Source organism: Nitratidesulfovibrio sp. 1201_IL3209 (genome assembly GCF_036763125.1).
Classification (GTDB): Bacteria; Desulfobacterota; Desulfovibrionia; order Desulfovibrionales; family Desulfovibrionaceae; genus Cupidesulfovibrio.
Genome location: NZ_JBAIYT010000019.1, coordinates 1 through 81,797, shown reverse-complemented (window position 1 = coordinate 81,797; position 81,797 = coordinate 1). Strand labels below are relative to the sequence as shown.

Below are 81,797 nucleotides of genomic sequence, written 5' to 3'. Positions count from 1 at the left end.
TGGGTATTCATAAAAACTCCATTCGTACTTAATTGCGTACATAATTCAGGATAGCACCCGCTCGAAAGCTGGTCAAGACCGCTTTGCCTTCCGCGTGGCAGGAAAAGACTGCGGATTCCCTTCATGCGCGGTTGGAAGATGCGGGGCCGGATGAAAAGAAACGGCGCTATCGCGGAAGGATAGCGCCGTTTCTTTTTTCGCGGCATCACCCGGAACGGGTGGTATTCACTCGGAACGGGTGATGTTCACTGTGGCGGCGTCTGGCGCAGCATTTGGCGCAGGGCCGTGCGGGAGGTGGCGCCCGTCTTGCGGTAGGCGGTCTTGAGGTGGGTTTTCACCGTGTTGGGGCTGAGGAACAGCTGCCCGGCGATTTCCGTGTTGGAAAGCCCCTGCGCCGCGAGGCTGGCGGTTTCGTATTCGCGCCGGGACAGGCCGAAGACCCCACGGGGGGAATACAGCCTGTCGGCGATGGCCTTGCGCCCTTCCTCCATCCGTTGCCCGAGAGCTCGGACGGAGGCGGCGAAGCCGGACGCCCCGGACGCCCCGGAAGCCATGGACGGGGCCAGGTCTTCCAGCAGCGGCGCGATGCATGCGTGGTTTTCGGCAAGGGGCAGCAGCAGCCCGTCGGGCAGGGCCATGTCCATCGCCTGTTGCAGGGCGCTGGCGGCCATGGTGCGTTCGCCCCGCAGCATCCATGCGGCGGCGTTGTGGACGTGGCCGTGCAGCAGGGCCAGCGGATAGCGCAGGGCGGCGGCAAGGCCCATGGCCGCGTCGTGCTCGCCCAGCAGGATTTCCGGCTTGCCCGCCAGCAGCAGGTAGCGGGCCCGGCACAGGTTGGCAAACGGCACGGCCGGGGTGAACAGGCGCTTCGTGAACGCGCCGGGCGCGCCCTCGCGCAGCCATTCCGCCATGTGGTGCGGGCGGTCCAGCAGGCTCATCAGGTACGAGCGGGCCATGTCCGCCGCCATGCGGTTGGTCTTTTGCGGGTGGGCGTTCGCGATGGCGGTCATGGCGTCCAGGGCGTCCACCAGGGCGTCGGCGTCCCCACGCAGCATGGCCGCCCGCCCCAGCACGAATTCCGCCCCGATCAGGATGCTGGCCTGCCCGCGCAACGCGGCCTCGTGCCGGGCCTTGCAGGCGTGCACCTGCGCCATGGCCGCGTCGCCCCGGTACAGCAGGCATTCCGCCTCCATGAGTTCCGGCGCGCCGCTGCCGTGCCCCTGCGTCATGGCGAAGTAGTAGGGGCAGTAGGTTTTCATGTCCGCGCATTCCCCGTCCAGCCTGCCCGTTTCGCTGTGGTACATGAACAGGACCGACGCGTTGCCGAAGGTCCAGGAATTGTCCAGGGCCACCAGCGCCGTCCTGCCGCCCGTCAGTTCCGAGGCGCGGTGCATGCGCCGCCCCATTTCCGCGATGTCGTTGTAGCGGCTGAAGGCCTCCACCAGCAGCAGTTCGCCGCGCAGGTAGTCCCGCCGCGGCTCGGGCATGGGCGCGGTTTCCACCAGTTCGGTCATGTCCGCAAACAGCGCGCCGAATTCCTCGTAGCAGCCCTGGGACAACAGTTCGAAGGCTAGTTGGATGGCGGACACGGGATGGCGCAGCTTCATCCCGCGCGTGCAGTTGGCGGCGATGTCCGCGAGCGCCGTGGTGTAGGGAACGTCCGGCATGTCCAGCAGGCGGTTGCCTTCCATGCCCGCAAGGTCGAGCGAGAGTATCCGTTCGAAGTCGCGCAGGCGGTAATAGAAGGAAATGGCCGCTTCCCAGTCGCCCTCGGCGGCGCACCAGCCGCCCGCCGCGTACAGCGCCGCGCGTTGCCGGGCGTCCGGCAGTTGGGCAAAGGCCTTGCGCGTGAATTCCAGCAGGGTGCTGTGCGGATAGTACAGCCCCTGGGCCGCGTCGAACCGCAGCAGGGCGTTGCGTTGCAGGGCCGTCATGGTCTTGCGGGGCAGGTGGTCCCTGTCCAGCAGGAACGAGGCTTGCCGGGACGAAAAGCATTCGAAGGGGGAAAGGCGCAGCAGGAAGTCGCGCCCGGCGTCGTCCAGGCCGTTCCAGATGACGTCCCGCAGCAACCCCTCCAGCCCGGACGCGGCGGCGAAGCCGCCCGTTTCGCGCCAGCGCCGCAGGTGCAGGGCCAGCGCGATCATCCAGCCTTCGGCGCGGCGGTGCAGTTCCGCCGCCTCTTCTTCCGCCAGCGTGATGCCGGCATGGGCGGCGTATTCCCGCGTTTCGCCCTCGGTCAGGCGCAGGTCGGCCACGTCCAGCCGCAGGTACCCGGACTTTTCATACGGCATGACGCAGGGTTCCAGCGCGCGGGTGACCACGGCCACCCGCACGAGGGGCGAATCGTGCTCCAGCAGGGCCTTCCAGACGGCCATGGGCGCAAGGGGGGCGATGTGCTGGAAGTCGTCCAGCACCAGCCATGCGGGCTGCGCGCTGTCCATTTCGCGCAGCAGGGCGGCCACGTCACCGGCGTTGTCCTCGTCCGGCAGGCCAAGGCCGAGCAGCGTCCTGCCCGTGGGCTCGTCGATCTTCCGCACGGCCTGGCAAAAGCGCCGCCATGCGGCCTGGGGCGATTCCTCCGCGCCGACGTGCCGCACCCATGCGGTGTCCCGGGGCAGGTGCGGATGGATGTAGTTCTGCACGACCGTGGTCTTGCCGTAGCCGGAAGGCGCCTCGATGAGCACGCTGCGCATGGTCAGGGCTTCGCGCAGCCTGTTCTTCAGCCGGGCGGAAAAATAGGGAGTGTCGGCTGGTCTCTGGCGCGCCATGACTGTTCTTGGTGAAGTGGAGGTACCGGCCGTGGATGAGGCGTTGCCGGATGCATCGGGAGTGTGCGGAAGCGCGCGGAGGACGATTGCGGACGGAAAACTTCCGGAACATATCCGCATAGCACGGATGCAACGCGAGAGTAAACCGGGTTATATTCCAGGATGCTTTCGTGGATTCCGCGTGTGAATGGGACGTACAGTGGCGTTGCGGAATGAGAGTGGCGCTTTCGGATTTTCGCGGCCGGCGTTGCGGCCGGGCAAGGCGCAACCGGGGAACAACCAGGAGCGCAACCGGGGTACGGCGCGGCGGGGCTATCCTCGCGCGGCCAGAGCCCGGCGCGCCCAGGCGGCCTGCCCCAGCGAGATGCAGCCGTCGCCGGGGGGCAGTTCCGCGTGGGTCAGCACGGTAAGCCCGCGCGCGGCAAGGGCCTGGGGCAGGTGCACGGACAGGGTCAGGTTCTGCATCACCCCGCCGGACAGGGCCACCACGGGTACGCCCATGACCCCGGCCATGTTGGCGGTCATGTCGGTCAGGCCCGCCACCAGTCCGGCGTGGAAGCGGAGCGCCACCTCGCCGGGGGCGGCGCCGCGCGCCCAGTCGTCGTGCACGGCGCGGAACAGCACGTGGGTGTCGAGCACGAGGGTTTCGCCCCCGTCTGGCGCGTCACGGTCTGGCGCAGGGCGCAGGGGGCAGGGGTAGGCGCGGGCGAGGAAGGCGTCGTGGCTGCCCCCGTGCGGGGAGATGGCGTCCTGCGCGTGTTCCAGCCGGATGGCCGCCTGCCCTTCGTAGGTGATGGCGTCGCACAGGCCCAGCAGGGCGGCTACGGCGTCGAACAGCCGCCCGCAACTGGAGGTGAGCGGGGTGTTCACTCCGCGTTCCAGCAGGCGCGGCAGCAGGGCGGCGGCCTGGGCGTGGCGACGCAGCCACGGCCACGGGCGTGCGCCGTCCCTCCCGGACTCACGCAGGCCCAGTTGCCACAGCAGCCCCTGCGCGATGCGCCACGGCTCGCGGATGGCGGCCTCGCCCCCCGGCAGGGGGATGCGGGCCAGCCGCCCCAGCCGCTGGTGGTCCAGGGCCACGTTGTCCACGTACAGCAGTTCGCCGCCCCACACCGTTCCGTCGTCGCCGTACCCCGTGCCGTCCAGGGCCAGCCCCAGGGTCGGGCCGTCGTGGCGGTTCTCCGCCAGCACGGCGTGGATGTGCGCGAAATGGTGTTGCAGGGGCAGCGCGGGCAGGCCGCTCTGCTCCGCCTCGGCCGTGGTCATGTAGTCGGGGTGCAGGTCGCGCACCACGGCCTGCGGGGTCACTTGCAGGATGCGCGGCAGGTGCGCGGCGATTTCGCGGTGGAAGCCCAGGGTTTCCAGGTTGTGCATGTCGCCGATGTGCTGGCTGACGAAGGCCTTGTCGCCCCGGGTGACGCACAGGGTGTTCTTGAGCTCCGGCCCCATGGCCAGCACGCACGGGCCGTCGCCCTCAAGGAACACCGGCCGGGGGGTGAAGCCGCGCGCCCGGCGCAGGAACTGCGGCGCGCCGGTGACCGGGTTGACCCGCGTCACCGAGTCGTCGGTGCGGATCAGGATGTCGCGGTCGTGCAGCAGGAACACGTCGGCGATGGACCGCAGGCGGCGCAACGCCTCGCGGTTGCCGAGGCAGATGGGCTCGCCCCCCGCGTTGCCCGAGGTCATCACCAGCGCGGGCACGCGGCCTTCGGGCAGCAGCGCGCCGTACAGGCGCAGCAGCACGTGGTGCAGGGGCGTGTAGGGCAGCATCACCCCCACGAAGGGCGTGTCCGGTGAGATGAGGGGCGAGATGAGGGGTGAAACGGGCGGCGCGGCGGCGGGGGAGACCGGCGAGGGAGACGGGGGGGGCGTCGCCCGGTCGGGCATCCCGCCCGCCAGCCCGGCCAGCGCGCGGCACAGCACGATGGGCCGCTCGCGCCCGGCCAGCAGGGCTTCCTCCGCCGGGGAAACGTGCACGATGCGCCGGGCCGTGGCCAGGTCCGGCACCATGATGGCCAGCGGCTTGTGCGGGCGGTGCTTGCGGCGGCGCAGTTCGCCCACGGCCGCGTCGCTGGTGGCATCGCAGGCCAGGTGGAATCCGCCCAGCCCCTTCACGGCGGCGATGCGCCCGGCGGCCAGCGCTTCCGCCAGTGCCTGAATGGCCGGGGTGCCGGCGGGACGGCCCGCGTCCTGTTCGGAACCGGGTCCGGAACCGGGCGCGGAGCCGGGGCCGGTGTCCTGCGCCGCCCCCTGCGGCGCGCCGTCCACGTACCACACGCGCGGCCCGCACGCCGGACAGGCGTTGGGCTGGGCGTGGAAGCGCCGGTCCAGCGGGTTTTCATACTCCGCCGCGCACTCCGGGCACAGCGGAAAGCAGGCCATGGAGGTCTTGTCGCGGTCGTAGGGGATGAACCGGGTGATGGTGTAGCGCGGCCCGCAATTGGTGCAGTTGGTGAAGGGGTACAGGTGGCGGCGGTTGGCCGGGTCGTCCATGTCGGCCAGGCAGTCGTCACAGGTGGCCACGTCGGCGCTGATGAGCACCTCGTGCCCCGCGCCCCCGTCGCCGCTCGCAATGATGCGGAACCCCTCCTCGCCGTGCACCACGGGAATGTCCTCGCGCGTGCAGGAGACCACCCGGGCCAGCGGCGGAAGCTTGTGGGCCAGGTCGTGCCCGAACCCGTCCACCGATGCCGCAAGTCCTTGCACTTCGATGAACACCCCGGCGGCGGTGTTGCTCACCGTGCCGGTCAGCGCATGGTCGGCGGCGATGCGGTACACGAAGGGGCGAAACCCCACCCCCTGGACCTGCCCGGAGACGGTGAACTTGCGGCGCACGAGATCGTCTGGCATGCGGCGACCATAGCGGAAGACCCGGAACGTGAAAAGGCATGCGGCGGTGCGCGCCCCCCATGCACCGGTTGTCATGGGGGCGTCGCTCTTATAAAGTGTCGCAACGGTCGCGCCACGTCGGGTGCGTCCGGCCGCTCCGCGTCACGTGGCCGGGCCGACTCCGGGGGGCCGTGGCGCGACCGGTATTCGCGCGGAACCGCTGTTCGCGCGCGCAGTCCGGGGTATTTCCCTTGTACAGCGTGCGCCGGTCGGCTAAGTAGAACGATTCCCGCCGCATTCCGTCGCCGCATTCCGTCACCGGGCGCGGGCGGACGCAGGCGGGAGCGATGCAAACCAATCCGCTTCAAGGAGGAGCCATGGGCGCTGACAAGCTTGGCGCGCGCGTGCGCAAGTACAGGGAGGACCGCAGCCTGTCCCGCGAGGAACTCGCGGACGCGGCCGGTCTCAAGACGGAATTCATCGCCGCCCTCGAGGACGACAACCTGTATCCGTCCATCGGGCCGCTACAGAAGCTCGCCCGCGCCCTGAACGTACGCCTTGGCACCTTCATGGACGACGCGGTGAGCCGCGACCCCATCGTGAGCCGCCAGGGCGACCGCGAGGCGGACCTGACCATGCAGAAGGCGCGCAACAAGTGCGCGGCCTTCCGCTTCCACTCGCTGGGCAAGGGCAAGAGCGACCGGAACATGGAGCCGTTCTTCATCGAGATCTGTCCGGAGCCCGTGGAGGACCGCAAGCTGTCCTCGCACCAGGGCGAGGAGTTCATCCTGGTGAACAAGGGCTCCATCCGCGTCGTGTACGGCAAGGAAGAGCATCTGCTCGGACCGGGCGACAGCATCTACTACAACTCCATCGTGCCCCACTACGTGGGGGCCGAGGGGGACGCCCCGGCCGAGATCTACGCCGTGATCTACTACCCTTAGGAGTGGAAGGGGCATGGACGAATTCGCAGTGCGCGAACGTACCCTCGGCCAGATACTGGACGAGACCGTCGCCAACTATCCGGACAACGACGCGGTCATCTACGTGGACCGCGACTACAGGCAGACCTACCGGCAGTTCGCCCAGGTGGTGGACGACCTGGCCAAGGGCCTGATGGCCCTTGGCGTGCAGCACGGAGAGAAGGTGGCCGTATGGGCCACCAACGTGCCCTACTGGGTGGCCTTGCAGTTCGCCACGGCCAAGATGGGGGCCATCCTGCTCACGGTGAACACCAACTACCGCGAGCACGAGATACGCTATCTGCTCACCCAGTCGGAATGCGAAAACCTGTTCATCATCGACGGGTTCCGCGACCACGACTACGTGCAGACCATCTACGACATGATCCCGGAACTGAAGACGCAGCCGCGCGGCCAGCTTCGCTGCCCCTCGCTGCCGCACCTCAAGCGGGTCATGTTCCTGGGCGCGGAAAAGCACCGGGGCATGTATTCCGTGCCCGAGATCATCAGCATGTCCGCCATGGTCTCGGACGAGGAATACGCCGAGCGCCAGCGCGCGCTGGACCCGCACGACGTGGTGAACATGCAGTACACCTCGGGCACCACCGGGTTTCCCAAGGGGGTCATGCTCACCCACGTGAACATCGGCAACAACGGCTACTGGATCGGCAAGAACCAGCACTTCACCGAAAAGGACCGGGTGTGCCTGCCAGTGCCGCTGTTCCACTGCTTCGGCTGCGTGCTGGGGGTGCTGGCCGCCATCAACCACGGGGCCGCGCTGGTGATCCTGGAAAGCTTCAGCCCCATGCACGTCATGGCCTCCGTGGACCAGGAGAAGTGCACCGCCCTGTACGGCGTGCCCACCATGTTCCTGGCCGTGCTGGAGCACAAGCTGTTCGACCGGTTCGACTTCAGTTCGCTGCGCACCGGCATCATGGCCGGTTCGGTCTGCCCGGAACCGCTGATGCGCCGGGTGATCGAAAAGATGTACATGCGCGAGATCACCATCTGCTACGGCCTTACCGAAGGTTCGCCGGTGATGACCCAGAGCCTGGTCACCGACCCCTTCGAGCGCCGCGTGCAGACCGTGGGCCGGGCCATGCCGTGCATCGAGGTGCGCATCGTGGACCCGGACACCAACGAGGAAGTGCCGCGCGGCACCCAGGGCGAGGTGGTCTGCCGGGGCTACAACGTGATGAAGGGCTACTACAACATGCCCGAAGCCACGGCCTCCACCATCGATCCCGAGGGCTGGCTGCATTCCGGCGACCTTGGCGTCATGGACGAGGAAGGCTACGTGGTCATCACCGGCCGCATCAAGGACATGATCATCCGGGGCGGCGAGAACATCTACCCCCGCGAGATCGAGGAGTTCCTGTACGGCATGGACGGCGTGCAGGACGTGCAGGTGGTGGGCGTGGCCAGCCGCAAGTACGGCGAGGAGGTGGGGGCGTTCATCATCCCCAAGCCCGGCGTGGAACTGGCCCCCGAAGACGTGCGCGACCACTGCCGCGGCCGCATCGCCTGGCACAAGGTGCCGCGCTACATCAGCTTCATCGACGCCTATCCCATGACCGCCAGCGGCAAGATCCAGAAGTTCAAGCTGCGCGAACTGGCGTCGGAGCTGTTTCCCGAGGCCATGAAGTAGCGTTGGCCCCGAATGGTCCTTTCGTCCGCCTGATTGACGACAACGCCCCCGGAGCATGCCGCTCCGGGGGCGTTGTGCGTGCGGCTTGATTTCCGGTGCGGTTCCGCGCAGAGTGAAGGTGTGTTGAAGTGCCGCCCCGCCGGGGGCGCGCCCGCCGGTGTCCGGGGGCTGGACCCCGCGCGTCGGCATGGCGGATACATGCAATGCCACGGAGCGTGAGGGAGACCGCATGTCGCTGGAAGCGGACGTTCTCGTTGCCGGGGCCGGGTTTGCCGGTCTGCGCGCCGCCGTGGCCGCCGCCGTTTCGGGGCGCGGCCTGCGCGTCATCGTGCTGGCCCCGCACGATGGGCCGGGCGGGTCGTCCTTTGCGGGCCATGCGGGCTCGCTGGGCGTGCTGGCCCCGGCCGACGACGAGGAGCGCGCCGTCATTCTGGAGCGCGCCCTGGACATCGCCCATCCCGGCACGGCGGACCCGGCGCTGGTGCGCCTGCTGCTGGAACAGGGCGAGGCGCGCCTGCGCGAACTGGAACAATGGGGCGTGCCCCTGGCCACCGGGCCGGGGGGCGCGCGGCTGCGCCGCGCCGCCTGCTTCCTGCCCGAAATGGCCGTGGCCGCCGTCATCCCCGACTGTGCGGCCGCCCACGCGGCCCTGATGCGCGTGGCCGTGGCCGCTGGCGTCGAGGTGTTGCCGGGCTTTACCCTGGCGGCCCTGGGCGTGGAGGGCGGTCCCCCCGGCAGCGCGCTGTGTCTGGACCAAGCCGGGACCGTGCTGCCGGTGCGCGCCCGGTCCGTGGTGCTGGCCGTGGGCGGGCCTGCCTCGCTGTTCACCGGTGACGTGTCCGGACTTGCCCGCACCGATGCAGGACAGACCGGCGCGGGGCTGGGCCTGGCCCGCGACTGCGGAGCCCGCACCGGCAACGCCTCGTTCCTCCAGTTCCTGTGGTACGAGGGCGGACATCCCTTCGCCTTCCTGCCCGAACGGGCCCACGAACTGGAGGTGGCGGGGACGGACGGCGTGCCCGCCGCCCTGCCGCGCGAACTGCGCGACCATGTGGCCGGTCGCGCCACCCATGCCCCGTGGGGCTGGGGCCTGCCCGACGCCGCGCTGGACGCCCATCTGCTGGCCCGGATGACCCCGGCCGGGGTGGTGCCGGTGCGCTACCACGGCGAACGGGAACCGCGCCTGCTGTCGCTCATGGCCCATGCGGGCAATGGCGGCGCGCTCATCGACGGGGACGGGCGCACCTCCGTGCCGGGTCTGTTCGCCTGCGGCGAATGCGCCACCGGCATGCACGGGGCCAACCGCATCGGCGGGGCCATGGTGCTGGCCGCCCAGGTCTTCGGCCATCGGGCGGGCGTCGCGGCGGCCCTGCACGCCCGTTCCGCGCTGCTGCCCCCGCCGCCCACCGCCCCCGACGCGGCGGAGCGCCAGTCCTCGCGCCATCCCCTGCGCCTGCGCGAGGCCATGCAGCGCCACTGCCTGCCGGGCATCCCCGGCGAGGCGTTGCAGGCGGCCCGGCCCGGTGACGCGACGCCTACGGGCCCGGAACGGCAGCGGCAGGAACTGGAATTGTTCGTGGAACGGTTGAAGGCCCTGATGCTGCTGCCCGTCGTGGACCTGCTGGACCGCGCCCGCGTGCTCTCCGCCCTGACCGTGGCCGAGCACCGCCTGCGCCGCCTGCGCGCCGAGTGCGCGCCCGTCGCCGTGGCGTAGCGGCACGCGCGGACGCATTCCCCCGCACCCTCCATGTCCGTACGGAGCCCACGGGCGCTTCCGGCCCGTCGTGCGATTACGCACACGGCCGCATTGCCCCCGGCGCGGGTCCGCCATCACCGTGCGGCGTGTCCGCCTTGGTGCCGGAGCGGCGTGGCCCGGTCGCCGCCTGCCTGCCCCTGCCGCCCGTGCGCGCAAAAAAGGAAGGCCGCCCCCGCGAACGGGAGCGGCCTCGAAATCAGGCGGAAACGAAACCTACTTGATGATCTTGAACTCGCCGCGGCGGTTCTTGGACCAGGCAGCTTCGTTGTGACCGTCCACGGCGGGGCGTTCTTCGCCGTAGCTGATCATTTCCAGCTGACCGGCGTTCACGCCGGACATCACCAGGTACTCGTAGGCGGCGCGGGCGCGACGTTCGCCGAGGGCCAGGTTGTATTCCTGGGTACCACGTTCGTCGCAGTGGCCTTCCACCAGCACGCGGATGGAGGGGAACTTCTTCAGCACGTCGGCCTTCTGCTTCAGCACTTCCTTGGATTCGGCCTTCAGGTCGAACTTGTCGAAGTCGAAGTAGACTTTGGCGTCGGTGATGATCTGCTGGGCCCGGGCAAGGGCTTCCAGCTGGGCACGACGGGCGGCGTCGTCCTCGGTGGCCATGGGGGCGCTGGTGCCTTCAGGGGTGGCGGCGACCTGCTTTTTGGCGCAGCCGAAGCCGGTGGCGAGAACCAGGGCCAGAGTCAGGACAAGCCCAAAGCGCTTTGCGGTGTTCATGTGATTCCTCCTAGACAGCTCTTCGCTCCAATAGAATTATGCAGAGAACGGTTCCTTTCCTTTATCCCTTTCCGTCGGCTTCGGCCGCAACCCTAACACCCCCGGAGTGGGACAGCAGTAATGGTATCTCTACGCCGTTTTTTGTCAAGATGGGGGATTGCGGTATCTCCACTTTCCCGCACGATTTTTTTCCGTTCCGGGCGGTCGGGAGGCCGCAATGCCTCGTCCGGAACGTTTCCCGCCGCCGCGGGTTGCAACCCGCGCCCCGTGAAACATCAAGGGGACGGGGGCCGCCGCGCGCCTTGCAGGCCGGTGGCAATGGCGGGTTCGCGCCATCTTCTGCGTGCGTCCGCCTAGGGGCTGTCTCCAAATTAGGTTTTTTGTTCGTTGGCAAGGAAAACGAGCCTGCCATGAGGGAGTATACTCTTATGGTATTCGACCGACATGGCAGGCGAAGTTTGACCGCGTTGCGCACGATGCCCGTAGGGCTCGCAAGCTCGCCCAACGGGCACGCTTCGCGCCCTTCGGGTCGGTCAGCCAACGGGCAAAAGGACAAGTTAGAGACAGCCCCTAGTCGGGAATCATGCCCCAGTCCGGAAACGACGCGTCCCCCGAGCCCGTGGGCACCCGCTTGGCGTCGCCGCCATGCCGGGTGATCAGGTAGATCTGCTTCGCGCCGCTACGGGTGGAGGTGAACGCCAGGAAGTAGCTGTCGGGCGCGAAGGACGGGGTTTCGTCGGTGCCGGGGCCGAAGGTGACCTGCCGTTCCGACTGGGTGACCATGTCGTACACGAAGATGCGGTGCCCGAAGTCGGTCATGCGGGCAAAGGCGATCAGCGTGCCGTCGGGGCTGATGGACGGGGCGGTGTTGTAGCTGCCGCTGCGGCTGATGCGGGTCACCTGCCCGGTGGTCAGGTCCTTCAGGAATATCTGCGGGCCGCCCAGGCGGCTGGAGCAGAAGGCCATCTTGGTGCCGGTGGCGTCGAACGAGGGCGAAACGTCGATGGAGGCGCTGTCCTCCAGGGTGCGTTCCTTCTGGAACACGTGGTTCAGCAGGAAGATGCCGGGGTTCTTGCCGGTGGAAAGGCTGACCGCCACCTTGTTGTCGGGCATGAAGGTGGGCCCGATGACGGTGTTGCCCGGAAACTTGATGCGCTGGGTCTGGCGGGTCAGGCGGTCCCACACCCCGAGGGCGTGGGTGCGGTCGTCCATGTGGCTGAACACGATGAACCGCGCGTCGGGCGACCACGACGGGGACAGGGCCTCGCCCGGCAGGTTGGTGATCTGGCGCAGGTCGCGGCCGGTGGGCTTGCTGAGCCAGACGTCCTTCTTGTTCTTGCCGCCGGCCTTCACGAAGGCCAGGGTGGACTTGAAGAACTCGCCCCGGCCGGTCAGGGCCTTCATGAGGTCGGAGCAGAACCGGTCGGCCACGTCGGGCAGCTGCGTTTCCTGGATGTCGTAGTAGCCCTTGCCGAACACCAGCTTGCCCGAATACGCCTCGTACACGCGCAGTTCGACGAAGGGCTTGCCGGGCGCGTCGCCCTGCGGCCAGCCCGCCGTGACCACAAGGTCGGTGCCCGCAAGCTGGAAGCGCTTGAAGTCGATGTCCGGGGCCTTGTAGCTTTGCAGCACCGTGCCGCCCAGGATGGCCTTGGGGTCGGTCAGGCGCAGGAACGGCAGGAAGCTCAGGTTTTCGCGGATGATCTCGTTGAGTTTCGCGCCCTGGCCGGTCACGGGCGTGCCGGGCGCGGGGCCCAGCGGGTCGGCCAGGGCGAGGTTCAGGCTGCCCTGGCCGGGGCCGTAAATGTCGATCTGCACGGGGCCCGCCGCACGGGCCGGGGCCGCCAGCGCGCAGCACGCGATGAGGCACACTGCCGCCAGAAGGCGGTGGATGGCACGATGCTGTCTCATCTTTTTCCGATCATTTCCTGAAGGTTGAAGTTGAGCACAAGGTCCTGGAATTCCGGGCTGGGCGGCGGCGGCAGCATGCCGGTCTTGCCCAGCGCCTTCAGGGTCGACGAGTCGAAGTCGGCCCGGCCCGAGGACTGCTCCACGTTGAAATCCTGGATCTGGCCGTTGGGGGCCACCTTCACCCGCACCCGCACCTGGAGGTTCTCGCGGTTGGCGAGGGCGGGGAATTCCCAGTGGCTGCGCACGATCTGCATGACCTGCATGGTGTACACCCCGGCGATGCCGACGCCGCCGGAGCCGTCGCCCCCGCTGCCGTCGCCGCCGCCCGCCGCGCCGCCGCCACCGCCGCTCTTGCCCACGGTGGCCTGCAGGGCGGACAGGGCGCTGGCCACGTCCTTGGCACCCTGCGCGCCCGAGGTGACGCCCGCGCGGGACTTGCCCTGTTCGGGCGCGCCGCCGGTCTTGGTCTGCACGTCGGCCAGGGCCTGCTTCAATACGTCCTTGGGGTCCGGAGCCTTGGGCGCGGGCTTGGGCTCCGGTTTGGGGGGCGCGGCGGCCGTGGCGTTCTTGGAAACGTCCTTGGGCGGTTCCGGCTTGGCCTGCTGCTCGTCCTTCTTTTCGCTGATGGCCTTGGCGTCGGGCTTGGGTTCCGGCTTGGGTTCCGGTTTCGGCTCGGGCTTGGGCTCCGGTTTGGGTTCAGGCTTGGGCTCGGCCTTGGGCGCGGGCTTTTCCTGCACCTCGGGCGTGGCCACGGGCGCGGCCTTGGGCGACGACGCCGTGGGCGCGGGGGCCGGGGCGGCCTGCGGCTGCGCGGGGCCGGGAGCGGGCGCGGGCGGGGCCTTGGGGCCGCCGGGCGCGCCCAGGCTCACCAGGTCCACCTGCACCACGGGCATGTCCAGGCGCACCGGCGGCGACGCGGGCCAGAAAAAGACCAGCAGCACGATGGCGCAGTGCAGGCTGAGCGACAGCAGGAAACTTGTGTAGCGCATGTCGACCCCGGCCTACCGTGCGGCCTTGCCGCGAAGGATGTGGAACCGGACCGTGCCGTCCTTGCATGATGACGGGATCATTTCTTCTTCGGGTCCTCGCGTTCCGCCACGACGCCGAGCTTCTCGATGCCCGCCGCCTTGATGTGACCCATCACGTCCACCACCACGCCGTAGGGCACGGCCTTGTCGGCCTGGAGGAAGAGCAGCTTGTTCTTCTCCTTGACCAGCCGTTGCAGGTAGCCTTCCAGTTCCTCGATGGTCACCTTGTACTCGTCGAGGTACATCACCCCGTCCCTGCGTATGGTGAGCAGCAGGTGGTCGCTGTCCGCGGGCAGCACCTGCACGGTGCGCGTCTGGGGCAGGTCCACCTCGAGGCCCTCGGTCATCATGGGGGCCGTGACCATGAAGATGATCAGCAGCACCAGCATCACGTCCACGAAGGGCGTGACGTTGATTTCGGCGACGAAGCCGCCCTTGTTGCCGACGGAAGCGCCCATGGGCTACCCCCGGTCCGTGCGGTCGGGGCGGTCGCCGCGTTCAGCAGAGGGGCGGCCCGCGCCGCGATGGGCGTTGATCTCGCGCTGCACGCGGTTCAGGAATGCGCCCGCGAAGTTGACCAGCTGCACCTCGATGTTGCTGATCATGCCCAGGAAGATGTTGTAGCCCACGGTGGCCGGGATGGCCACGAACAGGCCGATGGCCGTGGCGATGAGCGCCTCGGAGATGCCGGGGGCCACGGTGGCCAGCGAGGCGCTCTTCATCTGGCCGATGGCGTGGAACGAATGCATGATGCCCCACACCGTGCCGAACAGGCCGATGAACGGGGCGGTGTTGGCGGCGGTGGCCAGGAACGACAGCGAGGCGGAAAGTCGGGTCATTTCGTTGCCCACGCCCTGGCGCAGCGAGCGGCGCACGTTGTCGGCCACCACGTCGCCCGAGCTGCCCGCCTCTTTCAGGCGGTTGAACTCGGCCACGCCCTGCTGGGCCACGTGATACAGGGGCGAGGCGGCGTCGCCGCCCAGCGACTGCACGGCCTCGCGCAGGTCGCGGGCCTTCTGGAAGCGGTCCAGGCCGTCGGCGGCCTTGCGCTGGGCGGCTTTCAGGGCGAACCACTTCTGGAACATCAGCGTCCAGCTGCCGATGGACATGAGCACCAGAAGGGCGAGGACGAACTTGGCCACCAGGGTGGCCTGGGAAAGAATCGAAAGAATGCTGGTATTATCCATGACGTTGGGTGTCTCCACCGTAGTTGAGTTGTACCGTGCGGCTGGCTGGCGGCAGAGCGCCGTGGCGCCGTGCGTGGCCGGGAGGGGGGCGGGCGGGGCGTGCTGCGCGGCGCCGCGGGCGTCCGGTTTCGCCGGGCCGCGCCACACCGTGGGCGCGTCCGGCACCCCGCCCTCCATTTAGTCGTCTCGGGACAATGATGCAATGGGATTCCGGGGCTCCGGCCCGAAAAGGGGCGCACTTTTCCGGGAGCGGCGGAAAAGCGGCGCGGGGCGCGGGCTGCCGCCGCCCGGCCACGGGCCGCCGCCCGTGCGCATGCGCACCGCTCCATCCGGCCGGGTTGTGCAAAGGCCGCACCCCGCGCGGCGAGGGCATGTGCACATTGTTGCAAGTGCGCCCGGCCCCGGCTACACTCCGGCGCGTATCCGGTCCAGCCATGGGTGCCGTGCCCGGCACGGCCCGGTCAGATCAGGCCAGGTCCGGCCCGGCCCGGCCATGGGTGCCGGACCATACCATATCAAGCAGCCGCATGTCCGGGCTTCACCCCCGGCGCACGCCGGACACACTCCCCATTCCACGCAGCCTCCGTCAGGAGTATCCATGCATCGCACCACCGCCACTGGCCCGTCGATGACGCCACGCCGCATGCGCCGCCCCGCGCTCGCGGCCCTTCTTTTCCTGGTGCTGGGCGCGGCCCTGGCCGGTCCCGGACTGATCGCCCCGGCGCTGGCGGCCGACGCGGCCGCACCCGCTCCCGGCATGCCGGGGGGCATGGCCGCCACGGCCAGCGGGGGCGAATACGACATGCGCCGCGCCGTGGAATCTGCCCTGCGCGACAACCAGGGCGTGGTGGCCGCCCGCGCCGGGCGCGACGCGGCGGAAGAAGGGCGCAAGTCGGCGCGCGGCGCGTTCGGCCCGGCCGTGTCCACCTCCTACGGCTACGACCGCCTGAACGAGAAGCCCCGCTCCATGTCGCGCGAACTGGACGACGACACCTACACCTGGACCGTGGGCGTCAGCCAGCCGCTGTTCACGGGGCTGAAGCTGCTGTCCACCTACCAGAGGGCCGCGCTGGAGACCGAGCGCCAGTCCCTGACCCTGGACAAGTCGCGCCTGGACCTCACCGTGCAGGTGCAGGAGGCCTTCCTGGCCTACCTGAAGTCGGGCGAGAACGTGCGCAGCGCGCGCGACGCCCTGAACCGCCTGCTCGAACAGGCCAAGGTCACCCGGGCCTTCTACGACGTGGGGCTGCGCCCGCGCCTGGACGTGTTGCAGGCCGAGGTGGACGTATCCAACGCCGAATCGCTGCTGATCACCGCCGAGAACAATCATTCCACGCAGCACGCCCGGCTGAACACCCTGCTCACCCTGCCCGTGGCCGACGACACCGCCTACGTGGGCGCGTTGGTGCCCGTGGGCTTCGACATGACCCTGGAGCAGTGCCTGGAGCGCGCCTACCGCAACCGGCCCGACGTGCGCATCGCGGGCAAGGCCGTGGAGATTGCGGGCAAGGACGTGCGCATCGCGGACAGCGGGCTGTACCCGCAGGTTTCGGCCAACTTCAACTGGGCCACGGATGGCGACCATCCCGACGTTTCGGGCAGCACCCTGAGCCCCACCGGGTTCAGCCAGTGGTCCACCGGGCTCAGGGCCGAGTGGAGCGTCTTCGAGTGGGGCCGGACATGGTATTCCGGCCAGCAGGCCCGCCAGGTGGAAACGCAGGTGCGCGCCGAAGAGGCCAACCTGCGCCACGAGGTGGCCTACGAGGTGCAGTCGCGCCTGCTGACCCTGACCGATTCCTCCAAGCGCATCGCGGTGGCCACCAAGGGGCTGGCCCAGGCCGAGGAAGCCTACCGCGTGGCCGTGGCCCGCTACCAGGCCCAGGTGGGCACCAACACCGACGTGCTGGACGCCCAGGCCAAGCTGACCGCCGCCGAGGCCGCCCTGACCGGGGCCAAGGCGGAATACCTGGACGCGCTGTCCAAGCTGTGGGCGGCCATGGGCGAGTTGAAGCCGTCGCTTACCGACGGGTAGCGGCGCGGCCGGAAGGCCGGTCCCGCCGGGGGGCGGACCGGGCAGCCGGGGCACACGGAACGTTTCAGGGCCGCCGGGATTATCCCGGCGGCCCTGCCGCGTTTCGGAGGTGCCGCTTCACTTCGCGGTGCGGGTCGTGTCTTTTTTTGACAGGGTCTTGACAGGGCTCCTCACAAACAGTAATCATTACCAATAAACAACGTGAGGTCCCACATGACCCAGCAGCAACAGGTCCGCCTGCAACAACAGACCCGCATGACCAAGCAGCGCATGGTCATCCTTGAAGAACTGCGCCGGGTGCATTCCCACCCCACGGCGGACGAGATCTACGGCATGGTCCGGCAGCGCCTGCCGCGCATCAGCCTGGGCACCGTGTACCGCAACCTCGATCTGCTGGCCGAATCGGGCGACATCCTGAAGCTGGAGTCGGCTGGGTCGCAGAAGCGCTTCGACGGCAACATCACCCCCCACCAGCACGTGCGCTGCACCCAGTGCGGCCGCGTGGGCGACGTGATGGAACCCGTGCGCGTGCCCGACATCACGGGGGCGCGCGCGCCCGGCTTCATCATCCTTTCCGGACGGGTGGAGTTCGAGGGGGTGTGCGAGGGCTGCGCCTCGAAGAATTAAGCGCCACGTTGCCGCCCGGTTGCGCGCCCAGTTGCGCGCCGGTCGGCTGCACGTTCACTCTTGCGCGGGATGCGCGGTGAATGTACGGTCGCGCGATGGCGTCTTGACAGGGTTGTACGGTGCATGGCGGCCAACTGCATGGGTTGAGCGCACGAACTGCACACGGTTCGTGCTTCGCCGCCCCCGCCGGTTTCGCCCCGCCTGCCGTGCCGACCGGGCATGGCGCGCATCCACGGCCATCACGCAACAGTTCCGGCGCCCCCCGCAGGGGCCGCCGGGTCACGGTTTACGGCGCATCCGGCCGCGCTGCCGAATGCGCCATCAGGCGACCTCCCCTTTTCACCCGGAACACGACGACAATTACAAGGAGCAGTCATGAAAGCCCTGAAAGGCACCAAGACCGAACGCAACATCCTGACCGCCTTTGCCGGCGAATCGCAGGCCCGCAACCGCTACGACTACTTCGGCGCCCGCGCCAAGAAGGACGGCTTCGTCCAGATCGCCGACATCTTTTGCGAAACCGCCAGTCAGGAAAAGGAACACGCCAAGCGCCTGTTCAAGTTCCTTGAAGGCGGCGAGGTGGAGATCGTCGGCGGCTTCCCGGCCGGCGTCATCGGCGACACCCACGCCAACCTCATCAGTTCGGCGGCTGGCGAAAACCACGAGTACACCGAAATGTACCCCTCGTTCGCGCGCATCGCCCGCGAGGAAGGCTTTGACGAGATCGCCAAGGTGTTCATGAGCATCGCCGTGGCCGAGGAATTCCACGAGCGCCGCTTCCTGGGCTTCGCCAAAAACGTCAAGGAAGGCCGCGTGTTCGTGCGCGAATCGTCCGTGGTGTGGCGCTGCCGCAACTGTGGCTACCTGCACGAAGGCACCGGGGCCCCGGACCTGTGCCCCGCCTGCGCCCACCCGCAGGCCCACTTCGAACTGCTGGGCATCAACTGGTAGACGTTGCGACCGGATGCGGGCGGCGCAGCGGCCGTCCGCGTCATTTCGCAGCGGACCGGCATCCGGCCCGGCTCCGGGGGAAAGGAGACACCATGGCCGATCCCAAGGACATGTGGCGCTGCCAGACCGTCAATTGCGGCTACGTCTACGACCCCGACCGGGGGGACCGGAAGGGCAAGGTCCCGCCGGGCACCCGGTTCGAAGACCTGCCCGACACCTGGCGCTGCCCGGTGTGCGGCGGCACCAAACGGTGCTTCCGCCCCATGGCCGGTCCCGGCTCCACGGAACAGCCCAATTGCGAACTGCCCACGGACCGATGACGACGAGTTCTGCGGACCAGCCGCGATGACAGAGCCCGCCGGATGCATGCATCCGGCGGGCCTTTTCATATGCAGAAAACTCCGCGTTTAGAGCCCTGGGTTTTCTGCATATAGTCAAACTGTCCTTTGGGGAGCGGACCTGATTCTCTTGCGGCGCGGTTCGGACACGAAAACAAGGCAAAACGCATCTCGAAATCGCGCGTCGTTTTGCGTCGTTCTTGCTCATCTTTCCCAACATTCACGAACATGCTCTTCTGAAAATAAAAATTGACCTTCCTTACGGGCGCGATATGAAGATCAAAAACCGTCGAGGAGGCCCCCAATGCTGAGAGTGTCCGCGCTGTTGTTCCTTGTGCTGGCCATGACGGGTTGCGCCCGTGTTCCCAAGCCGGTCGGCCACGTATTTTCCACCCAGCAGCAACTGGAAGCCGCAGAACACTGGCGCGAACTCGCCGCCACGGTGTTCGACGGCCTGAAACTGGAATCCGGAAAGCCCGTGTACGTGGCGCAGGACGACCGCTCGTCGTTCGGACGGGCGTTCGCGCAGTTCATGCGGCACGAAGCCATGCTTCGGGGCATACCGGTCAGCGCAGTCCCCAATGGCGCCATCGAACTCGACTGGGGAACCCAGATAGTCGAGCACCGGGGGCCGCGTCCGCACAACGCGCCTTTCCCCGGCATGGGGCTGCTGCTGGCAGGATTGGGCCTTGCAGGAGTGCACTATTTCGACCACAACAGCGCAGACTGGCACGATAGTCTGGACACCATCCTGATCCTGAGCGGGCTCGCCGTGGAAGGCGCCAACGCCTCGTCTCAGTGGAACTCCATGAGCACGACGGACACCGAACTCATTATCGGTGTCGTGGTCAAGCAGGATGGGCAACTGCGCCGCAACTTCCTGGCCGTCTACTACATCGACCGCGCCGAGAAGGCTCAATACTGGGAACGGCAGGTCCCCTGGGAAACTCCGGTCACGCTGCCCACGAAACAACTTCAGGTCGTCAGCAAGTAGGAGGACCACATGAAATCTATCCCTGCCATTTCCCGTGCATTGGTCCTGCTCTTGTCCCTTGCCGCCGTCATGTTGGGCTCAGCCTGCGCGGCCCGGCAGTCGCAAGACGCGCAGGGTTCTCCCTACGAATTGGGCAGCGACTACGTGGAAGCAGGCTACGCCATCGCTGAAAAACTCGATGCCAATCTGCGCCTGCCCATCTCCAAGGACCAGCCCATCATCGTGGCCAGTTTCGTCAACGTGAACAATCTGACCGAATCCTCCACCTTCGGGCGGATGGTCGCGGAACTCGTGGGCTCGCGTCTTTCCCAGCGCGGCTACCACGTGGTGGAACTGAAACTGCGCCAGAATTCGCTGTTTGTGCAGGAAGGCAAGGGCGAATTCATGCTCAGCCGCGACGTGAAGGAAATCAGCCGGATGCACAATGCGGCAGCCGTCGTGGTCGGCACCTATGCCGTTGTCCGGTCCAGCGTCTCGGGCCGCAGCGCTCCGCAGGAAAAGATCTACGTGGCCTCGCGCATCGTCCGCGCCGACGACAGCACGGTGCTTTCGTCCTGCGACTACTCCCTGCAGAACACCCCGGTCGTTTCACCAGTGGCGGAATGGTAGGCAAAGCCAAACCGGCCCCGCTTCGGCGGGGCCTTTTCATGCCCCGGGAACGCTGCGCGGGCGGCGTAAATGCAGAAGGGGCCGGTCCCAGGACCGGCCCCTTCTGCGCTGCCATCCGGCATGGCCGCGGCTACTTGCCCATCTGGCGGGTTGCGAATTCCAGCATCTTGCGCGCCTCGTCGAAGTCGGGCTTCAGTTGCAGCGCGGCCGAGGCGGCCTTGGCCACCTTGTCCCACTTGCCCCAGTCCACGTACAGGCGGCCGATGTTGAAGAACAGGTTGGGGTCGCGCCCGGTGTACTGGGCGGCCTTGAAGTAGTATTTTTCCGCCACCTCGAACTTGCCCATCCTGCGCAGGGCCATGCCGATGCGGTTGTACAGGTGGACGGATTCCGGGCTCTGGTCCAGGGCCTGGGCCAGGTAGTCGAAGGCGTCCTCGTACCGCCCGGCCTTCAGGAACCGCTCGCCGATGTCGCCCTTCAGCGCCGGGTCGTCGCTGAATTCCACCACCAGTTGCCGGAACACGTCGTTGGCGGCGTCGTAGTCCTTGTCGTCCAGCAGCTTCTGGCCGCGCTCCAGTTCGGCGAGCTTGCGGGCCTCCAGCAGCTTGATGTGCTCCTGCGCCTCGTTCACGGCGGCCTCGTTCACCGCCTTGACCAGTTCGCGCACGGTGTCCAGCACCTGGCGTTCCGCGCCGGGCTTGTAGTCGATCCTGAGCGGGAAGACCTTGCGCAGCTCGGGGTCGTTGTCGAGGTAGGACGAGGCGTCGGCCAGCATGCGCTCGAATTCGTCGCGCTCGGCCTTCATCAGCGGGTTTTTCAGCACCAGCACCAGCGCTTCGTGAAAGGACTGGGCGGCGGGCATAACCTTGCCCTGGCGCAGCAGGGTGCGCACCTGGGTGAGCAGTTGTCGTGCCTTGGTGAGATCGTTGGACATGCATCGCCCCCGGAATGGCGTCGCGTGGGTGGGGCAGGGCCCCGTATGCGAAGGGGCGCGGCGTGCCTGTACCGCGCCCCCTGCGTCAGGCTGTATTCAATCGAGTACGTGATCCCTTGGAGCGTGCGCCCCAGGGGCTGTTGCTAAATTAGGATTTTCGTTCGTTGGCAAGGAAAACGAGCCTGCCATGAGGGAGTATACTCTTCTCGTATTCGACCGACATGGCAAGCGAAGTTTGACGAAGCCAACGGGCGAAAGGACAATTTAGGAACAGCCCCTAACGGCCCACGGCCTCCCGCACCATGCTGCGGAACCGGGCGAAGAAGTACCGGCTGTCGGTGGGGCCGGGGCTTGCCTCGGGGTGGTGCTGTACGGCCAGGATGGGTCTGGTCTTGTGGGCGAACCCTTCCAGCGTGCCGTCGTTCAGGTTCACATGGGTTATTTCTACGTCGGGCAGGCTCTCGATGTCCACGCAGAACCCGTGGTTCTGCGAGGAGATTTCGATGTGCCCGGTCACCAGGTCCTTGACCGGGTGGTTGCACCCGTGGTGGCCGAACTTCAGCTTGTGGGTGGCGCCGCCCAAGGCGTGGCCCAGCAACTGGTGGCCAAGGCAGATGCCCGCCACGGGCATGCGCTCGGTCATCACGCGGATTTCGCGCACTTCATCCGTAAGGGTGGCCGGGTCGCCGGGGCCGTTGGACAGGAACACCGCCTCGGCTCCGCTGGCCGCCACCTGCATGGCCGTGAACGACGGCGGCACCACCAGCAGGTCGAAGCCCTGGTCGGTGAGCAGGCGCAGGATGTTCCACTTGATGCCGTAGTCGTACACCACCAGGCGCGGGCCGGGGCCGGGCCAGGCGTACGAGCCGTCGGCGGCCAGTTCCACCGGCTGCGGGCGGGCGCCGTCCCAGCGGTAGGGCGCGGCGGGGGCCACCCTGGTGACCAGGTTCTGGCCTTCCATGGTGGGCAGGGCGCGGGCGCGGCGCACCAGTTCGTCGCGGTCGTCCGTCTCGGTGGAGATGATGCCGCGCATGGCGCCGTTGATGCGCAGGTGGCGGGTCAGGGCGCGGGTGTCGATGCCCTCGATGCCCATGACCCCGTGCTGCGCAAGGTAGTCGGGCAGCGACATCTTTGCCCGCCAGTTGGAGGGCGTCTTGCAACATTCCTTGACGATGAGGGCCTCCACATGGACCTTGCCGGACTCCATGTCCTCGGCCGTCACGCCGTAGTTGCCGATGAGAGGGTAGGTCATGCAGACCATCTGCCCGGCGTACGAGGGGTCCGTGAGGACCTCCTGGTAGCCCGTCATCCCGGTATTGAAGATGACCTCGCCGCCCGATTCGCCGCGACCGGTGAACGAGCGCCCCTCAAGCACGAAGCCGTCTTCCAGGGCCAGGAAAGCTCTCATCCTTCGTTCTCCCCAAGCAGGTTGATGATGATGCCGATGTCTTCGGGCCGGTCCACCCCGTGGGTACGGCAGGTGGTGGGCACGACCCGGATGGGAATGCCGTTTTCGAGCAGCCGCAACTGCTCCAGTTTTTCGCGCCGCTCCAGGGAAGAGGGCGGCAGTTGCGTGAAGGCGCGCAGCGCCTCCAGCCGGAAGGCGTACAGCCCGACATGACCGAGGTAGGCCGGGCCGTGCGCGCCGCCGTCCCGTGCGAAGGGGATGGCCGCGCGCGAAAAGTACAGCGCGTCGCCGTTGGCCGCCGTGACCACCTTGACCCGGTCGGGGCTGGCGGCCTCTGCCGCGTCGATGGCCATGGCCAGGGTGGTCACGCGCACCCGCGCCCCGTCTGCCCCGTCTGCTCTGTCCGCGCCATCCGGCCCATCCGGCCCGGCGGCGAACGGGGCCACCAGTTGGCTGAGCATGCGCGGGTCCAGCGCGGGTTCGTCGCCCTGGATGTTCACCACCACCGCGTCGTCCGGCAATTTTTCGGCCCCGCCCAACTGGCAGGCCGCCTCGTACACCCGGTCGGTGCCGCTTGCGTGGTCGGGCCGGGTCATGACGAAGGGCACCCCAAGCCGGTGCGCCGCCTCGGCGATGCGTTCGTCGTCGGTTGCCAGCACCACCTCGCGCAGTTCCGGGCAGCGGGCCGCGCGGCGGTACACATGCCAGAACATGGGCATGCCCGCGATGTCGGCCAGCGGCTTGCCGGGAAAACGGGACGAGGCGTAGCGGGCGGGAATGATGCCGTAGCAGGAAGGGGATGCCGTCATCTCGTCGGGTGGCCGCCGGGCGGCCTGCGGTTGGGGTGCGGAGTCATTGGAATGAGACTCCGGGCGCGAAACTTTCGGACAATAACCGAAAACCGCATGCCGGGAAAGCATCTTGTGCGTGTTTTTGCATCACCCCGGAATGGCTGACGAAAATGTAAAACAAGGGGGCCTGTGCATGGTGCGCCGCCGCCCGTACCGGCCAGCCTCGGGCTGCCGCCGCCTGCCGGTCCACGGCGTTGCGGTTGACCGCTCTCTTCAGGTGTAGCATAACTCCGCTTCTCGCGCGGGCAAGGCCCGCCCCCCTTTTTTGTCGCGCCGCCCCCGTTTCCGGCCCGCCGGCGTCCCCCTTTCGGGCGCTCCCTTCACTGGCCCGGCCGGGCGTTTTACATTCCGGGCAGTTCCCCGGCGCATCGGGCCGGCAAGGCATGCCCGGACCGAGACCGGACCGGGACGGGGCGGAGCCCGACGCCCCCGACGCACCTGACGCCCCTGCGCACCCGACCAATCCCAGACCCATTCGAGGACCATTGCCGTGAGCAGCAGACTGGAACGCGAGGCCGCGCGCCGCCGCACCTTCGCCATCATCAGCCACCCCGACGCGGGCAAGACCACCCTGACCGAAAAGCTGCTGCTGTTCGGCGGGGCCATCCAGATGGCCGGTTCGGTCAAGGCGCGCAAGGCCGCCCGCCACGCCACCTCGGACTGGATGGCCATGGAGCGCGAGCGCGGCATTTCCGTCACCACTTCGGTCATGCAGTTTCCCTACCGCGACCGGGTGGTGAACCTGCTGGACACCCCCGGCCACCAGGACTTTTCGGAAGATACCTACCGCGTGCTCACCGCCGTGGACTCGGCCCTGGTGGTCATCGACGCGGCCAAGGGCGTGGAAGCCCAGACCCGCAAGCTGATGGACGTGTGCCGCATGCGCGCCACGCCGGTCATGACCTTCATCAACAAGATGGACCGCGAGGCGTTGCACCCGCTGGACGTCATGGCCGACATCGAGCAGCACCTGCGGATCGAGTGCGCCCCCATGACCTGGCCCATCGGCATGGGGTCCAGCTTCAAGGGCACCTACGACCTGCTGCACAAGCAGTTGCACCTCTTTTCCGCCACCCATGGCGGGCGCATCCAGTCGGGCATCGTCATCCACGGCGTGGACGACCCGCAACTGGACGAATATCTGGGCGACCAGGCCGAACAGTTGCGCATGGATCTCGCCCTGCTGGAAGAGGCGGGCACGCCCTTCGACGAGCAGCGCTACCTGAAGGGCGAACTGACCCCGGTGTTCTTCGGCAGCGCCATCAACAACTTCGGCGTGCGCGAGATGTTGGACATGTTCGTGGAGTTCGCCCCCGGCCCGCAGCCGCGCCCGGCCGCCACCCGCGTGGTGGAGCCCGGCGAGGAGGCGTTCACCGGCGTGGTCTTCAAGATACAGGCCAACATGGACAAGGCCCACCGCGACCGCATGGCCTTCCTGCGCATCTGTTCCGGCACGTTCACGCGGGGCATGCGCCTGAAGCACCACCGCACCGGCAAGGACGTGACCGTGGCCAACGCCACCATCTTCATGGCGCAGGACCGCACCGGCGTGGAAGAGGCCTTTCCCGGCGATATCATCGGCATTCCCAACCACGGCACCATCAAGATCGGCGATACCTTCACCGAGTCCAAGGAAGCGCTGAAGTTCGTGGGCATTCCCAACTTCGCGCCGGAGCATTTCCGCCGGGTGCGCCTGAAGAACCCGCTGAAGGCCAAGCAGTTGCAGAAGGGGCTGGAACAACTGGCCGAGGAAGGCGCGGTGCAGCTGTTCCGCCCGCTGGTGAACAACGACTACATCCTGGGCGCGGTGGGGGTGTTGCAGTTCGACGTCATCGTGGCGCGGCTGGCCGACGAGTACGGCGTGGACGCCGTGTACGAGGGCGTGGGCACCCATACGGCGCGCTGGGTGTACTGCGAGGACAAGAAGATCTTCGCGGACTTCCAGGATTATCATCGCGGCGAACTGGCCGTGGATGCGGAAGGCGCGCTGGCGTACCTGGCCCCCAACCCGTGGCGGCTGGAATCGGCCATGGAGCGGTATCCGAAGGTGGAATTCCGCACGACGCGGGAAATCAGCTAGAGGGTGTCGGCATGAGTGTCTTTTTGACCTCTGCCTGCGTCAGAACAGTTTTTTATTCCGGTCGAATACCATCAGAGTATACTCCCTCCATAAAAAATTGTTCTTCCTTGGCAGAGAACAAAAATCCTACTCATGCCGACACCCTCTGGCGAGCGAGTGTGCTGTCCGGCCGGAGACGTAAAGGCCAGTGCGGTGGCGCTGCCGACGCAATGCACGTTTTACGATCCTTGAATAAGAATTGTGTGTGCCAATGCGCGGCACCCCCACAAGGAAAGAAGGTACACTCACTCGGTTAGTGAAATGGGATTAGTAGTAAGGAGTGGAATTTTTCCCGTAACGCAGGACGGTCCGGCATATGCCGGGCCGTCCTGCGTTTTACGGGAGAAAAATGGGAGAGGGCGGATCGCGTGCGGACCGTTGACGGCTATGCCCCGCCCGTGCCGCTGCCCGTCGCCCCCCGCTTTTCGCGGTAGCGGGCCACCTGGGTTTCGATGGCCGCGAACAGGGTGTCGCGGTTCACCGGCTTGGCGATGAAGTCGTCCATGCCTTCGGCCAGGAAGCGGTCGCGGTCGCCCTGCATGGCGTGGGCGGTCAGGGCGATGACCGGCACGTCCGCCCAGGCGGCCCCCTGCGCCGCCGCCTCGCGGATGCGGCGGGTGGCCTCCAGCCCGCTGACCACGGGCATCTGCACGTCCATGAGCACCACGTCGAAGGGGGCGCGTCGGCCCCGGTCATCGGGGCCGACGGTTGCGCCGGCTCCGGGTTCCATGGGGCAGCCGTCGCGCAGGCGGTCCAGCGCTTCCTGCCCGTCGATGGCCAGGTGCACCTCGTAGCCGCGTTCCTTCAGGAAGAAGGTCAGGAATTCGCGGTTCAGGTCGTTGTCCTCGGCCAGCAGCACGCGCAGGGGAGGGGCCGTTTCCGGCTCGGCATCGTCGGCCGCCCCATGGGCCAGGTGGGCCAAGTGGGGCGGACGGGCCAGGCGCAGATCGGTGGGGGCGGTGGCCCCCTGCGGTGCGTCCTTGTCCATGGGCAGGGTGAACCAGAACCGGCTGCCCTGGCCGGGGGTGCTGTCCACCCCGATGTCCCCGCCCTGCAACCGCACGATGTGCCGCGAGATGGCAAGGCCCAGGCCGCTGCCCCGGTGGAGCCGGGTGTGCGAGCCGTCGGCCTGCGAGAAACTTTCGAACAGCAGGGGCAGCTTGTCCGCCGCGATGCCGGAGCCCGTGTCCTCCACGCTGAAGCGCAGGCAGCCGCCCGGCCGGGGGCACGACCCGCTGCGGCGCACGTCCACGTGCACGCTGCCCGCGTCGGTGAACTTCACGGCGTTGCCCGCCAGATTCACCAGCACCTGGCGCAGCCGCAGCGGGTCGCCCTGCATCTGGGCGGGCGCCTCCGCGTCGATGTGCACGGTGAGCGACAGCCCCTTGCGTTCCGCCTGCACGGCCAGCGGCGCCAGCGCGTCGTTGACGGCGGCGCGCAGGTCGTAGGTCACCTGGTCCAGCCCCAGCCGCCCGGCCTCCATGCGCGAGAAGTCCAGCAGGTCGTTGATCACGTGCAGCAACCCCTCGGACACGTTGCGGATCATGGAAAGGTAGCGGGCCTGTTCGTCGTCGCGGGCGTGGGGCGTGGCGTCGTGCAGGCGGGAGAGGGCCACGTCCACGATGCCCAGGATGCCGGAGAGCGGGGTGCGCATCTCGTGGCTGATGTTGGCCACGAACTGGCTCTTGAGTTCGCTGGCGCTTTCCGCCTCTTCCTTGGCCCGTTGCAGGGCCTGCTCCGCCTCGTGCAGGCGGCTGATGTCCTGGAAGGCGCCGCGCGCCCGCACCGGCCTGCCGTCCGGCCCGCGCTGCACCACGGCCTTCATCTGTCCCATCATCCGCCGCCCCTTGGCCGTCAGCAGGGGGATGGTGTCCCAGAAGACGGATTCCGGCTCGTCGGCGGGTTCGGTGAGCATCCGCTCGAACTGCGCCACGTAGTCCGGGGCGTACATGCGGCAGCCCTCCAGCGGGCTGGGCAGCGGCGTGCCGGGCTCCACCTCGAGCAGGGCGTACAGCCCCGGCGACCAGTAGGTGGCCGCGTCGTTGGCGATGTCGAAGTCGAAGCTGCCGATGCCCGCGATGAGCTGGGCCTCCAGCAGCCGGGCTTCGCTGTCGCGCAGGGCCTGTTCGGCCTCGTGCAGGCGGGTGATGTCCTGGAAGGTGCCGCGCATGCGCAGGGGCGCGCCGTTCGCGTCGCGCTGCACCACGGCCTGCATGTGCCCCATGCCCCTGCGGCCCCTGGCGGTGAGGAAGGGGACGGTGTCCACGAGGATGCTTTCCGGCTGGGGAATGCGCGAGGCCAGCAGCGCTTCGTACCATCCGGCGCGCTCTGGCGCATGGATGACGGTGCCCTGCGAGGGGGGCGTGGGGGGCGTGGCCGGGTCCAGTTCCAGCAGGGCGTACAGGCCGGGCGACCAGTAGTCGGCCCGGTCGCAGGTGAGGTCGAACTCGAAGCTCCCGATGCGCGCGATGCGCTGCGCCTCTTGCAGGCGGGTTTCGCTGTCGCGCAGGGCCTGTTCGGCCTCGTGCAGGGGGGTGATGTCCTGGAAGGTGCCCCGGATGTGTTCGGGCAGGCCGTCCGCGCCGTGCCGCGCCATCAGGTGCAGCCGCCCGAACCCGCGCCGTCCGGTGGCGGTGACGTAGGGGAACGAGCGCTGGAGCGTGGTTTCCGGCCGGTCCGCCGGGGTGGACAGGAACGATTCGAACCATGGCGCGGTTTCCGGGGCATGGCGGCGGAAGGCCTCGCCCGGCACCAGCGGACCGTCGTGCGGGTCCAGTTCCAGCAGGTGGAACAGGTTGGGCGACCAGAACGCCTCGCCCTCGCGCAGGTTCACCGAATAGCTGCCCATGCGGGCGATGAACTGGGCCTCGTTGAGCCGGGCCTCGCTGTCGCGCAGGGCCAGTTCCGCCTCGCGCAGGCTGGTGATGTCCTGGAAGGTGCCCTGGGCGTGCAGGGGCAGGCGGTCCGGCCCGCGCGTGACCCGGCAGCGGAACTGTCCCCAGCCCTGCCGTCCCCCCAGGGTGCGGTACGGAAAGACGCGCTGCAATTCCGTCACCGGCTCGTCCGAAATGCTGGCCACGTGTTCGTGGTACCAGCCCAGTTCTTCCGGCGCGTGGATGGCGAATACCTCGGCCGGGGCCGGGGGCGGCTGCGCGGGATCGTGGCCGAGCATCTCGTACAGCCCGGCGGACCACACGAACGCCCCGGTGTCCAGGTACAGTTCGAAGCTGCCCATGCGGGCGATCTGCTGCGCCTCCTGCAGGCGGGCCTCGCTCTGGCGCAGGGCCACGCGGGCGGCCTCGCGCTGGGTGATGTCCTGCAGCACGGCCATGCACCGGGCGGGCGTGCCGGTTTCGAGGTCCTCGTGCAGGGGGCGCAGGCGCACCTCGTGAATGCGGTCGTTCACCGCCATGGTGAAGGTAAGCTCGGCGCCCGCCAGGGCCACCTGCAATTGTTCCTCGAAGGGCAGGGCCGCCTGCGGGGGCAGCACGTCCGAAGGCGTGGCCCCTTCAAGCCGCTGGCTTGGCGCCAGCAGACCGGTCAGTCCCAGCCCGTCGGCCAGCAGGCAGTGCATGCCCTCGTCGAAGAGCATGATGGCCCCGCCGGGATAGTTTTCGGCCAGGGTGCGGTAGCGGGCCTCGCTGCGGCGCAGCGCGGTCTCCGCCTCCAGGCGTCGGCCGCGCTGGCGGCTGGCCGACCAGGCCAGCAGCGAGACGGCCATGCACAGGGCCAGGGTCATGCCCGCGTTGGCCACCGTCTGCCGCCGCCACACGGACAGCGCCAGATCCAGCGGGGTGTGCATGGTCATGCGGAACGGAAAGCCGCGCAACTGGTGCACCGCCACCAACGCCTCGGGCGTTTCCACGATGCGCAGGCCGGGCGTGATGCTCCCCCTGCCGGACATGCCATCGTCGGGCATGTCGGCCAGGGACGCGCCATCGAGCGAGGGCGGCGCGTCCGGAGCGGACCCGGCCTGTCCGGTCTGTCCGGCCTGGCTCGCCTGCCCGGCCTTGTCCGGAGAAGAGGAACCGTCCCGCGAACCGTCCGGCCAGACGCCGGTGGCCGCGGCCACCGAGGCGCGCAGGCAGGCCGCCCCGGCATCCGGGGGCCACACCACCAGTGGCGAGGCATCCTCGCCGAGCAGCGCGGTGCATTCGGCCTCGTCCGGGTCGTAGTCCTGGTAGCGGTCATGGAAGGAAACGGGGTCGAGCAGGGCCGCCAGCGCCCCGGCGAAGCTGCCGTCCGGCCCGGAGATGCGGCGGCTCAGCAGCATCCGGGGGGGCGCGGCCCCATGCGGACCCTGGGGCTCCGGCAGCCTGACCACGTGGAAATCGCGCAGCAGGTCGCGGTGGGCGGCCAGCACCGCAGCCACGGGCAGGGGACCGGCAGAACCGGCAGGACCGGCAGAACCGGCAGAACAGGGGAAGGGGCCGGTGGACGCCGCCACGTGCCCGTCCGGGGCTATCCAGGCCAGTTCCATGGCATGGGGACGCAACAGGTCCAGCCGCCGGGCCAGCATCCTGTCGAGGGTGGGCCGGTCCGCGCCCTGGCGTTCCGCCACGTCCAGGGCCAGGCTGGCCAGCGAGATGTCCATGGCCTGCAACAGCCCGCCCACGCGTTCGCCCATCAGGCGCAGTTGCCCTTCCAGCCGCAGGCGGGCCATGTCCATGTGGCGTTCGCGCTCGCGCAGCACATGGGTGGCGCTGGTGGCCACCACCGTCGCCAGCACCACCAGCAGCACCCAGCCCAGCATGCTGTCGCCAAGGCGGGCCGGGGGAACGCGGAGGCGCGCTCCGGACCCGTGGCCGTCGGAAAGACGCGGCCTTTCGGGCGGCACTGGCGCGGCGGCGTCAGCCATGGCTGCGCCCGCCGCCGGCATCCCCGTCGGCGCTATCCCCGCCGACGTCATGCCCTGCGACGTCATGCCCAACGGCGTCATGCCCGGTCGCATTCCGGCCGGGGGGCGGTGTTTCGGCGGGCAGGGCCATCAGCGCCTCGGTGTCCTCGAACAGCCGTTCAAGGATGGAGTTGGAAACCAGCATGCCGCCGCGGGTCAGCCGCAGGTAGCCGTCGCGGATGCGCAGCAGCCCTTCGCGGTGCAGCACGTGCACCAGCCGCCGGTGGTCGCGCAGGAAGTCGCGCCCGGTCAGCTCGCGGTAGGCCTTCACCCGCAGGCCGCGCGCCGTGCGCAGCCGCAGCATGATCAGTTCCAGCACCCGCGTCTGCGGGGTCAGCCGTTCGGCCTCGGTGCCCACGCGGCCCTCGTCCACCTGGCGGGCCCAGGCGGCGTGGTCCTCGGGGTTGTTCCAGCGCAGGCCGCCGATGGTGGACGCCGCCGACGGGCCAAGGCCAAGGTAGTCCTCGCCTTCCCAATAGCCCAGGTTGTGGCGGCACTGGAAGCCCATGCGGGCGAAGTTGGAAATTTCGTAATGGATGTAGCCTTCGGATTCCAGCAGTTCCGCCCCGTCCATGAACATGGCGGCCTGGGCGCGCTCCGGCGGCAGGTCCAGCCTGCCGGAGACGCAGTCGTTCTCCAGCGGGGTGCCCGGCTCCAGCGTCAGGCCGTAACAGGACAGGTGGTCCGGCCGCTGGCGCACCACCTCCTTCAACTGCTTCATCCACTGGCGCAGGGTCTGGCCCGGCAGGCCCCAGATCAGGTCCATGCCCACGTTCTGGAAGCCCGCCGCGCGCACCGTCCGGTAGGCGTCCAGCGCTTCGCGCGCGCGGTGCGGCCTGCCCAGGGCGTGCAGCATGGCGTCGTCCAGGCACTGCACGCCCATGGACAGCCGGTTCACCCCCACGGACAGCAGGGTGCGCAATTCCGACGGCCGCAGCAGCGATTCCGGGTTGCCCTCCATGCTGATCTCCGCGCCCGGCTGCACCGCGAACGCCTTGCGCACCCGATCCAGGATGGCCCCGATGGTCCGCGCGGGCAGCAGGCTGGGCGTGCCCCCGCCAAAGAACACCGAGGTCACCGGCACGCCGCCCATGCGGTCGCCCCACACGGCCAGTTCACGCAGCACGGTGTCCACGTAGTCGCGCACGGCCGACGCCGCCCCCATCTCCAGCGAGTGGAAGGCGCAGTACCGGCACTTGCGCCGGCAGAAGGGCACGTGGATGTACAGCAGCATGGTTGTGTGGCCGGCTCCGTGCGGGAAGAGAACCGGGGAGGGGACCCTTTGAAAAGGGTCTCCCTCCCCGGACCCCTCCCCCCTAAACTTTTTCATTGTCGGGTTCCCACTCCCCCAACAGGAGAGGCAGGAAACGGCCCCGTATAATCCGCATAAAGCATGAACCTGCGGCTATCCCCGTCAATAAATGAGGGGGGTGCAGGGGGCATGGCCCCCTGCCCGCCGGAGGCTTACAAAAAACCGGCCCGCAGAGACAACAAAGAAGGAAACCATGGCGGACATCATCGTGCTGGACGACGTCATCGACGCGGGGGTGCTCATCAAGCGCATCCTGGAGCGCAAGGGGCACGCGGTCTCGGTGTTCACGGACGAGGAGGAGGCCATTGCCCACGTGCGCGGCAAGGGCGCGGACCTGGCCATCCTGGACATGAAGCTGCGGCGCATGACCGGGGTGGAGGTGCTGGAAGAGCTGAAGAAGCTGCGCCCGGACATCCGGGTGATCATGCTGACCGGCTACCCCACGCTGGAGACGGCCCGCGAATCGTTGCGCCTGGGGGCCAACGAGTACTGCGTGAAGCCCATCGACAAGGAAGAACTGGAAAGCAAGGTGGCCGAGGTGCTGGGCGCGTAGCGTTCCTGCGATATCTTTCCGTCACCACGGCTTGCCCACCGAAGGAGCGCAATGGCCATCGGCGAACTGTTCCGTCACTGGACCTACCAGGTCTTCGCGCCCGGCACCCTGCTGCGGCGCAAGTACAACGCCTTCCGCGAACTGCTGCGGCACGACTCGCGCAGTCTCGAACTCATCGCCGAACTGGAGGACATCCACTACGGCAACGAGAAGGTGGACTGGTCGCGCGTGGTCGAACTGGCCGACCAGTTGGACGACGCGGTGCGCGCCATGCTGGGCCAGCTGATGGAGATGAACCCCGCCCGGTACATGGGCCTGGCCGACTACTGCAACAAGATCGCCTTCTACATGCGCATGGCCGTCAGCGTGCCCGAGCCGGACCTTGCGCCCCCCTACGTCATCCCCCTGGCCGAGGCGCACCAGCGCCCGGACCGGGCGGGCGGCAAGGCCGCGCGCCTGGCCGCCGTGCGGCGCGAGACCATGCTGCCCGTGCCCGACGCCACGGTGGTCACCGCCGCCGCCTACCACTACTTCATCGAGCACAACGAACTGCGCGAGCCCATCGACGCGCGCCTGCGCCGCCTGCGCCTGTCGCGGCCGGACGAGCTGGCCGCCATCTCCGAGGAGTTGCGGGCCATGATCCTGGAGGCGGACCTGCCGCCCCGGCTGGAAGAGGACATCCTTACCGCCGCCTACGCCATGAGCCCCCAGCGCGCCCCGCTGGCCGTGCGCAGCAGCGCCGTGGCCGAGGACGGCCCGGTGTCCTTCGCCGGGCAGTACGCCAGCGTGCTGCGGGTGGAGCCCGCCCACGCGGGCACCGCCTGGAAGCGGGTGGTGGCCTCCAAGTACCAGCCGCGCGCGCTGTCCTACCGCATCCTGCACGGCCTGGCCGACGCGGAAACCCCCATGGCCGCGCTGCTCATGCCCATGCTGGACGCGGCCTGCGCCGGGGTGATCTACACCCGCGACCCCGACCCGCCGCGCCGCCTGCCCGCCGGGGAACTGGTCGAAGGCGTCACCGCCGTGCACGCCGTGGCGGGCACCGGCGACGTGCTGGTTAGCGGCGACACGCCCGCGCAATCGGCGTGGCTGTCGCGCAGGCCGCGCAGCCGCATCCTGGAACGGCCCGCGCCGGGCGCGCCCCTGCCGGCCACCCCCCTGCTGACCACAGAGGACATGAAGCGCCTGGCCCGCTACGGCCGCGAACTGGAAAACCTGTTCGGCGAACCGCAGGACGTGGAATGGGTGCTGGACCAGACAGGGCGCATCTTCATCGTGCAGTCGCGCCCAGTGCCCGGCGGCACGGAGCACGGCGTCGTGCCGGAGCGGGCCGCCGGGGTGGATGATGCGGGGGATGCCGCCCCGGCAGCCGACGCAGCCCACGACACGCTGCCCCTGCTGGCCGAAGGCAGCGAACCGGTCTCCGCCGGGGTGGGCAGCGGCACGGCCCGCCACGCGGCCATCTGCTGCGAGATCGGCGACATGCCCCAGGGCACCGTGCTGGTCACCACCACCCTCGGCCCCTCGCTGACCCGGATCATCGACCGGCTGGAGGCCGTGGTGGCCCAGACCGGCAGCCGGGCCTGCCATTTCGCCTCGGTGGCCCGCGAGTTCGGGCTGCCCGTGGTCACCGGCATCGCCGACCCGTTCACCGCCATCCCCGACGGGGCCGTGGTCACCGTGGACGGGGCCACCGGCCGCGTCTATGCAGACCGGGCGGGCCGGGAAAAGGGCGCGGACGCCCGGCCCCGCGCCCGGCGCAAGGCGGCGGCAGCGGCCCGCGAACGGCGCGGCGGCATGCGCCGTCTGGCCCGGGCCATGCAGCACATCGCCAAATTGAACCTCACGGACCCGGCCTCCAGCGACTTCGCGCCGGAAAACTGCCGGTCCATGCACGACCTGGTGCGCTTCGCCCACGAGCGCGGGGTGGCCGAGATGTTCTCCCTCGTGGGGCGCGGTGGGCGCGGCCTTGGCGGCGCCAAGAAGCTGCGCACCGACGTGCCCATGATCATGTACGTGCTGAACATCGAGGACGGGCTGTTCCCCACGGCGGCGGGCAAGGAGGAGATCGGCCCCGACGACTTCCGCTCCACGCCCATGTGGGCGCTGTGGTTCGGCCTGTCCGCCGCGCGCGAGCTGTGGGCCAACATGCCCCCGGCGGCGGACTGGAACGAGCTGGACCGCATCAGCGCGGGCATCTTCCGGCGCGACGCGCCCCAACTGGCCAGCTACGCGGTCATCTCCGCTCACTATGCGCACCTGATGATGCGCTTCGGCTATCATTTCGCGCTGGTGGACACCCTGTGCGCGCCCGAGGACCGCACCAACTACATCCAGTTCCGGTTCAAGGGCGGCGGCGCGGCGGCGGAAGGGCGCGAACTGCGCATTCGCGTGCTGGAACGGGTGCTGGCCCGGCAGGGCTTTGCCGTGAAGACGCGCGGCGACCTGCTGGACGCCCGGCACGGCCCGGACGCCGAGGCGGTGATCCAGAAACGGCTGGCCATGCTGGGCATGCTGCTGGCGGAAACCCGCCTGCTGGACGTACGCATCGGTGACGCCGACGAGGCCGAGGCCATGGCCGACGACTTCCTGGCCCGGCTGGACACGGCGGGCGGGGGCGCGCCATGAGCGGCCCCGGCTCACCGCCTCCCGCTGTCCCGCCCGGCCAGCCACCGGGGCATCCCCCGGCCCAGCCACCGCCCCCCCCCTCTTCGCCGTCTTCACCATCTTCACCGGGGGGCGGCGGCAGCTCCCGCCGGGGCGGCCTGTTGCTGCGCGCCGCGCGCGGGGTGGCCGCCTTCCTGCGCGATGCCTTGACCACCCAGGCCCCGTCGGGCCATCCCGCGTTCCCGGTCACCTGGGTCACCCCGCACATCGCCGCCGGACCCGCGCCGGTGACGCGCGAGCATCTCGACGCCCTGCGCGAACAGGGCATCCAGGCCATCCTGAACCTGTGCGAGGAATTGTGCGTGCTGGCGGAACTGGAGCAGGAGCAGGGCTTCGACGTGTTCTACCTGCCCATAGAGGACGAGCACGCCCCGGACGAGACCGCCCTGGAACAGGCCCTGGACTGGCTGGACGAGGCCGTGTACCTGGGCCGCCGGGTGTACATCCACTGTCGCTACGGCATCGGGCGCACCGGCACGGTGCTCAACGCCTACCTGCTGCGCCGGGGCATGGGCCAGCGCCGCACCGAACGGCTGATGCGCCGCCTGCGCTCCAGGCCCGCCAACTACCGCCAGTGGAGCGCCCTGCGCCGCTACGGCCGCCGCAACCGCCCCCTGACCCTGCGCGAACCCGCGCCCGAACCCGCCCGCCACGACGACCTGTTGCCCGTGCTGGCCGAATACGAGGCCTTGGCCGCCCGGCTGGACGCGGCCCTGCGCGCCATGCCCGGCATGGCCGACGCGCCGCAGTGCGGCCGCGACCACGCCCGCTGCTGCCGCGTGCCCCCGGTGGTGACGCTGGTGGAGGCGGCGGCCCTGGCCCGCAGCGCCGACACCCTGCTTACCGCCGCCCAGCGCGGGGCCGTGCAGGAGGCCTGCCGCGCGCACCGCGCCGTGTCCGCGCACATGACGGAAGAAGACGGAACGGCACGCGGGGCGAGCGGCGGCAAAGCCCCGGCGGACCGGATCGCCTGTCCGCTGCTGGCCCGGACGGCACGGGCCACGGCTGCGGGCGCGGATGCCGCTGATGCCGGGGACACCGCCCCGGCGGCGGACATGGGCGCACCCGATGCACCGGACGGGCGATGCATGCTGTTTGCCCGCCGCCCGCTGCGCTGCCGCCTGTCCGACATCCCTCCCTCCCCCGGTCTGCCGCCCGCCCCCGGCAGTCCCGATGACGACCCCGGCGAACGCGAGCGGCTATGGGTGGGCATGCTGGAACGGCCGCTGGAAGACCTGTCGCGCCGTACCTTCGTGGCCCTGGCCGGGTGCGAACCCGCCGGGGACCCGCCCTGCTTCCCCCTGCCGGAAGTGCTGTCCGGCCGCTACGTGCAGACCGTGTTCCACGCCATCGCCTGCCTGCTGCGGCCCGCGGCATCCGGAAACGGGGGCAACGGGGGCAACGGAGGCAACGGGACTAACGGGAATGGCGGGAATGGCGGGACTAACGGAACCGGCGACGACACCTGAGCCCCCCGTCCCGCGCAATGGCAAAGGGCAGGCGGTCCATCGACCGGCCTGCCCTGATCATGGGGCACATCCCGCCTTTCGCTCCGGGGCTACGCCCCCGGTTCCTTGATCGGTTCCCCCGGATACGGCGCGCAGCCGCACGAGCGGGCCAACACCTCCAGCACGGCCTTGGCGGTACGTTCCGACGAGGCCGGGTTCTGGCCGGTGACCAGCAGCCCGTCCACCACCACGTGCGGTTCCCACAACGGGCCGCGCTCGTACTTGGCGCCAAGCCGGGTCAACTCGTCCTGCAACAGGAAGGGCACCACCCGCGACAGGCCCACCGCGTCCTCCTCGGCGTTGGAGAACCCGGTCACGTTGCGCCGGGCCACCAGCGGCTTGCCGTCGGGCGCGGTGGCCCGCGCCAGCACGGCCGGGCCGTGGCACACCGCCGCCACGGGCTTGCCCGCGCGGTGCATGTTCTCGATGATGGCCAGCGAGCGCGTGTCGTCCACCAGATCCCACAGGGGGCCGTGCCCGCCGGGGTAGAACAGCACGTCGTAGTCCTCGGGCCGCACCTCGGCCAGGGGCACGGTGTCCTTCAGGGCGGCCATGGCCGCCGGGTCCGCCGTGAAGCGGCGGGTGACCTTGTTCCGGGCCTCTTCCGTCTCGCTGCGCGGGTCCACGGGCGCGGCGCCGCCCTTGGGCGAGGCCAGGGTGACCCGGGCCCCGGCGTCCACGAACACGTAGTAGGGCGCGGCCAGTTCCTCCAGCCACAGCCCGGTCTTGTGGCCGGTATCGCCCAGCCTGTCGTTGGACGTGACGATCATCAGCACCTTCATGGCAACCTCCATATGTGACGGCGGCACGCGGCCTGCCGTGGCGAATGCGGAAATTCCGAGACGGGCGGCACGCCGCGCATGACCGGCATCCCCAAACGGCTGGGGGGACGACGAGGCGGATCGCCCAGTATCCCAACATAGTGAAGGCCGGGGGAGCGGGCAAGGGGAAAGACGCGCGGCGGGCCGGACGGAACCCGTGACGCAACCGCCCCGCCGGACGCGTCCGGCGGGGCGGTGTTCCAATGGCTTGCGGCGGCGCGTGCCCTACAGGATGCCGAACTTCGCCTTCGCCTCCCGGCGGCGGGCATGCAGGATGGGCTCGGTGTAGCCCGAGGGCTGCTCGCGCCCCAGCAGCACCAAGTCGCACGCGGCCTGGAAGGCCACGCTGGCGTCGAAATCGGCGCTCATGGGCCGGTAGGCCGGATCGCCTTCATTCTGGCGGTCCACCACGGCGGCCATGCGCCTGAGCACCTCCACCACCTGTTCGCGGGTGCAGATGCCGTGGTGCAGCCAGTTGGCGATGTGCTGGCTGGAAATGCGCAGGGTGGCCCGGTCCTCCATCAGCCCCACGTCGGTGATGTCCGGCACCTTGGAGCAGCCGATGCCCTGTTCCACCCAGCGCACCACGTACCCCAGGATGGACTGGGAGTTGTTGGCCAACTCCTCTTCCACTTCCTGCGGGGTGGGGCGTTTCGCCGGGTCCGCCGGCAGCAGGGGCAGGGTCAGCAGGTCGGCCAGGGTGGCGCGGCGCTGGCCCGCCAGGGTCTTCTGCACGGCGGCCACGTCCACGGCGTGGTAGTGCATGGCGTGCAGGGTGGCCGCCGTGGGCGAGGGCACCCACGCGCAGTTGGCCCCGGCCTTCGGGTGGGCGATCTTGGTTTCCACCATCTCGCGCATCATGTCCGGCTTGGCCCACATGCCCTTGCCCACCTGGGCGCGCCCGGCCAGGCCGCAGGCCAGGCCCACGTCCACGTTCCAGTCCTCGTAGGCGGTGATCCAGCGTTCGCCGCGCATGGCGTTCTTGCGCACCACGGGGCCCGCCTCCATGCAGGTGTGTATCTCGTCGCCGGTGCGGTCCAGGAAGCCGGTATTGATGAAGATGACCCGCTCGGCCGCCGCGCGGATGCATTCCTTCAGGTTCAGGGTGGTGCGGCGCTCCTCGTCCATGATGCCGATCTTCAGGGTGTTGCGCGGCATGCCCAGGGCGTCCTCGGCCATGCGGAACAGCTCCACGGTGAAGGCCACCTCTTCCGGCCCGTGCTGCTTGGGCTTGACGATGTACACCCCACCCGTCCGGCTGTTGCGGTAGCGAGCCGTGCCGCGCAGGTCGTGCAGGGCGATGTAGGCCGTGGCCAGGGTGTCCAGCATGCCTTCGGGAATCTCTTCGCCGGACCGGGCGAGCACCGCGTCGGTGGTCATCAGGTGGCCCACGGTGCGCACCAGCAGCAGGCTGCGGCCGGGCAGCGCGAAAGACTCTCCGTCGGTCCCGACGTACTCGCGGTCGGGATTCAGGGTGCGCAGCACGCTGCGCCCGCCCTTGGGGAATTCGGCCGACAGGTCGCCCCGGAACAGGCCCAGCAGGTTGCGGTAGGCCAGGGCCTTGTCCGCCCCGTCCACCACGGCCACGGAATCCTCGCAGTCGAGGATGGTGGTCATGGCCGCCTCCAGCACCACGTCGCGCACCCCGGCGGCATGCTCGCGGCCGATGGCGTGCTCGCGGTCGATGCGGATTTCCGCGTGCAGGCCGTGGTTGCGCAGCAGCACCGCGCCGTTGCCCCCGGCGGGCGCGCCGGAATGCCCGGCAAAGCGGTCCGGGTCGGCCAGGCCCGTTTCCGCGCCGTCCTTCAGGGTGACCGCCAGGCGGCCGCCGCGCACGTCGTAGCGCGCCGCGTCGGCATGGCTGCCCCTGGCCAGCGGGAAGGCCTGGTCCAGGAAGGCGGCGGCACGCGCCACCACCAGCGCCCCGCGCGCGGGATTGTACGCGCCGCCGCGCGGCACCCCGCCCTGGGCCGGGTCTTCGGGAATCACGTCGGTGCCGTACAGGGCGTCGTACAGGCTGCCCCAGCGGGCGTTGGCCGCGTTCAGGGCGTAGCGGGCGTTGGTGATGGGCACCACCAGCTGCGGCCCGGCCACCAGGGCTATTTCCGGGTCCACCCCTTCGGTGGTCACGGCGAAGTCCGGCCCCTCGGCCACCAGGTAGCCGATGGACCGCAGGAACGCCTCGTAGGCGGCCCCGTCGTGCGGGACGCCGCGCCGCTCGCGGTGCCAGGCGTCGACGGCGTCCTGCAGTTCGGCCCGTTTTGCCAGCAGGGCGCGGTTCCTGCCGGTCATGGTCTCCACCATGTTCTCGAGGGCGGTCCAGAACCGGTCGGGGTCTACGCCGGTGCCCGGCGCGATGTCGCGGACGATGACGTCATACAGCGGCGCTGCGATCTGCAGGCCACCCACCTGAACGCGCTGCGTCATGTTGTGCTCCTGTAAGTTGGCGGAACGGGACTGGTCAGAACGGGCCGGAAACGGAATCCGGAACGGCATGGTCGACGGCGCCGCGAAGCGCCCCTGCCGGATGGAATCTGCGGACGGAATCGGCGCGCGGGGCGGACCGCCCGGCGCAAACCGGCGGCCCGGAACGCCGGATACCCGCCAGCGCGGGCTCCGGCCCCATTTCAGGCATACCCGGCCCGGCCGCCCATTGCAACGCCCCCGCGCTTCCACCGGGTTCCGCACCCGTGGCATCCCCCGATATCCGGGCCGGATCCGGAGACGCCGCCCGTTCGTGACCTAGGTCACCGACAGGCGCGCCGCGCATGCGAAAGTGATTGCACGGGCACTGGCATCCGGTGTAGCGCTGCTTTCTACCGGAAGGGTCCGTCCCGCGCGGCATCATCCGAAAGGCACGGCCGCTCCGCGCTCCACCACCGTTCCGCCCCTCCGGCCGCCGCCCTTTGCGGGCGCCGGAAGGGCCACACCATGCACGTATGGCACCGCAAGGGGGACTTTGCATGCGCAACGTCAGAATCGGCACCCGTCTCGTTTCTTGTTTCATCTTCGTCGCCCTGCTGTCCATGGGCCTCGGCATCGCGGGCTACGTCAGCATGCGCGAACAACTGGCCGCGCAGACCGAACTTTCCGACGTGTACCTGCCCGGCATCGAATCCCTGGCCCAGGCGCGCTTCAACCTGCGCAACGTCACCGTGGCCCACCGCACCCTGCTCATCCCCGGCCTGACCGACAGGGCTCGCCAGTACAAGAACCTGGCGGACGCCGTCACCGCCTTCAAATCGGGCATCGCCCGGTACGAAGCCATCGAGCACGGCGCGTCCGAACAGGCCGAGTGGCACGAATTCCTGGACAGCCTTGCCGCCTTCGAGCGCGACATGGCCGAGGCAGCCGCCCTCATCGGCGGCTGGGAACGCAACCCCGGCGACACCGCCGCCCACGACAAGGCCGCCGCCTTCGTGCTGGGTCCGGCCACGGAGCGCAGCCGCGTGCTGTTCAAGGAACTGGGCGACGTCATTTCCGTGAACATGGCCTCGGCCAAGGCCCAGCAGCAGGCCGCCGCGCAGACCGCCTCGGGGCGGCGCACGGTGATCTCCGTGCTGATGGTGGCCGTGCCCGCCCTGGCGCTGCTGGCCGGGGTGCTGCTGACCGTCTCCATCGTGCGGCCGCTGCGGCGCGGGGTGGTGTTCGCCTCTGCCGTGGCCGAAGGGCGGCTGGACACCCGGCTGGATATCGACCAGCGCGACGAGGTGGGCCAGCTGGCCGACAGCCTGCGCACCATGGTGGACAACCTGAAGGCCAAGATCGGCGAGGCCGAGGCCGCCACCCGCGACGCCGGGGCCGAGGCGGAACGCGCCCGCGCGGCCATGGCCCAGGCGGAGGAAGCCACCCGGCGCGCCCAATCGGCGCGGCGCGAGGGCATGCTGGCCGCCGCCGGACAGTTGCAGGGCGTAGTGGAGGTGGTGGGTTCCGCCTCGGAACAGCTTTCCGCCCAGATCGGCCAGTCCACCCAGGGGGCGGCCGTGCAGTCGCAGCGCGTGGCGGAAACCGCCGCCGCCATGGAAGAGATGAACGCCACCGTGCTCGAAGTGGCCCGCAACGCCTCGCAGGCGGCGGAAACCGCCGAGCACGCCCGGCAGAAGGCCGACACCGGGGCCGCCGTGGTGGGCCGCGTGGTGGAGGAGATCGGCGCCGTGGAACGCCAGGCCGTGGCCCTGAAGGACGACATGGCCGACCTTGGCCGCCGCGCCGACGGCATCGGCAAGATCATGAACGTGATTTCGGACATCGCGGACCAGACCAACCTGCTGGCGCTCAACGCCGCCATCGAGGCGGCGCGCGCGGGCGACGCCGGGCGCGGCTTCGCCGTGGTGGCCGACGAGGTGCGCAAGCTGGCCGAAAAAACCATGCAGGCTACGCGAGAAGTGGGCGAGGCCATCACGGGCATCCAGCAGGGCACCCGCCGCAACGTGGAGCACGTGGAGCGCGCCGTGGCGTCCATCGAGGAGGCCACCGGCCTCGCGGGCAGTTCCGGCGAAGCCCTGCGCGAGATCGTCACCCTGGTGGAACAGGCCACCGACCAGGTGCGCTCCATCGCCACGGCCAGCGAGCAGCAGTCCGCCGCCAGCGAGGAGATCAACCGGGCCGTGGACGAGATCAACCGCATCTCGGGCGAGACCTCCGCCGGCATGAACGAGTCGGCCCGCGCGGTGGAAGAACTGGCGACCCAGGCCCATTCGCTGCGCAGGCTCATCGAGCGCATGCAGCACGACGAGGCCTAGCCACCGGCCTGCGGGACCGGCGGGACAGCGAAACAGCGGGACAGCAGAGCAGTAGAACAACGGCTCCCACGGGCGGGACGCCACGGCAACGGCCGGGCGTCCCGCCCTTTTCGCGCCGCCTGCGCAGTGCGTCCGCCATGGCGTGAAGTCGCGGTGGCGGTGGCGGTTGCCAAGTCTTGAATGATAATTATTTTCATTTATGAACCGGCGCGCGCCGCGCGATCCGGCCCCATGTCCCCGCCGTCCTGCACGCCCGGCGTCCCGCGTCACGGGATGCCCGGCAGACCGTTGTTCACGGAGCCTCGCGCACGGCGGCCCGGCCATCCGGGGTCGAGCCATCCGGGATCGAGCCATTGGGAGCCCGGCCGCGCGGCGCATGTCCCGCCGGTGAAGACAACGGAGGAACCGCCATGAAACTGGACGCACTGCACCCCCGGAACTGGTTCCGCAGGGGTGCCGAACGTGAAGACGCCGGTTCCGGCCGGCATGATGACAGCCGCCGTGCGGCCCCCATTCCCTACGACGTGGAATGCGCCGACGAACGGGAAAAGGTCCGCAGGCTCATGGAACTGGCGGGGGCGGAAGAACTGCTGTACACGGCCATGCCCCTGCAGTCCGCCGAGTGCGGCTTTGAAGGCACCCGCCGCCTTGCGGTGGACATCGCGGTGGAGGACGACGCCTACGTCGTCGTGGCCGACGTGCCCGGCCTTGTCCGCGCCTCGGACGGCAACGGCCATGGCGCCGCCATCGATGACCCCGACAGCAACGTGGGGGTGGACGTTCACGTGGACGGCAGGCGGCTGTTCATCACCGGCCGCATGCACTCCTCGCCGCAGGACAAGGGCCGGGGCTGGCACCGCATGGAGCGCAAGTCCGGCACCTTCAGGCGCATTCTGGTGCTGCCGGACGATGCGGTGGCCGAAGGCGTGTCCACGTCCCTCAAGGATGGCGTGCTGACCGTGAGCATTCCCCGCGCCTCGTCCGAAGAGTGCGTGTGGGTGCCCGGCGAGGATACGCCGCGCGCGGGCTGCCACGCCTGACCGGAACCGCGCACCGTCCGCCGGGCCGCACTGGCAGGCCCGGCGGGCACATCCCCCCACCCACCCCGCGCTCGCGGAATCCCGTGCGGCAGCCCATGGCGACCGGCGGCCGGGGTTCCGTCCAACGCACCGGAGCATCGGGGCGCCGGGGACACTCGCCACGCCCGACGGCGGAGGGGCCATCCCCTCCGCCGTTTTCCGTGTCGCCTCCCGGCCGGGGGCGCCCGCCCCGCCCCCCTTGCCCGCCGGGCCATCCCGGCCCGGTTGACACCTGCCGCGTATCCTGCCAGCCTGACACCATCGGCAATCCCCTTTTTCACCCTTCCGCGTCACGCGGCGCTGCCGGAAGGGTGCGCCACGCGCGCCGCACGGAGGCAGGCCATGCAACTGACCGACCGCGTCCACTGGGTGGGCAAGATCGACTGGGAACTGCGCACGTTCCACGGGCAGGAATATTCCACCCACAAGGGCTCCAGCTACAACGCCTATCTGGTGCGCGACCCCGGCGGCCGCACCGCGCTCATCGAGACGGTGTGGGGTCCGTACGCCCGCGAATTCGTGGCCAACCTCGCGCGGGTGGTGGACCTTTCGTCCATCGACTACGTCATCGCCAACCACGGCGAGCCGGACCACAGCGGTTCGCTGCCGGAACTGATGCGCCACATCCCCAAGGTGCCGGTGTACTGCTCGGCCAACGGGGTGAAGTCGCTGAAGGGCCAGTACCACGCGGACTGGGACTTCCGGGTGATGCGCACCGGCGACAAACTGTCGCTGGGCAGTTGCGAGCTGGTGTTCGTGGAAATGCCCATGCTCCACTGGCCCGATTCCATGATGTGCTACCTGACCGGCGAGAACGTGCTGTTCAGCAACGACGCCTTCGGCCAGCACTACGCCTCGGAACTGATGTTCGCGGACCTGGTGGACGAATGCGAACTGTGGGCCGAGGCCATCAAGTACTACGCCAACATCCTTACCCCGTTCAGCCCGCTGGTGACGAAAAAGATCGACGAAGTGCTGGCCCTGGGCCTGGCTGTGGACATGATCTGCCCCAGCCACGGGGTGATCTGGCGCAAGGACCCGTTGCAGATCGTGCGGCGCTACCAGGAATGGGCGGCCAACTACGCCGAGCACCAACTGAGCGTGGTGTACGACACCATGTGGAACTCCACCCGGCGCATGGCCGAGGCCATCGCCGCCGGGGCCGCGCAGGCGGACCCGACGCTGACGGTGAAGCTGTTCAACTCCGGCCTGGTGGACAAGAACGACATCATCACCCAGATCTTCCGGTCCAAGGTGCTGGCCGTGGGCTCGCCCACGGTGAACCGGGGCGTCCTGACCTCGGTGGCGGGCCTGCTGGAAGAGGTGGAAGGGCTGAAGTTCCGGGGCAAGAAGGCCGCCGCCTTCGGCTCGTACGGCTGGAGCGGCGAATCGCCCAAGGTGCTGGCCGAACGGCTGGCCAAGTGCGGCTTCTCGCAGGTGGGCGACCCGGCCCGCGAGGCGTGGAACCCCGACGACGAAGGGCTGGAGCGCTGCCGCGCCTTGGGCCGCCAGTTGGCGGAGGCTGCCGGGGAATAGCCGGATGCCCACTGCCGGATGCCGCACTGCCGGATGCACAACGCCACGGGGCGCGGGAAAAAAAAGCCCCGCGCCCCGCTTTTGCGACGGGCGGCGCGGCGGCGAACCTGCCCCGCCGCGCTGGCCGCGCTCGCCGCTCTCCCCGCTCCCGCCCCTCTCATTGACGGCACGCCGCGCCGCCCCCTATGACAGCCACGGGCAGCACGCCTGCCCGTGTCACTCCGGGGCGCGGGCAGCCGCATCCGTCGCGCGCCGCGCGCACCACCCAAACCGGCCCGCGCCGACATCGCAACCTCCACGAGGAATCCATGCACCGCCGCACGCCGCCCTTCGCGGGCGATTCCTGCGCCGCCGGGGCCTGAGCGCCACCGCAGGCCCCGGGCGGGTCCGCCGCGCCATCCCCCGCCGCCATGTTTCCGTCCGGGCGTGCCGCCGCCGGGCACGCTCCCGCCGGACACGCTCCTGCCGGGCAGGCTCCCGCCGGACTCGGCCCGGCGGAACGGGCGCTCGTCGCCCGCGCCGTGCGCGACCGCTTCATCGCCGTGGCCCAAGGGCCGGAGGGCAAGTTCCGCTACCCGGTGGGCGATGCCGGGCTGGCCGGGCTGGGCTATGACGAAGCGCTTACCAGCCGCCTGCCCGCCGGGGTGCGCGCGCATTTCTGCGGGGTGGGCAACCCCTTTGCGGCCGTGGACGCCTGCGTGTGGCCGCCGGTATGCTTCCTGCCGGAACCGGACCATGCGGAGCAGGTGTCCGCCTCGGGCAGCGGCGTGCCGGGCGACATGTTCAACGACATGCCGGATGCGGAACTGGACGCCCCGGTGTGCTTTGGCGACCGCCTTGACGTCCGCTCTGACGACGGGCCCCCCGCCGCGCCGCATGGCGGCACCCCGGACACCGCCCCCCGCGACCGCTGCCTGCCGCCGGAACTGGCCGCCTGCCCGGTGCGCCCCGGCGATGCCGTGCTGGACGTGGGCTGCGGCGCGGGGGTGGACACCCTGTGCGCCGCCCTGCTGGCCGGACCCGGCGGCGCGGTGACCGGGGCCGACGCCAGCCCGCACATGCTGGACCGCGCCCGCGCCAATCTTGCCGCCATGGACGACGCGGCGGCTCCCGCGGCCCGCGCCCCGGAACAGTCCGCCCCCATACGCTTCGTGGAGACCGGGGCGGAACGCCTGCCCTTCGCCTCCGGCAGCTTCGACGTGGTCATTTCCAACGGGGTGTTCAGTTTGGTGGTGGACAAGCCCGCCGCATTGCGCGAAATCCACAGGGTGCTGCGGCCCGGCGGCCGCCTGCGCCTGGCCGACCAGATACTGGACGGCCCCGCCCCGCAAGGCGCGGACGTGGTGTCCACCTGGTTCCGCTGACAGGGCGGCGCGGTACCGGGAACGGTGTTCCTGGCCATGCTCCGCGAGGCGGGATTCCACGACGCGGCCTGCATCGGCCGCACCGGCCACCGCAGTTCGTCCGTCACCGAAGGCGCGCTGTTCGCCGCCACCAGACCGGAATAAACAGCCCGGCCCGCGCCGTTGCGCGCCTCTCCGGGCACACCACTGCATCACGGGAGCAACGCACCATGAGCACCCCCGCCGCCGCATCCGGCCTGCCCGCCATCACCTGGGACGACTTCGAGAAGGTGGAACTGCGCACCGGCACCATCGTGCAGGTGGAGGAATTTCCCGAAGCCCGCAGCCCCGCGTGGAAGGTGTGGGCCGACTTCGGGCCGGGCATCGGCGTGCTGAAGTCCAGCGCGCGCATCACCCACCTGTACGGCGCGGGCGACCTGCTGGGCCGCCAGATCGTGGGGGTGGTGAACTTTCCGCCCCGGCAGATCGGGCCGTTCCGCTCGGAATTCCTGGTCACCGGCTTCGCGCAGGCAGACGGCAGCGTCGTGCTGGCCGTGCCGGAGCGGCCCGTGGCCAACGGCCTGAAACTGGCCTAGTTCCGACTGGCCTGGACCCGACTGGCCTAGACCCGGTGGACGCCCGGCCCCATCCATCTGTATTCCAAGGTTTTTTCCGTGACCAGCCAATCCCGCATCCCCGCCGCCACGGCCGCCGACGCCCAACCAGCCCGCCCCGACCAACCTGACCGGCCCGTTCGGCCCGTCCGCTACGTCATGGGCGTGGACACCGGCGGCACCTGCACCGACGCCGTGCTGGTGGACGCCGCCACCCGCCGGGTGGTGGCGTCGGCCAAACGGCCCACCACCCACCACGACCTGGGCCGGGGCATGGCCGGGGCCATGGCCGCCGCGCTGGCCGCGTCCGGCCTGCCCGCCGGGGCCGTGGACCTGGTCTCCGTGTCCACCACCCTGGCCACCAATGCCGTGGTGGAAGGGCAGGGGGCCGAGGTGGGGCTGTTCATCATCGGCTACGCCGGGCGCATCACCGTGCCCTGCGCGTCCATGGACGCCATCCCCGGCGGCCACAGGCTGGACGGCTCGGAAGAGGCGCCGCTGGCCCTCGACCGGCTGGTGGACTCCATCCGCCTGATGCGGGACCGGGTGGACGCCTACGCCGTGTGCGGCATGATGAGCTTCGTGAACCCGGCCCACGAACTGGTGGCCGAGCGGGCCATCTCCATGGTGGACCCCAAGCCGGTGTTCTGCTCGCACCTGGCCAGCTCGCGCGCGGGCATGAAGGAGCGCGCGGCCACGGCGGTGCTCAACGCCCGGCTGCTGCCGGTGATGCGCCGCTTTCTGGACGGGGTGCGCACCGCGCTGGACGGCCTTGGCATTGCCGCCCCCGTGCTGGTGGTGCGCGGCGACGCCACGGCCATGCCCATGGACGCGGCCCTGCGCAACGCATCGGCCACCGTGGCCAGCGGCCCGGCCGCCATGGCCGGATACGGCGCGGCATTTGCCGCCGGACGGCTGGCAGGAGAGGACGCCGGACGGCTGCCGGATGGTGACGAAGGCGCGAACCGGGGCGGGGAAACGCCGGGCGCGGCTGAGGATGCGGCACCAGACACGCCGCCCCCGCCGGACGCCCTCATCGTGGACGTGGGCGGCACCACCACCGACGTCACCCTGCTGCGCCGGGGCCGCCCGGTCATCCAGGCCGACGGCATGGTGGTGGGCGACTGGGAAACCCACGTGGAAGCCGTGGAAATGTTCACCGTGGGCGTGGGCGGCGACAGCCTGGTGCGGCCCGAGGCCGACGGCACGCTGTCCGTGGGGCCGCTGCGCGTGGTGCCGCTGTGCATGGCCGGTCCCCTGCCCGACCCGGCGGAATGGCTGCGGCCCGGCGGACGGGCGCGGTGCATCTGTCCCGTGCGCCGCGAGGGCGTATGCGGCGGGCCGGACGGCACGGACAGCGGCGAACACGGCGCGCCACCCGCACAGGGCGCACCGGCCTCACCGTCCACACCGGCCCCACCGCCCTCACCATCTGGGGACGCCGCCGAACGCGCGGTGCTGGACCATCTGCAAGCCCATGGCCCCACCCCGGCGGGCGACCTGCTGCGCGCGCTGCGCCTGCCGGAAAGCACGCTGGAGCGGGCCGTGGACAGGCTGGTGCGCCAGCGCGCCGTGCAGGTGGCCGGGTTCACCCCCACCGACGCCCTGCACGTGCTGGGCCTGCTGGATCTTTCCGGACTGTCCGATCTGTCCGATCTGGCCGATCTGCCGACCGGGGCGGGCAACACCGCCGCCGCGCTGGCCGGGGCGCGGGCGCTGGCCGCCCTGCTGCCGCCCGGCGCACGGCCCAACACGCCACAGGACGCGGCCCGCGCCGTGCTGGCCGCCGCCAGTCGACGCATCGAGGACGCCGTGGTCCAGCACGTGGCCCGGCGCGAGGTGGGCGGCAACTTCGCGGCCTACCTGGCCCAGCGGCACCGGCATGCGTTGCTGCGGGTCAACGTGTCGCTGGGGGTGCCCATGGTGGGCATCGGCGCGGCGTCGCGCCATCTGCTGCCCGCCGTGGCGCAGGCGCTGTCCACCACGGTGACCTTTCCCGGCCGCTACGACGTGGGCAACGCCCTGGGCGCGGCCCTGCTGGCGCTGGGCGAAGGGGATGCCGCCGCCGGGGGCTGCCGCGCCAGTGCGGATGACGGCGCGAACAACGGCGGTACGGCGGAAACGGCGTAGTCGCGGCAACACGGGCGGCATCAGCCACCCGTCCCGCGCCATTCACCCACCGTCCGTACACCGTCATCTTGACGCGCACCGCCCTTTCGGCGCACCGTCACCGGGCCGGACGTGGAGCCGGGTCCGGTCACCGAACATGCGGCCCATCGGACGGCCATCCGGCACCACGTACGCAACCACCGTCACGCACCACCGCCGCCACGCGGCGCGCAAGGATACGCCATGCACAGCCACGATCCCTTCCAGCCCCCCAAAGCCGACGCCTGCGGCTGCGGCCACGACCATGACCACGACTGCCAGTGCGCCGCCGGGGCGCACCGCCCGGCCTGCTTCGACGCCGCGCTGGAAGTGGCCAGCGAGTGCGAGGACTGCCGCGTGGTGCACGCCTGGCTGCACCTGAACGGCAAATGGGTGCTGCACGCCTGGGGCGAAACCGACGAGGCCGTGTACGACCTGACCGAAACCCGCACCCCGCAGCCCCGCGCGGACTACTACGCCCGCAACGGCGTGACCGAGGAACGCCTGCGCCGCTACGGCCGGGTGGAGTTCTTCACCATCATGGCCGACACCGGCAGCTTCGGCCCCTTCGACGCCGCCTTCTTCTTCGCGCCCGAAAGCGACACCGACCCGCTGGCGCGGTAGCCCACGCCCCGGCCTCCCCACCACCCCATCCCCCGCAAACGCAACGGGCCGGAGGATCGCTCCTCCGGCCCGTTTGTCTGACTCCGCCTCACGTTTCCATCACCCGCGCCTCCGCCCATGCCCGATGCGGGGCAGCAGCCGATGCCCGTCCGCCGCCACCGCCCGCCCCCTGCATGCGCCGCTCACTGCGGACCGCCCTCCACCGCCGCCGGAATGTCACTGGCGTAGGGACGGGCGCAGCCCACGGCCAGCAGGTCCACGACGCGGTGGGGATCGGTATCCCGTACCAGCGCGACGACCCGGTACCGCTCGCAGGAAGGCATGGTGCGCCCCACGGGGGTATGCTCGAACCGCTCCAGTCCGTCGAGGAACTGGTCCTCCTCGTCCCCGACGACATCGAAATTCCCCGCGCTGCCGCCGGAGTAGACGCCCGTCATCTCCACCGTTACCAGACGGGCGCGCCGTACCAGTTCCACCTCGTGCAATTCCAAGGGCATGACCCCGCTGGCATCCTGCGGATCCCGGGTGCCTAGGCCCCGAATGCGACAAACATCACCATCGGCACACACCGCAGCAATGCGCCGCGCGGGTTCGGACCGTTGCATCATCACGGCCCAGGGCATCTGGTACCCCGAGGATTCCAAGAAGCAATATCCCGTCGGGTAGCTGTGCCATGCTCCCGTAACATCAATGGGAACGCGTTCCGTGGCGGCTATGCGCCGCACCCTGTCAATGCGAAGAAACACCGGTCCAAGCCGCTCTGCTGTTTCCACAACCCCATCTATGCCGCACGTATCCCCCATAGAGCACACCTGAAAAACCTTCTCGAAAGTTCTTCCATACTTATCCGACAGGCCTGTGCTCGTTCCATCATGATAGATTGAATATACACCCACGACACCTTCCAAAGACACCTGTTCTGCATGTGCCGTATTAAGGCAGGCGGGCACTGTCACCCACAGTACCAGTGCGATAAACATCAGCCTAATTCTCATCACCCTCACTCTCCACTTTTCCACCTTCGATAGCTCTGTGCAGATTTATCAAATTACCATTAAATTCATTGTCGACACGATCGCGCACTTCCTTGTCTCCATCGTACCCCATCTTGAACGCCTTCCCCAATGCATCCAACTGCTCCTCCACACCCATGTTCCGCAACGTGTCGCTATCTGGGAGATGTTTCGCCACGTTTCTTGAAAATGCGTTCCCGCCCCGCAGAACTCCCATGGAAAAAGCCGCGCCTTGAATGGCTTCCGAACCCGTATCAAGGCCAGCCTTTTCAAAGGCTTTCAGTGTCGGCTCATAATGCGTTCTCTGGATATACGCCTCGTTGGCGGCGGACAACGCGTCGGGATGCTCACGGGCCATTTCCGGCCATGCAGCGGCAATGGCCTTGGGGTCGTCTTGCAGCGCCCGGTACTTTTCCGGCAGATTCGCCGCTTCGGGACTCTTCATGAAATCCTTCAGCGTACCCCCGGTCAACTGGTACGACCCGCAGGACCCTGATTTGGAAACGGTTTCCAGCCCCTTGCCCGTGGTCTCGTGCAGCTTGGTGATGTCGCCGGGCTTGTCGTAGTAGTCCAGTATCTTGTCCGGCCGCAGGATGTTCCGCTTCGGGTCGGCAAAATCCTCCAGCGGCGGCGTGCGGCGGCCCATTACAGCCTTGCCTCCTCCTGCGCCGCCCCCCGCGTCCGTGACGCTGCCATTGCGCTGGGCGCTGCCGTTGCGGTTGGCCGCCATCAGAGTGCCCGCGAAAGGATCGTCCTGCGTTTCCCGCGCCGGAGCCGCGCCGCCGCGCAGCGCCAGGTCGTCGTCGCTCGTCGCATCCGTTGCGTCGGGCCATTGGCGCAGCATCGCGCCGACGCGGGGCGAACGCTCCTGTCCGGCGGAAGGCTTCAGTCGTTGCCAGGGATGCACGTCCTGCGGAAAGGCCGTCTCCATGGCGCGCTCCCACCAGCGCGTGCCCGGCGCGCCGTTCCGCTCGGAGGTGGAGCCGCTTCCGGCGTTGTTCGAAAACAGCGCCAACTCGCCCCTGGTTTCGGCAGTGCCCGGCATGGTGCGCAATTCCCCCTTCACCTCGTCGGCCCTGAGGGCTCCCCTCCACTCGACGCCCTTCGGGGGCTGTCGTTCGGATCGTGGGGCGTTCCTGCCCTCGAAAATGTCGCGCATGCGCTCTTCCTGCAGCATGTCGTAGCCCCGGTCGCGGGGCTGCCGGAACACGGCATAGTCTTGCAGATCACGCACGCCGGTGTCGTCGAACATGGTGCGCTGGAAGCGTTGCCGCCAGTCCTTGTCCTCGTCGTCGGGCAACGGATCCTGTTCGTCGCGGCCGAAGGCGTCGATGGTGCGGATGCCCTGCACCAGTTCGCCATACCAGTCCTGCATGGTGCGCGCCGAGCGGGCGCGGCCCACCACGCCTTCCAGCGAACCCGCCAGCTTGCGGCGGCGGGGGTCGTCAGCGTTCTTCAGGCCGGACGAGAACAAGCCGTAGTTCATACGTGCCTCCGTGTATAGATGGATGCGCTGCTTCGGACGCCATGCGGCGTGCCCATGTGGTGCAGGCAAGGCGGCGAGGCGGGTTGCAGGGCGCCCCGCCGCCAGGGAGATGCGCGCCCCGATGGCGCGGAGCCACGCTACCCCATGCCTTGCGGATGAATACGACCGCAGGGGGGGTGGAAGGGGGTTGCCGGGCGGTCCCAAGGGTACGCGGCCATGACGCGAAAAACCGGAGAACCTCCGGGAACACGACAATGCCGCCCGGACGCCGATTCCGGCCTTTGCGCTGCACCACTGCACCGCCCCCCCCTCGGCCCACCGGTCCTCCGCTCTCGATGCAAACGCCACGGGCCGGAGAATCGCTCCTCCGGCCCGTGGCATACCTGGCACCTTCTCCCGCTGCCCCCTGTTGTGTTCCTGTCGCGTTCCTGTCGCGTCCTTTACCGCGCCCCCGCCCCCGCGCGGCACTCCCCGGCCAGCCGCCCCAGGGTGCGCAGCCCTTCGGCCATGCGTTCGTTCCACAGGCCGTTGCAGCCAAGGCGCAGGTAGTTGGCGAACTTTTCCTGCGTGCTGAACACGGCCCCCGGCGCCACGGATATGCCCGCCTGCCGCGCGCGGAAGAATAGTTCCACGCCGTCGGTGCCGGGCGGCAGTTCCACCCACAGCACGCCTCCGCCTTCGGGCCGGGTCACGCCGGTGCCGGGCGGAAAGCAGTCCGCAAGGTGCATGCGCATGGCCTGCATCTGGCGCGAAAAGGCGGTGCGCAGGCGGCGCAGTTGCCGCTCCAGCAGGCCCTGGCGCAGGTATTCGGCCATGGCGAACTGGGGCAGGGTGGCCCCGCAGACGTTGGTGGTGGCCTTTATCTCCCGCGCGCGTTCTCCGATGCGCCCGGTGACCATCCAGCCCATGCGGAAGCCCGGCGCCACGGTCTTGGAGAACGACGAGCACAGCGTGACCAGCCCGTGCGCGTCCCATTGCAGGAAGGTGGACGGCCGCGACGGGCCGTAGTGCAGGTCCGTGGACACGTCGTCTTCTATGAGATGGATGCCCCGCCCGGCCAGCATGTCCAGGATTTCGCGCTTGGCGTCGTCGGGGGTCAGGCTGCCGTCGGGGTTGTTGAAGTTGGGCGAAAAGGCGCACGCCGCCACCCGGTGCCGGTCCAGGATGTGCCGCACGTCGCGCGGGTCCACGCCCGCCTCCGGGGTGCTGGGCACCTCGATGGCCCGCAGCCCCAGCGATTCGATGAGTTGCAGGAAGCAGTAGTAGGTGGGCGACTGGATCATCACGATGTCGCCGGGCCGGGTCAGGCAGCGCAGGGCGATGTACAGCGCCTCCACCGCGCCGTTGGTGACCAGGATGTCGTCCGGCCCCGCGCCCACGCCGCATTCGCGGTGCCGCCAGGCGATCTGGCGGCGCAGTTCGATGTCGCCGGGAATGGTGGCGTAGGCGGCGGCCTCGCCCGCGCGCGAGCGCATCACCTCGGACAGGATGCGCCCCAGCGCCCGGCCCGGCAGCAGCGATTCGTCCGGGCACAGCACCCCGAAGGGGACCAGGTCGCGGTTGCCCACGGCTTCGAGCACGGTGGAGATGAGCCGGGCGCGGTTCACCTCGCGCGGGCCGGTGGGCGGCTCTGGGCGGGCCTGCGGCACGGGCAGCCCGCGCATGCCCCGGCGCACGAAATAGCCGGAGCGGGGCCGCGCCTCGATGATGCCCTTGCGCTCCAGTTCCAGATAGGCGTGGCCCACGGTGGCGATGGACAACCCCATGGAGGTGGCCAGCCCGCGCAGGGACGGCAGCCGATCGCCGGGGCGGAACCGGCCGGACTGGATCATGTCCGCCACGTGGCGCTCCACCCGGTGGTAGTGGAAGGCGGCGGTGTCGCCGTGGGGCGGGCCGCCGGGGGGGGCGGGCGCGTCGAAACCGGCGTCCGGATCGACGTCCGTATCGGCGTCGCGGGCCGTGGCGGCAAACGGGCGGGCGGGCATGGGGCCTCCTCGCGGGTGCGGCGGGCGTGGGGAATGCAGTTGGGCTACTCTGGCCAAGCCTGCGGCCACGCCATCTGTTATGCTTGTTTTTCAGTTTGACTGTATCTGTTCAGGTGACAGATTTCATGGTCATGTGCAACCCGGAGGTTGCACCATGGATACCGATTCGTCGCCCGGCATGGACCATCGGACCCCGCCGCGCCAGTCCGGGCAGCACCAGTACGGGCCACACCAGCCCGGGCCGCATCCCGGCACGGCCGCCGCGCCCGCGCCCCGCTTGGCCGCCGTGCTGTCCGGCATGCGCCAGGCCCTGCCCATCGTGCTCGGCTACGTGCCGGTGGCCTTCGCCTTCGGGGTGCTGGCCCGCAAGACCGGCATTCCCGCATCGGGCGCGGTGTGCATGTCGCTGATGGTCTTCGCCGGGTCGGCCCAGCTCATCACGGTCAGCCTGCTGGCGGGCGGGGCATCCCCGGCCACGGTGGTGCTGACCACCTTCGTGGTCAACCTGCGCCACCTGCTCATGTCCGCCGCGCTGGCCCCGGCCCTGCGCCGCTGGCCGCGCGCGCTGCAATGGCTGTTCGCCTTCCAGCTCACGGACGAGACCTTCGCCCTGCACGTAAGCCGCCTGCCCTCGGCCCCCGGCGATGCGCGGCCAGAGCCCCCCCGCGCCGAAACCCTGGCCCTGAACATGACCGCGCAAGCCTCGTGGGTTCTGGGCACCGTCATCGGCGTGTTCGGCAGCGAGCTGGTGGCCGACGTGCGCCCCCTGGGCCTGGACTACGCCCTGCCCGCCATGTTCATCGCCCTGCTGCTGCCGTACTGTCGCAAGGCGAGGCGCTTCGCGCTGGCCGCCGTGCTGGCCGGGGCGCTGTCCGTGCTGCTGGCCCTGGCCGGGGCCGGGCAGTGGAACGTGATCATCGCCACGGTGTGCTCGGCCACCCTGTGCACCCTGCTGCCCGTGCGGGCCCAGGCGGCACGGTGCGCGGCGGACTCCGGGGCCGCCCACGGCGCGGCAGATGACGGCGACGGCCGGGAACCGGACGGAACGGATGACCTGAACGGGCTGAACGGGCTGGCGGAACCGGCCGGGCCGGGCCGCGCCCCCACCCTGTAGCCGCGCCGCGAGGAAACCGGACATGACCACCACCTTCTTCCTGATGCTGTGCGGCATGCTTGCCGTCACCTACATCCCCCGCGCCGTGCCCCTGCAACTGCTGTCGCAGCGCGAACTGAACCCCGTCATCACCCGCTGGCTGTCCTTCGTGCCCCCGGCGGTGCTGGCCGCCCTGCTGGCCCCGGACCTGACCATGCAGGCGGGCGCGGTGCACATGGCCGCCGACAACCTGTACCTGCTGGCCGCCGTGCCCGCCACGCTGGTGGCGTGGCGCACGGGCAGCTTCTTCGGCACCATCGCCGTGGGCATGGCCGCCGTGGCCTGCGCCCGGCTGTTCGGCATGGGGTAGGGGCCAGTTGCCCTTTACCCCCTTCGCCTTTCCCCCCACACCCCGACGGTAGACCGGGCGTGCGGCGGCGGCGCGGACACCTCCTTGCCGCGCCGTCGCCGCCGCCCGACTTCATTTCCGGCCCGCCACCCCGTTCCGGCCAGTTCCGGCCAGCCCTCCGGCCCCGGCCCGCCCTCACCCCGTTCGCTCCCGGCCCGCGCACCCGCAACCGTCGGCAAGCGCCCGCGAACTTGCCCCCGCATGCGCGGGCGTGTAGAAGGGGCGGGTACCGTCGCGCGCCCGCTTCCGTCCGGTTTCCGGCCCTTTCCGGACGTGCCCTTTCCGGGCGCGCCTGCCCCGCCCACCATCCCCCCTTTCCGGGAGAAGACGCATGCTCCGCACCCTGTTCATCCCCCTGCTGCTGGCGCTGGCCCTTGCCGTGACCTCGATGGCGCCCGCACCCGCGCAGGCCGCTTCCGCTTCCAACGAAGAGTTGAAGGCCGCCCTGCGCGACCTGCTGCGCGAAAATCCCGACCTGATCCTGCAAGTGCTGCGCGACAACAGCGAAACCGTGCTGGAAATCGCCCAGCAGGGCTCCAACGTGCGCCGCAAGAAGGCGCTCCTCGCCCAGTGGCAGACGGACCTGACCCAGCCCAAGAAGGCCAACCTGGAAGGCCGCCCCATGCGCGGCCCGGCCAACGCGCCGGTGACCATCGTGGCCTACTCCGACTTCACCTGTCCCTACTGCCAGCAGGCGGCGGGCACCGTGGAACTGCTGCTGGCCAACTACAAGGACAAGGTGCGCTACGTCTTCAAGCACATGCCGCTGGACAGCCACGACAACGCCCGGCTGGCCTCGGAGTACCACGTGGCCGCGGGCTTGCAGGACGGCAAGAAGGCCTGGGCGTTCTACGAAACCGTGTTCCGCGACCGCGAAAAGCTGGTGGCCGAGGGCGAACCCTTCCTCAAGAAGGCCGCCGCAGAGGCCGGACTGGACATGAAGCGCCTGGCCCAGGACATCAAGGGCAAGAAGGTCAAGGATTCCATAGAGGAAGACATGGCCGAGGCCCGCGCGCTGAACGTGCAGGGCACCCCGTACTTCCTGGTCAACGACCTGGTCATTCGCGGCTCGCTGCCGCTGGACCTGTTCTCCGACGCCGTGGACATGGCGCTGGAGGCGGCGGCCAAGGCCAAAAAGTAGATCACCCCGAGCACGACGCGACACGGGCCGCTCCGGCATTGCCGGGGCGGCCCGTTTGCATTGGCGCGGCGCTGGGCGCGGCCATGATGACCGAAAAAATGACCGGAAAAGACGACCGGAAAAACGGAAAGGAATGGAAGGGCGCGGGCTACTTCCTGCGGCGGCGTTCCAAGGTGATGCCCGCCAGGAACCCGCCGATCATGCCCATGCCGAAGGCGCGGGGAATGCTGTCGCTGAAGCCCAGCAGCGCCGCGAACACGCCGAGGGAACCGCCGATGAGGATGCCGCGAACGATGTAGCTGTCCATGCCTGTCCTTTTGCGTGGCTGAGGGATGCGGGTCCGGCAGGGGCCGGGGCCGTCTGGAGCCCGAAGGACCGGAGCGCGCTCCGGTGTCCGGAAGCACCCTGAATCCGGGCGGATGGTAGCCGCGGGAGGCGACGGGTGTCAACGCGGGCGGGCAGGGGCCGCGCCGGAAGGCACGTCTCCCCCCCCCTCGCGGCAGGCGCGCGCCGCCGAAACAGAAACCCGGCCGCTGGGGCCGGGTTTCCGCAAGGGGGGTCGGTCTGTCGGGCAAAGAGGAGTCCGGAGAGGGCCGGGAAAGGCCGGGGTCCAAGGAAGGCGGAGGAGGGAGGGGCGGCGGGTGGGCTGTCCCGCCGCCCCTGCGGTCACTGCATCAACGAAGGAGGAGTTTGGGCTGGTCGCTGTCTCATGTGCTTTGGGCACTATCTTGTCGTCGCCGTGGCGGCCGCTGGTCGCTTCCGGGGGCTCCGAGCCCCCGGCTGGAGATACCGTGCGGACAGGAGGAGGTCGGTCCGGCACAGTGCGGGTGCTGTTCGGCAGGTTGCCGATGCGCCCGTATCGCTTCGGTCGTCCGGACCGTCGCCTTGGTCCGGCGGCCGTTGCCGCGAATTCGTTGCCCGTGCCCTTCTCCGCAAGGGGGAACCGGAGAGGGGCCAGGAGCGGCGGGAGAACGGGACGCCACACGTCCACCGTATCCGCGAAGAGCCTCGCGGAGTTCCCCTGCCGCTCGGAACGTGCCGGGCCGCACGTGGGTTGCCTTCGGGCGCTTCGTCCTGTTCCTTCCCCGTTCCCTTTCGGTGGTCCCTGCCACCGGCGCGTGCCGGGGGGAGGGGGGGGGGGGGGGGGGGGGGGGGGGCCGCCGCGCCGGGGGGGTCGCGGCGGCCAGGGGGATCAGGCCAGGGCTTGCACTCTGCGAAGGGCAGCGTTGTCATGCGCTGATGGGGAATAAGCACAGGGCGTGCCAAACATTGAAATACTGCTTTTTCAGCGTATTATATTTTTTCAGGAAAATGTGCAGACTTCTCTTGTGCAGTGATATGCACATAAATTTTGCACAAACAGGCTGCACGTGTGCAAAACGGATACACTCTGCCCGCCACGGCATGCACGGTGGGGCCCGCTCCTGCCGCCCCGCCTGCCCCCGCGACGGAACGCCGGGCCGAAAAGAAAACCGGACGCCCGGCTATTCGTCGCAGCGCACCGTGATGCCCGCCTTGCGCAGGGCGGCGGCGAACAGCCCGTCGCCGTCCACCAGGGTGCGGGAAAAGCTGCCGTCGTAAATACGCCCGCAGCCGCACGAGGGCGAACGCGCCTTCAGGATGGCCTCGGTGCAGCCCGCAAGCAGGGCCAGGCGCACCCCTTCCTCCGCCCCTTTGGCAAAGGCGTCTGTGGCGTCGGACAGGGCGCCGTCGTCCTCGCGGCACAGCACCTGGCCGTCGCGCAATTCGCACGGCGGGCGCGGCGTGGGCAGCCCGCCCAACTGTTCCGGACAGACCGGCAGGGCCAGCCCCTGCCGCACCAGTTCGATGATCCCCTCGCGGGGGTTGGCCTCTCCGTCGAAGCGGCAGGCCACGCCCGCCAGGCAGGCGCTGACCACGTAGATCATGGATGCCTCCGTTTCCGGCGGCCGCGCGGCCCCGCGCGTCAGCGCACGGGGAACACGGGCGGACACGGGTGCGGGCAGGACGGGCAGCGGCGCGGGAAGCGGCCCCCGCCGTGCGCGCAGGCGCATCATGCAACCCGTAGCGCAGCCCGCCACATAGCCCGCCGCGCGGCGCATGGAGCCCCCCATGTTCCGGCCCACGGACATGACGGCGCGCAGCGTCCTGCAGCCCGCGCCGCCGCTCTGCGGCATGCGCGGCATTCCGCCGGTATATGGCGGCAAGGGTACCCGCCTGGCGGCATCTGTCAACCGCGCGAGCACCTAAGCCTCCCCGGCCGACGCGGCGCGGCCCGCGCCCATGGCGGCGTCCTCTCCGGCGGCGCGGGGAGTCTGGGCGTAGTAGCGTTCCAGCCCGTCCGGGCCCATGAACCGTTGCAGCATGCGCGGCGGCGATTCCAGCAGGTCGATGATCAGGAAAGCGTCCAGCGAACCGAAGGCGCGGTCCACGTGGAAGGTGGCGATGCGCCCGCCCAGCTTCAGGTAGTGCTTGAACAGGATGGGGATGGTGCGGCCGCCCTCCATGTCGCGCACCAGGGCGCACAGCGCGTTCCAGTCCAGCCCGGCGGGTTCGATGCGGCGCAGGCAGCCGGGCTGGCGGATGGACGGGGCGGTGCGGCCGCGCACCAGCCGGGCCGTGGCGGCGCAGCCGTGATGGCGGGCCAGGTAGTCCATGATGGCGTTCAGCGAGTAGGGCGTGTAGTCCAGGCTCACGCTCACCGGGCCGAACAGGCGGCGCACGCCGGGACGCTTGAGGATGAACCGGCCGATGCCCTTCCACAGCAGCAGCAGGGGGGCGTAGTCGCGCTGATGGTCCGCCGCCACGAAGGCCCGGCCCAGTTCCAGCGCGGACGCGCCCGCGAAGAATTCCGGGCGGAACCGGAACAGGGTGGAGGAATACAGCCCGCGCTGGCCCTGCGCGGCCAGGATGGCGTCCACCTCGCCCAGGCGGTAGGCCCCGGCCAGGGCGCGGTCGCCCTGGTGCCACAGGACCAGGTGGCGGTAGGCGGCGTCGTAGGCGTCGAGGTCCAGCGGCGCGCCGCTGCCTTCGCCCACCGCGCGGAAGGTCGCCTCGCGCAGGCGGCCGATTTCGCGGACCAGTTCGGGCGAACGGTCCGCCGTGGTCTCCACGATGGTCCACGGCCCCTCGCGCAGCAGCACGTCGTCGGCCGGGATGGCCGCCAGTTCCGCCTCCAGCAGTTCCGGCGGCCGGGCGGCGGCGATGGGCCGCATGCGCCGCGCCGCCTGCCCGCCGGGGGCTCCGGACACGGCGCGTCCCGGCAGGGGCAGGGGCAAGGGCAGCACCCGGCGGGGCTTGGGCTTCAGGGCGTAGCAGCGCATGCGCAGGTAGGCGGTGCGCGCCTCGTCGTCGGGCAGTTCGTTCAGGGTGGCGGCGGCCACGGGCCGCCCCACGCTGAGGGTGACCGTGGTGTTGCGCTTGCGCAGGAGTTCCTTGGGCAGCATGGCCGTGCGCGCCACCGGGTGCACCAGGCCCATCAGGTTGAAGAGCATGGAATTGCGTCCGTGAAAATACAGCGGCAGGGCGTCGGCCCCGGTGCGGCGCACCAGCCGCCCCACGGTGGACTGCCATGCGGGGTCGGTGATTTCGCGCCGCGAGGGTTGCAGGTGCGACACCGTGCCCGAGGGAAACACCACCAGCGCGCCGCCCTCGGCCACGTGTCGGATGGCGTTGCGCAGGCCCGCCATGTTGCGGCGCTGCGCCCCGTCGCCGCCGAAGGGATCCACGGAAAAGATCAGGCCGCGCAGTTCCGGCACCGCCGCCAGCATGTAGTTGGCCAGAAAGCGCAGGTCGGGCCGCACGGGCAGCAGGGCCTTGGCCAGCACCAGCCCCTCCAGCGCGCCGAAGGGGTGATTTGCCGCCAGTATCAGGGGACCGGCGGCGGGCACGCCCTCGAAGCCCTCGCCCTCGGCCCGCACGGAAACGCCCAGCACGTCCAGCGCCAGCCGGGCGAAATCCAGCGGGGATTCGCCTTGGGGCAGGGCGCGATACAGCGAGTCGATGCGGCCCACGCCCAACAGGTGCAACAGCGGGATGCGCAACGGCGCGGGAATGCGCCGGGCGGCGGCGGGCACCAGCGAGCGGGCGCGCACGGGATGCGGCAGGGCCGGGACGGCGGGCGGCGCGGTGGCCGCCACCATGGCCGGGGCCGACGGCGTATCCAGTATATGCGGGGGCGGGATGGAATCGGCGGGGGTGCGGGGGCGGAGCCTGTCCATGCGTCCTCCTGGGGTGGCCGTTCCGGCCGGAGACGGGTGGCGCGGAGGGCCCCGGGCGCCGCCTGCATGTCGGCACGGCGACCGACTGACGGCGGGCGACCGGCGGGCCGCGTGGCGGGGGGTTTCCGTCCCGTGGCGGCCGCGTGCCTGTTCCGCGAAATGGAGTCCTGTTGCATGGATGGATAGGCGCGTCAGGTGGAGAAGCCATGACCGGCCGGTGAACATTGCGTGAAGGGCCGCCGGGCCAGGAGATGGGCGGCGCGCGTGTCACCCGATTGTCGGCGGCCCGTCGCCGCGCCGTCGCGCACCATTCCCGCCCGTGGGGCAGAAGGGGCAGTGTCCGGAAACCGGGGTCGATCCGCACGACAGGATGGCCCCGCAGCCCGCGCGGCCCGCCAGCCTGCGCCGCGCCACGGAAGGAACGCGCCATGACCGACCGCCATCACGCCGAAATCCGCCGCCGCCTCGAAGCCGAACTGACCCACCTGCGCCGCCAGCTGCTGGTGGAAGGCGGCGTGGAAGCCTGCGCCGACGAGAACGAATTCGCCTCGCGCATCAGCGAACTAGCCCTCAGCATGACCCTTCTGGACCGCGCCGGACGGCGCATCCGCGAAATCGAAGGCGTGCTGCGCGCCATGGACGCCCACGACTACGGCGTGTGCGACGCCTGCGGCGACGACATCCCCCTGCCCCGGCTGCTGGCCCGCCCCACCACCCGGCTGTGCGTGCACTGCCAGGCCGAGCTGGAAGCCCGGGCGGGCCGTCCCGCCGAGGCCGTGGAGCGCATCGAGGCCCGTTAGCCCCGGCCATTCTCCCGGCGGCCACGCGCGTGGCCCGGTCCATGTCCTGCGCCTTCCCTCCCGCCTCCGGCGCGAAACGTCCTCTCCCTACTTCCCCTGCGCGACTAGTTGACAACGCCAACCATCTTTGGCACGATAGTTGTCATGAACAACGATTTCTATGTCCTGGAAGACCTAGGGTTCATGACCATCACGGCCAACCGGCTCATGGCCGCCTTTCTCCGCCGCAGGATGGCCCGGGAGGGCATCGACCTCACCGCCGAGCAGTGGGGGGTGCTGGTACTCGTCTGGAACAGGGGCAGCATCGGCCAGGACGAACTGGCCCATATCGCGTGCGTGGACAAGACCAGCATGAGCCGCGCGCTCGCCGCCATGGAGCGGAAGGGGCTCATCGTGCGCACCCCCGACTCTATCGACGCCCGCCGCAAGGTCATCAGCGCCACGGAAAAAGCCGACGAACTCAAGGAACGCAGCCGGGCCGTCACTGAAGAGGTGCTGGCCCTCACCCTGAAGGACGTCAGCCCGCAGGACCACGCCACCTGCATACGGGTGCTGGCCACGGTGAAGGAAACCCTGCGCGCCACCGGGCGCTGAGCCGGGCCGCCGGGCCACCGGGCCGCCACGCGGCAACAGGAAACGCCACACGGAAAGAGGGGCCGCCGCGCGGCCTTGCCATTCCCCAACAACACGGGAGGAACGCCATGCAGACCGTCATCGAACGTACCCAACGCCTGCTGGAACTGCTGGGCCACGACGAGGAACCCTTCGGCGTGCACTACACCGACCGGAAACCCGCCGACGGCTTCGGTCCCAAACCCGGCGAGATCTTCACCCGCGACCGCGAGGCCGCCGGGCAAATCGACTGGCAGAAGGCGTTCGGCAACGAGTTTTCCTGTCTCATGGGCAACATGTGGCTGGCCCGCAAGAAAAAGAAGGCGGCGTGGATCAGCCACGAGGCCTGCGGCTGCATGGGCGGCGGCTTCTATTCCGGCATGTACCGCCCGTACCTGGAAACCAACATCTTCTACGTGACCACGGGCATTCCCGGCACGCCCATGGAAGGCGAACACTACCTGCCCGACCACCAATCCATGCGCGCCTTCATGGACGACACCATTCCTCCGGAAGCCCCGGCCAAGTACTGTGTGCTCAAGCCGCTGAGCCAGTTCGGCGACGGCGAGGAACCGCTGGTGGTGGCCTTCTTCGCCCGGCCGGAAGCGCTCAACGGGCTGTTCTCGCTGGCCTGCTACGCCACGGGCAGCCACAACGCCGTGGCCTCTCCGTTCAGCGCCGGGTGCGGCAGCCTCATCGCCTGGCCGCTGGCTTACCAGCAGCGCGGCGAGGAGCGCGCCGTGCTGGGCGGGTTCGACCTTTCGGCCCGCAAGTTCATGAAGACCGACGAAATGAGCTTTGCCGTGCCGCTGCCCATGTACCGCAAGATGCTGGACGCCATGGAGCATTCCGCGCTCACCCGCGACACCTGGCGGGGCGTGCGCAAGAAGGTGGCCAAAAGCATGCGCGCCTGGGGCGAAGGCCCGGCCGGTTGATACGATGACGTTCCGGTGATGCCCCGGTGACGCCCCGATGATGCCCCAGTGGTGCCTTGGTCGCGCCGGGGCGGGGCCGGGCGCGGCAAGCGCCGTCCCGGCCCCGCCTGTCCGGCCCACCCGGAACCCGGCCCGAAAAATCATTCACCCGCACCCACGCCCGGCCGCAAGACTGAGCCATGACATCCCGCCCGGCCTCCCCCCTTGCAGTCCGCAGCGCATGGCAAGGGTTGACAGGGGAGGTCCGGCGGCATATCCACGTTTCAAACAATGATTGAATGTTGAATTTGAAACTATGTTGGCAACCGGTGAAACGACAGGATGCGGACAATGAGCGACCACGGCCGCACGGCCGGACGGCAGGACCACCCCCACCACGCCGCCCCTCCCGATGAACGGGGCAGGCCGGACAGGCCGGACAGACCGGACAGACCGGACAGGCCGGACAAACAGAGCAGGCAGAGCGGGCGGCACGGGCAGGACTGCCGGGACAGGCAGGATCAGGGCACGCGCGAACGGCTGCTGGCCGCCGCGGCAGAGGTCTTTGCCGAGCACGGCTACACGTCGGCCACGGTGCGCGAAATCTGCCGCCGGGCCGGGGCCAACGTGGCCGCCGTGAATTACCATTTCGGCGGCAAGGACAAGCTGTACGCCGCCATGCTGGACCACTACATGCGCACCTGCCAGGCCACCTTCCCGCTGGACCTGGGGGTGACGCCGGAGTCCACGCCCGAGGAGCGGTTGCGCGCCTTCGTGCGCGGACTGGTGCTGCGCGTGCTGGGCGGCGGCGACGACCCGGTCAGCGAGGCGCACGGCAAGCTGGTGTCCCTGGAGATGATAGACCCCGGCCCCGCCTCGGACGCCCTGATCCGCGAGCACATCGTCCCTGTCAACAACCTGCTGGACGACATCCTGCGCGGGCTGCTGGGCCCGGCGGCCAACGACCCCGAAGTGCTGCGCACCTGCCTGCTGGCCATCTTCGGGCACATCACGTTCTATTTCAACGGCCGGGGCGCCATCGCCCACATCTACGGACGCGAGGATCCGACTCCCGAGTCTCTCGAACGCATAGTGGACGGGGTGACCCGCTTCACCATGGGCGGCATCGCGGCCATGTCCGGGGGAAACAACTGCCACACCGTCGGGCCGCCCGAGCCATGCCGCCCGGCGCGTGAAGCCACCGGCCCGTCCAAGCCATGATGCCCGGCACGCGAGGGGCGCGGCCCGTACCGGCCGCAACCCGCCGGACCATGACGCGGCGCGGGGTTGACGGCCCCTCCCGCCCCATGTAGAACGCGGCACTTCGATAGCTCGCTACAGAATAGCAACCTACCGGATTCCCCCGTCCCCAGCCCGCCCCGTCGCACCGGCGGACCGGCACGGCGCACCGGAATTCCGGGAGACACACCCAACCGTCCCGCATGTCGGCGCACCGGGCGTACCCCACGCCGCGCCGAGGAGGAACCACCCCATGCAACACCGCTTCCCCATTCCGTCTCCCCGCCCCCGCGCCGCAGCCGCCGCCATGGCGCGGCCCCTGCCTGCCCTGCACATGGGGTTGTTCGCCCTGGTCCTGGCCCTGGCGGCCGTGCTGACCGGCTGCAAGGACGAATCCGCCGCCCCCAAGGCCGCGCCCGCCCCGCTGGTGGTGGTGCAGCAGGTGCAGCCGCGCGACCTGCCCCTGACCTACGAATACGTGGGGCAGACGGCCGGCTCGCGCGAGGTCGAGGTGCGCGCCCGGGTGGGCGGCATCCTGCTGCGCCGCGCCTATGCGGAAGGCCGCCCGGTGAAGAAGGGCGACCTGATGTTCGAGATCGACCCCGAACCGTTCAAGGCGGACCTGGACCAGGCCCTGGGCCAGCAGGCCCAGGCCGAGGCGCGCCTGCAAAGCGCCCAGAGCAACCGCGACCGCGTGCTGCCCCTGTACCGCGAGAACGCCGTCAGCCAGAAGGACCGCGACGACGCCGTGGCCGAGTTCGATTCGGCCAGGGCCGCGCTGGAAGAGGCGCGCGCCCGCGTGAAGACCGCGCGCATCAACCTCGGCTACACCCGGGTCGAGGCCCCCATCTCGGGCATGACCAGCAAGGAGACCCGGTCCGAAGGCAGCCTGGTCACCACCACCGCCGACGGCAGCCTGCTGACCACCATCTCCAAGGTGGACCCGGTGTACGTGAACTACTCCGCCCCCAGCGTGGACCTGTTCCGCCTGCGCCGCATGCGCGAGGAAGGCAAGATCACCCTGCCCCAAAAGGGCTACGACGTCACCGTGCGCCTCATCGACGGCTCCACCTACAAGCGCACCGGCACCGTGAACTTCATCGACCCGCTGGTGGACCCGCTGACCGGCACCATCCGCGTGCGCGCCGAATTCCCCAACCCCGAGGCGGAAGTGCTGCCCGGCCAGTTCGTGCGCGTGATCATGACCGGCGCGGTGTACAACAACGCCCTGGCCATTCCCCAGCGCGCCGTGCTGCAAACCCAGCAGGGCCCCATGGTGTGGGTGATCGGCGAAGGCGACGTGGCCCAGCCGCGCCCCGTGGAGATCGGCCTGCCCATCGGCAACGAATACATCGTGGAAAAGGGTCTTGCCGCCGGTGAACGCTACGTGGTCGAGGGGCTTCTGAAGGTGCGCCCCGGCCAGCCGGTGACCATCGGCCAGCCGCGCGAAGCCCAACCCGGCCAGAACGGCCAGAGCGGGCAGTCCCCCGCCGGAAATGCGACCAAGGCCGCAAACCAGGGCTCCTAGCCCGGCCCCTAGCAGGATTCCACAATGATATCACGCTTTTTCATACACCGCCCCATCTTCGCGTGCGTGATCTCCATCGTGATCATGCTGGCGGGGTTCATGGCCATGCGCACGCTGCCCATCGCGCAGTACCCGGAAATCGTGCCGCCGCAGGTCATCGTCTCCGCCGTGTATCCCGGCGCCAGCCCCGAGGTCATCGCGGCCACGGTGGCCTCGCCGCTGGAGCAGCAGATCAACGGCGTGGATGGCATGCTGTACATGAACTCGGTCAGCGCCGGCAACGGCGCGATGACCATTTCCGTGTCCTTCGCCGTGGGCACCGACCCCGACCAGGCCACCATCAACGTCAACAACCGCGTGCAGGCGGCCACCGCCGCGCTGCCGGAAGAGGTGCGCCGCCAGGGCGTCACGGTGACCAAGCGGTCGCCCTCCATCCTGCAGGTGGCGAACATGTTCTCGCCCGACGGCCGGTACGACTCGGTGTACATCAGCAACTACGTGCTGGTGAACGTGGTGGACGAGCTGAAGCGCCTGCCCGGCGTGGGCGACGCCTCCATCTTCGGCGCCAAGGACTACTCCATGCGCGTCTGGCTGCACCCGGACAAGCTGGCCCAGCTCAAGCTGACCCCCGGCGACGTGGCGCTGGCCATCCGCGAGCAGAACGCCCAGTTCGCGGCCGGGCGCATCGGGCAGGAGCCGTCCAGCAGCCCGCTGGAACTGAACTACCTGGTCACCACCAAGGGCCGCCTGACCACCCCCGAGGAATTCGAGAACATCATCCTGCGCGCCGAGCCCGACGGCTCCACCCTGCTGCTCAAGCACGTGGCCCGCGTGGAACTGGGCGCCAAGGACTACGACGTCCGCACCCAGCTCAACGGCAAGCCCACGGTGGCCGTGGGCGTGTTCCTGACGCCCGGCGCCAACGCGCTGGAAACGGCCGACGGCGTGGCCGCCAAGATGCAGGAACTGTCGCAGCGCTTCCCCGACGGCATCAGCTATTCCATCCCCTACGACACCACCAAGTTCGTGCGCATCTCCATCAACGAGGTGGTGCACACCCTGGTGGAAGCCATGGTGCTGGTGTTCCTGGTGGTGTTCCTGTTCCTGCAGAACTGGCGGGCCACGCTCATCCCCTGCCTTGCGGTGCCGGTGTCCATCGTGGGCACCTTCGCGGGCATGTACGCGCTGGGCTTCTCCATCAACACGCTGACGTTGTTCGGCCTTGTGCTGGCCATCGGCATCGTGGTGGACGACGCCATCGTGGTGCTGGAAAACGTGGAGCGCATCATGTCCTCCGAGCGGCTGACGCCGCGCAAGGCCACCATCAAGGCCATGGAGGAAGTGACCGGGCCGGTCATCGCCATCGTGCTGGTGCTGTGCTCGGTGTTCATTCCCGTGGCCTTCATGGGCGGCCTTGCCGGGCAGATGTACAAGCAGTTCGCCATCACCATCGCGGTGTCGGTGGTCATCTCGGGCCTGGTGGCCCTGACGCTGACGCCCGCCCTGTGCGCGCTGATGCTGAAGCCCGGCCATCATGAGCCGCCTGCCTTCTTCCGCTGGTTCAACGCGTGGTTCGAGCGCGTCACCCACCGCTACACCGGCGGGGTGACCTTCCTCATCCGCCGCGCGGGCCTCGCGCTGGTGCTGTTCGCCTGCCTTGGCGGCGTCACCTGGCACCTCTTCCAGATCGTGCCCGGCGGCCTCGCCCCGGACGAGGACCAGGGCTACATCATCGGCCTGTCCATCCTGCCCGACGGCGCCAGCCTGCAACGCACCCGCGTGGTGGCCGACCTGATCGACAAGAGCCACATGGAAGACCCCCGCGTGGCCAACCTGATCACCCTGACCGGCTACGACCTGCTCTCCGGCGTGCCCAAGCCCAACTTCGTCACCTCGTTCGTGCCGCTGAAGCCGTGGGACGAACGCAAGGGCGAGGGGCAGTCGTCGTTCGACTACGCCCGCAAGGTCTTCGGCGTGGGCATGGGCGTGCCCGAAGGCATCGTGCTGGCCTTCAACCCGCCGCCCATCTCGGGCATGAGCAACACCGGCGGCTTCGAACTGTACGTGCAGAACCGCGGCGAAGGCGACAGCAAGGAACTGGCCGCCACGGTGAACAAGCTCATCGCCGCCGCGGCCAGGCGGCCGGAACTGGCGGGCGTGCAGACCACCTTCAGCGCCAACGCGCCGCAGTTGTTCATCAGCCTGGACCGCAACAAGGCGAAGGCCCTGGGCGTGCCGGTGAACACCATCTTCGACACCATGCAGGCCACCTTCGGGGCCAGCTACATCAACGACTTCAACAAGTTCGGCCGTACCTTCAAGGTGCAGTTGCAGTCCGAGGCCGACTTCCGCGCCCGCCCGTCGGACGTGGCCAACGTGTTCGTGCGCTCCAACTCGGGCGAGATGATCCCCCTCACCTCGCTGGTGGAGGTGCAGGAAGTGACCGGCCCCGAGGTGGTGGAACGCTTCAACGTGTTCCCCGCCGCCAAGGTGGTGGGCGGCCCCGCCGCCGGGTACAGCTCTGGCCAGGCCATCGCGGCCGTCGAGCAGGTGGCGGCGGAGGTGCTGCCCGCGGAATACACCCTGGCCTGGTCCGGCTCCGCCTACCAGGAAAAGCAGACCGGCGGCTCCTCGTCGCTGGTGTTCGTGCTGGGCCTGGTCATGGTCTTCCTGATCCTGGCGGCGCAGTACGAAAAGTGGTCGCTGCCGCTGGCGGTCATCATGGCCGTGCCGTTCGCCCTGTTCGGGGCCATCTGCGCGGTGTGGCTGCGCGGCCTCGCCAACGACGTGTACCTCCAGATCTCGCTGGTCACGCTCATCGGCCTCGCGGCCAAGAACGCCATCCTCATCGTGGAATTCGCGGTGATCAAGCGGCACGAGGGGCTTTCGCTGGTGGAATCGGCCATCGAGGCCGCCCGCCTGCGCTTCCGGCCCATCATCATGACCTCGCTGGCCTTCGTGCTGGGCTGCGTGCCGCTGGCCATCAGCACCGGCGCGGGCGCGGCCAGCCGACACTCCATCGGCACCGGCGTCATCGGCGGGATGCTGGCGGCGACCTTCATCGCCACCTTCTTCATCCCCATGTTCTACCGGTTGATCATGGGCGCCAGCGAACGCATGCGCGGCACCGAGGCCATGCGCACCATGGCCGTGGGCAAGTACTGCGAGGAGGACCGCCACTCGGCCTTCGAGGACCTGCCGGATGACGGCGCCGCGGGAGAGGGCGACGACGCCTGCAACAAGGAGAAGCGCCATGACTAGCCTTCAGGGCTTCACATGCGACGGGGGGCGGCGCACGGCCGCCCCGGCTCACGGGGCGCGCCCGGCGCCCCCGCTGTTGGCGAAAACGCTGGCGGCGGTGCTGCTGGCGGCCATGCTGGCCGGGTGCGCCTTCGGCCCCGACCATGCCCGGCCCGCCATGGACCTGCCCGACGCCTGGCGCGAGGGCACGGCCGACGCGGGCGCGGTGCAGGACGGCTGGTGGAAGGGCTTCGACGACCCGGCCCTGGACGCCCTGGTGGCCGCCGCGCTGGACCACAACCGCGACCTGGCCAAGGCCATCGCCAACGTGGACGAGGCCCGCGCCCAACTGGGCCTTGCCCGGGCCGACCAGATGCCCCGGCTGGACGCCAGGGGCGGTTCCGAGCGCCAGCGCTATTCGCTGAACAGCCTCAACTCGTTCACCGAAGACACCCGCATCCAGGACCTGCACAACGTGGGCGGCGCGCTGTCGTACGAGGTGGACCTGTGGGGCCGCTACCGCCGCGCCACCGAGGCCGCCCGCGCCCAGCTGCTGTCCACCGTGGCCGCGCGCGACACCGTGCGCCTGGCCCTGACGGCGCAGGTGGCCCGCACCTACTTCGACCTGCGCGCCTACGACCAGCAATTGCAGGTGGCCCGCGACACGCTGGCCTCGCGCGAATCCACGCAGGAGTTGCGCAAGGTGCGCTTCGAACTGGGCCTGACCAGCGAACTGGACTACCGCCAGGCCATTGCCGAAGCCGCCGCCGCCCGGTCCACCGTGCACACCCTGCAGTACAACGTGGCCGCCAGCGAAGGCGCGCTGGGCGTGCTGACGGGCAGGAGCCCGCGCGACATCGTGTCCGGCACCGTGGAGCGCGGCCTGGCCGTGGACGCCGTGCCCGTGCCCCCCAGCGTGCCCGCCGGGCTGCCCTCGGCCCTGCTGGAACGCCGTCCGGACATCGTGCAGGCGGAACAGCAGCTGGCCGCGGCCAGCGCCAACATCGGCGTGGCCAAGGCGGCGTACTTCCCGTCCATCTCGCTCACCGGCCTGCTGGGCTACGAGAGCACCGACCTGACCCGGCTGTTCACCGGGCCTTCCGGCACGTGGCGGTACGCGGGCAGCGTGACCATGCCCATCTTCGACTTCGGCCGGGTCAAGGCCGGGGTGGAGGCGGCCGAGGCACGCCAGCGCGCCGCCCTGGCCGGGTACGAAAAGGCCGTGCAGGACGCCTTCCGCGAGGCGCAGGACGCCCTGGTGGCCAACCGCAAGGCGCGCGGCGTGGTGGAGGCGCAGACCACCCAGATCACCGCGCTGCGCCGCTCGCTGCACCTGGCCAGGCTGCGCTACGACAACGGGTATTCCAGCTACCTCGAAGTGCTGGACGCCGAACGCACCCTGTTCGAGGTGGAGATATCCCTGGCCTCGGCCCAGCGCGACCAGCTGGTGGCCGTGGTCGAGATCTACCGCGCCCTGGGCGGCGGCTGGGCGGGCATCGCCCCGCAGCAATCCGGCGAGACGGGGAGCGCGGCGGCCCCGGCCGGAAAGCCCGTGGCGACCGCGCAATGAACGAATGCCGCCGCTGCCGCGTGGACCGCGCCGAGCGCCATGGCGCGCACGGCTTCGGCCACACCGTGAAGGAACTGGCCCGCGCCTGGCGGGCCGAGTTCGACCGGCGCTTCCGCCCCATGGGCCTGTCCGACACCAGTTGGGTGGTCATCTGGCTGCTGTCCGAGCACGGCACGCTGCCCCAGGGCCGCGTGGCCGAACTGCTGGGCGTGGAGGGCCCCACCCTGGTGCGCCTGCTGGACCGCATGGAAAAGGAGGGCTGGGTGCGCCGCCAGCCGTCGGAAACCGACCGCCGGGTGAAGCTGGTGGCCCTGACCGACCAGGCCCGCCCGGTGTACGACGCCATGCTGGGCATCGGTTTCGCCCTGCGCGACGAGTTGATGGACGGCATCCCCGAGGAGCACGTGACCATCGCCCACACGGTGATGCTGCGCCTGCTGGACAAACTGAACGGGCTGGACGGGCTGGACGGGCTGAGCGGGCAGGATGGGCAGGATGGGGGCGAGGCGGGGGCATGCGGCCCCTGCCGCCCGGAAACCACGGACTGACGGCGGCGCGGCGTCAGCCGCGCCGGTCCCGTGCACGTCCGGCGCGGGTCCGGAGGCCAGACCCCGGCAGATGATGGACCAACGACAACGCGGCGTCTTCGCAGGAAGACGCCGCGTTTTTCGTCGCGCGGGCACGGCGGGGAAAGGCGGTGCTATCTGGGCAGGCCGCCCAGCACGCCGCCGAACATGGCGACCATGGCCCCCACCACGCAGACGATGGCCACGGTCCTGGCCTTGGGGTCACCGGCCTTGTGGCGCTTCCACGCCACGAACGCCTGGTACCACAGCCACGCGCCGAGCACGGTCAGGATCAAGGGAATGACGGGCATGGGGCCTCCTTTGGAAAGGTCCGTTCTGTCCGGAAGGATGGAACCCGGCTCACTGCTCCGGGCATGACGCCGGAAGGCATGACGCCGGACGGTGCGCCGTCATGGCACGGAGCGCGCCGTCATGCAAGCCCCTGCCGGGGCGTGACGCCCGTGGCCCGTGGCCCGTCGTAACGTGCGTCACTGGCGCGCGGCCTGGGGCGCGGACTGCGTCCCCGCAGGGCCAGCAGCCGGGGCCAGCGCCGGGGCCGCCGCCGGAGTCCCGCCGGGTGCGTCATCAACCGACGGGGCCGCCGCCGGAACCGGTCCGGCCCCCCCGGCTCCTTCAGTCCAGCCGCCGCCCAGGGCCTTGTACAGCGCCACCAGATGCAGCAGTACGCCGGAACGGCTGCGGGCCAGGGCCTCTTCCACCTCCAGCTGGCGGCGCTCGGCGTCCAGCACGGTCAGCAGGTCGTCCACGCCCTCCATGTAGCGCACCTTGGCCAGCCGGGTGGCCTCGGCCTGCGCGTCCAGCGAGCGGGACAGCCGTTCGCGTTCCACGAAGGATTCGGCGTAGCGGGCCAGCGAGGTTTCCACCTCCTCGAAGGCCACCAGCACGGTCTTGCGCCAGCGCTCCAGGGTGGCCTCGCGCCGGGCCTCCAGCGCGGCCACGGCGGCGCGGGTGCGCCCGCCCTCGAAGATGGCCCAGCGCACGCCCGGCATGATGGTCCAGGCGCGGCTGTCGTCGCGGAACAGGTCGGAGAAATGGATGCTGTTCAGCCCGTACGAGCCGGTGAGCGAGAACTTGGGGAACAGGTCCGCCTCGCGCTGGCCGATGTCGGCCGTGGCCGCGTGCAGTTCGTGCTCCACGCGGCGGATGTCCGGACGGCGCAGCAACAGGTCCGAGGGCAGGCCCACGGGCACCAGGTCGGGCACGGGGGGCAGGGGGGCACGGGGGGCCAGCCGGTCGCGCAGGGCGGCCGGGGCCATGCCGCACAGCACGCCCAGCCGGTGGATGGCGGCGTCCGTGGCCGCGCGCAGCGGGGGCACCAACGCCTCGGTGCGCTCCAACTGGGCCTCGGCCTGCAACACGTTCATGTCGCTGGCCACGCCCACGTCGCGGCGCAGCCGCACCAGGTCCAGGGTGCGGCGCTGGGCGTCGGCGTTGCGTTCGGCCACGTCCAGCCGGGCCTGCGCGCCGCGCAGTTCCACGTAGGCGCGGGCCGTTTCCGCCGCCACCGAAAGCTGCACGTCGGACAGCCCGGCCTCGGCCGCCTGCTGCCGGGCGCGGGCCGCTTCCACGCCGCGCCGCGCGCCGCCGAAGATGTCGATTTCCCACCGCGCGTCGAACCCGGCCTGGTACAGGTCGCTTTCCAGGGGCATGCGGGCCGCTTGCAGCGACTGCCCGGTCAGGGTGTTACTACTCACCCGGCTGCGCTCGAAGCTGCCGCCCGCCGACGCCTCGGGCAGCAGCGCGCCCCGGGCCACGCCCACCACGGCGCGGGCCTCGCGCAGGTTGGCGGCGGCCATCAGGGCGTCGTTGTTGTGCCCCACGGCCGTGGCCACCAGTTCCGACAGCAGCGGGTCGCCCATGCGGTCCCACCACCGGCCGTCGGGGGCGGCGGCGGTCACCGTGGCGCGGGCGGCCCCGGAACCGTCGGGGGCGGCGTCATCCTTGCCTGCGGCTGCGGAAAGTTCCGGCCGGGTCCTGGCGGCGCTCCACTCCGTGGGCGCGGCGGGCGGGACGGGCCGGTCGTAGTCCGGCCCCACGGCGCAGCCCGAAAGGGCAAGCCCCGAAAGGACGAGGGCGGACAGCGTCAGGAAGGGGATCAGCCCCCGCAAGATGCGGGGATGTCGCGCCGGTGCGCGGTGCGCGTTCATGGCGTCTCCTGCGGCAATGGCGACCCCGGCTGGATGGCGGCCACCTGCCGCAGTCCGCCGGTGACGAAGGCCAGGGTGTGCGCGGTGAGCGGTTCCAGCCCGTCGGCCGAAAGGGCGAGGCCGGGAAACACCCGGCGGAAAATCTCGCGGTTCAGGTACAGGCTGAGGCACATGGCGATGATGTTCATGCACGAAAGCTGGACGGACGGATCACTGTCCGGACGCCCCAGCAGTTCGGACACCGCCCCGCGCAGGAACATGGACTTGGGCGCGATCTCGGCGCGCACCAGTTCGTCCAGGAAGGGCGTGGGGCGCATCATCTCCTGGGTCATCAGCTTCAGTTGCCAGGCCGAGGGGTCGGTGGTGAGCAGGTTGGACAGCAGGTCGCGGATGATGATGCCCACCCGCTCGGCCGGGGGCGCACCGGGCGGCAGCGAGGCGCGCAGGTCTTCGGCCGTGAGGAAGCGGCGGTGCGCCTCGTGCAGGGCGGCGGCGTACAGCTTGTCCTTGCCGCCGAAATGGTAGTTGATGGCCGCCGGGTTGGCCCCGGCCAGGTCGCAGATTTCCTTGCCCGTGGCCCGGTCGTAGCCGTGCTCGGCAAAGACCATGCCCGCCGCCTCCAGCAGGCGCTGGCGGGTGGATTCGCGGCCCTGCTCGCGGGCCGCGGCATGGCCTTTGTGATCGGACGACTTCTTCATGCGCATGCTATAGGATAGCCACAGGGGCCGTGTCAAATTCAAAATTTAAATTTGAATTTGACTTTTGCCCGCCACCCCATTAGTCTGGGGTCATTACCGCGCGGACCCCGCGTGCACCCGGAGCAGCGCATGAAGAAACGCATTCTCGTCCTCGCCGTGCTGGCGCTGTGCATGGCCGGTGGCGTGCTGGCCTGGCGCGCCCTGCGCCCCGCGCCCGACGCGGGGCCGGTGGTGCTGTACGGCAACGTGGACCTGCGCCAGGTTTCCCTGGCCTTCAAGGACGCCGAGCGCGTGGCGCGGGTGCTGGCCCGCGAGGGCGACCGGCTGGCCCCCGGCGCGCTGGTGGCCGTGCTGGAAACCGACCGCCTGGACCGCGAGATATCCCGCGCCAGGGCCCGCGTGGCCGCGCAGGCCGCCGCGCTGGCCCGGCTGGAGAACGGCTCGCGCCCGCAGGAAAAGCGCCGCGCCCGCGCCGATGCCGACGCCGCCGCCGTGGAACTGGCCAACGCCGAACGCACCTACGCCCGGCTGCGCGCCCTGTCCGGCACCGGGGCCGCGCGCGAGCAGGACGTGGACGACGCCCTGGCCGCGCGCGACCGGGCCGCCGCCCGCCTGCGCGTGGCCCAGGCCCAACTGGCCCTGGTGGAGGAAGGCCCCCGGCGCGAGGACATCGACGAGGCCCGTGCCGCGCTGGCCGCCCAGCGGGCCGACCTGGCCGTGCTGGAGCAGCGCCGCGCGGACAGCGAACTGCGGGCGCCCGTGGCCGGGGTGGTGCGCTCGCGCCTGCTGGAGCCGGGCGACATGGCCTCTGCCCAGCGCCCGGTGTGCACCGTGGCCATCACCGACCCCAAGTGGGTGCGCGCCTACCTGACGGAAACCCAGCTCGGCCGGGTGCACGAAGGCATGCCCGCCGAGGTGTCCATCGACGCCCGGCCCGGCCAGCCGCTGGAGGGCTGGCTGGGGTTCATCTCGCCCACGGCGGAATTCACCCCCCGCAACGTGGAAACGCCGGAACTGCGCACCTCGCTGGTGTACGAGGCCCGCGTGTTCGTGCGCGACCCCGACGACGTGCTGCGCCTGGGCATGCCCACCACGGTCACCCTGCGCGAGGGCCACGCGGTGCCCGTGCGGACCGGTGAGACACGACAGGCCAACGCGACCGCCGGGGGGGCGTCCCCCACGGCGCAGGCCGAGGCCCCCCCCACGGCGCAGGCCGGAGCTTCCCAATGACCTCCCCCTCGCCCGTGTTTGCCGCGCGCGGGCTGTGCCGGACCTTCCGCGCTCCGGGAAGCAAGGCTTCGGTTGTCCGGGCGGTGGACGGTGTGACCCTGGACCTTGCCCCCGGCACCATCAACGGCCTTCTCGGCCCCGACGGCGCGGGCAAGACCACCCTGCTGCGCCTGGCCGCCGGGCTGCTGCTGCCCGACGCGGGCAGCCTGACCGTGCTCGGCCGCGACACCGTGGCCGAAGCGCAGGCCGTGCAGTCGGCCATCGGGTACATGCCCCAGCGCTTCGGCCTGTACGAAGACCTTTCCGTGGCCGAAAACCTGTCCCTGTACGCCGACCTGCACGGGGTGTCAGCCGCACAAAAGGCCGAGCGCTGGCCCGCGCTGATGCGCATGACCGGCCTTTCCCCCTTCCTCGACCGGCTGGCCGGGCGGCTTTCCGGCGGCATGAAGCAGAAACTGGGGCTGGCCTGCACCCTGGTGCGCTCGCCCCGGCTGTTGCTGCTGGACGAGCCCACCGTGGGCGTGGACCCGCTGTCGCGGCGCGAACTGTGGAACATCGTGTTCTCGCTGGTGCGCGGGCACGGCATCACCGTGCTGGTCAGCACCGCCTACCTGGACGAGGCGGAACACTGCGACCGGGTGGCCATCATGCATCACGGGCGGCTGGTGGGCGATGGCCCGCCCGGCGATTTCACCCGGCCGCTGGCGGGCCGGACGTGGTTCGTCACCCCCGCCGTGCGCGCCCGGGCGGCCCAGACCCTGCTGGGCGCGGCCCCCGGCGTCACCGATGCGGTGCTGCACGCGGGCGGGGTGCGCCTGCTCACGGACACCCCGGAGGCGGCGCGGGCGCTGCTGGACTGCGGGCTGCTGGCCGGGGAAGGGCAGGAGGCGGGCGCCGTCGGCCGTCTGCATCCCCGCGCCCCCGGCTTCGAGGACGGCTTTCTGGCCCTGTTCGCCGCGCTGCCGCAGGGACCGGACACCGGCGAAGAGCCCGCGCCCGCCGCCGATACCTCCGCCCAGCCTGACTGCGCCCAGCCCGGCCTGGCCGCCTCCCCCGTTCCCGACGCGCCCGATGCACCGGACGCGCCGCCCGTCATCGAGGTGCGCGGCCTGGAACGCCGCTTCGGCACCTTCATGGCCGTGAAGGGGGCCAGCTTCGACGTGCGGCGCGGTGAAATCTTCGGGCTGCTGGGTCCCAACGGCGCGGGCAAGTCCACCATCTTCCGCATGCTCTGCGGCCTGTTGCCGCCCACCGGCGGCAGCCTGCGCGTGGCCGGGGTGGACCTGCGCCGCGCCCCGGCCGCCGCCCGCCGCCGGGTAGGCTACGTGGCCCAGAAATTCTCGCTGTACGGGCAGCTTTCGGTCATCGAAAACCTGCGCTTCTTCGCCAGCGCCTACGGCCTTTCCGGCCCGGCGCGCGACGCCCGCATGGCCTGGGCCCTGCGCGACTTCGACCTGGCCCGCGTGGCCGACGCCCAGAGCGGCGAACTGTCGCTGGGCTACCGCCAGCGGCTGGCCATGGCCTGCGCCCTGATGCACGAGCCGGACATCCTGTTCCTGGACGAGGCCACCTCCGGCGTGGACCCGCTGGCCCGGCGCGAGTTCTGGCGGCGCATCACCGCGCTGGCGGAATCCGGGGTCACGGTCATCGTCACCACCCACTTCCTGGACGAGGCGGAATACTGCGACCGCATGGCCATCCTGGTGGGCGGCGAGGTGCTGGCCCTGGGCACCCCGGCGGAAATCCGTGCCCTGGCCCCCGCGCCCTCCGGTCCCGAATCCGGCCCCGAATCCGTACCCGCACCCGCCAATCCGCCTACCATCGAACGGGCCTTCATCGCGCTGGCGGAGCAACACCGGGCCAGCGCACCGGCCGTGCCCGCCTCCCTTTCCGCGCCCGGCACGTCTCCCTTGTCCGATGCCGCGCCGCTCCCGTCCGGTTCGACATCCGCCATGGCATCGGGCGACCGTTCCGCCCTGCGCGCCCTGCTGGTGCGCATGCGCGGCCTGCTGCGCAAGGAATGGTTGCAGGTGGTGCGCGACCCCAGCGCCATCGCCATCGCGCTGGTCATGCCCGTGGTGCTGCTGCTCCTGTTCGGCTACGGCATCAGCCTGGACGCCCGCGACGTGCCCGTGGCCATCGTGGCCGACGACCTGGGGCCGGAGGCCATGGAGTTCGCCGCGCGGCTGCTGCTGGCCGACACCTTCCGCCCGCGCGTGGCCACCGGCATGCGCCAGGCAGAGGAAGACCTGCGTGCTGGGCGGGTGGACGCCATCGTGCACCTGCAATCGGACTTCGCCCGCCGCCTGTCCGATGTCACGGGCGGGGCGGCCGGGGGCACCGCCCGGCCCGACGGCGCGCCCCCGGCGGGCGACACGGGCACCGTGCCGGTGCAGCTCATCGTCAACGGGGTGGACCCCAACAACGCCCGCACCGTGTCCGGCTACGTCACCTCGGTGTGGCAAGGCTGGCTGTCCGGCCGGGTGGCCGCCGCCGGTCAGGTTCCGGCGGTGCGGCTGGACACGCGCATGTGGTTCAACCCCACCTCGGACAGCCGCCACTTCCTGGTGCCGGGCCTGATGGTGCTGATCATGACCCTGACCGGCGCGCTGCTGACCGCCATGGTCATGGCCCGCGAATGGGAGCGCGGCACCATGGAGGCCCTGCTGGTGACCCCGGTGCGCATGGGCGAACTGCTCACCGGCAAGCTGCTGCCCTATTTCGTGCTGGGCATGGGCGGCATGGTGCTGACCGTGCTCATGGCCCTGTACCTGTTCGGGGTGCCCCTGCGCGGCTCGCTGGCGGTGCTGGCCGGGGCGTCGTCGCTGTTCCTCACGGCGGCGCTGGGCATGGGGCTGTTCATCTCGGTGCTGGCGCGCAACCAGTTCATCGCCGGGCAGGCCGCGCTGCTGGCAACCTTCCTGCCCGCGCTGTTCCTGTCGGGGTTCATCTTCGACCTGGAAAGCACCCCCGCCTTCGTGCAGGTGGTGTCGTACATCATCGCGGCGCGCTACTTCGCCACCCTGCTGAAGACCATCTTCCTGGCGGGCGAGGTGTGGGAGGTCATCGTGCCCAACGCGCTGGCCCTGGCCGCGCTGGCGGCATTCTTCCTGACGGTGGCGAGGCTGCGCTGCCGCAAAAGGCTCGACTAGGGGACGCGCCATGCACGACCGCACCAACACATACCCGGCAGTCCGGCAGTCCGGCCCCGCCGCTGCCCCTCCTGCCGCCCCTGCTCCCACGGACCCGCTGGCGGTAGTGCACCGCCTGCTGGCGCTCATCGCCAAGGAATTCCTGACCCTGCTCAAGGACCCCAAGAGCCGCACGGTGGTCATCCTGCCGCCACTGCTCCAGACCATCATCTTCGGCTACGCCGCCACCTTCGACCTGGTGGACGTGCCCTGCGCCATCTACGACGAGGACCGCAGCGGGGCCTCGCACGAGTTGGCCGCTCGGGTGGCCGGGTCGCCCACCTTCCGGGTGGTGGCGGAAGTTCGCCGCGACGCGGACATGGCCCGCCATCTCGACGCCGGGCAGGTGCGGCTGGTGCTGCGCATCGGGCAGGGCTTCGAGCGCGCCCTGACCCTGCGCGGCGGGGTGGGGGGCATGGCCTCCGGGGCCGCAGGGGGGGATGCCGCGGACGCATCCTCCGTTCCGTCCCCCGCACCCTCGCAGGCTCCTTCCCAGGCCCCCTCCCAGGCTGTGGTCCAGGCCATTGCCGACGGGCGCAACTCCAACACCGCCGGGCTTGCCCTCAACTACATGGCCTCCATCGTGGACGACTTCGGCGCGCGCTACGTGGCCGCCCACGGCGGGCAGCCACGGCCCTCCACGCTGATGACGCGCGCCTGGCACAACCCCAACCTGCTCAGCCGGTGGTTCTTCGTGCCGGGCATCGTGGTCATGGTGACCATGGTGGTCACGCTCATCATCACCGCCCTGTCCGTGGCCCGCGAGCGCGAACAGGGCACCTTCGACCAGATGCTGGTCACCCCCTACCGCCCCACGGAACTGCTGATCGGCAAGGCGGCCCCCGGCTTTCTCGTGGGGCTGTTCGAGGCCACCTTCATCGTGGCCCTGGCCGTGTTCTGGTTCGGGGTGCCCCTGCGCGGCAGCCTGCTGACCCTGTACGCCGGGCTGGTGCTGTTCCTGTTCTCGGTGGTGGGCATCGGCCTGATGATCTCGTCCCTGTCGGTGACCATGCAGCAGGGGCTGCTGGGCATGTTCCTGTTCACCATGCCCGCCGCCATCCTGTCCGGGTTCGCCACGCCCATCGCCAACATGGCCGAGCCGGTGCAGTGGCTGACCTGGGTCAACCCCATGCGCTACGTGCTGATCATCGTGCGCGGGGTGTTCCTGGAAGGGGCGGACCTGGCCCTGCTGGCCCCGCAGCTGTGGCCGCTGGCGCTCATCGGCGCGGTGTGCATGGCCGCCGCCGGGTGGCTGTTCCGCCACCGCATCCAGTGAGGGCAGGACCAGACCGGCCCGGCTGCGACCACGCTGACGGCACCGACCGATTCAAACGAGCCGGGCGGAGCCCCGTGGGCGAAACGCGACGGGGAGGAGGGAGGATGGGGGAGGCGGGGCCACTCCGGCCACGTGGCGTCAGTTGCCGGCGCAGGCCGCTGCCGGGTCGCTGAAGGTGACCTGGCACGGAGGCAGCGGCCTGGCCTGCCAGTGCTGGCCCTTGCGGACGCTGTTCAGACAGTCCATCCGCTCGATGAGCGCATGCCCGCCATCCCCGGTGCACAGCAGTATCACCGGGCGGGGCCTGCCATCCTTGTCGCGCAGGATGACGGCCCGCAGTTGGTAGTCCGCGAGCATCTCGCGGGCCTCGTCGTCCCCCGCCAGCACGAGGGCGGGCAATGTGTCGGGCCGGGCGGGGTCGGCCTCGCCCGTCAACAGCAGGCCCTGAGCCTGCTTGGCCACGCGCTGCATCACCGTGGACAGCGGCCCCATGGTCGCCGGATCCGTGTTGCCGTTGCACTTGGCGCAGGCCGAAAGCAACACGACCACGCCCAGCACGGCCACCAGAGCCACACTGCCGAACCGGCACGCCATGCGCCATTTTCTCGCATTCCATGCGTGCATGCATCACCCCCAAAACACGTGCTTGCTGGAACCGCCATCGTTCAGGCCGGTGTCGAGATTCCACGCGCCCACATGGGCAAGCGCCGCGGCGTCACCCAACAGGGCCGCACGGTACATGCCACCCCACATCTCCCGCACGCTGGCCGCCGCCTTTTCGTAGATGTCGCGATACTCCATGGGGCCGACCGGAGTTGCAAGCTGCGCAAGGTACGTGGTGTCCACGTCCCGCGCCTTCGGATATAGCTTGCCGGGCGCCACGTGCCGTCCCAATGCTACCAGCAGCCGCTCCGTTTCGATCCTGTGCATGACGTCGGCGAAACCGTCGAACCAGCCGTCGATGTCCGGGTCGTCGCCCATGTCGGCTATATCGCCCGTGGCCTCCAGCAGTTGCCTCCACAAGGTAGCGATGACCGGGTCCAGCCTGTCGGGGTCACCGGGCCGAAACAGCTTCTTCAGGCCCGTGCTGACGATGTGGGCACTGGTGGGGTCATCAAGGCCGTGAAACTCCCTGATGAGGTAGGTGTCCTGATGCATCTCGCACTTCTGGTGTTCTGCCTTGGTGTCCGGGCCGTAGGCCCCGCCCACCCGCAGATTGACCACCGGATGCATGGTCACGTCGAAGACCACGTGTGAGGCGAAACCCAGAAGCCAGGCAAAGGCCCTTGCCTGTGCCGGACCAGCCCCAAGGCGATGCACGGCTGCGGCACCGGCGTGCAGCCGCGCCCCGGTTCGGGCATGATGCATCCGATCCGCCCACCGATTCGCGGATTTGCTGAGACCGAAATGGGCCAGGTACGGCATGTCCGGCGAGATGGCCCCCAGTTCCACGTAGGCGGGATGTTGCAGCACAAGCCCCGCCGCCGCATCCGGCAGCCCGCTGGCGGCAAGATTGTCCGCATCCGTGTTGTACATCACCATGGTCAGATGGGCATACGCGCCGGGCATGGGGCCTCCGTGCAGAGCCGCCGGAGGGCGGGCTGTGGGGCATGGCCGCCGGAATGGCGGAGCGGCGGGTGGCGGCCGCACCCCATGTTTATCGCACCTACTATACAACGCAATGAGAACATGCGGTGCCGCCCAGGAAATAAAAATCCACCGGCATAGCCGGTGGTATTTCATATGCGCCTGTAAGGCTCTGTTACCAGCAGCGCCCTAGCAGGCGCATGTTTAGATCTGGCATCTGCATATCTGCTACTTGCGGCCCGTAAACGGGCTTCCGGGATACGGTAGGGACAACTGGTCACCAAGTTTATCAGACTCTAGCTGATGTTTGATGTATTCCTGAATCTTACG

Annotated in this window: 59 protein-coding genes and 1 pseudogene; 34 read left to right on the top strand and 26 right to left on the bottom strand. The window is 69.8% G+C overall.

Features of this window, described 5'->3' with window-relative positions:
- Positions 1 to 245: 245 nt before the first annotated feature.
- Entirely contained in the window at positions 246 to 2,768 is a 2,523-nt protein-coding gene (locus V6B97_RS10495; RefSeq protein WP_333506456.1) for a LuxR C-terminal-related transcriptional regulator, read from the bottom strand.
- A 312-nt stretch (positions 2,769 to 3,080) separates the two neighbouring features.
- A complete protein-coding gene (locus V6B97_RS10490; protein WP_333506455.1) occupies positions 3,081 to 5,618 on the bottom strand; it encodes a carbamoyltransferase HypF in 2,538 nt (845 codons plus the stop codon).
- Positions 5,619 to 5,974: 356 nt separating this feature from the next.
- On the opposite strand from V6B97_RS10490, the gene V6B97_RS10485 reads away from it, so the two are divergent.
- The 3 genes from V6B97_RS10485 to V6B97_RS10475 all read left to right on the top strand — a co-directional run bounded on the left by V6B97_RS10485 (position 5,975) and on the right by V6B97_RS10475 (position 9,921).
- Positions 5,975 to 6,541 carry a helix-turn-helix domain-containing protein gene (locus tag V6B97_RS10485; RefSeq protein WP_015945990.1) on the top strand — a complete coding sequence of 189 codons (567 nt, stop codon included), beginning with the start codon at positions 5,975 to 5,977 and terminating at the stop codon, positions 6,539 to 6,541.
- A 13-nt stretch (positions 6,542 to 6,554) separates the two neighbouring features.
- A complete protein-coding gene (locus tag V6B97_RS10480; RefSeq protein WP_333506454.1) occupies positions 6,555 to 8,207 on the top strand; it encodes an AMP-binding protein in 1,653 nt (550 codons plus the stop codon).
- A gap of 229 nt (positions 8,208 to 8,436) precedes the next feature.
- Positions 8,437 to 9,921: an FAD-binding protein gene (locus V6B97_RS10475; RefSeq protein WP_333506453.1), complete on the top strand. Its 1,485-nt coding sequence runs from the start codon at positions 8,437 to 8,439 to the stop codon at positions 9,919 to 9,921.
- A 255-nt stretch (positions 9,922 to 10,176) separates the two neighbouring features.
- Here the strand turns inward: V6B97_RS10475 and pal are convergent, their stop codons facing one another.
- The 5 genes from pal to tolQ all read right to left on the bottom strand — a co-directional run bounded on the left by pal (position 10,177) and on the right by tolQ (position 14,815).
- Entirely contained in the window at positions 10,177 to 10,689 is a 513-nt protein-coding gene (gene pal / locus V6B97_RS10470; RefSeq protein WP_333506452.1) for a peptidoglycan-associated lipoprotein Pal, read from the bottom strand.
- A gap of 570 nt (positions 10,690 to 11,259) precedes the next feature.
- Positions 11,260 to 12,600 carry a Tol-Pal system beta propeller repeat protein TolB gene (tolB, locus tag V6B97_RS10465; protein ID WP_333506451.1) on the bottom strand — a complete coding sequence of 447 codons (1,341 nt, stop codon included), beginning with the start codon at positions 12,598 to 12,600 and terminating at the stop codon, positions 11,260 to 11,262.
- Entirely contained in the window at positions 12,597 to 13,589 is a 993-nt protein-coding gene (tolA, locus tag V6B97_RS10460) for a cell envelope integrity protein TolA (RefSeq protein WP_333506450.1), read from the bottom strand. Before tolA ends, tolB begins: the two co-directional genes overlap by 4 nt.
- A gap of 77 nt (positions 13,590 to 13,666) precedes the next feature.
- Complete coding sequence (gene tolR / locus V6B97_RS10455; protein WP_333506449.1) at positions 13,667 to 14,086, bottom strand: protein TolR; 420 nt, start codon at positions 14,084 to 14,086, stop codon at positions 13,667 to 13,669.
- A 3-nt stretch (positions 14,087 to 14,089) separates the two neighbouring features.
- Positions 14,090 to 14,815 (bottom strand): protein TolQ, encoded by a 726-nt coding sequence (gene tolQ, locus V6B97_RS10450; protein WP_333506448.1) that lies wholly within the window; start codon positions 14,813 to 14,815, stop codon positions 14,090 to 14,092.
- A 598-nt stretch (positions 14,816 to 15,413) separates the two neighbouring features.
- Here tolQ and V6B97_RS10445 point away from each other — a divergent pair.
- From V6B97_RS10445 to V6B97_RS10420, 6 genes are all read left to right on the top strand, one after another.
- A complete protein-coding gene (locus tag V6B97_RS10445; RefSeq protein WP_333506447.1) occupies positions 15,414 to 16,847 on the top strand; it encodes a TolC family protein in 1,434 nt (477 codons plus the stop codon).
- 213 nt (positions 16,848 to 17,060) lie between these two features.
- Positions 17,061 to 17,474: a Fur family transcriptional regulator gene (locus V6B97_RS10440; protein ID WP_333506446.1), complete on the top strand. Its 414-nt coding sequence runs from the start codon at positions 17,061 to 17,063 to the stop codon at positions 17,472 to 17,474.
- Between the two features lie 375 nt (positions 17,475 to 17,849).
- Positions 17,850 to 18,425 (top strand): rubrerythrin, encoded by a 576-nt coding sequence (rbr, locus tag V6B97_RS10435; protein WP_333506445.1) that lies wholly within the window; start codon positions 17,850 to 17,852, stop codon positions 18,423 to 18,425.
- A gap of 92 nt (positions 18,426 to 18,517) precedes the next feature.
- Positions 18,518 to 18,745 carry a rubredoxin gene (locus tag V6B97_RS10430; protein ID WP_333506444.1) on the top strand — a complete coding sequence of 76 codons (228 nt, stop codon included), beginning with the start codon at positions 18,518 to 18,520 and terminating at the stop codon, positions 18,743 to 18,745.
- 322 nt (positions 18,746 to 19,067) lie between these two features.
- Positions 19,068 to 19,757 (top strand): hypothetical protein, encoded by a 690-nt coding sequence (locus tag V6B97_RS10425; protein ID WP_333506443.1) that lies wholly within the window; start codon positions 19,068 to 19,070, stop codon positions 19,755 to 19,757.
- 9 nt (positions 19,758 to 19,766) lie between these two features.
- The gene (locus V6B97_RS10420; RefSeq protein ID WP_333506442.1) at positions 19,767 to 20,366 is read left to right on the top strand and encodes a FlgO family outer membrane protein; all 600 of its coding nucleotides are present in this window, start codon (positions 19,767 to 19,769) and stop codon (positions 20,364 to 20,366) included.
- 130 nt (positions 20,367 to 20,496) lie between these two features.
- Here V6B97_RS10420 and V6B97_RS10415 read toward each other — a convergent pair whose 3' ends face one another.
- From V6B97_RS10415 to kdsB, 3 genes are all read right to left on the bottom strand, one after another.
- Complete coding sequence (locus V6B97_RS10415) at positions 20,497 to 21,300, bottom strand: tetratricopeptide repeat protein (protein WP_333506441.1); 804 nt, start codon at positions 21,298 to 21,300, stop codon at positions 20,497 to 20,499.
- A gap of 277 nt (positions 21,301 to 21,577) precedes the next feature.
- Positions 21,578 to 22,708 carry a glutamine-hydrolyzing carbamoyl-phosphate synthase small subunit gene (gene carA / locus V6B97_RS10410; protein WP_333506440.1) on the bottom strand — a complete coding sequence of 377 codons (1,131 nt, stop codon included), beginning with the start codon at positions 22,706 to 22,708 and terminating at the stop codon, positions 21,578 to 21,580.
- The gene (kdsB, locus tag V6B97_RS10405; RefSeq protein ID WP_333506439.1) at positions 22,705 to 23,517 is read right to left on the bottom strand and encodes a 3-deoxy-manno-octulosonate cytidylyltransferase; all 813 of its coding nucleotides are present in this window, start codon (positions 23,515 to 23,517) and stop codon (positions 22,705 to 22,707) included. The genes carA and kdsB overlap by 4 nt, the downstream gene beginning before the upstream one ends.
- Positions 23,518 to 24,049: 532 nt before the next feature.
- Here kdsB and V6B97_RS10400 point away from each other — a divergent pair.
- Positions 24,050 to 25,639: a peptide chain release factor 3 gene (locus tag V6B97_RS10400; RefSeq protein ID WP_333506438.1), complete on the top strand. Its 1,590-nt coding sequence runs from the start codon at positions 24,050 to 24,052 to the stop codon at positions 25,637 to 25,639.
- Between the two features lie 424 nt (positions 25,640 to 26,063).
- Here the strand turns inward: V6B97_RS10400 and V6B97_RS10395 are convergent, their stop codons facing one another.
- Both V6B97_RS10395 and hemW read right to left on the bottom strand, forming a co-directional pair.
- Positions 26,064 to 30,431: an ATP-binding protein gene (locus V6B97_RS10395; protein WP_333506437.1), complete on the bottom strand. Its 4,368-nt coding sequence runs from the start codon at positions 30,429 to 30,431 to the stop codon at positions 26,064 to 26,066.
- 97 nt (positions 30,432 to 30,528) lie between these two features.
- Positions 30,529 to 31,809: a radical SAM family heme chaperone HemW gene (gene hemW / locus V6B97_RS10390; protein WP_333506436.1), complete on the bottom strand. Its 1,281-nt coding sequence runs from the start codon at positions 31,807 to 31,809 to the stop codon at positions 30,529 to 30,531.
- Between the two features lie 271 nt (positions 31,810 to 32,080).
- Between hemW and V6B97_RS10385 the strand changes: the two genes are divergently transcribed.
- The 3 genes from V6B97_RS10385 to V6B97_RS10375 all read left to right on the top strand — a co-directional run bounded on the left by V6B97_RS10385 (position 32,081) and on the right by V6B97_RS10375 (position 36,576).
- On the top strand, positions 32,081 to 32,440 hold the full coding sequence (locus tag V6B97_RS10385) for a response regulator (protein WP_333506435.1): 360 nt from the start codon (positions 32,081 to 32,083) through the stop codon (positions 32,438 to 32,440).
- 51 nt (positions 32,441 to 32,491) lie between these two features.
- Positions 32,492 to 35,068: a PEP/pyruvate-binding domain-containing protein gene (locus tag V6B97_RS10380; protein WP_333506434.1), complete on the top strand. Its 2,577-nt coding sequence runs from the start codon at positions 32,492 to 32,494 to the stop codon at positions 35,066 to 35,068.
- A gap of 140 nt (positions 35,069 to 35,208) precedes the next feature.
- The gene (locus tag V6B97_RS10375) at positions 35,209 to 36,576 is read left to right on the top strand and encodes a protein-tyrosine phosphatase family protein (protein WP_333506433.1); all 1,368 of its coding nucleotides are present in this window, start codon (positions 35,209 to 35,211) and stop codon (positions 36,574 to 36,576) included.
- Positions 36,577 to 36,665: 89 nt separating this feature from the next.
- Here the strand turns inward: V6B97_RS10375 and V6B97_RS10370 are convergent, their stop codons facing one another.
- Together V6B97_RS10370 and V6B97_RS10365 are read right to left on the bottom strand one after the other, a co-directional pair.
- On the bottom strand, positions 36,666 to 37,397 hold the full coding sequence (locus tag V6B97_RS10370; protein ID WP_333506432.1) for a type 1 glutamine amidotransferase domain-containing protein: 732 nt from the start codon (positions 37,395 to 37,397) through the stop codon (positions 36,666 to 36,668).
- A 264-nt stretch (positions 37,398 to 37,661) separates the two neighbouring features.
- Entirely contained in the window at positions 37,662 to 39,863 is a 2,202-nt protein-coding gene (locus V6B97_RS10365) for a malate synthase G (protein ID WP_333506431.1), read from the bottom strand.
- Between the two features lie 536 nt (positions 39,864 to 40,399).
- On the opposite strand from V6B97_RS10365, the gene V6B97_RS10360 reads away from it, so the two are divergent.
- From V6B97_RS10360 to V6B97_RS10330, 7 genes are all read left to right on the top strand, one after another.
- A complete protein-coding gene (locus tag V6B97_RS10360; RefSeq protein WP_333506430.1) occupies positions 40,400 to 42,178 on the top strand; it encodes a methyl-accepting chemotaxis protein in 1,779 nt (592 codons plus the stop codon).
- A 410-nt stretch (positions 42,179 to 42,588) separates the two neighbouring features.
- Entirely contained in the window at positions 42,589 to 43,218 is a 630-nt protein-coding gene (locus V6B97_RS10355; RefSeq protein WP_333506429.1) for an Hsp20/alpha crystallin family protein, read from the top strand.
- A gap of 381 nt (positions 43,219 to 43,599) precedes the next feature.
- Positions 43,600 to 44,793 carry an anaerobic nitric oxide reductase flavorubredoxin gene (locus tag V6B97_RS10350; RefSeq protein ID WP_333506428.1) on the top strand — a complete coding sequence of 398 codons (1,194 nt, stop codon included), beginning with the start codon at positions 43,600 to 43,602 and terminating at the stop codon, positions 44,791 to 44,793.
- A 410-nt stretch (positions 44,794 to 45,203) separates the two neighbouring features.
- Positions 45,204 to 46,157: a methyltransferase domain-containing protein gene (locus tag V6B97_RS10345; protein WP_333506427.1), complete on the top strand. Its 954-nt coding sequence runs from the start codon at positions 45,204 to 45,206 to the stop codon at positions 46,155 to 46,157.
- A gap of 209 nt (positions 46,158 to 46,366) precedes the next feature.
- Entirely contained in the window at positions 46,367 to 46,732 is a 366-nt protein-coding gene (locus V6B97_RS10340) for a tRNA-binding protein (RefSeq protein WP_333506426.1), read from the top strand.
- Between the two features lie 177 nt (positions 46,733 to 46,909).
- A complete protein-coding gene (locus V6B97_RS10335; RefSeq protein WP_333506457.1) occupies positions 46,910 to 48,880 on the top strand; it encodes a hydantoinase/oxoprolinase N-terminal domain-containing protein in 1,971 nt (656 codons plus the stop codon).
- Between the two features lie 222 nt (positions 48,881 to 49,102).
- Entirely contained in the window at positions 49,103 to 49,522 is a 420-nt protein-coding gene (locus V6B97_RS10330) for a hypothetical protein (protein ID WP_333506425.1), read from the top strand.
- A 182-nt stretch (positions 49,523 to 49,704) separates the two neighbouring features.
- On the opposite strand, the gene V6B97_RS10325 is transcribed toward V6B97_RS10330, so the two are convergent.
- The 3 genes from V6B97_RS10325 to V6B97_RS10315 all read right to left on the bottom strand — a co-directional run bounded on the left by V6B97_RS10325 (position 49,705) and on the right by V6B97_RS10315 (position 54,006).
- A complete protein-coding gene (locus V6B97_RS10325) occupies positions 49,705 to 50,019 on the bottom strand; it encodes a hypothetical protein (protein WP_333506424.1) in 315 nt (104 codons plus the stop codon).
- Between the two features lie 487 nt (positions 50,020 to 50,506).
- Complete coding sequence (locus tag V6B97_RS10320; RefSeq protein WP_333506423.1) at positions 50,507 to 52,021, bottom strand: hypothetical protein; 1,515 nt, start codon at positions 52,019 to 52,021, stop codon at positions 50,507 to 50,509.
- Between the two features lie 440 nt (positions 52,022 to 52,461).
- On the bottom strand, positions 52,462 to 54,006 hold the full coding sequence (locus tag V6B97_RS10315) for an aminotransferase-like domain-containing protein (RefSeq protein WP_333506422.1): 1,545 nt from the start codon (positions 54,004 to 54,006) through the stop codon (positions 52,462 to 52,464).
- 154 nt (positions 54,007 to 54,160) lie between these two features.
- Between V6B97_RS10315 and V6B97_RS10310 the strand changes: the two genes are divergently transcribed.
- The 3 genes from V6B97_RS10310 (at position 54,161) to V6B97_RS10300 (ending at position 56,649) form a co-directional block, all read left to right on the top strand.
- The gene (locus V6B97_RS10310; RefSeq protein ID WP_333506421.1) at positions 54,161 to 55,120 is read left to right on the top strand and encodes an AzlC family ABC transporter permease; all 960 of its coding nucleotides are present in this window, start codon (positions 54,161 to 54,163) and stop codon (positions 55,118 to 55,120) included.
- Positions 55,121 to 55,142: 22 nt separating this feature from the next.
- Positions 55,143 to 55,469 (top strand): AzlD domain-containing protein, encoded by a 327-nt coding sequence (locus tag V6B97_RS10305; RefSeq protein ID WP_333506420.1) that lies wholly within the window; start codon positions 55,143 to 55,145, stop codon positions 55,467 to 55,469.
- Between the two features lie 370 nt (positions 55,470 to 55,839).
- Positions 55,840 to 56,649, top strand: coding sequence for a DsbA family protein (locus tag V6B97_RS10300; RefSeq protein WP_333506419.1), 810 nt, complete (start codon positions 55,840 to 55,842; stop codon positions 56,647 to 56,649).
- A 148-nt stretch (positions 56,650 to 56,797) separates the two neighbouring features.
- Here V6B97_RS10300 and V6B97_RS10295 read toward each other — a convergent pair whose 3' ends face one another.
- The 3 genes from V6B97_RS10295 to V6B97_RS10285 form a co-directional block, all read right to left on the bottom strand.
- Positions 56,798 to 56,956: a hypothetical protein gene (locus tag V6B97_RS10295; protein WP_333506418.1), complete on the bottom strand. Its 159-nt coding sequence runs from the start codon at positions 56,954 to 56,956 to the stop codon at positions 56,798 to 56,800.
- Between the two features lie 1,177 nt (positions 56,957 to 58,133).
- Positions 58,134 to 58,556 (bottom strand): DUF523 domain-containing protein, encoded by a 423-nt coding sequence (locus V6B97_RS10290; protein WP_333506417.1) that lies wholly within the window; start codon positions 58,554 to 58,556, stop codon positions 58,134 to 58,136.
- A 318-nt stretch (positions 58,557 to 58,874) separates the two neighbouring features.
- On the bottom strand, positions 58,875 to 60,848 hold the full coding sequence (locus V6B97_RS10285; protein ID WP_333506416.1) for a lysophospholipid acyltransferase family protein: 1,974 nt from the start codon (positions 60,846 to 60,848) through the stop codon (positions 58,875 to 58,877).
- A gap of 428 nt (positions 60,849 to 61,276) precedes the next feature.
- Here V6B97_RS10285 and V6B97_RS10280 point away from each other — a divergent pair, with 428 nt between their 5' ends.
- The 8 genes from V6B97_RS10280 (at position 61,277) to V6B97_RS10245 (ending at position 71,299) form a co-directional block, all read left to right on the top strand.
- Entirely contained in the window at positions 61,277 to 61,648 is a 372-nt protein-coding gene (locus V6B97_RS10280) for a TraR/DksA family transcriptional regulator (RefSeq protein ID WP_333506415.1), read from the top strand.
- A gap of 144 nt (positions 61,649 to 61,792) precedes the next feature.
- On the top strand, positions 61,793 to 62,242 hold the full coding sequence (locus V6B97_RS10275; RefSeq protein ID WP_333506414.1) for a MarR family winged helix-turn-helix transcriptional regulator: 450 nt from the start codon (positions 61,793 to 61,795) through the stop codon (positions 62,240 to 62,242).
- A 107-nt stretch (positions 62,243 to 62,349) separates the two neighbouring features.
- Positions 62,350 to 63,195: a DUF169 domain-containing protein gene (locus V6B97_RS10270; protein WP_333506413.1), complete on the top strand. Its 846-nt coding sequence runs from the start codon at positions 62,350 to 62,352 to the stop codon at positions 63,193 to 63,195.
- A 330-nt stretch (positions 63,196 to 63,525) separates the two neighbouring features.
- Entirely contained in the window at positions 63,526 to 64,395 is an 870-nt protein-coding gene (locus V6B97_RS10265) for a TetR/AcrR family transcriptional regulator (RefSeq protein ID WP_333506412.1), read from the top strand.
- A gap of 271 nt (positions 64,396 to 64,666) precedes the next feature.
- Positions 64,667 to 65,941, top strand: coding sequence for an efflux RND transporter periplasmic adaptor subunit (locus V6B97_RS10260; RefSeq protein WP_333506411.1), 1,275 nt, complete (start codon positions 64,667 to 64,669; stop codon positions 65,939 to 65,941).
- A 24-nt stretch (positions 65,942 to 65,965) separates the two neighbouring features.
- Entirely contained in the window at positions 65,966 to 69,202 is a 3,237-nt protein-coding gene (locus tag V6B97_RS10255; RefSeq protein ID WP_333506410.1) for an efflux RND transporter permease subunit, read from the top strand.
- Positions 69,195 to 70,751: an efflux transporter outer membrane subunit gene (locus V6B97_RS10250; RefSeq protein WP_333506409.1), complete on the top strand. Its 1,557-nt coding sequence runs from the start codon at positions 69,195 to 69,197 to the stop codon at positions 70,749 to 70,751. The genes V6B97_RS10255 and V6B97_RS10250 overlap by 8 nt, the downstream gene beginning before the upstream one ends.
- The gene (locus tag V6B97_RS10245) at positions 70,748 to 71,299 is read left to right on the top strand and encodes a MarR family winged helix-turn-helix transcriptional regulator (protein WP_333506408.1); all 552 of its coding nucleotides are present in this window, start codon (positions 70,748 to 70,750) and stop codon (positions 71,297 to 71,299) included. The genes V6B97_RS10250 and V6B97_RS10245 overlap by 4 nt, the downstream gene beginning before the upstream one ends.
- A gap of 152 nt (positions 71,300 to 71,451) precedes the next feature.
- On the opposite strand, the gene V6B97_RS10240 is transcribed toward V6B97_RS10245, so the two are convergent.
- The 3 genes from V6B97_RS10240 to V6B97_RS10230 form a co-directional block, all read right to left on the bottom strand.
- Positions 71,452 to 71,628, bottom strand: a complete 177-nt coding sequence (locus V6B97_RS10240; protein WP_333506407.1) for a hypothetical protein — start codon at positions 71,626 to 71,628, stop codon at positions 71,452 to 71,454.
- Between the two features lie 177 nt (positions 71,629 to 71,805).
- Entirely contained in the window at positions 71,806 to 73,485 is a 1,680-nt protein-coding gene (locus V6B97_RS10235) for an efflux transporter outer membrane subunit (protein WP_333506406.1), read from the bottom strand.
- Positions 73,482 to 74,183, bottom strand: coding sequence for a TetR/AcrR family transcriptional regulator (locus V6B97_RS10230; RefSeq protein ID WP_333506405.1), 702 nt, complete (start codon positions 74,181 to 74,183; stop codon positions 73,482 to 73,484). Before V6B97_RS10230 ends, V6B97_RS10235 begins: the two co-directional genes overlap by 4 nt.
- A 129-nt stretch (positions 74,184 to 74,312) precedes the next feature.
- On the opposite strand from V6B97_RS10230, the gene V6B97_RS10225 reads away from it, so the two are divergent.
- The 3 genes from V6B97_RS10225 to V6B97_RS10215 are packed head-to-tail and all read left to right on the top strand — an operon-like array spanning position 74,313 to position 79,880.
- Entirely contained in the window at positions 74,313 to 75,413 is a 1,101-nt protein-coding gene (locus V6B97_RS10225; RefSeq protein WP_333506404.1) for an HlyD family efflux transporter periplasmic adaptor subunit, read from the top strand.
- Positions 75,410 to 78,565, top strand: coding sequence for an ATP-binding cassette domain-containing protein (locus V6B97_RS10220; RefSeq protein ID WP_333506403.1), 3,156 nt, complete (start codon positions 75,410 to 75,412; stop codon positions 78,563 to 78,565). Before V6B97_RS10225 ends, V6B97_RS10220 begins: the two co-directional genes overlap by 4 nt.
- Before the next feature lie 10 nt (positions 78,566 to 78,575).
- A complete protein-coding gene (locus V6B97_RS10215; protein WP_333506402.1) occupies positions 78,576 to 79,880 on the top strand; it encodes an ABC transporter permease in 1,305 nt (434 codons plus the stop codon).
- Positions 79,881 to 80,018: 138 nt separating this feature from the next.
- Here the strand turns inward: V6B97_RS10215 and V6B97_RS10210 are convergent, their stop codons facing one another.
- From V6B97_RS10210 to V6B97_RS10200, 3 genes and pseudogenes are all read right to left on the bottom strand, one after another.
- Entirely contained in the window at positions 80,019 to 80,474 is a 456-nt protein-coding gene (locus V6B97_RS10210; RefSeq protein WP_333506401.1) for a hypothetical protein, read from the bottom strand.
- Positions 80,475 to 80,507: 33 nt separating this feature from the next.
- The gene (locus V6B97_RS10205) at positions 80,508 to 81,449 is read right to left on the bottom strand and encodes a zinc dependent phospholipase C family protein (protein WP_333506400.1); all 942 of its coding nucleotides are present in this window, start codon (positions 81,447 to 81,449) and stop codon (positions 80,508 to 80,510) included.
- A 246-nt stretch (positions 81,450 to 81,695) separates the two neighbouring features.
- Positions 81,696 to 81,797, bottom strand: a pseudogene (locus V6B97_RS10200) (IS200/IS605 family transposase); the annotation flags it as partial.

Coding starts and splice junctions, on each gene's coding strand:
- V6B97_RS10355 (WP_333506429.1), top strand. CDS start 42,589: ATGAAACTGGACGCACTGCACCCCCGGAACTGGTTCCGCAGGGGTGCC.
- carA (WP_333506440.1), bottom strand. CDS start 22,708: ATGAGAGCTTTCCTGGCCCTGGAAGACGGCTTCGTGCTTGAGGGGCGC.
- pal (WP_333506452.1), bottom strand. CDS start 10,689: ATGAACACCGCAAAGCGCTTTGGGCTTGTCCTGACTCTGGCCCTGGTT.
- V6B97_RS10370 (WP_333506432.1), bottom strand. CDS start 37,397: ATGAAGGTGCTGATGATCGTCACGTCCAACGACAGGCTGGGCGATACC.
- V6B97_RS10300 (WP_333506419.1), top strand. CDS start 55,840: ATGCTCCGCACCCTGTTCATCCCCCTGCTGCTGGCGCTGGCCCTTGCC.
- V6B97_RS10395 (WP_333506437.1), bottom strand. CDS start 30,431: ATGCTGGGCTGGGTGCTGCTGGTGGTGCTGGCGACGGTGGTGGCCACC.
- kdsB (WP_333506439.1), bottom strand. CDS start 23,517: ATGACGGCATCCCCTTCCTGCTACGGCATCATTCCCGCCCGCTACGCC.
- V6B97_RS10415 (WP_333506441.1), bottom strand. CDS start 21,300: ATGTCCAACGATCTCACCAAGGCACGACAACTGCTCACCCAGGTGCGC.
- tolB (WP_333506451.1), bottom strand. CDS start 12,600: ATGAGACAGCATCGTGCCATCCACCGCCTTCTGGCGGCAGTGTGCCTC.
- rbr (WP_333506445.1), top strand. CDS start 17,850: ATGAAAGCCCTGAAAGGCACCAAGACCGAACGCAACATCCTGACCGCC.
- V6B97_RS10330 (WP_333506425.1), top strand. CDS start 49,103: ATGCACAGCCACGATCCCTTCCAGCCCCCCAAAGCCGACGCCTGCGGC.
- V6B97_RS10315 (WP_333506422.1), bottom strand. CDS start 54,006: ATGCCCGCCCGCCCGTTTGCCGCCACGGCCCGCGACGCCGATACGGAC.
- V6B97_RS10360 (WP_333506430.1), top strand. CDS start 40,400: ATGCGCAACGTCAGAATCGGCACCCGTCTCGTTTCTTGTTTCATCTTC.
- V6B97_RS10230 (WP_333506405.1), bottom strand. CDS start 74,183: ATGAAGAAGTCGTCCGATCACAAAGGCCATGCCGCGGCCCGCGAGCAG.
- V6B97_RS10270 (WP_333506413.1), top strand. CDS start 62,350: ATGCAGACCGTCATCGAACGTACCCAACGCCTGCTGGAACTGCTGGGC.
- V6B97_RS10490 (WP_333506455.1), bottom strand. CDS start 5,618: ATGCCAGACGATCTCGTGCGCCGCAAGTTCACCGTCTCCGGGCAGGTC.
- hemW (WP_333506436.1), bottom strand. CDS start 31,809: ATGCTGCTGTACATCCACGTGCCCTTCTGCCGGCGCAAGTGCCGGTAC.
- V6B97_RS10310 (WP_333506421.1), top strand. CDS start 54,161: ATGGATACCGATTCGTCGCCCGGCATGGACCATCGGACCCCGCCGCGC.
- V6B97_RS10255 (WP_333506410.1), top strand. CDS start 65,966: ATGATATCACGCTTTTTCATACACCGCCCCATCTTCGCGTGCGTGATC.
- V6B97_RS10340 (WP_333506426.1), top strand. CDS start 46,367: ATGAGCACCCCCGCCGCCGCATCCGGCCTGCCCGCCATCACCTGGGAC.
- V6B97_RS10385 (WP_333506435.1), top strand. CDS start 32,081: ATGGCGGACATCATCGTGCTGGACGACGTCATCGACGCGGGGGTGCTC.
- V6B97_RS10320 (WP_333506423.1), bottom strand. CDS start 52,021: ATGAACTACGGCTTGTTCTCGTCCGGCCTGAAGAACGCTGACGACCCC.
- V6B97_RS10220 (WP_333506403.1), top strand. CDS start 75,410: ATGACCTCCCCCTCGCCCGTGTTTGCCGCGCGCGGGCTGTGCCGGACC.
- V6B97_RS10495 (WP_333506456.1), bottom strand. CDS start 2,768: ATGGCGCGCCAGAGACCAGCCGACACTCCCTATTTTTCCGCCCGGCTG.
- V6B97_RS10295 (WP_333506418.1), bottom strand. CDS start 56,956: ATGGACAGCTACATCGTTCGCGGCATCCTCATCGGCGGTTCCCTCGGC.
- V6B97_RS10215 (WP_333506402.1), top strand. CDS start 78,576: ATGCACGACCGCACCAACACATACCCGGCAGTCCGGCAGTCCGGCCCC.
- tolQ (WP_333506448.1), bottom strand. CDS start 14,815: ATGGATAATACCAGCATTCTTTCGATTCTTTCCCAGGCCACCCTGGTG.
- V6B97_RS10205 (WP_333506400.1), bottom strand. CDS start 81,449: ATGCCCGGCGCGTATGCCCATCTGACCATGGTGATGTACAACACGGAT.
- V6B97_RS10325 (WP_333506424.1), bottom strand. CDS start 50,019: ATGCCCTTGGAATTGCACGAGGTGGAACTGGTACGGCGCGCCCGTCTG.
- tolA (WP_333506450.1), bottom strand. CDS start 13,589: ATGCGCTACACAAGTTTCCTGCTGTCGCTCAGCCTGCACTGCGCCATC.
- V6B97_RS10290 (WP_333506417.1), bottom strand. CDS start 58,556: ATGATCTACGTGGTCAGCGCCTGCCTGGCGGGCGTGGCCTGCCGCTTC.
- V6B97_RS10480 (WP_333506454.1), top strand. CDS start 6,555: ATGGACGAATTCGCAGTGCGCGAACGTACCCTCGGCCAGATACTGGAC.
- V6B97_RS10335 (WP_333506457.1), top strand. CDS start 46,910: ATGGGCGTGGACACCGGCGGCACCTGCACCGACGCCGTGCTGGTGGAC.
- V6B97_RS10380 (WP_333506434.1), top strand. CDS start 32,492: ATGGCCATCGGCGAACTGTTCCGTCACTGGACCTACCAGGTCTTCGCG.
- V6B97_RS10420 (WP_333506442.1), top strand. CDS start 19,767: ATGAAATCTATCCCTGCCATTTCCCGTGCATTGGTCCTGCTCTTGTCC.
- V6B97_RS10210 (WP_333506401.1), bottom strand. CDS start 80,474: ATGGCGTGCCGGTTCGGCAGTGTGGCTCTGGTGGCCGTGCTGGGCGTG.
- V6B97_RS10235 (WP_333506406.1), bottom strand. CDS start 73,485: ATGAACGCGCACCGCGCACCGGCGCGACATCCCCGCATCTTGCGGGGG.
- V6B97_RS10260 (WP_333506411.1), top strand. CDS start 64,667: ATGCAACACCGCTTCCCCATTCCGTCTCCCCGCCCCCGCGCCGCAGCC.
- tolR (WP_333506449.1), bottom strand. CDS start 14,086: ATGGGCGCTTCCGTCGGCAACAAGGGCGGCTTCGTCGCCGAAATCAAC.
- V6B97_RS10225 (WP_333506404.1), top strand. CDS start 74,313: ATGAAGAAACGCATTCTCGTCCTCGCCGTGCTGGCGCTGTGCATGGCC.
- V6B97_RS10250 (WP_333506409.1), top strand. CDS start 69,195: ATGACTAGCCTTCAGGGCTTCACATGCGACGGGGGGCGGCGCACGGCC.
- V6B97_RS10265 (WP_333506412.1), top strand. CDS start 63,526: ATGAGCGACCACGGCCGCACGGCCGGACGGCAGGACCACCCCCACCAC.
- V6B97_RS10475 (WP_333506453.1), top strand. CDS start 8,437: ATGTCGCTGGAAGCGGACGTTCTCGTTGCCGGGGCCGGGTTTGCCGGT.
- V6B97_RS10445 (WP_333506447.1), top strand. CDS start 15,414: ATGCATCGCACCACCGCCACTGGCCCGTCGATGACGCCACGCCGCATG.
- V6B97_RS10275 (WP_333506414.1), top strand. CDS start 61,793: ATGAACAACGATTTCTATGTCCTGGAAGACCTAGGGTTCATGACCATC.
- V6B97_RS10350 (WP_333506428.1), top strand. CDS start 43,600: ATGCAACTGACCGACCGCGTCCACTGGGTGGGCAAGATCGACTGGGAA.
- V6B97_RS10425 (WP_333506443.1), top strand. CDS start 19,068: ATGCTGAGAGTGTCCGCGCTGTTGTTCCTTGTGCTGGCCATGACGGGT.
- V6B97_RS10240 (WP_333506407.1), bottom strand. CDS start 71,628: ATGCCCGTCATTCCCTTGATCCTGACCGTGCTCGGCGCGTGGCTGTGG.
- V6B97_RS10430 (WP_333506444.1), top strand. CDS start 18,518: ATGGCCGATCCCAAGGACATGTGGCGCTGCCAGACCGTCAATTGCGGC.
- V6B97_RS10440 (WP_333506446.1), top strand. CDS start 17,061: ATGACCCAGCAGCAACAGGTCCGCCTGCAACAACAGACCCGCATGACC.
- V6B97_RS10345 (WP_333506427.1), top strand. CDS start 45,204: ATGTTTCCGTCCGGGCGTGCCGCCGCCGGGCACGCTCCCGCCGGACAC.
- V6B97_RS10285 (WP_333506416.1), bottom strand. CDS start 60,848: ATGGACAGGCTCCGCCCCCGCACCCCCGCCGATTCCATCCCGCCCCCG.
- V6B97_RS10280 (WP_333506415.1), top strand. CDS start 61,277: ATGACCGACCGCCATCACGCCGAAATCCGCCGCCGCCTCGAAGCCGAA.
- V6B97_RS10245 (WP_333506408.1), top strand. CDS start 70,748: ATGAACGAATGCCGCCGCTGCCGCGTGGACCGCGCCGAGCGCCATGGC.
- V6B97_RS10485 (WP_015945990.1), top strand. CDS start 5,975: ATGGGCGCTGACAAGCTTGGCGCGCGCGTGCGCAAGTACAGGGAGGAC.
- V6B97_RS10305 (WP_333506420.1), top strand. CDS start 55,143: ATGACCACCACCTTCTTCCTGATGCTGTGCGGCATGCTTGCCGTCACC.
- V6B97_RS10365 (WP_333506431.1), bottom strand. CDS start 39,863: ATGACGCAGCGCGTTCAGGTGGGTGGCCTGCAGATCGCAGCGCCGCTG.